Genomic DNA, 115,343 nt, shown 5'->3' on the forward strand with positions numbered 1-115,343 from the left:
CTGGCGAAGTCTTGGGCAAATGCTACCCAAGACATCGCAGCAGTGAGTTCCTCGCTTTCCTGCGGGAGGTGGAAAAATCCTTGCCTCAACGCACCAAAGAAGACCCTTACGAAGTGCATCTGGTCATGGATAACTACTTCACCCATAAGGCCGAAAAGGTGAATGCATGGTTGGCAAAACGACCGCATTGGAACGTTCACTTCACGCCCACTTACAGCTCATGGCTCAACCAAGTCGAACGCTTCTTCGCAATCATTATCGACAAACAGATACGAAGGGCTTCATTCAACAGCCTCAAATCGCTCAGAGAAGCTATCGAAACATTTATTCACCAAATACAACGAGCAACCAAAGCCATTTAAGTGGACAGCGGACGCAAATCTGATCCTCGGTAAGGTTCAGTATTTATGCAGCGAACTTCGCTGACACCACACTAGCATTGGGCGGCGTTTAAGGCGCTTCTGGCGAGTGGTGTGAACTGGTTGACAAACAAGGCGTTAGCATTAAGCTGGTTAATATGGTTATCGTGGACACAGGGCCGCTCGCCTTTCTCCTGCTCCCTGGGGAGATGAGTGATCTGGCTCACCGCGCCTATTCGCATGACCCCGCTTGGGCCTCCGCGCCGATCTGGCGTTCGGAGTTTCGCAACATCGTGGTCCGTTACGTGCGCGAAGGTCGACTGGCGGCAAACCATGCCCAAGAGATTCTTCACGCGGCTGAGGACAAAATGCACCCGCGGCAATACAACATCGACAGCCAGGTGGTGCTCGAGTTGGCCCTCCAAACCGGCCTCTCTGCCTACCAATGCGAATATCTCGCGCTGGCTCAGGACCTGAATGTGCCGCTCGTCACGACGCAATTTGAGCTCGTGAAAGCCGCGCCACAAATGGCGATTTTGCTTCCGGATTTCGTCGAAAATCGAGCCTGAATGTGCGAAATATTCACAAAGCACTGGATAGTAGGGTCTTGTGGAGTTTTTCTAAAATTTTAGCTCTCCAAAACAGTACTTTTATGCACTTTTGGGGCTCAAAATAGGCCAATTCATGGAATCTAAAGCAAAGTTTTTTGCTGGGTTGGGGGGCGTTTGCGTTGTTGGGTGCCTGCTTGCCGCCTATTTTCTCGCGCTGACCTTTCGTTTTGTTCCGCGCTTTGAGCGGGATGTTCTCGGAAACCGGCCACGTGACGTGGTGGATCAATATATTGAGCTCTGCCATGGCGGGGACTTTGAGGCCGCGGAAAAACTATGGACTGCTGGATCGGTGGCCTACATGAATCAAGCCTATCCGGAAGATGGCTTTGCGGGTATTTGCCAAGACATTGCGTCGTTGAATTTGGACTACCGTTGGGCATCGCATGGCAATACGAAGGATGTCGTTCACCTCCAGGCGAGGGATGATGGGTTTGGCGCAATCCGAAATTTTTACTTTGTGCATGATGCAGGCATATGGCGGCTGGATTGGCCAAGATGAATCCACAGATTACCTCTCCGCACCAGTGGCGTTGGCTTTTCGCTTCCAGTCTGCCGCGCTCAAGCCGCCTTGCTAGACGCAAAAAATCACGGTGCCCTGATCGGCAACTTAGATGGATAGTGCTCTCCCTCGAAATTAGCATTCCCGACCAAAAAGCCCCGCCAGCGAACTGACGGGGCTTTGTCGTGCAAACTTACTTTGCTCGGCAGAGCAAACTCTCCGGTCCAGCAGGATGCTGGCTAGAGGGACTTGGCGGCGGCGACTACGTCGGCGGCGGTCATGCCGAGTTCCTTCATGACCGTGTCACCCGGAGCGGAGATGCCGAAGCGGTCGATGCCGAGGATCTTGCCCTTGCTGGAGCAGACGTATTTGTGCCAAGGCATCGTGATGCCGGCTTCGATCGAAACGCGCTTGCAGCAGGTCGACGGTAGGACGGACTCCTTGTATTCGTCGCTCTGGGCGTCGAAGAGCTCCATCGACGGCATGGAGACCACGCGGACGCCGTCACCCAGCTCCTTGGCGGCCTCGATGCAGTGCTGCACTTCGGAGCCAGTGGCGATGAGGATGGTGTCGAGCTCTGCGGTTTCCTTCTTGGCAACGTAGGCGCCCTTGAGCGTGCCTTCGCGGCGCTCTTCCTTGGAGAGGTGCGCCATGCCCGGCAAGTTCTGGCGGGACAGGATGAGAGCGGTCGGGCCGTCAGCGCGCTCGATGGCGTGCGCCCAGGCAGCGGCGGTTTCTTCACCATCTGCCGGGCGGAGCACGTCGAGGTTCGGAATGGCGCGGACTGCGGTCAGGGTTTCCACGGGCTCGTGAGTCGGGCCGTCTTCGCCGACGCCGACGCTGTCGTGCGTCCAGATGTAAACGCAAGGCAGGTTGGCCAGAGCCGCGATGCGGACGCTCGGGCGCATGTAGTCGGAGAAGGTGAAGAATGTGGCGCCGGACACCTTGAACACGCCGTCGTAGGCGATGCCATTCATGATGGCGCCCATGCCGTGCTCGCGGATGCCGAAGTGGAAGTTACGTCCAGCAAAGTTGTCGGTGTCGAAGTCGCCTGCGCCGTCGAGGTAGTTCTTGGTCGAACCGTGGAGGTCGGCAGAACCGGAGATGACGAGCGGAGAAATCTTGGCAATTTCGTTGAGGATCTTGCCGCCGGTGGCGCGGGTGGCAGCCGGCTTGTCGTCGCCGATAGCCGGAATCTTCTCCAACAGCTCTTCGACGGTGAGGTGCTCGTGGTTGAGGCCCTTCTTGAGGAGCGCAGCCTTTTCGGGGTTGGCGGATTCCCAAGCGGCAAACTTCTCATCCCAGGCAGCGTAAGCGGCTTCGCGCTCAGCGTTGAGGGAGGCAAAGTAGGCCTTGGTCTCTTCGGACACAAAGAACTTCTCTTCCGGCAGGCCGAGGGCTGCGCGGGCTGCGTCAACAAACTTAACGCCGCCTTCGCCGTGTGCCTTGCTGGTGCCAGCAACTTCCGGGATGCCGCGACCGATTTCGGTCTTCAAAATGATGAGCTTCGGCTTGCCGTTGTCGTCCGCCTTGGCCTTTTCGTAGGCGGCGGAGATGGCGGCGAGGTCGTTGCCGTCGGTCAGCGTGGTGACGTCCCAGCCGTAGGACTCGTAGCGCATGGCGGTGTCCTCGTTCTGAGTCTTGTCGGCCATGGCGTCGAGGGTGACGTCGTTGCTGTCGTAGAAAAGGATCAGGTTATCGAGGCCGAAGCGACCGGCGTAGGCGCTGGCTTCGCAGGAAACACCTTCCTGGAGGCAGCCGTCACCGGCGAGGCAGACCACGTGGTAGTCGAGGATCGGCGCATCTGCGGTGTTGAAGTTGGCCTGGAGCATTTTGCCGGAAACGGCGTAGCCCACTGCGTTGCCGACACCCTGGCCGAGCGGGCCGGTGGTGCACTCGACACCATCGGTTTCACCAAACTCCGGGTGACCGGGGGTGATGCTGTGCAGTTGGCGGAAGTTGGCGACGTCGTCCTTGGAGACGTTGTAGCCGGCCAGGTGCAGCCAGGAGTAAAGGAACATCGAGCCGTGGCCGGCCGAGAGGATGAAGCGGTCGCGGTTGATCCACTTCGGGTCCTTGGGGTTGCATTGCATCGCGGAGCCGTAGAGAACGGCACCCAGCTCAGTAGCGCCAAGCGGCAGGCCCAGGTGGCCCGAGTTGGCAGCGGCGATGGCGTCCATGGAAAGACCGCGCGCTTCGCTGGCGGCGCGGGATAGTGCTTCTATATTAAGTGACATGGTAGGAATAGGAGGTTTATCGGATTCTGCGCCGATGGGAAGCAAAACTTATCCCACACGTGTAGGTTACAGTCAAGCAACACCGCGCGCCACGCCGATTCCCACGTGATCATCGGTGAGATTGATCGTTAGCATGAATACATTTCACATCACGCCCGCCGGACCGAATGCCATGATTAACGCAACAAAGATGCCAACCGTCAGCGATAAGGCCAATGTCGCGCCGAATCCCGCCACGACCAGGAAAAGCAGCGTTTTCCAGATGGGTATCTTCAGGAACAGTGAATGTGCCTTCAGCAAAAGCGTAAACCCCAGCAAATACAGACAGCAAAAAAGGAGCAGCACCTTGAGATTGCCCTGCATGGCAACGAGCTCCTGCCCATCCAGCGGAACGCCGAGGAGCGGCAGAATCAGCGTGCAAGCGAAACCACCCGCAGCCAGCAGCAGAAACGTAAGCAGCACATGCAGCATCTGCCAGACGATTGAGCGAAAAACCGACCAGGGCTCCAGCCGGAACAACTTCCCCGCCAAGTAGACAAGCAAAACATCCCAAAGCAAAAACATCGCCACCGCCACCAGGCTCAATAACGCGAACTGCCGGGCGCGCTCCTTCAGGTTATCCGCATCACCCTGAGAAAGCTGATCCCTAAGCCCCGCGACCATGGATTCCAACTGCTCGAAATCCTCTGTCGACAACGCATCGACCACACCCTGAGAGCTCTCAGGCGGCCTTTCCTCGCCAACACTTGATGGCGGTGGAGATGGCAGCGCGAAATCACCATTCGCAAGCTGCTCTCCCAGTTCCGCAAGCTGCGCTTTAAAATCATTAGCCGGTTCGGCAGGTTTGGGTTTTGGCGCCGTTTTTTCACGAAGGAACTCCTGATCCGCATCCGACAAAATCGCCGTCGAAATGGTGAATTCGCGGTTGTCCACATACCGGAGTATCGTCACCTGATCGCCCCGCTGCTCGATCAAGTCACCCTCGAAGGTCCGCCCGTCCCGATGCGTCCAAGTCCGCGCGCACAGCACATTGGCCACGCCGAGTAAGAGCGCAACCAGCCAGAGAAAAAGCTTTCGGTTATTTCGCATTACCTGCAATCACTTTCTAAGTCACATCGGGGGAGTCAATCGAGATATCAATAAACTTCGCCTGCCTAACGCGTGATATTTGCCTTGACCGAAGGTTGGGCAAAAACCACCCTGAAGGAGGCTGCCCCACAGCAATCTCCTATCTATGCCTTCGATCAACACACCCTCACAGCCTAACGTGATAAGCTCCGATGCAGCGGCCTCCGTCATGCAGACGCTGGCCGACATTTCCCTGCACGATGGTGCCGACTCCGCCTTGCTCTGGCAGGCGGGCGAAGTGCGCTGGGAAGGGCCAGTAACGGATCGCATTTACAACGCGTGGTCGTGCACCAAGTCCTTCACGTCTTGCTGCACTGGCCTCATGGTCGACGCAGGCAAGTTGGATATCGATGCACCCGCCGTCCAGTGGCTGCCCGAGCTCAAGGAACACTACCCGAACGTCACGCTCCGGCATTTGCTTACGTTTACCTCCGGCGTGCAAACGCGAGCCAATGATGCCGACCCCAGCATCATAATCGACCCATTCGACGTGCGTGAACCGCGTTTCCCGTTAGGATGTTGCCTGCACTATTCGCCGGAGTCTGAGTGGATCGCGCTTGCCATAAAGCGCGTCTCCGGCCAAGCGATCGGTGAACTCTTCCGGGAGCAAATCGGCGACAAGATCGGCATCGATTACGACTTTTTTCGCTGGGGCGAAATTGATACCCCCGACGGTCCCAACAACGGCGGCAGCGGTGCCTTTGGCGCTGGCGTGCACACCAACCCGCGCAACCTTCTCCGCTTTGGTCAGCTGCTCCTGCAAGGCGGTGAGTGGAACGGCGTGCAGCTAATCAGCCGCGAGTGGCTATGTGAAGCGACTTGCTCACAAGAGCTCAGTGCCGTGCCCCCGTGGGATGCGCTGGATGGTTGGTATCGCGACTGGCTGCCTGGCACCTACGGCCTGCACACCTGGGTGAACGGCATCAAGCTAAACGGCCAGCGCCTCTGGCCCCACGGCTCGGGGGAGGTCTTCGCCGCGCAGGGCAACCGCAACCAAATCTGCCTCGTGGTCCCTGAGTGCGACGCGATCATCGTCCGCATGGGCGACGACGGCGTCATCAACATGCGGGACTACGACCTAGTCATCCAACGACTGAAAGAAACTTTATGAAAATCCTCATTACCGGCGGCGGCGGCTTTTTGAGCCGCGGCATGATCATCCCCATCGCAGCAGCGGGCCACAGCCTGCGCCTTATGGATGTCACCGCGCCCGACCTCCCCCCTCACGAATGCATCCAAGGCGATGTGACGAACCTGGACGACGTGCGCCGCTCGTTGGACGGCGTCGATGGCATCATCATTAACCACATGGCGCCTCGCACGCCCGACTCCTACGAGACGCCCGAGCTGTGTTTTAAGATCAACGTCACGGGCACGGCCAACGTCCTGCAATCGGCGGTCGATCTCGGTGTGAAGCGCGCGGTGATCATTTCCACCACCGGCTTTCATCCGCCGGAAAATTGCCAGAAGTGGGTTGAGACCATTCCGCTGGACAGTGCGAAGGGGCTTTACGGTACAAGCAAGGTCTGCCAGGAGGCGCTGGGGCAGCAGTTTTCCCGGGAGCATGGCATGACGATTTCCATTCTGCGTATTGGCTACATCGTCAATGCCGAAATCATGGAAGATAAATACGGTCGCAAAATCGGCGAACGCGCGCCGTTGGATTGTGACCGACGTGACGTCGGCGAAGTCGCCCGCCTGGCCTTGGAGCGCGAGGACACCGCGCTGGATGTATTCCCTGTGATGAGCACCCGCGAAGCACACGGCATCTGGGGTACGCGCCACACGATCGACCGCCTTGGCTGGAAGCCGCGCTACGATTTTGATCGTCTACCAGGCCCCAGCAAAGCCGCCGCCAGCGCCTAGACCACCATGAAACTTGGCCTCTGCACCATCGCCTACCGCAATATGGATGTTCGTGAAGTCATCCCGCACGCCGCGCGGATTGGCTTCGAAGAAATCGAAATTATCGGCAAGCAAGTCGAAGGCAAAACCGACTCCGAGCTCGACTCCATTCGCGAATGCGCCGTTGACCACGGCCTCGAAATCTCCGGTGTCGCGCCCTACCTCTGGCTCACGCAGGATGAAAAACTCTGGCGCGAATCCATGAAAATCGCTGAGCGCTTTACGCAGATTGCCCGTCGCCTTGGCGCGCGCATGATCCGCACCTTCACCGACTCGGGCCCCACCGGCATCGGGAGCGACGTGGCCACTGAGGCGCAATGGGACATCGCGGTGAAGTCGCTGCAAACCATTACCGCCAATGCGCCGGAGATTATCTTTTCCGTCGAAACACATGAGAAGACCCTCGCCGACAACCCCGCCAGCGCTCTCCAGCTCAAGGAACGCGTCGGCGCGGGCAACCTGCTCTTCACCTATCAGGCGTTCAAAGGCGGCGACATCATCGCCGACTACGAGGCGCTCAAGGAGCACGTGCGCCAGGTGCATTTAAATCCGCACATCGGCAGCAAGCCCGACGGCGACTTGGACGACTGCGGCGTCGACTACGCCTCCCTCCTCCAGCACCTCGCGGTCACCGGCTACGGGCACAGCGTTGCCGCGGAGTTCTGCAAGGAGGGCGAAGCGACTTGGGGCCGCATCCAAGGCGCCTACGATTGGGTTCGCGAGCAAACGAATGTCCCCTGTCGCAGCTAGAGATAACATGAAGTTTAGCTCAGGCCGAAGCGTTTGCGGAGTTCGTTCGCGGAGAGCTCGATAATCGTTGGGCGGCCGCGGGGGCAACTGAGCGGTTGTTGGCATTCGAGCAGCTGCTCGGCTAGCTTTTCCACAGCGGCGTCGGGGAGCTGGTCGTCGTAACGGACGGCGCGGGTGGCCGCCATTTTGGCCAGGGCTTCGTGCGCCAGTTGCGCGCGCTTGGGGTCGATCTCGCCATCGCGCAAGCGGTCCACGATGTCGCGCAGGAAGGTCTCGGCCTGCGCTTCGGGGAGCCAGTCCGGGTGCGCTTCCAGGCGATAAAAGTTGCGGCCAAATTCTTCCAGCGTGAAGCCGTGGGCGTCGATCCATTCCAAGGTTTCATTGATCACCGCTGAGGCGCGCGGCTCGAACTCCAAAGGGATCGGAAACAGCAGCTGCTGGCGCGCCGGACTTTGCTTCGCAAAGTATCCGACGATGCGCTCGAACCATATGCGCTCATGCGCGGCGCGCAGGCGAATAAGCGTCAGCGCGGTCTCGGTTTCGAACAGCGCAAAGTCGACCTTGAAACGGCCGAGGTAACGCCAGTTGAAGCGACGCGGGGCAGGCGCAAGGTGCGACTCCTCCATCGGCTCAATCATCTCTGGTTGCGCTTGTTTTTCGACGGGGCGCGCCTTGGCCTCGGGCGGCGGCTTAACCGACTTCGCTGCGGACGCCGCTGGCGCAGGCTTCGACTCGGCAACATACTTGGCGCGAAATTCATCCGAGGCGGGCTTGGGATTCGTCCGCGGGTAGTTGGCCGATTCACTGGACGGCTTGGGGGTCACTGCCGGCGCTGGCGTAATCGCGGGAGCGGGCATCTTGCGCTCCGCGCGTTTTTCCAACTGCGCTTCGGCGACGCGGGCCGCGTCATCGGGCAGTTCCTCGGGCACGGCCTTCTTTTTTAAATCGAAGGTCGCCAGCTCGCGCAGTCTCTCCTGCACGCTGGTCAGCACGAAGCGGCGGACGGCGCCCTCGTCGCGGAAACGCACCTCGCGCTTGGCGGGGTGGATGTTTACGTCGATCGCGGCGGGGTCGATTTGCAGGAAGAGAAACGCGAGCGGGAAGCGCCCCTTGGGAATGAACGTGTGGTAGCCCTCGATGAGCGCGTAGTTGATCGTGCGGCTATCGACGGCACGCCCATTGACGAGCGCGATCATTTCCTTGCGCGTGGTGCGGCCAACACCCGGCATACCGATCAGCCCCTTGAGCCGCAGGCCGCTGTTGCCCTTGGACTCGGGCAGCTCGATCAGCTGGTTCGCGACTTGCCGCCCCCAGATCTCCGCCACGCGGTCCTTCATCGTCGGGCACTCGGGCGATTGGAAAACCGTGCGCCCGTCCTCGATCAGCGTGAACGCCGTCTCCGGTCGCGCGACCGCGAGCAAGCGCACGAGGTGGACAATGTGCGCGGCTTCGGTGTTGTCAGTCTTGAGAAACTTCCGGCGCGCGGGCACGCTGTTGAACAAATGCGCCACCTCGATACGCGTGCCCTGCGGCATGCCACACTCCTTTTGATGGATGAACTTGCCGCCGTTGACAAAGATTTCCGTGCCGTGCTCGCTGCCCGCCGAGCGAGTCTTCATCGTGAAGCGGCTCACGCTGGCGATGGACGGAATGGCCTCCCCGCGAAAGCCCAGGCTGGTGATTTTCAGCAGGTCGTCGGCCTCGCGCAGCTTGCTCGTGGCGTGGCGCTCCAGGGAGATCAGGGCCTCGTCGGGCGACATCCCGCTGCCGTTGTCTTCGATGCGAATGTAGCTCTTGCCGCCGTGGCGAAACTCCACCTCCACGCGCGTGGCACCCGCGTCGAGGGAGTTTTCCACGAGCTCCTTGACCACCGCCGCCGGGCGCTCAATGACCTCCCCCGCAGCGATCTGGTTGATCACGCGGTCGGGCAGCACGCGGATCCGCGGCGCGGTGGGACTGTCGATAGAGTCGGCCAAGCAATTCATCATGGGAATGCCCGCCCGCGCCTCAAGCTTCGGATGCATTTTTCTCCCGCTGCTCAGTCGCAATCTCTCCCTTCCAAGAGGAGGTTGGCTTGCCAGGCGGGATGGATTGTGCTCGATTGGCGCGCTTATGAAGAAGACCGCGTTAGAGCAGCCGGATTATTACGTCGCCAATTGCCGGGCGGGGCTGGAGCCCGTTGTCGAGGCAGAGCTGAAGGCCTGGGGGCTGGAGATCGCCTTTGTGGGCGTGCGCATGGTCGCCTTTCGCGGGAGCGAGGAGGATTTTTACAAGGTCAACATGGGCCTGCGGGCGGGGTTATCGGTGCTGAAGCCGATTCGCCGTTTCCACGCGCGCAACACCGACATGCTGTATTTTCAGTCGCGCAAGGTGAACTGGCACCAGATGTTTGCGCCCGACGCCTCACTGAAAATCGACCTCAAGGGCGACTGGAAGTATTTCCGCAACGAGCGCTTTGCGCTGTATCGCATCAAGGACGCAATCGTCGACACCTTTAAAAAACTGTGCGACGGGCAGCGGCCGGACATCGCCACGCGCGACCCCGATGTGCGGATCGTCGCCTTTGCGATGAAGGACGAGATCTCGCTCTACCTGGACGGCGCCGGCGAGCCGCTTTTCAAGCGCGGCTACCGCTGGGAGCACGGCGAGGCCCCGCTCAAGGAAGACCTCGCCGCGGGCATGCTCCAGCTGATCGGCTGGGACGGCTCTACGGACCTCATCGACCCGCTTTGTGGCAGCGGCACCTTCCTCTTTGAAGCCTACCTGCTGGCCAACGGTATTGCGCCGAACCTGGAGCGCGAATTCGCCTTCCAGCGCTGGCTGAACTTCAACCGCCCCGCCTACCTGCGCGCGAAGAAGGCGCTACAGGCCGCGGAAAAGCCGTCGCAAAAGCAGTTCATCGGCTTTGAGTCGGACCAAAAGACGTTCAACACGCTGCAAAAGATCGCGCAGCAGCATTTCCCGGCGGGCGCGTTTTCGCTGCACCCAAAGAAGTTCCAGGACGCGAACTTCAGCCTGCGCGGCGCCCAGATTTTGACGAACCCGCCCTACGGCGTGCGCCTCAAGCCGGCGGACCTGAATGGCGTTTACCGCGACATCGGCCAGTTCATGAAGGCGACCGCGCCCGAAGGCAAAGGCGCGCTGATCACGGCCGCGCTCGATGCGGCGGTGTTCGTGGGCCTGCCGGTGAAGGAAAAGTGGAAGCTGTTCAACGGCCAGCTGGAGTGCCGTTTGTTCAGCTACGACATCCCGGTGGAGAAAAAGGAGCCCAAGTCGGAGGCCGCTGAGGGAAGCGAACCGAACGAGGCGAAAGAGCCAGGGAAAGAAATTTAGCCACGGATTAACGCGGATGGAACGCGGATCGGTGGGGCAACTTTTTTGAACAGAAGGCTGCAAAGGGAGCAAAGTTTCAGGTGGTTTCATCTGGGTGGCTTTGCTCCCTTTGCTGCCTTCTGTTCAATAAAATAGCGTGCTGACGGCATCCGCGTGCAATCCGCGTCCATCCGCGGCTTAGAAAAATTGCCTCGACACGCGGGCGCGTTCGTCGAGCGTAGTGGGCTCCATGCGCATCGGATTGACAGGCGGCATTGGCTGCGGGAAGTCCTCGGCGGGCAAGTGCTTCGCCGAGCTGGGCTGGCGGCGTCTGGATTCTGACGCGATCGTCCGCGACCTGTTGGCCAACGATGCCGGGCTGCACGCGTCGCTGCGCGAGTGTTGGGGCGAGGAGGCGGTGCTGCCCGAGGGCGGCGCAAACCGCTCGTTTATCGCGGGGAAGGTTTTTCACGACAAGGCTGAGCTGAGCTGGTGGGAGGGGCTGGTGCTGCCCAAGGTCCGCGAGACTTGGCAGGGCGCGCTGGCCACCGAGCCTGATGTGGACTGGGTGGTGGAGGTTCCGCTGCTGTTTGAGAAGGATTTACAGGGCAATTTCGACCGGACCGTCTGCGTGGAGGCCCCGCAGGCAGTGCAATTGGCGCGATTGGCCGCTAAAGGTCTTGACCGCGAGCAATCCCTCGCCAGAATCAACAATCAGATGCCGGTATTGGACAAAGCGCGCTGCGCAGACCTTGTCCTCTCAAACGCCGGATCTCTCGAGTTCCTGCAACGCCAAGTGAGGCGTGCGTCCGAGATGCTACGATCGTTTTCCCGCTAATTTTTTAATGTTTTTTCTATCAGCTGGCTTATCGTTGCTGGCCTGAGTTCCTTTCGATCCCGAAATCCCGTCTACTGGATTATTTTGTATTACCTATGAGTGATTCCGAAGAGCAATTGCTCGACCTCGGTGAGGTCGATGCCCAAGCAGAGCTACCCGCTCCCAAGAAAAAAGTTGCCCGCAAGCGCACCGCCAAAAAAGCGGCTAAAAAAGCTGCCAAAAAGGCGACCAAAAAGGCTGCGAAGAAGGCTGCAAAGAAGGTCGCCAAGCCGGTTGAAGATGACGAGATTCCCTCGGTGTTCTCCGCAGATCCGGACGATATGGACGACTACGGAGACCGCGTCGAGCGCCAGGAGCGCGTAGCCAAGGAAGAAGCTGCAGCGCAGAAGGAAGCTGAGCAGCAAGAGAAGGCAGATCCTAAGGCGGAAAAACCTGCTGAGGAATCTGCACCAGTCGAGAAACCCTCTGGTGAATCTGATCACACAGAAAGCGCACCCCGCGAAGAGCGTTCCGAGGACCAGGGAAATCGCAGTGACCGCCCCGAGCGCCAAGACCGTAACGACCGTGGCAATCGCGACAACCGCGACCGTGGCAACCGCGATAACCGCAACCAGCAAAAGGGCAACAACCCGAAGTTCCAAAAGGGCAACCGCGGGGATCGTGGCAATAACCAGGGTGGCGGCAACCAAAACCGATTCGATAAGAAAAAGGACAAATTCCAGAAGGGCGGCAAGAAGGACCGCTTCCAAAAGGGTGGCAAAAAAGGCGGCGCCTGGCGCAAGGATTTTGATGCCGCCAACGACGACGATGTCGATCCGCCCGTGTTCGATAGCCTCGAAGAGTGGGATGTGTTCCGCAATGCCGAGGAGCTGGCAGCGCTCATCGCGGATGTGGCCTCTGGCGAGCCACTCGACTACAACGAAGTTTACAACCTGCGGGTGCCCGAGATGGAAAGGTGGGCCCGCGAACATGGCGTCGAGTGGGATGGCCCGCCCAGCCGCCGCAAGCTTCTGCGCGCGATCCTGACCAAGGCTAGTGAAGAAAAGCGTGCGATCAAGGCCAAGGGCATCGTCGAAGAGCTGGAGGATGGTTTCGGCTTCCTCGTTTTCAGCGAAGACAGCTTCCGCCTACGCACCGAGAGCCCCTACATTGCGCCCGAGATTTTCAAGCAATATGGCCTCCAGCGCGGCCACGAAATCGAGGTGGTTATCCACGCCCCGCGCGAGGAAGACACCACGCCATTCGTCCTCAAGGTGGACACCGTGATGGGCATGGACCCGGAGACTGCACAGCACCTGACGCCGTTCAAGGAGCTGATCCCGTATTACCCGACCGAGCGCATCATGATGGAGTCCGAGCAGGGCCGCCTCGGCAAGTGGGACAATATTTCCATGCGCATCGTGGACCTGCTGAGCCCGGTTGGCCTTGGCCAGCGCGGTCTGATTGTCGCGCCGCCGCGCACGGGTAAAACGGTCCTCTTGCAGGGCATTGCCAACGCGATCCGCGTGAACAAGCCCGACGTGCATTTGATCGTCCTCCTCGTCGACGAACGCCCGGAAGAAGTCACCGACTTCAAGCGCAGCGTGAAGGGTGCGGAGGTGATTTCCTCGACGTTTGACGAATCCGCCGAGAGCCACGTGCACGCCGCGGAAATGGTCAGCGAGAAGGCGCGCCGCATGGTTGAAGCCGGCCAGGATGTGATCATCCTGCTCGACTCGATTACCCGCCTGGCCCGCGCCTACAACACCACCATGCCGAGCAGCGGCAAGATTCTCTCCGGTGGTGTTGAAGCCAACGCCCTGCAAAAGCCGAAGCGTTTCTTTGGCTCGGCGCGCAACATCGAGGACGGCGGCAGCCTGACCATCCTCGGCACGGCGCTCGTCGAAACCGGCAGCAAGATGGACGAAGTCATCTTCGAGGAATTCAAGGGCACCGGCAACATGGAGCTCCACCTCGACCGCGAGCTCTCGAACAAGCGCGTCTTCCCGGCGCTCTCGTTTGAAAAGAGCGGCACGCGTAAGGAAGAGCTCCTCTACCACCCGGACGAAATGAACAAGGTCTTTGGGCTGCGCCGCGCGATGAAGGGAGTCGGCTCCGTCGAAGCGATGGAAATGCTCATCCAGCGCGTCAAGAAAACGCAGACCAACGCCCAGTTCCTCATGTCCCTCCGTTAAGGCCGCGGCAAAAAGCACTGGTGTATTTTGACGGAAAGCGGCAAGGCACTTTCCGGTTTTCCGATCTTCCGGTTCAATCCTCCGGATGCTGGGTTGTTTTGAGCCTCAATACGGTTGAGGGTCGGTATGCTTCCCCACAGTCTTATTGCTGCTTCTCGGCTAAGGCTGCTGGTAGCTTCATTTTTCCACCGTCACGGACAAAAACAATAGTCGGCTTTTGGACCCGCATATCGAAATAGGCTACGGCCGTATAACGTATGTTGGGCAGGTAGCGGATCTTGGACTGCTTCAAGATATTCCACTTGTCGGTGGTTTGATAAAAGAAGCTCACATCGGCCATGTTAAATTTATCCAATGAGCTAATCTCACTTATCATTACAGCAGAGTGAGAAGCGACGCTGCGTTTCTCTTCGCCAATTTTTAGAACCATCTGGGTGGGCAGCAGATTGATGACCAGTGTATTTGAAAGCGGAAAGGCTCGGAGACTGTTGTCGATAACACGGGCACTGTAATAATCTTCCGCAATGTTTTGACCGGTTAAAATGTTTTGTGGTGCCAGGATGATCGCTGCTTGTTGGATGCTGGCTGGCGCCTTTGCCGTCGCGACAATCTTGTATTTTTTTTGACCGCTTTCATCCACGCCGTCTTCGGTCCCAAGGTAGATACTACCATCGAAACTGGTACAGAGGAAGGGACGCCCATAGAGCAAGGGGCGAACACGTATTTTACCTACGGGCTGCTTAAGCGGATCGAGTATGTGGAGCTCTTCAAGCCCTGGGATCATCGCCACGGCCATGATTGTGGCGGCAAATTCGCGTTGCTGCCAAGCGGTGTCTGCTTGCTTGGTTTCGGCGCGCAGGCATTGCGTAGCGAGCAAAATGCATGCGAATAAGACTGATGTAAATTTCGTCGTCATGCCCACAGGTGGTTTCACGTCGGCTTGAGTTTGGAGGTTAAATTTCATCATCGGTTAGCCAACGCAGGCTGATGATCTCGAAACGGCGGCCCATCTCGTCAGTTGCCGAGGTCTCCCACGGTTCCAGGGATGAATCCACGTATTGCGGTGTGCGTTGGACAATGGCTTCACAGTAGGCCTTGAAAGTATCGCCAGTTATTGGGTTACTGGTTTCACCATAGGCGCGGATCCGGAATGTGTCGGAGCGCACGGCAAGCTTGGGTCCGATCTGTTGAAGAATATCGGCTTGGGTGAGAAAACCAGCGATGCCCATAGCTGAGTTTTCGTCTTCGTAAGCAGAATTAGGAAGGCCGAGGGAGCCGATGTCGACATCCAACCCCATATCATCCTTTACCTGATCATTGATGTCAGTCGTGGCAATGGCTGCGTCGATCGCGCCCATCATGTTACGCTCATCGTTGGAGCTGGAGCCGAGGCGTCGGTTGACAAATTCGGAGAGGGAGAGGAATGGTCCACGGTGCTTCACTTCATCCACTATACTCGCGGCCAAGGTTGAAATCTGCAGATCCGTAAGCTCGCGGTAGCCTTGCCAGGCAGCGTGAGCTGCGGGCGAAGACCGCGTGGTCGTGGCGGTGTTGTTTGACTCATCTTCATCAAACGAGGCATCGTGGTTGGTGGCGCGAAAGCGGGAGAAGGTGTTTCCGTTGGCTGAGATTTGTGAGATGTCATAGTCACCATCGTTGACTTTTGAAATGAGAGGCGGCGCGCTAACGGCCTGCTGGGCGGCAGACGTTAATATGGCTTTCCAGGCGCTGATCGAAGTGGAGTTAATATTGAAGGCACCAGTCTGATATTGGAATGCGGCGACCTTGCGATAGGCATCGGGCTGAAGCGTGGTATCGTCCACCAGAATGGTGTTTCGAATGACGTCCGTGCTGCTCTTTTGGGTGTTGAGCTGTAGGTTGGCGTTTTGCAAAGGAGCGCCGGACAGGTAGTTGTCGAGGGTCTCTGACAGGGTTGGGCCGTTCGAATTGAAGACGCTCTGGTAGGTTGCAATTGTCGAAAGATAATACGAATCCCAGAGGAAGTTATTCGCGAGGTAGGAGTGGTCGAGGAGGTCATAGCCCAACGAACTTGAGTTGTAGGATACGCTTCCCAGAGGGACCAGAGGGTTCGCGAAGGAATTGCCGACTACGTAGTCAACTTTCGGCAGGTAGCTGCTGGAGGCGAGGTTGGCGTGCTGGAGGCTGGCGATCGATTGGAGCGGCTGGAGCGGCTGCTCAAAGTGTGTCGCAAACTTGGTTCCTTCCGAGCTGGTGATGCCGGTGAATGAAAAGCCGTGGTTTTCGGAATCGATTTCGACGGATGGGGTGTTTGCGTCGCGTAGAGTAACTTGGTAAGATTGATTGAAGGTCGAAGCCGCGTCTAACTGGTTGATGCCCGCGAGGGTCGTCGGGTTGCTGAAGGACCAGGGGAGAGACGGGTTGGTATTAGACAAAGTGGTCTGCGCAAACACGTCCAAGACGGCCAATGGGGTTGGCGCAATATCTTGAACAGCAGTACTGTGTAGCGAGGAACTATAGAGGAACAAATTACTCTCTGGAATAAGATCTTTGGTGATGGGGAAGGTGTCGGTGGTGAAGTTCTCAGCAGCATCCCGTAGGTCATCGATGTCGTCATAAACAAAGCTGTAGCTACCCAAACGATTTACCGTTGCGCCGGAAACAGCGAATGGATGTTTGTCGAACAGTTCGATTTTGAATGGCTTTTCACTGACCGATTCCGGTTGATGTGGTACGGCGAAATCGATGTCTACCGTCATGTAATCGCTGTCCTTGATCAGAATAGAGTCGTAGCTGGTTGTGCCAATGTTGGGGAGCGCATTTTCCAAGATCGTTTCGCCATTTACGAGCGTCAGTGAACCGGTTTCATTGGTGTAGTCATAATTTGCGCGTGGGTTCGTGCGTAGAGGGTTCAAGTAATCATAAATCAGACCAGCTCCATCGATGTAACCCGATTTGCCTTGCATGACGTTAGCGTCGCTTTGTCGGTCGCCCGTCCAATTGGATAAACTGGCTAATGTGGTCGACGATTCATCAGCAAAGGGGGAAATGACGACAGATTCGCCCGGCGCGAGAGTGAAGTCGTCGCTGGAATCGTCACTGGCCGAAATCGAAATAACATACTCAACGCCATATGTCTTAATGCGAGGCTCGTTGTTGGGCGAAGTAATCATCGCATCCAAGGGAACCAATTGATTGGTGAGTGAAACCAAGCCACCATTTTCGCCCTGGCTCTCGCGCTTGAACAAGAAACCTACGGGGACACCGCTTAGAGACAGATACAGGCTCTCCGTGGTGAGTGGGACATTGTATGGGTTATATATTGTCACAACGGGCGATGCGATTAGGTAGAGCATCTGGCAGTTTTGATAAGTGTTGGCGGTGATCGTTTGAATGGTAGATACGCGATTACTTGGGACGCGCAGTGCCACCAGCGAGAATACGATTTGAATGCGGGTTATGGCTGGCGTGGGCGCATGTGAGGTTCGCGGCGCCAGCATGTCGTCGGTGTCCAAAGACCAGTCTTCGGTGGAGCTGATCAGGCGGGGGATGTCGTCGCCATCGAGGGTGAGGTTGGTCGAGCGATAGCTGGCAAGGTAGTCGAGCACCTGAGTCCATGCAGGCTCGGATTCGTAGCTTGCGGTAGAGCCAGAGCTGTAAAGGTAGCGCGGGCTGAAGTCTGAATCTGAAAGGTCGTTGTATTCCGAAAGTAGCGAGAGGTCTTGCTTCAGGCCGCCATTGACCGGGTCACTCAATACGCCGACTGAATAGTTGGTCAGATCATGAAACAGCGCCTTGTATTCAGCGGGGTCGCCACCCACATTCCCTAATGCGACGGCTCCGCTGTCATGGCTCAGGATGTTTATTTGATGATTGGCGGCAAAGGTGGGAGCAAGTGCGGTTAAGTCTGCAAGGCTTGGTATGCCACTGGCGGTTGGCGCGCCATAAAGCCCCAGCCATTGTGCCTCTTCAGAGCCCCAGCTTGCAGAGTCTACTTGTGAAGGGAGGCTGACGTTTGCCTTAACGCCTTCATCAAGGATTGCCCAAGCGTATTGTTCATTGCCGGACTCGTCGATGGGGACAATGGGCGCCTGGATAAGATTGCTGGCGGTGTTAACTGCGGTTTCGCCAAGGCTACCTTCGCTAACGAGCGTCACTAAACTGCCGGGAATCGTGTTCGCGGCAAAGCTAAGTGCTTCCAGCTCGTCGGCATCCTCGCTTGGGTAGGAGACAAGCCATTGCACGAAATTGTCCTGCTTTTGTGTGGTGTAGTTGATCGCATTGCCGGGGCTCCATTGGCTGGTCTCCCAAACGCCAACGAGGTGCGGGTTGGCAAGATTGGCTCCCAGACTCAGATCATTTTCAGCGCCCTCGAGAATCGATGCAGTCGTTGAAATACGCTGATCCGGCCCGAGGGTTCTTTGGAGCTCGCCCATGGCCACACTTAGCCCAAAGAGTGCATTTTGACGCGCGGCTTGCAATTGGGCCTGTGTCGCGCTGACTTTGATTTCCACCTGCAACAATGAGGAGAGGCTGATCAACAGCAGTAAAATGAACGCCATTAGCGAGATTGCGACGACCAATGCAAAGCCGTTAGTCTTGGGGCCGCGATCTTTGGGGTTATGTGACTTATCCATGTGCTGAGGGGGCTGTGCGACGAAAAACTGTACGCCGAGATTGGTGAAGGGGACTGAGTCTATCAAGATTACTCAGGTAAACGACATTTTGGAAAGTATGCTTTGCGACAGCGTCTGGTGATTTTTTTGCACTATATGGTAAATGTTGGCATGGCATCGATGCGCGCGCGCTCAGCTCTACATGCGAACAGACAGGAAGTGCAAAAAGAGAGCTATTGTATACATCTCTAGTTGATCGGTGTGTATTAATTTCATCAAAAGCTATAGTCAGTTGAGTAAAACTTAGCAGCATGCGGGATTAGTTCAACTCATGAGAATGATGAATATCTTTTATGCATAAGATGCGTTTCATTGAGGCAGTTAAGCTACAACATGAGTGAAAGAAGAAATGGGGTCTATTGCCTATTTCGGCCTAGGTGGATTTGAACCTTAATGAAACAGCGGTGTGAAGCTGAGTCATGGCGAAAATGTATTTAGTCGATGAATGCTAGCCATTAGCGGCATTCATGCTTAGAATGAAAAGCTTCGACTGCTGATTCATGTGAGATTGGCACCTCTGGCATGTCCGATGCCTATGTTAAAGAGAATATTCACACCTCTTTGACGCTATGAACGCATCCAACCTGACCGGTCAATCCATACTAATCTGCGATAACAGCCTTACCTTGCGTAAGATCATAGCTGGTTCATTGGAGGAGCAACAACCGCTTATCGTAGAGGCTTCAACTGGCTCCGAGGCGCTGAGCATATTGTCATCGACTGCCTTTGATATCATTTTCCTTGGCACACGCCTCATTGACTGTAGTGCGGAGGTCATTCTGGAAAAAATTGATTCTGCTTCGGCTGTCAATTTGACGAGCGTCGTACTGATCAGCAGCAACCAGCAAACTATCTCTGAGTATTCCAATGAGTTTAGCACCGTTTCCAACGGTCTGATTAAGCCAGTAACCAAAGAAAAGGTGCAACGCGTCTACCAAGACGCTTTTACAAAGAAGCAAAGCGTATCGGTAAGGAGTGGCCGTGTTGAAGACAGCATTCAGGGGCTTTTTAGCACGGAGATTCAGGCAACGCTTTCCAATGAACTGTCACGCGTCGCCGCGCATATTCCGAATCTGGAAGGCACGCGCCCCAAGGCGATTGATCCGAAGTCGTTCTATTTAAAATACCTGGCTAGTAATCGTCTGACGAAGCGCTTGGCTGACATTGTTAATAAACATTCTGGCCGCGTAAGTCTCAGCGGTGATTCGGCTGCTCGCTCCAGTGGAGCATTAAATCCGGCGCTCGTTTACGATGTGTTGACGGACATCGAACAACGCTCGATCTCTGGGACGCTCTATCTGGAAACGCCCGAAGAGACCGTGCAGCTTTGCTTGCATTCTGGCTCGCTTTCCGGTGTGGCGACGACGAATGGAAAACGTCTGCGTGAGTGTTTGGCGGATATTGATCACCCTGCATTAGGGGGCTACATTGAGGCAATCCCGGATACGCTGCCGCTTTACACGCATCCGATATTGGCGGATTGGGGGCTGGCTGACGCCGCACGAATTTTTGTCGATGTATATCCTCAACTAACCGCGCATTTGCTACGCATCGCTTGCTACGAAAATTGCCGTTTCCGGCTGGTTGAGGATGCGGACCACTGGTTGGCTGTGTTTTCCAGCGAAACATGTGAGCCCTTGGTGCAGGCTTTTGTAAGAGCTTTACGCGCCAACTGCAGTGAACGGCAAAAATCGGAAACCAGCTCAGCGTTTCTGAATGTTTATCGCCGTCGGTTTTATGAAAATCCAAGCTGGATTGAATCCAGCTTGAATTCAGATGAACTTTGGATGCTGGAGCTGCTTGGGGCAGAATACACTATCCCGGAGTTAGTCGCCTCGGGAAGAGTCTCGCCGGTCAATGCTTCGCAATCGCTCAACCTGCTGCATCGCCTTGGCCTGATTGAGCGTCAGAAGAAGCCTGCGACCAGCGTTAAGCGGGATTACCCCAGTGCGCCGTTTACGATACTGGTGCTGAGCACCTGCCCTGAAGTCACCCGCATGGTCCAGTATTGCATGCAGTCAGAAGACATCGTTTTGGCGGTGTGCGACGATACCGAATTTGCCATGAACGCGCTGCGCCGGGGGAAGCTGGATCTGCTGATCACCGATGGCCGCACGAAGGGTGATGAAGGTTTTGGCATCATTAAAAAATTTCAATCAGTTCGCGGTTCGTTGCCTTGGGTAGCGGTTGAGCCGGATGAGGGCGTTGCCTGGGTCGATGATTGCATTAACATGCGCCCGGAATCGTTCTTGGCCCGACCATTTAATCTCGCTCACATCGAGCGCACCTTGTGCGTCGTCATCGAGAATGCCAAGCGTGCGCGCCTTGCGCGGCTTACTGAGGCACCAGCGCTTATTGCGCAGCAGATGGACGACATCAACAACAAGTATGATTATTTGTGTGAGCGTGAAAAGGATTTGCAGCGACGGGAGTTAGAGCTTCAGCGGCATGAAGCCACCTTCTTCGATAGCTGTAATAAACTGGAAGAAGAACGCGCGTGTCTCGACGTCATGCGCGAAGAAATCGAATTCCTAAAACTAACTAAAAATGGCCAAAGTTCTAGTAATTGAAGACGTACAAACCGAGATACTGATCTTGACCAAAATACTGCAGTCCATGGGGCATACCGTGATGACGGCAGGTGATGGTGAATCAGGCCTCGAACTCGCCGAGCGTGAGCAACCTAGTCTCGTGCTCTCGGATATCGTTATGCCAAAGATGGACGGCTTCCAAGTTTGCCGCCGCATTAAGCGTAACCCGACAACGAAGGAAATACCAGTCGTGCTGATCAGCTCCAAGACTCAGGACAGTGATAAGTTCTGGGGGCTGAAACAAGGCGCCTCTGACTATCTAACCAAGCCGATTAACGACGACGCGGTGATCACCACTGTGAAGAAACTCATCGCCTAGTCATGTCCACTATTGAAGCGTCAGTCCTGTCAATTCTTGCATTTGAAGTGCGCCAGCACAGCTTTGCAGTGGATGCCAGCTTGGTGCTGGAAACGAAAACCTACGCCAGCTATACCCGTCTGCCTGGCAGTGGGGGTAGCTTGATCGGCTTGGCGAATTATCGCAACACCGTGTTGCCACTGATCAATCCGCGTTCGGTATTACTCGGTGAAGGCAGCTCTGATTATAAGGGCGAGACCTTCATTGTTTTAGAAGTAGGAGACACCCGCTTGGGCATTGGCATCGACCGTTTGGTAGGCGTATTCACACCCGCCGATCCGACACGGTTTGCTTATCCAAGCAACATGCAGTCCAAGCTGCTGAAGGAAACCATCCTTCTCGATTCAGGCGCGACCGTCGCGCTTTTAGATACGCAAGCCCTCCTTGAAACAATCACTCACGATTTAAACAACTAACTGACTACACACCATGTCTAACAAGACTCAATCCAAGAAGTCTCTCGCCACTCAGCTGATCGTTTTCCTGGTCATCGTGGCGGTGGTTGCCCTCATTCCGGCAATCAACTCCATCGTCGTATCTTCTAAGGCGATGTCCCGTGCAGATGAAATCTCTGAGCTCAATGACTTGTCTGACCGATTAAGCCAAGCGATTGCCCGCCAGGCTATTGAGCGTGGTTCTGGCAACACCATGATCGCTGCCGCCGGTACGCCATCGGCCGCCATTGTGGAAATTAATCGCAAGAACCGCATTGAGGGTGACGCCTTCGTTTCAGAAGCAACGTCTCTGGCCAACTCCCTCTCGGAGAAGTTGGATGACCCGGACTTCACGAACGCGGTGAAAGGCTGGGAGTCCGCCTATCAGGAACTCGTAGCGGCTCGTTCGCGCATTGGTTCGAAGTCGATCACCAATGGAGAATGGCTGGGCTTTGCCAACCGCAATATCGATGCGGAAAAAGCGCTGATTGCCGTGGCTTTCGCTCCGCACACTGCGGCGGAAGAATCCGTTTTCTACAATGCGATTCTCCGAGACAGCGCCACGGACATTATCCACTACCTGGGGCAGCAACGTGCGGTTTATGGCGCTACGCTTTCCAGCAACAAGCCGATTACGCCAGAAAACGATGCGCGTTTGCAAGTGCTCCGCGCTCGTGTAGCCGCGGCGGTTAGCGCCTTGTCTGAAATTCAGCAACGTGAAGGCGTGCCGACTGGAATCGCTTCCAAGATTGCTGAGTTCCGCACCCGGTTCAATGGTTCGTTTGATGAATTCGTAGACGGCATTTTGGCCGAGAGTGAAGCGCGCGCAGCCTTGCTTGCCAGTGGAGCTGAAGACCTGCCGGAAAACACTTACTCAAAGACGCCGGCCCAGTGGTTCGGTGAGGCGGGCGCCACGATCGCGCTGGCTCGTGAAGTGTCTGAGTTGGCTGGGGCTGAAAGCTTGGCTGCGTCTAATGGCGTTCGCTCTGAAGCTTCTACGCTCGCTACGCTGAACTGGATTTCTCTGATCATCACCGTCGTGGCCCTTGTCGCGCTCTACGTCGGATTTAAGCGCATGGTCGTTAACCAGGTTGAAGCGCTCTCGAATGTGTCTCAACAGGTGGCCAATGGCGACTTGGCTGTCCGTGCCGAGGTTAAGGGTGAGAACGAGCTTTCCACTTTGTCCAGCAACTTCAACCAGATGGTTGAGGCCCTAACCGAGGCGGAAAAAGCATCGGAGCTGCGGGCGGAGCAAGCAGCGTTGGAGAATGCTCAGCTACAGGCCGGTATTCAAAGTATCCTGATGGTTACGGCCGATGGTTCGGATGGCGACTTGACGGTGCGCGCATCGGTGACTGAAGGCGCCTTGGGTAACCTCGCAGACGCGTTCAACCTGATGACAGAAGACATCGGCGCGGCCATTAGCGACATTAAGAAAACGGCTGAAGAAGTGTCTGCTCGTGCTACCGAAATTAACCTCTCAACGGTTCAGTTGAAGGACGGTGCGGTGACGCAAACGGAAAAGATCACCGAGGCTTCAGGCGCGGTTCAACTGATGGCTGATAAGATTGTTAACATTTCACAGTCGGCTGAAAACGCCTCTGCTGCGGCGGACTCTGCTCGCCTGGTGGCCGAGCATGGCCAAGGCGCGATTACGAAGGTTATCGACGGCATGGAACGTATCCGGTCTCAGGTGTTGGAAGGTTCCAAGCGCATCAAGCAACTCGGTGACAGCACCATGGAAATTTCCTCCATCGTTGGCACCATTCAAGACATCTCCGAACAAACTAACATGCTCGCGTTGAATGCTGCGATTGAAGCGGCGCGCGCCGGTGAGCATGGCCGCGGTTTCACGGTGGTTGCTGATGAAGTTCGGAAGCTGGCTGAACGTGCCGCGAATGCGACTTCAGAAATTGAAGAACTGATCAATGGCATTCAGGCTGAAACGAATCAGTCTGTGGAATCCATGGAAGATCAGATCTCCAATGTGGAACGTGAAACTGAAGTTGTGTCCGAAGCAGGTAAGTCTCTGGCGCAAATTGCTGAGACATCCATTAACTCGGCTAAACTGATCCGCAGCATCAGCGACTCGGCTAAGGAACAAGCACAAGAAGCCGAGCACGTGGTAGAAGCGATGAAACTTATCTCGGAAATTTCCGAGCAAGCGAAGGTAGCGGCAGACGTGAATAATTCGTCCACCGGTAACCTCGAGCTGACGGCGAAAGCCCTGCTCGACACCACCGGACGATTCCGCACCTAGCGTCAATTGGCCTGGCTGGTCGGAGTGTCCGCGAGTACGTCCGCGGCCTCCGGCCAGCCACTGGTCAAACTCACTTTATTACGATTAACCTTTTAGCTGTATCCTACCATGATCGAGAGGAAAGAATACTCATTCCCCGAGCTGCTGGAGTCGCCCGATTTTTTGGAATCATTCCTAGGTGACCTGACTTCAGCCCGCGAGCAGTTTACTGGCGCGTTGAATATGAAAGAGCATCGCCCGGAGGACTTTATCAGCCAAGCCATGCGCACGATGCATATGCTGCGCGGCGCCGCGGGTTCCATTCGCTTTGACTTGGCCTTCGATCTGGCTGAGCGTGTCCACCGGCTATGTGAGGTGGGCAGTAGTTTTGCGCTGAATCGCAAAGAAGACTTTCGACAGATTGCTGATTTCGTGGCCTCCATCGATGGGCTATTGGCTCAGATGGAAGTGGACCTAAAGGCGACGGATATTTCCCAGTCCACTGCGCAGATTAATGATTTCTTTGCCTTGGTTGAACCCGCCTATGGCGACTACTTTTACTCGAATGATTCGCAGGATGAAGGCGAGAGCGATTCGGGTAATGTCGAGCACTTTGAGGATTTCCTTTCCGAGTTCGGTGATGAGGAATTGCTGAATCCGGTACAGCCGGAAACGCCGGCCCAAGAGGCTGAGGCTCCGCTGCCGGTAGGTTTTGAGCCGTCCATCGACGATCCCGTAGGCGAAGAGATGCTCAAGTATTTCTTTGAAGAGTTGGACGAAAATATGGAAGGCCTGGAGCGGCATCTGCTGGCGCTGGAAAAGGACCCGCATAACGTCGAGTCGAACAAAGAAGTTTACCGCCTTGCTCACTCGACGAAGGGTGCGGCAAACAGTATGGGCATGCGTCGTATCGGCATCTTGATGCATTCTCTGGAGAGCGTGTTTGATATTCTGCGCGAAGATCCTTCCCGTGCGAGTCAGCGATTCTTCAGCGTTAGCTTGCAATGCTGTGACTTGGTTATGCGACTCAAGTCGGAGGCGCAGAGTAAGAGCGAAGACGCGTCCTTGCCCAGCGATTGTGAATCGATCAATGGGCAGCTGATCGGTTTGGAGAGTTCATTGACCGAGGACGCTTCTGGCGAAACAACTGAATCCGCTACGGAGGTGCCGCAAGTGGACAAGACGGTTGCCGCGCCGATGGATGTGCCCATGCCAGCCAACACAAATGGCGGGAACTCATTTCGGGTGGATCAGAAGCTCATTGATTCACTGATGGATATGATCGGCGAGCTGTTGATCAGCCGCAATCGCATGTCCTTATCTTTGGAGGAAATGACCAAGTATTGCCGCGACCTTCAAGACTCGCGCAAGAATTTGAATCAGGTTATCTCCGGCTTTGCTGAGCGTTTCGACTACACGACTGAACTAAGTGCGCTGCGTAGCGCACTCGATAAAGAATCCGCTTCCGAATCGGAGTTCACTGAGCTCCAGTTCGACCAATACGACGACTTCAATATCCTGAGCCGTCGCATTACGGAAGTCGGCAATGACACGGATATGACGATCCGTGAGCTCGTGCGCTCCAACCAGAATCTGATTCAGGAAACGGCGACGCTGGGCCGCTACGTTAGCCAGATTCAGGAAAACGTTTCGCGGGCGCGCCTGGCGCCGGTGAGTTTACTTTTTAACCGTTTGGATAGATCGGTCCGCGATGCGTGCATCGCAATGAAGAGTGAAGTGCGTTTTATGACAAGTGGGGGCGACACGCTTCTCGACCGAATCATTTTAGATGAACTCTACAATGCCTTCCTGCATCTAGTGCGCAATAGCGTGGCGCATGCATTTGGTCCGGAGTCGGAGGGGAATCGCATTGAGATCACTGCGCGCCAAGCCAGTGGGCGAATCCACTTCGAGATCGCTGACAACGGCGGCGGCCTTGACATGGAGAAGATCCGCAGCGCAGGGGTTCGCAAGGGGCTCATCAGCGAAGGAGAAACCGATGAGTCTAAGATCATCAACCTACTGTTTACTGCCGGCTTCACGACCCGCGATACGGTTGACGAAGTTGCGGGCCGTGGCGTCGGCATGGAGGTCGCCAAGTCAACGGTGGAGCGCTTGGGTGGATCTTTAAGGATTACCTCAAGCTCCACAGGCTGCATGATTCACATCGATTTGCCGCTGACCTTGTCTATCGACCAAGGCGTCTTCTTGACGGTTGGCGAATCGAAGTATGTGTGGCCGATGAACTCCGTGGATCGCGTGGCACGCGCTTGCGATGTGGAGATTAAGCATGAGGAGGGTCGAGTCTTTTTCATCGACGACGATGTGCTTATCCCTGTTTACGACATGAGCAATGTCTTTGGTGTTGAGCCTCTGCCCGCTGATGAAGGGGCGCTCGTGATTGCCCGAATGCAGGATGAGCAAATCGCGTTCAAAGTGCATGCGGTGAACTACCAGCAGGACGTGGTTATCAAAAGTCTGGGCTCATTGCTGGGGGCGCACCCGCTGTTTACCTCGGCCACGATTGATGGCAATGGGGCGATTGTCCCGATTGTCGATTTCGCGAAATTGGTGAATAGCCTGAATATCAAGCACACTCATTCGGTTGAAATTCAGACGCCACTTGCTCCTACCGCGATCAAGCCGCGTATACTGATCGTCGATGACTCTCTGAGCGTTCGTAAAATCTGTGCGGACTACCTCGGCGATCTGGAAGTAGATGTGGTAACGGCGAATGATGGCATTGAAGCGATAAACTGCACGCGCGACCAACACTTCGATTTGATCTTTACTGATCTGGAGATGCCGCGCCTCAATGGCCTGGAGTTGATTCCTGAACTGCGCCGCAGGCCGAGCACTTCGGAAACGCCCATTGTGGTGATTTCTTCCCGTTCATCGAGCAAGCATGTAAACCAGGCAATTTCGCTTGGGGCAACGCAATGCATCAGCAAGCCGTTTTCGAAAAAAGATATTATCGAAATCGCGAACGGCGCCCTTGAATTAATCGCCTAACCTCAATTCAACATGCAATCGACAAGTAAATTTTTGACCTTTGAAGATAGCGGTTTTGTTTTCGGGATCGATATCGATTACGTCACCTTGATTGAGCGTTGCGATGCTGATCGCGGGATGGAGCGGAGCCTGGTGAATCCCTATTTTGAAGGACGCTCTGGCGCTTTTGAATTGGTGATCCAGCTCGGGTCCAAGCAGGTAAAGCTGCCTACCGGCAAAGTGCGGGAGGTAATTGAAAACATTTCGGTACACCCGATCCCAGTGTTTACGCCCAATAGTGCGATGCAGTGCGGTCATGCGTTTTTCTCAGGGAAAAGCATGGTGTATGTCGTCGATGTTGAATCGCTTATTCGGCATGCTGGCGTAGAGGAGCGACACGAGTCAGATGAGGAGCCGGAGCTGGTCTTCGAAGTCGATCTTTCACGAATCAATACGATGAATCCTCGCTGGCTGACCGATCTGCTAACCATTGCCGACGCTCGCTCATACTGTGGAACGTTGGAGGTCGTGCAGGGTGATGAACGTATTGGAGATATCCACCTGAAAGAAGGGCTAGCGATTAAGTCTGCCTGTGGCGACCTCACCGGAGCGGACGCGCTCTCCGCTTTAAGTAATTGCTGCGCGGTGCAACTGCTGTGGCGTCATGGTAAGCTGCCCGATATGTTGGATAGCGGCGAACCAATCTATCACACACTCACTGAACTACACGAAATACTGAATCATGAAAGCACTCGAAATAGTCTTCCTGCGTAACGGCCAACACTACTCGGTAGAAGCGTCTCAGATTGATAGCATCCAGGCTTTTGATTCGTTGCACCCGATTCCGGGCTCACCCGTCGAAGTGTTGGGGCTTCACCAAACCGCAGGTAAGTCCTACGCGGTTTTAGATCCTGAGTTACTTGCGCAGGCAAGCCGAGAAGGAGCGACGGTGAATGGTCAGTTGGAAGTGCTGCTGTTGCTTAAAACCAACGGAGCTTACAACTTTTCAATCGCTTGCGATGAAGTGATCGGTTTCGGTTCGCCGGACGGCCAAGCGACAATTGCCTTGGACTCGTATTTGGATAATCTAGCTCGCGATGCTTACGCAAAGTAGGCGTTGTGTTGAAGCACATGCGACTTGCCCGCTCGCGTGCGCTTTACGTTGAAACCGCTTAGCTACACGCGATCAACTGGCAACTTCATGTTATCTCTAACGACCTGCAGCCAAGTTACACATAATGAATCCCGTGGCGGGCGCTGATTTTGATGATCTTAGTCAACTCAGGTGAATTGCCGTGGGAAAGCACTTGGGCGCATTCGGTGCAGTAGTTAATTACTTAGCATGATGTAATCGATGCGCAGGGAGCCTTGGTCATCTGTATCCACGTGCTTACGCCAGATACGAATCGTGTCGCTGCCATCACCTTTGAGTGTGATGTTTATGGCATCGGTTTCGATAAAGTCTGTCCAAGAGTTTGATTGGCTAAACCCATAGTTGATAACCGTGCCATTGACTTCAACGGCCTTGGTGACTGTCCCGCCACTAAAGGTGGCGTAGCTGATGGTCAGCGAGGCGGGACCAGCGGGTACTGAGTCAGGCAAGTAAAATTCCACCCCGGCAAAGGCCTGGTTCAGCCCGTCCACGAAAGCGCCCTCGTCGGCATTCACGTTATTGCTGATCGTAGCATTGCCCAATAAGACACTGTATGCATCGCCGGTTGGAGCATTGATTGCTTCCGCTTGAATTTTGAGATCCAGCGGTGCAGAGCCACCGGGCATTTGCACATCGAGCACATCAAATTTCACGACGCCGCCTGCGTCATTGCCCAAGCGACCAATCCAAATGGTGTTTGCACCCGCATTGAGCGGAATGGTGGCGGTGGCCACGCCTGTGAAGCTGGCATTGTCACCATCGAATGTAAGCGAGGCGACCGTGGTTCCATTCACTACAACTGAGCGGTTGGTGGTGACACCGGAGCTATCGTAGGCGTAAGTTAAACGAATCGTGGCGTCACCTGTGGCGGTAGCGTTTACGGTCCACTCGACAGCGGAATTCACGCTCCAGAGGCCATTGACAAACTGACCACTGGAGGCGCTGGCGTCACCCCCAACAAAAGCGCTGCCCGCGAGTGTCGCGTCCTCCGCTTCAAGAGAAATGGTTTCGCCAGTGCTCACCTCCGATGCGAGTGCAATCCAGTCGATCCGAACTTCCTCATTGGAGCTGCCATCGGAAATGATTTGAATGCTGTTCGCGTAAACTGGGTCGCCGTTGGTATCCACCGAGTCCGCGACCATGAAGTCTGCGGGAATATCAACGATGATGTAGCGATAATAATTTCGCTCGTAGCCTTTGTCGAAGAGTGTGTCGTCGGGCTCAAGTGCGAGCTTAAGATCAGCGGAATCCTCCTGTACGATGTTGTCGTTTACGCTGACTTTGAGGAATGGCGTGTTCGCGCCGTTGTCGACGACCGAGTAACGGATCAGCAGCTGGGCGTCACCGCCATCCCAGCCAGGCATTTCGTCAAATTCAACCGTGCCTGCATTGTTAAAACCGACCAGGTATTCGCCACCGTTGGAGATGTTGCCTGTTACCGTGGCATCCTCCGCTTCGCGACATTCGATCACGTTACCCAGGTATTGGAATAGCAATCCATCGAAGTAAGTATCCAAGCTGATGTTAGTCGTATTTCCATCCACTGTCGCTTGTGCAGTACTGTTATTCACGCTTTGCACGTTCATGACGGTGGGGCCGAAGATACCAACTGGAGTCGGCAAGGCATGATGGCGAATTTTACCTGTGGCAGTTTCCGTGCTGGCGTCGATGGTGATTTTGCCAAGCGCATCGTGATCCGCAGAAACCAGGAGCGTAGTGCGCGCCTTGCCATTCTCGATACTAGTTGGATAGTTGATCGCAGGGTTGCCCGCATCGACCGACACCGCGTAGTAGCCATCCGCAGTTGGCGATACGGTGTACTCCACCCATTCCCGGCCTGAGAAAGAGTGGATGTAATAATCGCTGCCGCCAAAGTCAGCGATGTCGATTGCCGGCGTATGCGCCTCGCGCTCAGCCTGTGTAAATACAGCGTCTGGCCCGGAGTCATAGCGATCCATGAATGCAACGCCCTGTCCTCCGTTGTCGTAATCTTCGGCGGCAATGAATGTTGAGTCGCCAATCGCATTCGGCTGGGCTGGAGATTGTTGCGCTTGCAGGCTTTTCATTTCATACACGCGTACGCTGTCGACGATCATCTTCGTGTTCGCTGGGTCGCCTTGCGGGCCAAGCTCGTAAAGTGGCCCCACCCAATTATCCTGCGATGCATAGTCCGGGTCGCGGACTTCGATGGAAAGAATTAAATGCTCTAGCGCCTGGCTAACAGCCTTCTCATCGGCTGCTGCAAAGTTGGTTTTTGTCAGCCCGCTCTTGGGGTAAGTATAGGAAATGAGGGTCGCATCGTTGGCGTTCTTTTCCGTGCTCAACCAGCTCTCGTTGAAGTCGGGTGTTGCGGGGTCATCCTCTCGCGGAATGCTCAGGACCTCTTCACCATCGAAGTAGAGTGTGTAGCCCGCGGGTGTCCACAGCAGTCCATAGGTGTGGAATGCGCCATCGACTAACGAATTGCCCTCGCCATTGGGCTGAAGCGTGGCCCAGATGGAATTCTGATTCGCGGAATAGCCATCCCAGTGAACGCCAAAGTTCAAGTCGTCAGAGATGTCGTATATTTTCTTGTGCAGGGCGCTGTCATAGGAAGACGGCGATATGTTGAGGATCTCGCCCGTCGTCTTGTCGGCCAGATAGTTGAAGCCGTTGACATGATTCACTTCATCAAAGGGCTGCGCATCATCGGTCCAATAGCCGCCAGCGCGACGTCCACGAATTTCAATCACATCCAATTCGGCACCAGCTTCCGGTGAATTCGGCGTGGCGTAAGGCATCATCCAAAAGGCTGCCGCGGTCCCACTGGCAATGTTCTCCCACTTAATGGTGGCCTCCCAGTAGCCATAGCTAGCATGGAATTTTTCCTTTGAAGTCAGGACGCCATTACGGAGCTCGCCATTGGGATCGCGAGCCGTGGATTCATCACGGTAAGCAGAGAGCACCACCGTGCCGTCCGCCATTACCTGGACAGCTTCGGGATGCGGAAAAGAGCCACGCTTCGATGCAGGGCTGGACTGCTCACGTTCTTCTGCGGTCCAATAATACGAGTCGAGAATCGGGTCGCCGTTTTCGTTTGTCAGGTCAAATTCGTCTTCGAAGACCAAGTCAAAATCGGTGAAGGACAAGTCACTGGGAAACGCCTCTTCGGCGGTGAGTTGTTCCTGAGTTTGCGCGACACCATAGTTCGCGAAAGAGAACAGTGCGACAGCAGAGAGCCCCACGGGGATCGAGCGTTTAGACATATTTAAGCAGGGGTTGGGGATTAACAAGGAGTAAGCAAAACGAGGATGAGCAACCGCTAGCGAAAATCAACGCAGTGGACGTGGAACATTATTCCTACTTCTGAATTGAAAGTAACTTTGCCACGCAAAGCTTATTCGTAGTCATGCTTGACGATTTCAACTTAGACGATTCCGCCTTAAGAGGGCGTCTAAAAAGTCTGATCGAGTCGGCGAGATGTATTCGAGAGGCAAAATTTCGGCTTCTGAAGTGAGGCGAAACAAGTTTCGTCGAGATGAAGAAATGATATTTTGGCCTCGGAGGCGCTCTCCGACGAAGACCACTTGAGTTTTTAGACGCCCTCTAAGAAAAAGCGTAACCTACGGCGCATGCTCCGGCCGCAGGTAGCCGCTGCAATCTCTCACATCCAGCAGTTTCAGTCGACGCAAGGCCTGTATATAGATGATGTTTCGCCCTCGCTCAAACCAAGCGTTACCGATAATCTACACCCGTTGCAAAGCCTATGCATGTACAATATTCAAGCCAGCCTCGCGCATTTCATTTTCCACGAGCGAAACGCCGGTCGGCTTATCCGTGATGAGCGAGTCGATTCGTTTGATGCCGCATACGCGACACATGGCACGTTGGCCGATCTTACTTTGGTCTGCCAGAATCAGGGTGCGGTCACTGCGCTCGATCATCTTGCGCTCGGTTTCCACAATGGCTTCCGAAGTATTGTAAAGCCCGTCCGCCGCGATGCCGCCGACGGAGAGAAATGCCCAGTTGGCGTAGTAAAAGCCGAGGCTGTGAAGAACGCCCGGGCCGGTCAACATGTTGGAGCCGTGCTGTACTTTCCCGCCGGTCAGGTAGATTTCCCAATCTGGAAAACGCGTGGAAGCATCGTCGAGATAGGCGGACAAGCGGAGGGAGTTCGTTACGATGCGCAGTGGCAAACGCGGCAGGTGAAAGCACATGTGATAGGTGGTCGTTCCGCCGTCGATAAACACCACATCGCCAGCCTGAATAAAGCGACATGCGCGCCGGGCAACGGCCGACTTTGCGTCAGAATGTTGAACCTCGCGCAAATTGAAGGGGACATTTCCCTCGCGATTCGCGACCCGAATGCCGCCGCGAATGCGCTCAATGGCGCCGCTGTCCGCCAGTTCATCGAAGTCACGGCGAATGGTGGCGCGGCTGGATTGGGTAGCTTCCATCGCCCTGTCCTGGTAGAGTAAGCCTAGTTCACTGGCCAAATTTAGCAGTCGCTGATGTCGCTCTCTTTTTTTCATTTTGAGCCATATATGACGCCATGAGTCAGGGTTGTGAATGAAAATCGCTCAATAAAGATTCAAATCGGCTCCATCTCCTGCCCGGTTTCTGGTGAAATGTAGGCATCATGAATCTTCAACTCGGCATCAAATCCGACCCCATCAATTACCGCTACTCCTTCCCTTGGTTGTTTCGTCTGATGGCGGACACCGGCGTCACTTCGCTGCAACTGGGCTCATTCTTCGAGATGTATCAGTTGCCGGATTCTTGGTTTATCGATTTGCGGAGGCAGGCGGCGGATCACGGCGTATCGATCGACAGCTGCTTCACCGCACATCGCGAGCTGGGCGGCTTTTTCCGAGAAGATCCGCAATGGGCTCCCGTTGCCCGCCGCAACTACGAACGCTACATTGAAATTGCCTCGCTGCTGGGAGCACCCGCAGTTGGCTCGAATCCTGGTGCCGTCGTTCGGGATTTGATAGGCGCAAAGGAGCAGGGGCTTCGCTGTTATTTGGACCACATGAAAGAGCTGATGCACTACGCGCATGCTCGCGGGATTCAGTGGCTGACGATTGAGCCAATGTCCTGCCTCGCGGAGCCGCCGACCCTGCCAACGGAGATGCAATCCATGGCCGAGGACCTCGTCGCCTACCACCGGGCAAACCCGGATACCACGGCCAGCATCGGGTACTGCAGCGACATTTCCCACGGCTACTGGAGCGCCGATCGCTCTGAGTGCGTGAGCCACATTGATTTGTTTAAAGCGTCGCTGCCGTGGCTCTATGAAGTGCACCTGAAAAACACTGATGAGAACTACGGTTCGACCTTTGGCTTCGAGCCGGCCAATTTGGCTAAGGGCATCATCGATGTCGCGACGTTCCGCCAAATCATCGATGAAAATGCCGAGGTGATTCCCGTAGATACATTGCACTGTTATCTGGAAATTGGCGGGCCTAAGCTGGGCCGCGATTATTCGGATTTCCAGCTCGAGCAACAGCTTCGCGAGTCGCTGAGTTACCTGCAGGAAAACTTCATGCAGGAGTCCGCGCCGACGGAATCCATTGTGGAGCGCACGCCGGTTTCGGTCACGGACTTTGACGAAAAAGTTTTGGTCTCGCCTTCGATGATGTGCGTCGACCAGTTCAACTTTGAGTATGATCTGCGCCGCGTGGAAGTGCTGGGCGTGGATATGCTGCACATGGACATCATGGATGGCCACTACGTGCCGAACATGCCGATGGGCTTGGCGATGGTCACCGAGCTGTCGAAGAAAACCGCGCTGCCGATCGATGTGCATTTGATGGTGCAGGACAACGATTTTTTCATCCAGCAGTTGGCAGGTTTGAACGTGCATCAGATTTCGATTCACGCTGAGTCGAGCCGTCATCTGGACCGTTCGCTGGAGGCCATCCGCAACCAAGGTGCGAAGGCCGGCATGGCGATCAACCCCGCCACGCCTCTGGAGACGCTGGAGTATGCGCTGGAGCGTTTGGACTACGTCCTCATCATGACCGTGAATCCGGGATTTGCCGGGCAGAAATTGACTCCGGCCTCGCTGCGCAAAATCGCGGACTGCCGTCGCTATCTGGATGCCCGTGGTTACGGTCATCTGCCAATTCAAGTCGATGGCAATGTTTCCTTTGCCAACATTCCCGGTATGGTGGCGGCGGGTGCTACGAATCTCGTGGCGGGCACGAGCAGCATCTTCAACCGCGAAGCAAGTTGGAAAGAGAACCTGGCGAAGCTCAACGCCGCGATTGTCGCAGGCCAGCAGTCTCAGTTGGTCACCGCCTAAGTGGGATTACCGCCAGAATTTTTTAGCAAGCCGCGCCTGCGGCCATCATTGAAACCCAAATGAAGAATCTTGTTTATTATCTGGATAGACCAGGCGGTAGCTTTACGCCGGTGGAAGAATCCATTACGGATCCGGGCAAAGGCGAAATACGCATCCGCATTCGCCGAACCTCGGTCTGTCAGTCAGACGTGGTGATCTACAATGTCGGCTTGCCGCGCATCAAGCAATGGCCCGCGGTTATCCTGCATGAAGTCAGTGCGACCGTGAAAGCGGTAGGTGAGGGCGTGACCAAGTTTGCGCCGGGCGACTTGGTCGGCATCGGGTGCGATATCCCTTGTGGCGACCGCGACTGCATTTACTGCGGCGACCACGGCTCGGGCGACTGGACTTATTGCCCAAACACGCAGGCGACGGGGCATGAGTTTCCCGGCTTTGCCCGCACGCATGCGATTTTACCGGACTGGTTTGTGGACCTCGGCCCGATCGTAAAATTTGATCCGTCAATCGATCCCGATCATGCTTGTCAGCTTGAACCGCTGGGCTGCGGCCTGGAGGGGATGACTCGCGTAAACAACTGCATTGAGAACCGCATTGTCGTACTGATTGGCGCCGGTTCGCAGAGCACCTACGCTCTTCAGTGCGCACTGGCGATGAAGGCGCGCAAGGTGGTGTTGATCAATCGCGGCATGGAGCGCCTGCAACGCGTGCTGCGTGACTTCGGAGACGAGCGCGTAGTCGGCGTTGCTTGGGACGAGGATGTGGTGAAGCACACTTTGGCGGAATGCCAACCGTTTAACGAGCCACACTTCGTGATGATGAACGCGCCGGCTGAGGCGGGCTATCGTTTGGCGACGGAGCTGCTCGGCTATGGCACGGTGCTGGATGCACATGCCGGCGTGAAAGGCGCCGGGGGGAAGCCGCGCATCGCGCACGAAGTCGACCTCAACAACGACATTCACTACAAGCTGCAATGCTACCAGGCCACGCACGGCTCCAGCATGCATGGCATTGGCTTGGCGCACGACATGATCAACGGGAAGAAGCTGCCCTTGCTCGACAAAATGACCAATGAGTCGGAACGCTTCCACCACTCGCAAATCCTTGAAGCGATCCAGCGCGCAGCGGACAAGGACTCACTCAAGGTCATCATCAACTGGGACTAATTTGCCAGCGAAAGCAAAGGCCTCCCGTTGGAACATTATATTAACTCTGCAATACAAAGTTTAAGATGAAAGCCCTGGTTCTCGAAGCCAATCAACAACTCACCTACACCGAGCAACATCCTTTGCCGGAGGCGCCGGACGAGCGGCCCACCGCGTTGGTCAAGATTGCGGCCTGCGGCATTTGCGGGTCGGATATCCCGCGTGGCTTTGGTGGCAAAGCTTACTTTTACCCGCTGGTCATGGGCCATGAATTCAGTGGCGTGGTCGAAGAACCGGCGCCGAATGGTCGCTTCAAGCAAGGCGATCGGGTGGCGGTGTTTCCGCTGATCCCCAAGAACATGGATACCGATCCGGCAAATCAAACTGGAAACTACGCTCAGTCGCGCGAGTATGATTACTACGGCTCGCGCCGTGATGGCGCCTTTTCGGAGTATCTGCGTATTCCCGAGTGGAACTTGTTTCCCGTCCCGGATCATGTCGATTTGCTGCATGCTTCGATGACGGAGCCGGCGGCGGTCGCTCTGCATGCGATTCGCAAAATGAACATTCAGGCGGGCAGCGATGCGGTGGTGTTTGGCGCGGGTCCGATCGGCAACATGGCGGCGCAGTGGCTTCGAATTCATGGCTGCTCGCAGGTGTTCATCGTCGATGTGGAAGAGCGCAAACTTCGGCTCGCCGAGGAAATGGGCTTCGCGCCGATCAACGCCAAAGAAGTCGACCCGGTGCCGGCCATACTGGAAATGACCGACCAACAGGGCGTTCATTGCAGTGTTGAAGCTTGCGGATTGCCGATCACTTTTCTACAGGCCTTGCAAGTCGCGGGCATGTTTGGCGAGGTTGTTTTCATGGGTAACATTGTTGGCGAGTTCAAGATCGGCGAGAAGGACTTCTCCAACATCCTGCGCAAGGAACTGACAATCCACGGCACTTGGAACAGCAAGATCACGCCGGTGGGCGTGGATGACTGGACCACCGTGCTCAAGCACCTGGATCGCGAGTTGATCGTCGCGCCCCTCATCACCGATAAGCTCCCACTGTCGGCAGGGCCAGAAATTTTTGACGATCTCGCGAACCGCCGCAACTACCACAACAAAGTCATTTTTGATGTCCTGAACAGCTAACCCCGAAACCTTTTTATATGAGTCACGAAGCTTACCGATTTGCCCAAGAGCAATACGCCGCCGTCGGCGTTGACACCGAGCAAGCGCTCGCTCAGCTGAATCACATCCCGGTCTCCTTGCATTGCTGGCAGGGGGACGACGTTGCCGGCTTTGAAGCGCCGGAAAAAGCGGGCGCTGGCAGCGGCTGTCTCGCCACGGGCAATTATCCTGGTAAGGCGACGAGCCCCTCGGAACTGATGGCCGATATCGAAGAGGCGGCGAAGAACATTCCCGGACCGCTGCGCCTGAACCTGCACGCCAGTTACGCGACGGACGGCAATCCGCTGCCCGAGCGCAACGAGATCACCATTGAAAATTTCCGCTCCTGGGTGGAGTGGGCCAAGTCCGTGGACTTTGGCATCGATTTCAACCCAACCAGCTTTAGCCACCCGAAGGCCAACGACGGCTTCACGCTGTCGAGCAAGGACCCGGCGATCCGTCAGTTTGGGTCGAGCACTGCATCGCCTGCCGCAAGATTGGCGCCGCGATTGGTGAAGAGCTGGGCAACCCGGTCGTGAATAATATCTGGATTCCGGATGGCTACAAGGACACGCCGGCTAACCGCCTCGCGCCGCGTGAGCGACTGATGGACTCCCTCGATCAGATTCTGGGCGCCGATGTTTCCAGACAGTGGAACATCGACGCAGTCGAAAGCAAGTTGTTCGGCATCGGCGTGGAAAGCTACACCGTGGGCTCGCACGAATTCTACCTCGGTTATGCCGCGAGCCGCCAAGTGGCGCTGTGTCTGGACGCCGGGCATTTCCACCCAACAGAATCCGTGGGCGACAAAATTTCCGCGACCTTGCTTTTCGTGCCGCGCCTGCTGCTCCATGTCAGCCGTGGTGTGCGTTGGGACAGCGACCATGTCGTTACGCTGGACGACCCGACGAAGCTGATTTTGGAAGAGTGCGTGCTCAGCGGCCAAATGGATCGCATCCACGTCGGCCTGGATTTCTTTGACGCTTCCATTAACCGCATCGCCGCTTGGGTGATCGGTACCCGCAACACCAAGCGCGGCCTGCTCAAAGGCCTGCTCAAGCCACAGCAGAAGCTTTGCTCAGCGGAAGATGCAGGGGACTTCACTACCCGTCTGTCATTACAGGAAGATGCACGCAGCTTGCCTTGGGGCACCGTCTGGGCCGAATATTGCCAGCGCCAAGACACCCCGGCAGATACGAAATGGCTGGCCTGCGTGCAGGCATACGAGCAGCAAGTGTTGAGTACGCGCACTTAAAATATTTAAAGACGAATCCTGACGCTTTTATTTGTTGGCGTAAAACTGCAACAAGGCATCCAATATTTACTGGAGGAAAACAAGGTGCTCAAACAGCAGCTGGATGCTTCGGGGCGGAACTCATTGAGCATTCTTGCAGGGGAGGATGCTTGCTTGGGCGGTGGACAGGGGCTTTACTTGCCGTTGGCATTCATCCCGCTGGAATTGAAGTGGGCATGGTGATGATGGGCTTGAATTCTTTCTCGCAGAGCACTTGCTATTGCATTCTAGGGCAGCATTTGCCTTGTTGAATGCGTGCCGAAGAAATCCAGCCAACCACGAAAGCAGGCCAAAAAAGCCACGAAGAAGGCGGCCAAGAAATCCGCCAAAGTTGCCCAGAGTGTCGCGGATCCCATGGATCAGTTGATGCTCGAAAAGTTGGGTGGCGACCACGCTGCATTGGCGGAGATGAAATCCGCCTTGAACGAACTGATGGACGCTGTTGATTTGGCGGGTGGTCCCGAAGCGTTGACAGCGATTGACTGGAGCAATGTGCCCGGAGACATCGGCGATGAAGACCGTCTTTTCGATGCCAACGAGCTGGTTTACGCCGCCCAGAATGCGCCAACGGTGAAGAAGCGCATCAAGCTAGCGCGTGAGGCGATTGACACGCACCCGGAATGTGCTGATGCCTGGTTGATCCTGGCGCGTTCACTGGAACTCACTGCTACGGAATACGAGTGGTACGTGATCCGAGCGATCAACGCCGGTCGTGTCATTATAGGCGATGACTTTGACGACTTTCGCGGTGAGTTCTGGGGCTTCATTGAGACGCGTCCCTTCATGCGCGGCATGGCTGCGTTGGGAGATTTTTATTTCGCAGAAAGCAAGCAACTGGCAGCTATTGAAATTTGGGAGGAAATGTTGGAGCTCAATCCCAATGACAACCAGGGAATACGCGATTATCTGGGCGCCGCATACCTGATGGTGGAGGACCTGGACGCGGCGCGCGCCTTGCTCGACCGTTACCCGCAAGAGCTGGCGGCCTGGCTTTATGGCAATGCGTTGGAGCTCTTCCTGCGTCACGGTGCGGGCAAGAAGGCTGATGCCGCCCTCAAGAAAGCGTTGAAAAACAACCCCCACTGTGCGGAGTTTTTCACGGGCGCCCGCCAGTTGCCGAGTGAGATGCCGGGCATGTATGCGCCGGGCAGCCTGCAAGAGGCGGAAATCCTTGCCCATCATGCGCAAGCGTTATGGTTGGGCAACCAAGACGCTGTGAGTTGGCTCAAGCGCGTGTGCGGCAAAAGCAGTTAATCCGATCAATACAGTCCTGGCTAACGCTCTACGCATGGTGTCTCTAGTCAGTAGCCCAAGGTCTTCATCCGCGCCCGCGCGCGACGCCCCGAAAAGACTACGTAGGAAACTCGCAATAGCCTACGTAGGAAACTCGTAAAAGCCTATACGGTTGTTTCCGAAAAGCCTACGTAGGAAACTCAAAAAGAACCGCTCGGTTCTTTCCCCAGTACAGCATCGGTTATCGGGCAAGTACAGCCACTGTTGTTGCTTCAGTACAGCAGCGGTTCTTTTTGAAAACACAGGTGTGGGAATTGAAAAGCACCCTGGATGGCATCACTGAACGTCAAAAAGTGGGTTGATGATGTCGTGGCAGAGATCCACTTCGACAAATGTCAGCCCCCAAGCCTGCCCCCTTGATGTTTCTGTCTTGGCCTGTGAACTTTGCCCTTGACCTTAGTGCTCTCGGCGAACTGACTGATCAGTGCGTTTAGGGACGCATCCTGTCCGCGGGAAGGGTTCAACCCACCTTAATTTTACACACAGTTACATAAACCGTTTCTGCCCGTCTTAGCGGACGCCGGGTTCCACCAGAAAGGGTTTATTATGTCCACACCACGCAAGCGGCTTCCCGTGAAGCCCTCCGCCGAACACCTGCGCAAGCAGGCCAAACGCCGTCACAAGCTCGCTCCGGAGAACGCGCTCTCCGAGCACCAGCATGCGCTGGCCAGTGAATACGGCTGCAAAAGCTGGGCGCAGCTCATGCACATGGTCGAGACCATGCTCCGCGGCTCCGACCAGTTGTCCTACGTGAAGTATGAATTGGAGGCGTTGCCCAAGGCCGCCAAAGAAGGCGACGAGGCCAAAATCCGAGACATCCTGGCCTCAGGGGAATTCACCCAGCACGATCTGGATTTCGCCTTGGCCCAAACCATCATGCGGGCGCCCCACCTCGGTGAGTTGCTCATCGAGCATGGTGCGGATGTCGACGGCCAATATGGCAGCGACTACGGCCCCATCGTGCTTGTCTGCGGCGAGTGTCAGGACCCGGATGGCTTCCAGTTCATGGCGGATCATGGCTGCGATCTCGGTTTCACGCCGCTGCCTTCGAAATACGGTCCTGCCAGCCCGATGCTCGGCGTGTTGAAAACTTATGTTCGCGGTCGCAACGACAAGAAGCACCGCTGCATTGACATCCTCGAACGACATGGTGCCTGGCTGCCGCCGGAAGACGAGGTGACTCCCGCGATGTGGGCCATCCACAAGGGGGACGCCAAGGCCCTTGCCCGGCTGATTGACGCCGACCGTAGCCTGTTGACCCGCACCTTCCCGCACATGGACTACGGTAACATCGGCTTGGCGGGCGGGACGCTGCTCCACATGGCGACTGAGTATGCCGAGATGGAATGCCTCGACGTCTTGATTGATCGCGGCGCCGACATCAATATCCGCGCCGAAATAATCGACGGCGTCGGCGGCCACACGCCCATTTTTCACGCCGCGCAAAACTACCCGTATTGGAAAACCGAAGCGCTGCCATACCTGGTCAAACGCGTTGGCGAATGGCTGGACACATCGATTCGCGCGACCGTCAACCAGCAGGGAAATGTCGTTGGCCCGGTCAGTGTGATGGAGCTCTTTAAGGACGAGAAAGAGGTGATGGCCTTGCTCGAACCACTGGACATCAAAACCCGTTTAAAAGAAGCTTTGCGTCGGAGCGACACTGCCGCCGCGCAGGCGTTGATTGAGGCGCACCCGGAGAGCCTGGGCGTCGACCTTTGGCCCGCTGCGATCTTTCAAGGGCAAAGCGTTGCTTCGACGAAACTCCTGGCCGAGTCGGGACTTTCGGTGGATGAATGCACCGCGCCGCGCAAGCCCTTGCACCTGGCCGTGTATCAGTTTTCCGAAGAGCTGGTCGCCTACCTGCTGGAATCAGGCGCGGATCCGAATCAACGCAACCCATTGGGCGAAACCCCACTGGAGCTGCTGAACGCCTACGACCCGCGCCCGGTCAACGACCCCGCTGTCCTCGCGATCCGTGAGCAGCTCTTGGCGGCTGGCGCCGTGGAAAGCATCTTTAGCCTGATTTGTTCCGCTCCTATGGAAGCGTTGACCGCCGCGATTGCAGATCAACCGGAGCTCCTCCAACGGCGCGTTCCCGTCGACGACCTTTGCCCATTATCTGTTGCTTGCGATGCGGGTCGGCTGGAAGCCGTTAAAGCGTTGCTCAACGCCGGCAGCCCGGCCGATGCACCCAACGAATTCGGTAACACGCCACTCTGGTTTGCGGTCGGCAGCCAAGCTTCCATCGAAGTCAAAATTCAAATTGCCGAATGCCTCCTTGCCGTTGGCGCCAACCCGCACGCTGTCTGTGAAGACAACTCGACGCCACTTAGCCGCGCTGAGTCCCTGGGGCTGGAGGAGCTGGCTAGACAACTACAGTCGCCATGAATAGTTGAACCTGGGACCTCTAATCTGACCCAGGACACAACGTATTAAGGCATTCGTCAGGCTTTTCTCAGAGCGATCCAGGCGTAAGGCTAATGGGAACTGGGCGGGACTGGTAGGGACGTTGTTTGTGCAGTACGCTCCAGATGGTATTGCACACGCGGCGGGCAACGACGCAGATGACCTTCGCGGGTTTTGAACATTTATCATCGGTAGGAACTCTTCACACGCCGATGAAAAGTGCTGCTATGAAGTTTTTTGAGTCAAGCATGCTGTTTGTTATTTTTTCTGGTTGAAGTCCTCCCTCGGTTGCTCGCTTGTTTTCAAGCGGCTTATACTGCTATGCGCGCGCGATTTACTCGGCGCTTAATGACGTATTCAATGTCGTTTGAGGGTGGCAGGCGGTCTCATTTCTAGAACGGGCTTTGCCCATACACTTTTCCAGACGCGCTCCTTCACTGGAGAGATTATTGGTTTGGCTTTTCTACTTTGTTTATCTTGAGCGAAGTTATCCTATTGACGGTTTGATGAGCAGGCCGATTTGCTCGGGGGTGGTTTGGCCGGTAAAGAGTCGCCACAGGTCCACGGCGAGTCGTCGGGCGACGGCGACGATGGCTTTTTTCCTGGCTGCCGGGGAGGTTTTCTTTTCCAGCAAGGCGGCGCGGAACTTTTGGATCGGCGGGTAGTTGGGCTGATAGCGCACCAGGCGCCAGGCGCACTCGACCAGCTTGGCGCGCACGCGGGGATTGCCGTGTTTGGTGATGTGGCCCTGCCTGCGCTTTTTGCCCGAGGAGTGTTCGCTGGGGCACAGCCCGGTGTAGCTGCTGACTTGGCGGCGGTTGTTGAAACGACTCCAGCCAAACGGACCAGCCTCGTAACAGGCATACACCTGCTCGGCCTCAGACTGCTGCTTGCTCACGAAGCGAAGAAAAGACTCACGAGTGCGAAACTTTTGCGAAGTCTGAGGCGTGCTGCCATCAACTTGACGAACCACCACGTAGCTGTCAGCGTGAACATCGATGCCGAGCTTAACGGCCAGGTATTGTTTTTTGATCTATCATCGGTTGCCGGGGTGAGCAAGGGCTGGACCCGGCTACTTCATGTTATCTCTAGTTCGCCGCTGCTTCCTGCTTGGCCTTGGCGTGCGCCTTTACCTCGCGAATGAGCAGTGGGTAGGCGGGCTCGACCATCCAATGGCCGTAGCCATCCATCTCGAACAAGCGGATGTCGGGGTGCCCGACGACTTTCATCATCCGGTAGAAATAGGCGTTTTCCTCGTAGCGGCCGACCATTTCCATTTCGCGGTCGCCGGTGATGAGGAGCATCGGCGGCGCGTCTTTGCTCACGTGGTAGAGCGGCGCGAATTCGTCGACGATCGGTTGCGTGATCGGGATGTCGCGCTCTTCGCGAATGGCGAGGTGAGTGATGGTGTGTCCGCTGAAGGGGACCAGTGATGCGATGTCGCTGGGCTCTTTGCCAAACTTGGCCAAATATTGTGGGTCAAGGCCGATCATCGAGGTGAGGTAGCCGCCGGCGGAATGGCCCGACACGGTGATCAGCGACGGGTCGCCGCCGTAGTCCGCCACGTGGTCGAGCGCCCAGCTAACGGCCGCTGCTGCGTCGTCGATGGCCGTCGCGGCTTTGACCTTGGGCGCCAGTCGGTAGTTGACCGCGATCACGCCGATGTCGCGCCCCTTGAGACGGTTCGCAATGTATTTATTGCCCGAGCTGAGGCCGCCGCCGTGGAACCACACGATGGTCGGAAAGCCCTCGACGTTTTCCGGATAATAAAAATCCAGCACGCAGCGCTCGGCAATGTAGTCATCGGCTTGGCGCGCAGCTTCATCGTAGTAGGGGATGTTTTCCTTGAGCTGGTAAGTCGTCTCTGCGTGGCAGAGCGCGGCGAGGAAGGGCATTAATAACATGGCCAGGGGGAATGCTTTCATGGCTCTATCAGGGCTGCTTAACCACGGGTGAGTCAAGGTTTCTGTCCGCTAATGGCTGGGCGGAATTTGTCAAACTGTTGAAGCGAGCCTTGCGCCCGTCAAAGAATGCCACACGGTCATGGCATGCGGATCTACCCGGGAGAGCGACGCGTCACACTGAGCGCGCGCGAGCTGGCGGAATTCCGGCTGGGGCCGGAGTCCGGGCGTGGCTTTTCCGGGCAATGGCGCACCGCGCTCGGTACGGCCTGGCACCGCGACATGGAAACCCACACCCGCGCCGCCGATCCCAATGCCCGCTTCGAGGTAACCATCGCTGGCATCCTCCGCCGCAACAACTGGACCATCGAGGTCAACGGCCGCATTGATCAGGTCCTCGAAAAAGACAACTTCACGCTCCTGCGCGAGGTTAAGACGACGAGCCGCCCGCTGCCGATGGCCGAGGAAGACCTCGCCAACGCCTACCCGGAATACCGCCGCCAGATCGCCGTCTATTGCCTGCTCGCGGGGCTCAATGGCGACTTCCCCAAAGCCGTGCGCGGCGAGCTCTTGTTCGTGTCGATCGACGACGGCATCACGCAGACCCTGCCGATGCGCGACACGCCAGAAGCTATTCTGGAAACGCAGCTCGCGCGCATTACGATGTTTTGCGAAGAGCAAAGCAAGCGCCGCGAGCGTTTGGCACCGTCGGAGTTCAAGCCGGCGTTTAAAGAATTTCGCCCCGAGCAAAAGCTGATCCGCCGTGAGCTGGAGGAGTCGGTGACGCTGTCACCCGTCCGCCTGCTCGAAGCGCCCACCGGCTTTGGCAAGACAGGCATCTCGCTGCAACACGCGCTCGAGCGCATGCGCGACGGCACCTGCGACCGCATCATTTACCTGACCGGCAAGAGCACGGGCCAGCACCAGGCGGTGCGCCAGATAAAGGCGATGATCCCGACCAACGGCGACCTGCGCTACTTCCAGCTCCGCAACAAGCGCGAGCACATCATCCAGACGCCGCGTCACGATTGCACGCGCGCGGAGTCGTGCCTCGAAGGTGTGGAGGAGGCCTGGGACGCGGCGGGGATCAACCCGGCGGGCTTGTTCGACGAGGGCAAAATAAACGTCGACGACTTCCGCCAGCTCGGTGCGTTGACCGGCGTTTGTCCGTTTGAAATCGCCAAGGCCTGCCTGCCGTTTGCCGAAGCGTGGGTCTGCGACTACAACTACATTTTCTCGCCGCGGCATCGTGGGATGTTTCAGGGCGTAATGGGCTTCGACCCGTCGCAAACGCTGCTCATCATCGACGAAGCGCACAACTTGCCAACGCGTGTCGCCGATAATTTTTCCTTCGCCGACACCGCCGCTGAAGCCGAGGCGCTCGCCGCTGAACTGCGTGGTTCGGGCCAGCCGTTCAAGCTCGTGAAAGCGGCCGACGACTGGGCGGAGTTCCTCGTGACGCTCAAAGAAAAAGAAGAGCACCCGGCGACCGTCGAATACGAGGCGCTCGATCTGCTGACACACCTCAACGACGCCATCCAGCAAACGCGGATCGAGGCCGAGCTACTGAGCCCGTCCGCGCGCGAGCACTTGTTTTCTTTTCCGGGGTGGCGCGAGTTTTTGGCGGACGACCGTTTCCCGCGCTTGTTCTGGTCGCCGCGTGGAGGCTCACTGCGGGTGGCTTGCCTCGATGCGGCGCCGCACTTGGCGCAGGTGCTCGGTGAGTATGGCGGCGCGGTGCTGATGTCCGCGACGCTGAGTCCGGAGAAATCCTTTGCCGCGAGGCTGGGGCTCAACGTGCCGTTGTTGCGCGCGGGCGCTCCGTGGCGGGAGGGCGCGTATCGCGTGGCCGTGGATGCGCGCGTCGACACGCGTTACCGCACGCGGGCGAATCACTACGTGCAAACCGCAGAGACGATTCAGCTGCTCACGCAGCAGACGACGGCTCCGGTCGCGGTGTTTTTCCCGAGCTACCATTACGCGGAGACGATCAAGGCTTACTTGGGCGAACTCGACTCGCTGTTGCGCGTGGCCATGCAGCCGCGCTCGGTCGACTTGAATGGCCAGCTAAGCTTTGTGGAAGAAAGTTTGCTGACGGCGCACGTGCTGTTCTTTGTGCTGGGGAGCAGCTTCAGTGAAAGCATCGACCACCTGGGCGGGCGCATCAGCGACGCAATGGTCGTCGGGCCCGCGTTGCCGGAAGTCAACCCGGTGCAGAAGGCAAAGCTGCGGCAATACGATCATCTTGGCCGCGAAGGCGCGTTCCGCGAAGTGTATCAGCTGCCCGCGATGACGAAGATTAACCAAGCCCTCGGCCGCTTGGTCCGCGCCCCCGGCCAAAGCACGCGCGTGATCCTGCATTGTCGTCGCTTTGCAGAGCAAAGTTACCAGGACTTACTCGCGCCGGAGTATACGCCGGAGACAGAGCTACACAGCTTTAACGAGCTGGTCGGCTGGTTGGCGGAAACTGTGGTTGGTTGAGCGCGGCAGGGGTGGGGTCAAAGTCGAGACCGAGCACGCCTAGTCTTGCTTATTTAAACAGTGCTTCCTGAAAAAAATTCAAGTTGTCTACATGTTATCCCTAGTGTGCTTCAGATAAGGCGCAAGGCTATCGGCCAATTTGACGGAATGGCCCGGAGGGCTACCCTCGTTGTCATCAGTGTCCGGTGTCCTTATCCGGCGAACTTCTTGTAGGCGATGACCGCGCGCGCGCCGCCGAAGCCCATCGCGGACTTCAGGTGCCCCTTGTGGGTGAGCGGTGTGGTTTCCTTGGAAAGCTCGATACCCAGCTCGGGGTCCGGGGTTTCAAACTGCGGGTTGCCGGGCAGATAGTCGCCGTTCATGCTCAGGATGCCGCCGATGATTTCCAGCACGGAGCTGGCGCCGCCGGAGTGTCCGAGGAAGCCCTTGAGCGCCATGATGGATGGCATCTTGTCGCCGAAGAATTCACGCATCGCGCGGGTCTCGGTCAGGTCGTTGTACTTCGTGCCGGTGCCGTGGGCGTTGTAAACGTCGATGTCGTCCACGGTGGCGCCGCCCATTTCGAGGGCGTTCTTAAAGGAATCCGCAAGCTGGCCGCCACTGGTGTCCGGCGAGGTGAAGTTCACGCCGGGTGCCTTGTCGGCGTCGAAGACGTCGTGGCGTTCGTCGAAGCCGATGATTTCGGCAATGATGTTCGCGCCGCGGGCAATGGCGTCGCTCTTGCGCTCAAGGACGACGACGCCGGCGCCTTCAGCCGGGCCAAAGCCGTTGCGATCTGCGTCGAACGGGCGGGAAACGCCAACCGGGCTCAGGGCGCGGGCGGCGAGGAAGCTGGCCGAGACAAAGTCTGTCACCGAGGCTTCGGTGCCGCCGGCCAGGACCATCTTCGGGCCGCCGGGGCGGTTGAGCTGGAGCATGTCGCAGGCGCGAATGATCGAGGTGAGCGACGAAGCGCAGGCGGTGTTGACCGTGTAGGGCGAGCCCTTGAGGTTGAAATACGTGCTGATGACGGACGCCGAGGCGCTGGTCATATACATCGGGACGGCGAAGGGGGAGACCTTTTTGCCGGCGTCGAAGTCGTCCTGCAGGCGGTCGTAGCTTTCCACGCCGTTGAGGGCGATGCCCATGACGACGGCGCAGTTGGTCAGCTCTTCGTCGGTAAAGTTGTCTTCTTCGTCGAGGAGGCCGGCGTCTTTGGCGGCTAGCTTGGCGGCGACGAGGGCCAGCGAGGACATCTTGTCCAGGCGCTTGGGGCGCACGGCGCCGCGATATTTAGCGGTGGGGGGGAAGGATAGGTAGTCCTCAGGCTCGAAGTCGCCGATAACAGCGCCATTGACCAAGGGATATTTCTCGTTCGTGCTGCGATCAGAGATATCCTTGTAGCCGTGCTTGCATTGGCGCAAACTTTCGTCCATAGCTACATTTCCAACCCCAATTGGGGAGACTGCTCCCATACCGGTAATAACGATCGAATCCATGATAAAAGTTTTTAATAGTGAGGCTGCGTTTGATTACGCAATCGAAAAAGAAGAATCTCTCGAAGAGGCGCAGATCCGCCAGTGCGAGACGGGGGATCTTTATGGGCCGGAGTTTGGCAAGTTGCCGAACGGTCAGTTTCTGTTAATCAGTCGCGCTCACTTCAAGAAGTTTCAAAAGAATGAGGGAGGTATCTACGGGCATGCAAGGGCAGAGTTTGACTTTACTGAGGATACTTGGTTCTTCAAAAACCACTTTCATGGCGACCCGGTGATGCCTGGGACCCTACAGATTGAAGCGATTCTCCAACTGGCTGGCCTGTATTTGGCTTGGGCGGGGATTGCTGGCGTGGGCCGTGCCCGTGAAGTTGGCCGCACCGTTTTCTACGACGAGGTTCGCCCGGACACTGGCTCGAAGTTCTGCTTCGACATGACTGTCACCAAAATCCAAGGCCGTGGCAAGCTGACCTACCTCGTGGGCCGTGCCGTGGGTTACAAGGACAATGGTGACCGCGCCATGGCCATGGACGGCATTAAGCTGATCAAGGCCATCCGCGACTAAGCTTAGTTGCGGCGCGGCTACCAACGCGTGCAACAAATCTATCAAATCCTGCCGGAGTATTTGGATGCCCGCATCCTGAATACGGCGATTTACCCGAAGCTGGAACTCGAATCTTTCTGGACGAATGACTGGTCGCCCGGTTTTTTTGCGCGTTTGGCGCAGGCGGGCTTTCTCACGATCAGCTGCCCGCTGCGGATGGGGCCAACGATCCTCGTCGCTCAGCTCCACCCAACGTATTCTGTGCTCAGTTGGCCGGACTTGCACATCGACCGCAAGGTCGCGCGGCTCGTCCGGAGGGGAGAACTGGCGGCGCAGGGCGTGCATTTGCGCATCACCGCCAACCCGCACCGCGTATGCTTTGGCATCCGCCGGGCCTATGGCAATCAGGCCTGGCTGACGCCGCGTTTCGCCCAGATGATGGCCGAGCTGGCCACCGGGCGTTACGCCGACTGCCGTGGGGTGGCGGTGGAGCTGTGGCGTGACGGCGATGCTCAGCCCATCGGCGGGGAGATTGGCTACCTTTGTGGTGCGGTTTACACCAGCCTCACCGGCTACCTCGACCGCTCGGCCCCCAATGTGCACAATTTGGGCAAGGTTCAACTCGCCGCGCTGGGCATTGTTTTGGAACGATGTGGCTACCGTTTTTGGAACCTTGGGCAATCCATCCAGCAATATAAGAAGGACCTTGGCGCCAAGGTGACGCCGCGTATGGAATTCCTGCCCCGTTGGTTGCCCGCTACGCGTCAACGCCCGGCGCTGGACTTATCGGCCTTGCTAGGGCAGCGGCTGAGCTGCCAAACTTTGCTGGCTGAGAAGACTGCCTAGCGGCCTGTCGGCTTTAATCGCTTCATTTAAAGTTGTGTCTGTCGAGGAGTTGGTCGCTGCGTGGTCTATGGGTGACTTTTGGGCGTGATACGGTGATTTCGCTCTCTGCGCCCTCCGCGGTTAAAGACGAACACGTCACACTGGCGCAGGCGCACTACAGCGCCGCCTGCCACATGGCGACTTCGCCCGGGATGCCGAATTCCGCCAATGCATTTTCTATCTCTGATATACTCGGCTCGACCACATCGTGCTTGGGATCGTTGGGGTAATCCGGCGCCACCGCGCGGACGACTGCCCACGCGGCCCAGGCGCGCCATTTCTTTTGATCGGCGCGCTCGCCGCGCACGCGGTCGGCCAAGTGCTGATAATGCACGCGCGGGTTGCCGATGAAGGTGTCGTCCGGGTTATTCGCCACCAGCCAGCCAATGGCGCGGTAGGGCAGGGGCCATTGCGCGAGCTCGGCTTCTTCGCCCTGCAGATTGGCATAGAGCCCGCGGTCGACTGCCAGCAGTGCGCGGGCGCTGAGTTGCTGCCGCCAGAGGAATTGCCCGTAGGTCAGCGCGGTTTGATAAAACTCGCCGCCCTCGTTGCCACGCCACTGCGCCAGGTGACGCCACGTCATGTGTTCGGTGGGCGTGGGCAGGTGTGGGCAGTCGCGGGCGGATTCCATGACGCGGACCTTGGCGCCGTTCACGCACCCGGGCAAGGCTGGAGGGATGCGTGAGCGAGGCGTGTTCGTTTTTTAACCGCAGAGAACGCAGAGGGCGCGGAGAGCACGGAGCCAGCGAGGGGATTTTGTTTACAGGAAGATCGGGAAGAACGGGAAGCGTGGATAGGCGTATTCATTTTCACGCCAAGAGCCGAAGACCCAAAGATTTTAGCGGAGGAGTATTTCTTCGAGAACTCCCTCTTTTAAACTCCCTCCCCGGTCTCTGCGCTCTCCGCGTTCTCTGCGGTTTAAAAAACGAACTCGTCCTACCGACCACGCCCGCTACGCGTGCTCAGCCTCGGCATCCGCATCGTCTTTGCCCCAGAGCCATTTCCAGATCCAGATCATCGCGTGCTTGAAGTCTTCCAAAATCAAATACGTCGCGGGCACCAGCAGCAGCGTGATGAACGTGGCAAACAGCACGCCAAAGCTTAGCGAGATCGCCATGGGGATCAGGAACTGCGCTTGCAGACTTTTCTCGAACAGAATCGGCATCAGCCCGCAGAAGGTGGTGAGCGAGGTCAGCAGAATCGGGCGGAAACGCGCGGCCCCGCTTTCCCAAACGGCGGTGAGCAAGTCCACGCCCTGCTTGCGCTGTTGGTTGATGTAGTCCACGAGCACCAGGCTGTCATTCACGACCACGCCCGATAGCGCGATGATGCCAAAGATCGACAGCTGGCTGATCGGGTGTCCCATGAACACGTGGCCCAAAAATGCGCCCACCAAACCGAACGGAATGACAAACATCACGATCAGTGGTTGCAGGTAGCTTTTGAACGGAATCGCGAGCAGCGCATAGATCACAAACATGACCATGACCGTGCTGCTGAGCATGCTCGAATTACTTTCGCGGACTTCCTCGTCCTCGCCGCGGAAGATGAAGTTCACGCCTTCATAGCGTTCCTGCAGGACAGGGATGACTTTCGTGCGGAGCGTGTTTTTGACTGACTCCAGGTCGATGTTGTCTTTGTCGGCGTCGGCCAAAACGTTGACGATGCGCTGGCGGTTGTCGCGGGTAATGGCCGCGTAGCCGAGGCCCACTTCTGCATCGGCCACTTCGCTAAACGGCACTTCGCGCCCGTCGGCGGTGCGGATGCGCATGCGCTCCAGGTTGCCGATGGACTCACGCTCCTCGCGCGGGTAGCGGACCATCACGCGGATGTCGTCGCGGCCGCGCTGCACGCGCTGGGCTTCGTCGCCAAAGAACGCCGCGCGCACCTGGTTGCCGAGCTCCAGCTGGCTCAGGCCGAGGGCTTCGGCGCTGGGCTTGATGTTGAGCTGAATTTCCTTTTGGCCGTCGGCGAGGTTGTCGCGAATGTCGAACACGCCATTAAAATTTCGCAGCGCATCTTTGAGCTCGTTGGCGACCAAGCGAAGCTCGCCCAGGTCATTGCCGGTTAGTTGAATGTCAATAGGCTCGCCCTGACCGCCAGCTGCGGTGGCTTCGAAAGTCATGGCTTTAACACCGGGCACCTGGCCCAGGGCATCGCGCCAGCGGTTGGCCAGCAGCACGGCGGAGTCTTCATCGTTGCGCAGCTCGGACTTGCGCAGCTCGACGACGACTTGCCCTTGGTGGCTTTGCACTTCCATGGACCCAGCGCCCATGGGGCCGCCGCCAAAGGCCTGAATGCCGAGCACGGATTGAATTTTATCCACCGGGTTCGGGCGGCCCGCCGCCTTACTTTCGGCGATGACTTCATCCAACGCGCCGTTGATGCGGTCGATTGCTTTTTGGGTGACGCTGGCGGGCGTGCCATCCGGGTAGGCGAACACCACGCCGATGTAGTCGCTGGGCACGGCGGGGAATGGCACAAACTTAATCCAGCCGCCAATCACGAGTGAAAGCGTCAGCCCGAGGATGCCCACAAAGCCCGTCAGCGTGACGTAGCGGTAGTTCAGCGCCCAGGCCAGCTGCGGGCGGTAAACTTTGTCGATCAGGCGTTCGAGCCCGTCGGAAATTTTGCGCTGCAGGCGTTGGAATGCGTTGATTTTTTCGCGCTTGCGCTCGCCCACCTTGCACAGCGAGAGGTGGTAGGGCAGGATGAGCTTGGACTCGATCAGCGAGAAGAGCAGCGTCGGGATGACGATCATTGGAATGGCCTTCAGGAATTTGCCCTGGAAGCCCGGGATCATCAGCATCGGAATGAACGCCACCGCAGTCGTCAGCACGGCGAAGGTTACTGGCGTGGCGACGGCCTTCGTGCCGCGGATGGAGGACGCTACGCCCGGGCCACTGCGTTGGAATTCCGTGAAGACGCTCTCGCCGACGACGATGGCGTCGTCCACCACAATGCCGAGCACGAGGATGAAGCCGAAGAGCGAAATCAAATTCACCGACACATCGATCCACGGCATGGCCAGGAAGGTGCCGAGGAAGGAAATCGGAATGCCCAGCGTGACCCAAATTGCGAGCGACGGGCGCAGGAAAAGCGTCAGCACACACAGCACGAGGATGAGGCCGATGATGCCGTTTTCGATGAGCATATTGAGGCGGCCCCAGAGATAAAATGAGGTGTCGCGCCATGTGCTGATCGTGATGCCCGGCGGCAAGTCGTTTTGCTTTTCGATCACGTAGGCGGCCACTTTGTCGGATATGCCCAGCGGGTTTTGTTGGCCGACTTCAAAAACCACGAGGTCCACGCCGCGCTTACCGTCGGTCATCATCACGAGCGGTTCATCGGTGAAGCCGTCGTTGATGTTGGCCACTTCGCCAAGGGTGATGCGGGAGCCGTCTTCGCGCGTAATGAGCACGATGTCGGCAAACTGTTGGCGGTCGTAAGCCTGGCCTTTCGTGCGGACGAGGATCTCGCCGCCGTCGCTCTTAATCGAGCCGCCCGGCAAGTCGATGGACGTCGTTTGCACGGCTTGGGAAACGTCGTTAAACGTCAGCCCGTGGCGGCGCAGCGCGTCTTCGCTGACCTCGATGCTGATCTCGTAATCGCGCACGCCAATGATGTCCACCTGGCTGATCGAGGAATTGCTGACGATGAATTGCTGAAACGCGGCCCATAAATTAAAGTCATTCAGCTCGCGTTTGACGCGCTCCATACGCGTGCCGCCGTAGGCGATGGGCAGCGCCAGCAAGTCTTCGCGGACTTCTTCGGCAAGGCGCTTGAGGGTCTTCTCGTCGGTGTCGCCGGCGAGGGAAATCGCCATGACTTCGCGGCGGATCAGGTCTTCCTGAATGATCGGGCGCTCGGAATCCGGCGGGAAGGTGTTGATGGCGTCAACGCGGGTCTTGATGTCGTCCAGTAGCTTGCGCACGTCGTAGCCTTTATCGACTTCCACGGTCACGGTGCCGTAGCCTTCGATCGAGGTGCTCGTCATTTCCTTGATGCCGTCGAGGTCCTGGATTTCCTCTTCGATGCGCTTGACGATCTGCTCTTCCACCTCGGCAGGCGCTGCGCCACGGAACGGCACGCGCACGGTGATCGTGTCGAAGGAAAACTGCGGAAACAGCTCCACCTTGATAGTCGCCATCGAAGCCAGCCCACCCAGCACGAGGATGAACATCAGCAGGTTGGCGGCGACGCCATTGCGGGCAAACCAGTTGATCATGACGCGTCGCTTTCGCCGTTTTCAACGACCAGTTGCATGCCTTCGATCACGTATTCGACGGGGCTCGTGATGACGCGGTCGCCCGCCTCCAGGCCTTCGCTGATCACGGCGCGTTCGGTGTCGGCCTGAATGACCACCACTTCGCGGCGCGTTAGCGTGTCGTCAGCTTGCGCGATGAGCACGGTGTCGCCCTCGCGCAGCGCGAAGCGGGGGATGGAGAATGAGCCCTCGGCCAAGCGTCCTTCGACGTGGGCCTGCACAAACTTACCGGGCTTGAGGCCGGGGCGGCCTGGCTGCTCAGGGTCGGCGGCCAGCGGGTTTTCAATTTCCACGACGACATCCAGCAGGCGGCTGCGTGAATCAAACGCAGCGCCGGTGCGGACGACGCGGCCCTGCCAGGTATAGCGGCGGTTGCCGAAGTCCGTCATCAGCGTGACCTGCGGTCCCTTGATCGACTCCATGTCATCAAGGCCGCTGGGCAAATCGAGGCGTGCTAGCTCGGCGTCAGAAAGCGGCAGGTAAACTTCGGCGACATCGCTGGCGTAAATTTTCCCCAGCACGCCATTGGCGGCAATGAACTGCCCGACGTCGGCGGTCTGCTCGACCACGCGGCCATCGTAGGGCGCGCGAACGGTCGTGCGCTCCAGGTTGCGCTCGGCGCGTTCCACGCCGGCTTCCGCGCTTTTGATCAAAGCCTTGGCCTGTTCGAGCTGCGGTTTGCGCAGGGCGAGGTCGGTCGGTTCGCCGCGGCCGAGGTCTTCCCAGTCGGCCTGGGCTTGCTCGGACTGCGCGACTTCCTGCGCGAGGTTAAACTTCGATTGGGCAAGCTCGGCTTGGGCATTGGCGAGCGCGGCCTCGTAGTCGACCTTTTCAATCTGGATCAGCACTTCGCCTTTTTTAATGAACCCGCCCTCGCGGAAAGTCGGCGAGACGGATTCAATGCGGCCGGAAACTTCCGCGGTGAGCTGCGTTTGCACGCGCGGCTGCACGGCACCCTGCGAGTCCACGCTCAGGCGAATCGCTTCGGGCTCCACGGTGACGGTCTCCACGGCGACGACGCGCGCGGGCGGCGCTTTTTTGTCGGGCTCGGGCTTGGACTCGATGATGAGTTTGCCCAGCCCTCCGGCAATGACGAGGATGACGATGGGCAGCAAAATCTTCCACGGTGTCACGCCACGCTTCTGGGCGGCAGGCGACTCTGCGGGCGTCAAGGGCGGCGGATTGTCCTCGTGGGATGACGAATCGGGACGGCTCATAGCTTAAATTTCTTCGGTCGTAGCTTTGTCCTGCAAAGCTACTTTGTCGGGCAAAGTAGTTTCAGGCAGAGAAATTTCTTCGGGGCCAAGCGGCGATTTCACTTCGACGCCTTCTGGCGGAAGCTCGTCGAAATCGCCACCCAGCGACAGGTATAGATTCACGCGGTTGACGAGGCGGTTCGTGCGTGCGGAGATCAGCGCGGTGCGCGACTCAAAGGTGCGGCGCTGCGACTCCAGTACGGTGATGATGTCCGTGAGGCCGCGCGAATACTGCTCCCACGCGGCGTCTTCGGCGGCGATGGATTGCGTGGCGGACTCGTCGAGATTCGCGACTCGCGCATCAAGGAATTCCTCCGAGGCCAGGGCAATCTCTACTTCGGCAAATGCATCGAGCGCGGTCTGCCCGTAGTTGGCGAGGCTCTGCTGGGCAACGGCCTTGGCGCGGTCGACGGCGGCGCTCAGGCGCATGCCTTGGAAAATCGGCTGCAGCGCATTGCCGGCCAAAGTCCAAACCGAGAAGCTGCTGTCGAGCAGGTTGCTTAAAGAATCACTGGAGTAGCCATACTCGCCGGTCAGCGCGATGCGCGGCAGCATGGATTTACGCGCTTCGCTCACGCGCTTGCCCGAGGCGGCGAGTTGACGCTCGGCCACGATGAGGTCCGGGCGGCGTTCCAACAACTCCGACGGCAGGCCCACGGGCACTGCGCGGGTGATCGAGGGTAGGGTGGCGGCTACTTCCAGCTCCTTGGCCGGGTAGCGCCCGAGCAGGACTTCCAGCTCGCGGACCGCGGCATCGTAATCGCGGCCCCGCAGGTCCATCGCAGCCTGGGCGGCGGAGGTTTGCGCCAGCGAAAGACGCAGGTCCAGCGCCGGGCTTACGCCGCGTTCGTAGCGATTGCGGATGGCGTTGGTGGCGGTGTTGAAACTTTCGTAAGTGCTCGTGGCGAGCTCCAACTGCTGGCGCGCTTCGATGGCGCGAAACCAAGCCGTGGCGGTGCGGGCGGCGAGCGAAAGCCGGGCACCACGGTAGGTCGCGAGCTGCGCCTGGACGTCGGCCAGGGCGGCGCTTTGGCGATCACGCAGGCGGCCCCACACGTCGATTTCCCACGTGGCACCGACGTTCAGCGCCACGCTGTTAAACGTGCTGGGCGTGCCAAATACACTTTGCTTCTGGCGGCCGCCGCCGAACTCGCCGTTGATTTGCGGGTAGGCGTCGGCACCGGCAATGGTAGCCTCTGCGCTGGCGATGCCGAGGCTCGCGGCGGTGGCCTGCAAATTATAATTGTGCGCCACGGCCTCCTCTACGAGCACGCTGAGCTCGGGCGAGTCGAAGTCGTTGACCCAGCCTTTTTGCGCCTCGGGCAGCGTGGCGCCTTCGATGGTTTCGCCGGGGGCGGCGTCGGCGGTCCAGTTGGCCGGGTAATTGGCCGGCATTTCCTCGACGCGGCTGGCCGGCGGCTCTGCGCAGCCAGCCAGGATCAACGCTAAGCCCACGGGCGCGCCAAACTGCCAGCGAAGCAGCTTCATTCGGCGGGGGCCTCCATGCCGCGGAAACCGGCGCACATGTAGCTTACCAAATGCGTGCACATTTTATCCTGATCGCCAAAATCGATGTGCTCGGTGCAGGCACCTTTCGGGTGGTAAATGAGCAGCGCGCCGAGCATGGCGCCGATGGCAAAGTGGAAACGCCAGGCGAGCGAAGCCGGTGTTAGTCCGGGTTCGGCGACAGCAACAGCCCCTCTGAAGCGCGCTGTCAAATCGTTGAAAAACTCCACATGCAATTGCTGCCAGAATTCCTCGTTTTCCGAGAACATCCGACCGACCATGCGCATGAAGATGATATTTGTGCCATCGGGGCCCTGAGCCTGCTCAAACATAGGGCGCAGCAGCGCGTCGAAAATCGCCTCTAGCGTGGCGCCGCCGGGCTGGGCTTCAGCTGCCTCAAGACGACGTATGCGCTCGTCGTTGAGAGGGACGATTTTCGCGCGAAACATATCCCACATCAGGGCTTTCTTCGAACCGAAGTGATAGTTAACTGCGGCCAGGTTGACTCCGGCCTCCTCAGTTAGGCTGCGCATGGAAGTGCCGTCAAAACCACGTTCCGCATAAAAGCGTTCCGCTGTCAGGAGGATGCGTTCTCTAGTGTCTAAAGCGTCCATTTGTTTCAAACGCGTGTTTAAAACCTGAGTTGAAGCAAATGTCCAAAGAAAAAATTATGAATCTGGCGTTTGACGCCGACCTTTTAACCGCCGAGTCTGAATCTTGTTTTAACCCGAATTCTCGCGTCCCGTCGGCTTATGCTGTTAATTTACCTAGCGCCGCTCATTATGCTCATCGATATCGCCCAACTTTTGGCGGCAGAGAGGTTTATTGGGGTAAAGGCAATACGAGCAGGAATCCACCCGCTGGATGCGGAGCATCAACCAGCTTCGGGACTGATGCTCCTTTGGCTGCTGGGCCTCGGAATTATGTGGCTATACATGGCGCTATTGGTCATCGACCCACGCGGTGGCCTACAGGGCGCGCTGATGCTGATGGTGTCCGTGGGCGGCTTTGTGCTGCGGCGCGTGGCCGGCCTGAAATGGGCGCTGGTGCTGATGACGATTGAGACCGCCATCCGTCTCGGTCTGCTGGCCAACATGCTCATGGTCATCTTTTTCTTCGGCGGTCGCCTCCTGCCCCCGAGCTATTATAACTGAGGCAAGTCGGCTTGTTGGCACAGCTAGACGTAGGTTATTAACCGCAGAGAGCGCGGAGGACGCAGAGATCTTGGAGCAAACGAGGTGTGTTTATTTTACCAAGAACCGAAGACCAACAGTTTAATGACGCTCCACGCTACCTTTGCGCCTCTTTCTGTAAAACCCACGCTTCCCATTCTTTCCGATCTTCCTGTTAAAAATATCGTCTCGCTGGCTCACCACTCTCTGCGCTCTCCGCGTCCTCTGCGGTTAAAATATCCACGCCTCGCTGGAGTTTTGCTGCCGCTCTGCCTGATCGCCTTTGCATTGCGGGCTTATAAAATCACGATTAAACTATAATTGATTGGCCAGGCGGCGCGTGTTAGCATGGGATACAGTTACCTTATGAGCCGCCACATCTCTAACGAACGCAAGGGTGCCTATTACATCGGCATGGGGCTGATGATTCTGGGCGGGCTCTTGTTCGCCTCCAATTTTCTTTTCGTCGCCTCCAGCATGAGCAGTGGTCCCAGCTTCGGTGGCCCGGGCTTTGGCGGTGGCGGCAGTTCTATCGTCGGCGGGATGGTCGCACGGGCGCTAGGCGGTATGGCGCTCATCGTGATCGGCGGGATAATCCGTGGCATTGGTGCGCGGGGCCTCGCGGGCTCCGGCGTGGTGCTCAACCCGCAGCAAGCTCGCCGTGACCTCGAGCCCTACAGCCGCATGGCCGGCGGAATGATTAAAGACGCCGTCGATGAATCTGGCATCGACCTGGGTGGCAGCAGTCGCCGCAGCGAGCCCGAAAAGGTCGTCATGATCAAGTGCCGCGAATGCGGCAAGCTCAACGAAGAGGACTCCAAATTTTGCCAGGAATGCGGGAAGCCGATTTAGGAATGATGCGAGTTCCGGAGAAGCAAGAACTGCTCAACGAAATTAATGCCGCCTTTGCAGACTGTCGGCGCCCGGCGGAGTTTGTAAACGCCGCACACTGCGAGGAGTGTGCCGAGCACAATGAGACCCTCACGAACACCAATCGCGATGAAATCTCTTTGAAAGAGCTGGGTATGGCGGGTTGGGATCCCATGTGCTTTGTGAAGCCAGCCGGGTTTCTCTATTATTTTCCGGCCATGGTGCGCCTCGCTTTTGACGACCGCTCCGACAACGTTTACTTGGGGCAATTACTCTTTCATTGCACCTATGAGGGGGTGGAAAGCCGGTTTTTTAAGCACTTTAATGCCAGTCAGGTGAAGGTGACTGCTGACCTGATGCGTTTTTTTAAATACAATTGGCAAAGGAAAATCTACCTCCACGGATTAACGGATGACGTAGACCGGGCCGTGGCCATATGGGAAAACCTGGAAAGGCAGGCATGCGAGAGGCGTTAGCACCAGAAGAGGAGCCAGTCCGCCCGCCGCGGCCACTGCGGGTGACGATTATTGCCGTGCTGTTTTGCCTGTTGGGGATTTCGGCAATCTGGGAGGTGGCGGAGGGCCTGACGCGGAATTTTTACAACTTTAACTTTGCGGTCTGTCTGCTGCCTGTGGGCATTGGCCTGTGGAAGGGCAAGCGCTCTTCGTTGGGCTGGGCGAAGTTTTGGATTTATCTGAGTTACTTATCGGCTGCCGTTGGCATGATCATGGCTCTGGCTATTGGTGGCGGCGGTGATCTTACCTTTACTTGGGGCGATACTGTGCTGCATGGCAGCGAAGCGCTTCTTTTTGTGATTCCGTTTGCGCTTGGCTTACTCGGGGCTCTGGTGACGGTGCACTGGCTGCTGAAGTCACCGACTAGTGAGGAATTTTTCGAATGGCGTCTCTTGGCGTCTTTGCGCGTCTCGATGGAGCGGCCTTTGGGTAAATCCGAGGCAGAATCGCGCGAGCCAATCTAATTTTTCCATGAAATCTCTGCTTTTTCTCTCCCTGACTTCACTTTTCCTGGTTTTGAGTGGCTGCAAGGAGCCGACGGCACCACCGAGGCCGCGGCGATCCCGCCCGCGAAAGCCGGAATTTATGCTTCCATCCTGCATGAGGAAGGGCTGATGCTTAAGCTCGCCTTGTATGACGAAAAGCAAATCGCGCTCTTTCTCGGCGATGAGGAACTGATTACCATCTGGACAAATTTAGGGAAAAGTCAGCCAGTGGATTACTACATCGCAATCCACAGAGGCGTGCTTTACACGGGGAGTGCGCGGTCTGAAATTTCGCTCGTCGAAAAAGCGAACGGGCTGCGGCTAGATGCCGTTTTCGATCACGGAAACCAGCCTGTTCAAGCAGCGGTGCTCGGCCATACCGCTGATGGCACGCCGTTTCGAATCGGATTGGAACCGCTCAATGAAGAGATTCGAATAGCACTGGAGCGGGAGGCTTCAGGCGCGTAGTGAGCCGTCGGCCATTTCGTCGAGGAAGCTCTGGTAGGTCAGCTGGACGCCGGTGCGGAGGTCGATCTTGGGCTCCCAGCCGAGGCTGCGCATGATGGAGGAGTCCATCAGCTTGCGCGGTGTGCCGTCGGGGCGGTTGGTGTCCCAAACCATCTCGCCTTCAAAGCCAACGGTTTCGCAGACAATCTCGGAAAGTTCCTTAATGGTGACATCGCTGCCGTAGCCGACATTGACGAGGTCGGGCGGCTCTTCGAGCTCCAGCAGGTAAACCAGGGCCGAGGACAGGTCGTCCACGTGGAGGAACTCGCGCATCGGCGAGCCGGTGCCCCACAGGGTGATGTCCTTGGCGCCGGACTCCTTGGCTTCGTGGAAGCGACGGAGCAGGGCGGGCAGCACGTGGGAGTTTTCACCGTGGTAGTTGTCCCGCTGACCATAGAGATTGGTCGGCATGGCGGAGTGGTATGTCACTCCGTATTGACGACGGTAAAATTCGCAAAGCTTGAGGCCGGCAATCTTGGCGATGGCGTAGGCTTCGTTGGTGGGCTCCAGCGGGCCGGTGAGCAGGGCGTCTTCGCGCATGGGCTGCTCGGCGAGCTTCGGGTAGATGCAGGAGCTGCCCAGGAAGAGCACGCGTCCAACGCCGTGTTGATACGCGCCGTGGATCAGGTTTTGCTCAAGCGCAAGGTTTTCGTAAATGAACTCCGCCGGGTAGGTGTTGTTGGCGTGGATGCCGCCCACTTTGGCTGCTGCAATCACGATCACGTCCGGCTTTTCGGTTGCGAGGAACTCATTGACGGCCACTTGGTTCGTCAGGTCCAGCTCACTGCGGGTGCGGGTGATGATGTTGTGGTAGCCCTTGGCTTGAAGCGCGCGAACGACGCCGGCACCGACCATGCCGCGGTGACCGGCCACGTAAATTTTCGAATCGGAGTTCATGGGATTTGTTTTGGCGAAAAGGGCCAGCACGTGGCTGGCCCCAATCTCAAATTTCGTTTAGAAGCTTTTGCTTACGCCGGTTGCGTCCTTGTAAGCCTTTTCTTGCTTGGCGAGTTCGAGGTCGGCTTCGGTCATGATTTTGACGAGCTCCTTGAACTTCACCTTGGGCTCCCAGCCGATTTGCTTCTTGAGCTTGGCGGGGTCGCCGATCAGGAGGTCGACTTCGGACGGGCGCTCGTAGCGCTTGTCGTAGTCGACATACTTTTCCCAGTCGAGGTCGAGCAGATTGAAAGTTTCTATCACGAAGTCACGGACGCTATTGGTCTCGTTGGTCGCGCAGACGTAGTCATCGGCCTTGTCCTGCTGGAGCATCAGCCACATGACTTCCACGTATTCCTTGGCGTAGCCCCAGTCGCGCTGTGCGTCGAGGTTGCCGAGGTAAAGCTTGTCCTGCAGGCCCATTTTGATGCGGGTTGCGGCGCGGGTAATCTTGCGGGTCACGAAGGTCTCGCCGCGGCGCGGGGACTCGTGATTAAAGAGAATGCCGTTGCTGGCGTGCAGGTTGTAGGCTTCGCGGTAGTTGACGGTGAGCCAGTAGGCGAAGACCTTGGCGCAGCCATACGGGGAGCGCGGCCAGAAAGGCGTTTCCTCGGTCTGCGGCACGTGCTGCACCTTGCCAAACATCTCGGAGGAGCTGGCTTGGTAGTAGCGCACATCTTGCGTCAGGCCAGCTTCGCGAATGGCTTCGAGCAGGCGGACGGTGGAGAGGCCGGTGACGTCGCCGGTGTATTCCGGGCTGTCGAACGAGACGCGCACATGGCTCTGGGCGCCGAGGTTGTAAATTTCGTCGGGGCGCAGCTCGTAAAGGAGCTTGGTGATGCGGCTGCCGTCGGCGAGGTCGCCGTAGTGTAGGTGTAGCTTGGTGCCATTTACATGCGGATCGCGGTAGAGGTGGTCGATGCGATCCGTGTTAAAGGTGGAAGCGCGGCGAATGATGCCGTGCACTTCATAGCCTTTTTCCAGGAGCAATTCGGCGAGGTAGGAACCGTCCTGACCGGTGATTCCAGTAATAAGGGCTTTCTTAGGCATGTTGATGGGTATAGTAATTACGCGCGGTTTGGCTAGCTCATTTTATTCAATTTTCTTTGAACCGAAATGAGGGGAAATGTTCCCCGCGCTCTGTTCGGGGGGCGGTTTGAAATCTTGCGCACTTTGATTTGCGCTGCAAGCGCTGTTTGTGCACGTTGTTAGGATGCTAAAAACTGACATTGTCGCGGTGTTGGAGGACATTGCTGAGCTGCTGGAGTTGAAGGGGGAAAACCCGTTCAAGGTGCGCGCCTACCAGAGTGGCGCGCGTGCGCTGGAGGCCATGGAAGAGGAGCTGGGCGACGTGATTGCGGACGACCGCCTCGGTAAAATCAAAGGTATTGGCAAAGCGCTCGTCGAGAAAATCACCACCCTGCACGAGACAGGTGAGCTCGAATACTACGACAAGCTGCGGGACTCCGTGCCTGCGAGCATGATCGAGCTGCTGACCATTCCCAATCTCGGCCCGAAGAAGATTAAAAAGCTCCACGATGCGCTGGGCATCGACAGCATCGACTCGCTCAGAGCCGCCTGCGAAGCGGGCAAGGTCGCCGAGATTCCCGGTTTCGGCGCGAAAACCGAGGAAAAGCTCCTGTCCGGCATCGCCAACCGCGAGGCCTATCAGGCACGCCACCACTGGTGGGAAGCAGCCGCCGTCGCCGAGCCGATTGTGGAGGGCCTTCGGGAACTGCCTGAAGTGCAGCGTGCGGAATCCGCCGGTAGCCTGCGCCGCATGCGCGAGACGGTGGGCGACCTGGATTTTATCGTGGCTTCGACGGATCCCAAGCCGGTCATGGACTGGTTTGTCGGGCTCGAGGAAATGGTTGAAGTCACTGCTCATGGACAAACGAAGTCCAGCGTTCGCTTTCACGGTGGCTTGCAGGCGGATTTGCGCGTGGTACCGCCGGAACAATTCGCCTTTGCGCTGCTCCATTTTACTGGCAGCAAAGACCACAACGTGCGCATGCGCCAGCGTGCGCTGGAGCGTGGTTGGTCGCTCTCGGAATGGGGTCTCTTTGACAAGGATTCCAAGCCGGAAGATCCCGATCGTCAGTCCGTCATCGTGGCTGAAAGCGAGGAGGAGATTTACGCCAAGCTCGACATGAAGTGGGTCCCGCCCGAACTTCGCGAAGACCGAGGCGAGATCGAGGTCGGCGCGAAGGGCAGCTTTCCGCAACTCGTTGAAGTCGAAGATATTGTTGGTGTATTTCACAATCACACCACTGCTAGTGACGGCCGCAACACGCTGGAGGAAATGACCGCCGCCGCCGAGGCGCTAGGGCTCGAATACTTGGGCATTGCCGACCACTCCAAGGCCAGTTTTCAGGCCAGCGGGCTCGAGGAGGAGCGCCTCACTGCGCAGATCGAGAAAATCCGGGCGCTCAACGCCAGCGGAAAGTTCAAGTGCCATGTCTTCGCGGGGAGCGAGGTGGATATCCTCAAGGATGGGTCACTGGACTTTGACAACGACATGCTGGCGCAGCTGGATTACGTGGTTGCATCGGTCCACAACGCCCTCACATTGACCGAAGAGGAAATGACTGCGCGCATCATCCGAGCCATTGAAAATGAACACGTCACCATGTTGGGACACATGACGGGGCGTTTGCTGCTTCGCCGCGAGCCCTACGCCGTGAATGTAGGTAAGGTGATCGACGCCGCCATCGCGAACAACACCATTATCGAGCTCAATGCGAACCCCTGGCGTTTGGACATGGACTGGCGTCACTGGAAGGCCGCGTCCGAAAAGGGCCTGCTCTGCGCGATCAATCCCGACGCCCACGATACGGACGGCTTAGCGCTGTTTGTGGCTGGCGTCAACGTGGCGCGCAAAGGTTGGCTGGAGCCCAGGCATATCCTGAACTGCCGCCCGTTGGCTGAGGTTAAGCAGTATTTCGGTGTTGAGTAGGTTCGGCGTCGGCTCGTTTGAGGGGATGAAACTGCAGATTGGGGACAATTCGCGCGACCTCAGTCAGTTGGTTTGGCCATTTGCCCAATGGGCAAATCCGGATGCGGAGGCATCCGACGGTGCAGCGGAACGCTGCTATTTGAAGCGGGCCATGAGGGGGACGAGGACTTCGGTGACGACGCCTGCGCCGTTGTCGCGGGCGTGGCCACGGGCTACGGCGGACACCGTGCGTGCGGACTCGCTGTCTTCGCGGCCATCGGAAAAGGCGCGCTGGGCGAGTGACAAATAGGCTGTGCCGAAATCGAGGGCGACGGCGGCGAGGGCCGGGCTGTTGGAAATCTCTGCCGCCAAGCTGATGAGGATCGGGTTGTGCTGGCGAATTTGGCCATCCTCCTTCCAGTGTGGCTGGTCGGAATATTTGCCAATACCGAGCACTTCACTGCCGAAAATCGGCGCCACATCGAGGTCGATGACTTCCACGCCTTCCGGGATCAGGTGGGCATACTCCTGCATGACGAGTGAGTCGTAACGGGCGTTTTTCGTGATGCGGCGGTAAAAACGAATGGCGGCGGCGAGGGAGCCAGCGTCGGGGTCGAGCAGCTCGAGCATGAGGGCGTCGAGGATGGCCTCGGCGGCTTGGCGGAAGCGAGGCTCGTTGGAGATGCGCCAGAGCTTGAGGAGTGTTTGCACGGCTCCAGCGCTCAGCAAAGCTTCGGCGCGGTGCAGGTTCTCGCGGTCGTCATTGGCGATGGCTGGCTCGTAAACGGCGCCACTGGCGTCGAGGCCTACAGGTAGCATGGAGTCGGCGAGAATCGCATCGGCCCAGCGTAAGCCGTAGCGGATGGCCCACTGGGCGTAGCGGTCGGATTTGCTGATGCGGTAGGCCGCCAGGGCGAGGCCAAGGCAGTGGAAGTGCTCGGGAGTGTTGAAGGTCGGCGAGCTGTCTTTCTGGTAGCCTTCGGCGCCAAAAGTGTGGCTGGGGAAGACGCCTTTGTCTTCGTCGAACCAGGGGGAGATCTCTTCGTTCCAATGGCCCAGGTGTTCGGCGGCGTCAAGGAGCTGGCCGATGGTGGCCACGTCGTCATCGAAGCGGGCGAGCTGGGCGAGGAAAATCTCAAAGTGCTGCATGCCGCGGGCTACGTCGGCAATGCGCCAATAGCCGTGGCGCCAGGCGTCGGACTCCTGGAAGTGCTTGGCGGTCTGGTCGCGCAGGTGGTGGAGGAAGCGCGCGCCCGGGTGGGCTGGATCAAAGTAAAGCAGGGGTAGCCAGCCAGTGGCGTAGATCGTCTGGTCTGGCGTGTCGAGCGGTGGCGCGTCCTGATAACGGTGGATGCAGTCGTTGGCCCAGGAATTTAGCTCTCGCAAGAGGCATTTGCCCGCTTCACGCGGGTCCTCATGTCGTGCGAGTTTAAAGTGATACATCGAGCGTTGGCGTGCCTGAGAGAGCGGCGCGGGTGGGGTGGTGTTAGATGTGCTTGGAGTCGGCCTCGTCCTTGACGGCGTAGCCGCTATCCTGGCGGGCGTGGTTGACCTTGTTTTTCTTGGTGTAAGCCTCGTAAACGTCTTCCGCGGACATGCCCAGGACTTGAGCGGCGGAGATGAGGAAGTGGAATAGGTCGACGACTTCGACGCGGGCGTTTTGCTCGTCGAACTCCTGATACTTGGCCCACCACTTCCACGGGACAGAGTCGATCAGCTCGGCAGTTTCCTGCTGCATGGCGCGAGTGTAATTGAGCACCCACTTGATTTTCTCTTCCTGGGTCAGGTTATTGGTGTCGACCCCGATGCGTTTATTGAGCGCCTCTTGCTGCTGAAAGATTTCGTCGAGCTTGTCCATGTCGTCACGTAAGCCGCCTGCGGGCTTTGGGGCAAGCACTTAGTCAAGCACATCGACCCTAAATGCCGAGAAAAATGCGTTTACTCGCCGGGCGAAAGCGTCAAGCTGGCGCGCTTATGGGACGTCACGCAATCAAGCGCGAAATGGATCTGCAAATCCTCCTCGAGTGGATTGCCGATGGTGCGCGCGTGCTCGATTTGGGCTGCGGGCGCGGGATTTTGCTCGAAGAGCTGGTGAACCGGAAGCAGTGCTATGCGGTCGGTATCGACAACGATCTGGCCAAGGTCACCTCCTGCGTAAAGCGCGGTGTGCCCGCCTATCAGGGCGACTTAACTGAGCTGCTCCCGTGCTATGACGACGACTCTTTCGACTGGGTCGTGTGCTCGCGGACTTTGCAGGAGCTGGACAACTCCCGCGAGGTGCTGGAGCAGGCGCTGCGAGTGGGCAAAAGCCTGGCCGTGGGCTTTGTCAACCACGGCTACTGGCGCAATCGCTGGGCGATGCTGAAGACGGGCTCGCGCGTGCAAAACGAAGTATTTCCGGACCCCTGGTGGGAGAGCCGCAAAATGAACCCCGTCAGCGTGTCGAGCTTTGAAGCGTTTTGCGAATCGCTTGGGGCGACGATTGAGCGCCGGGTCTTCCTGGCCGGAGACTGGCGCACGCCGTGCAAGTTCATGCCCTGTTGGTTTGCGGGCTACGCGGTTTACGAAGTGCGTCGCGGGTAGGGTGCGCTGGCTACTGGTTCTCGCACTTGGTGGTCGGACCGCAGGTTCCGGCGGGTGGAATGTAAATTGCAGGAAAGCGTTCGAAGGAGCTGGTTTTGCTCTCGCGGTTTGCGCCCTGATCGAACTGTTTTTGCGAAATGGACTGCCAGGACGCGGTGTCGTGCTGGAGAAAGGTGTCGCCGACGCGTAGGGCGTTGTAATCTTTCTCGGAGAGCTCAAAGTAGCGTGCCAAGTCGGTGTTGCTCTCTTGGCAAATAATGAAAAAGCGCGGGTCGACCCAGTCGCTCCAATCACGGCTTTTGTCGCCCTGTTTCATGTCTTTGACGACGCTGTAGCCGGGCGTTAATACTTTTTGAGCAACGCGGAAGATGGGCTCTTGCTTGGGGCCAAACCATTCATTCCAGGAGGCGATCGCCTGGGCCACATAGGGCTCGGCAAATGGTAAGTGGCCGTTTTGGTAGGCGTAGCAGGCACCTGCCGGAAATCCGACAAACACAAGTAGTAGCAGGCAGGTGGAGAAGAAGCGCCGATTGCGAGCGGCGGCCTCATGTTTCTTTCTGCTATCCTGAACCTTGGTGCGCAAGCTGCCCCGTTGCGCCACGTGGGGGTTGGTGTTGGGGTTATTAGTGTCTAGCTTGAGCTTGGCCATGGCGCGTGGTTATTGCGTGTGCGTTTTCGATTCGAAGTCTCTCGGGGAAAGCCTGGACCAGTTTACGGTGTAGGCCGTGGTGACCTTGGCGCCTACGAATGCCTTTTGGTAATCGTCCTCGCTGATCTCAAAATAGTATGCCTTGCCAGTAGTGTCGCCATCGCAGGCCAAGAAATACGCGGGGTCCAGAAAGTCCGCATAGTCTTTGCTCTTTTGGTCCTTACCTTTGGTTTTACCGACCAGGCCACCGGGGACTAAAATCTTTTGGGTAACGGTGAGCTTCTCGTCCTTGGGATCCAGATTGAGGGTTTCCTTCCCTTGCTCCACCACGGTGGGCTCTGCTTCCGCGCCTTCATGATTCTTCTGCGTGTACTGATAGCCCAGGTAGGCACCTCCGGCGATGAGGGCGATCATTACAAGCAGGCCAAAAAAGCTCAGCGCCCGGCTACGCGACTGCGCGGCGGCGGCCAGGCGGTCTTGCTCGGCGCGACGGGCGGCTTTTTCTTCCGGAGATAATCGGCGTGAGGGTTTGGGTGTGCGGTCTGCCATCAGGAAATATCATTATGGAGGGAGGCCTATCGTCAATCGTGTAAATGGCGCCGCCGCAGGAATTAGCGCCCAGCGGCTCGTTGTTTAAAGTCACTGTTTGCCAAGGGCGAAATTTCCGCTTTGCTTGTTGCCCGTGACGAAAAAATCCCAACTTGCCCGCCTCCGCCGTAATCTTGGCGATGCGGTTAGCACCTCCGATGAAGACCTTGCCCGCTGTTCGCTGGACAGCGCGCGCCTGCCTTTTCGCCCCGACGCCGTCGTGCGCCCGCAGACCGATGACCAACTGCAAAAGCTCCTCGTGCTGGCGAACGACATGCGCGTGCCCCTGACGCCTCGTGGTGCCGGCTCGGCGACGACGGGCGCGGTGTCGCCGGTCAAGGGCGGCTGGGTGCTCGACATGACCAGCTGGGACGCTATCCACATCGACGCCACCGCCGGCATGGCCCACGTGGGCGCGGGCGCGGTTACTAAGAAAATCAACGACGCGGCTGAGGCCAAGGGCTGGTTCTACCCGCCGGACCCGTCGTCGCTCAAATACTGCACCATCGGCGGCAACATCGCCACCAACGCTGGTGGTCTGCGCGGCGCCAAGTATGGCGTGACGCGCGACTATATTTACGCGCTCGAAGGCTTCCTGCCGACCGGTGAGCCTGTCCGCTGGGGCGCGCCGCTGAAGAAATTTGCCTCCGGTTTCAACCTGCGTGATCTGTGGATCGGCTCCGAGGGTATGCTGGGCGTGGTCACCCGCGCCACGCTCAAACTAATCCCCAAGCCGCAGGCGCGCTGGACTTGTCTGGCGGCGTTTCAAAATGAAACCCAAGCCCTCCGCGCAGTCAAAAAGCTGCTCGCGGCCCGCGTGGTGCCGAGCATTTTGGAGTTCCTCGATCGCCAAAGTGTCGACTGCGCACAGCGTCGCCGCGGCGCGCCGTTTTTCCCGAAGCTGAAGACTTGTTCGCTGCTCTTGCTGGAGCTCGATGGCCACCCGGCCGCGGTTCGCGAGTCCAAGCAAATCGTGCAAGCGCTCTTTAAAGAACGCGCCCTTGGCAGCCGCAACACGACCGACCCTGAAAAGGCCGAAACCCTCTGGGAAGCCCGCCGCACCTGCTCGCAGGCGATGTTTCAAATGGGCGACACCAAGCTCAACGAAGACATCGTGGTGCCGATCCAATCTTACGAGGCGCTGCTTCGCTACACGCTCGAGCTCAAGAAGGAAACCGGCCTCGCCACGCCGACTTTTGGCCACGTGGCCGACGGCAACTTCCACGTCCACCTGATGTATGACCACGGCGACCCCGACCAGTGCACCCGTGCCGAAGTCGGCCTGCAAAAGCTGATGGAAAAAGTCGTCGAGCTCGGCGGCGCGATCACCGGCGAGCACGGCATCGGCCTGGCGAAGAGTCCGTTCATGCCCCTGCAACACACCAAGGGGGAGATCGCCGCGATGCAGCGGATTAAGGACGCGCTCGACCCCAACGGCATTCTCAACCCGGGTAAAATGTTCGATGAGTTCATCATGTGGCGCCACCCTCGCGATTACGCCCACACTTTTCCTTGGGACCATCGTTAAGCCATTTGCTCTCCCAGTTCTGCGAACGAAAGGAGTGCGTCGATCCGTAACGTAGCGAGATCTATGTGACGTTTGCTTCGCTGCTAAAGCGGTCGAGCATTGCTTCGAGGTCGGAGACGCGGAATGGCTTGTGGATGATTTCGTATGCCACGCCATCGAGGTCTTTCAGCCGCCTTTGAGCCTCCAGTGGGCTGTGCCCAGTGATGACCGCGAGGTGTAGGTTTGGCCTGAGCCTGAGGAACTCGCGATATAGCGCGGTGGGCTCGGTGTCGGGCATGGTTATGTCGATCATTACGAGGTCGATTTCGCCCAAATTTCGACGAAATAGCCGTAATGCTTCTTCGCCGCTTTCGGCGAGGATGACGCGGTTGCCGATGCTTTCAAAAAACATGCCCAGCCATTCGCGCATGCCGGGCTCATCGTCCGCGATGAGCACCGTGGAGTTGAGTTTTGGCCATGGGTTGGGGGCGGTGGCAGAAGTCTCCAGGCTGGGTTGGACTCGCGCATTTTTATCTGAAAGCGGGAAGTAAGCACGAAAACTACTGCCAACCTTGGGCTTGGATTGGACTTCCAAGGTGCCCTTGTGGTTGTTGATAATGCCCAGCACGGCGGAGAGTCCGAGCCCGCGTCCCTCAAATTTTGTGGTGTAGAAGGGGTCAAAGATCTGACGGATTTTATCTGGCGCGATGCCACAACCATTATCGGCTACTTCGGCCCACACGTAGTCGCCGGAGTGCGCGCGATCACCATAAAGCTCGTCTATGTCCTCGGCGGACATTTTGGCGCGCCCAGTAGATATGGTGATACGCCCGCCAGAGGTGGGCAATGCTTCGGAAGCGTTGGTGAGGAAATTCAAGAGCACCTGCCGAACTTGGGAGGCGTCGGCTTCGATATGGCCGATGTCCTGGGTGATCTCTTGATTCAGCGTCACTGAGGGGTCTACCGTGATGCGGATAAAACTAGCCAGGTCGCTCAGGATTTCGTTGATGTCGAAAACGGATCGGTTGATCTCGGCGTGTCCTGCGTAGGCTAGCATTTGTCGGCACAGTTCGCTGCCTCGCTGGCAACCCTGCACGATGTTGCCCATGTATTTTTGAATGGTCTCTTGGGGAAGCGCGGACATCTGGCAAAGCTCGGCGTAGCCCATCACAGCTCCGAGAATGTTGTTAAAGTCATGGGCAATGCCACCGGTAAGCACACCGAGGCTTTCCAGCTTTTGGGCGTGCATTTGGGCTTGGCGCGCTTCTTCGAGCTCGTGTTGCAAGCGGTGTCGTTCGCGCGCATGGCGGATGGTTCGCGCGAGTAATTTGGGTTCGAGCGCGTTTTTGCACAAGTAATCCTGTGCTCCTTCGCGAACGGCGAGCAGCGCCAGCTCTTCATTGGAAAGGCCACTGAGGATGACCACCGGCGTTTGCCAGCAAAATTCGCGCATGCGTGCGATGGTTTCAGATCCGACCGTGTCAGGCAGTGAGAGGTCGAGCAGCACGATGTCTACCGCCTCTTCACGGAGAATCTTGCAAGCGGCCTCCATATTGGTGGCGGTGGTGTACTTGTAAGTTTGTGGTATATTGCTTTGAAACAAAAACTCCTGCACCAGGACGACATCGCCAGGATTATCATCGACGAGGAGCACATGGATGGGAGCGAGCTCAGAAATGTTGGGTTGCCGCTCCGAATCATGATTGGGCTGGGGATTATTCATGGTTGACTTCGGTTTCCACGGCAGGGGGCAGTTTGACGATGTCGATCCAGAAGCTGTGCACGGTTTGAATGGCTTTGAGGAACTGGTCGAGGTCGACGGGTTTCGTGATGAAGCAATTGGCGTGAGCGCGGTAGGCCTCACAGATGTCCACCTCGTCAGCAGAGGTGGTGAGGATTACCACGGGAATGCTCTTCAATTTTGGATCGCTTTTGATGGCCTTCAGCACTTCACGCCCTCCAAGTTTAGGGAGGTTTAAGTCGAGCAGGATGATGTCTGGCCGCGGTGTAGACTCATAGCCGGCCTCTCGACGGAGATAGGCGAGCGCTTCTGCGCCGTCGCTGGCAACGTGGATTTCGTTGCGCAATTTATTCTCAGCAAATGCTTCCTTGGTCAGGATGACATCGCCCGGATTATCTTCGACAAGCAGGATATTCACTAGAGCATTTTTCATCTAAATTGGCCAAATCAGGTGGGGATGAGATTGGAAGCAGCGCAAGGCGATATTGATTGAGCGGGCTGGAAGCCCGTGATTGAAATGCCAACGCCGCGACCTTCCAATCTGGCCCCAAGCCTTTAACCGAGCGGTTTTCCGCACCAGCTTCGTTGGCTTTTCACTCACGCACTTCCAGTGCACTACGCTCAAGCCGCCTTGCTGGACACGAAAAATCACTGCGGCCTGATCGGCCAGCTTAGATGAAAAGTGCTCTAATGGCAGGGATTCAGGTGTATGACTCATCGTTCGCCTCTGTGCGGGGGAATTTCAGGTAAAAGCGTGCGCCTTCGTCGACTTCGCTTTCCAGGGAGATGTTGCCGCCATGATGGATCATGATGCGCTTGGTCATGGCCAGTCCTATGCCGTTGCCCGCGTATTGCTCGCGAGTGTGGAGGCGCTGAAACATACCAAATATGCGGTTTTGATATTTGGGAGCGATCCCTATGCCGTTGTCGGCAACGCAAACGATGGAGTGGTCGCCTTCATGTTTCACCGATACCGTAATGAGCGGGGGGACGTCCTTGCGTCGGAACTTAATGGCGTTATTGAGCAGGTTTTGGAAGACCTGTGAAATTTGGCTGCGCACGCCGAGGACTACGGGGAGGTCGTTCTCGATGTCCATCTGTGCGTCTGTTTCCTTGATCAGCACTTGTAGGTTGCGCACTACGTCGGCTAAAACCAAAGAGCAATCAATGGGTTCCAGGTCACTGGTCTTGGTTTTGACACGGGAGTATTGCAGTAGACCGTTGATCAGCGCTTGCATTCGGCTGGAGCCCTCGACGACGAAACGGATGTATTCGCGGCCGCGCTCATCAAGCACATCGTTGTAGCGCCGTTCGATCAATTGCACAAAACCAGCGATCATACGGATCGGTTCCTGCAAGTCATGCGAGGCGATGAATGCAAACTGCTCCAGTTCGCGGTTGGAGTTTTCCAGGAGTTCTGTTTTACGCTCCAGCTCAAGCTTGAGCAAGTGCTCGCGGGTGATGTCGCGCGAGATGCCAAAGATACCTACGATTTCCCCGGATTCGTCGCGCCAGGGGAGCTTGGTGGTGCTCACCCAGTTATCGGCTCGGTTGGGCCAGACTTCACGTTCGATCTTTGGTGGCATGGGTTGGCCAGTGGCAATTACGTGCTGCTCGTCTTCATAGGCTTCACGAGCATGCTCATCGGCAAAGAAGTCAAAGTCTGTCTTGCCCAATAGTTCTTCGGCAGATTGTACGCCGAAGTGTTGCACCAGGCCACGGCTTACACGCACAAAGCGGGACTCGCGGTCTTTGAAAAATACATTGTCGGTTTGCTGATTCAGCATTGCGTCCACCACCAGCGAATCAATCTGCTTGGTGGACATTTGAAAGGGGCTTTTAGGAGATGCTTCGGGGATCATTGGACGCTTTTCTATGGGGCTCGGTCCTGCATGATATTAAACGGCAGCCCCCATGAAAACTCAATGGATAAACCCTATTTTTTCGGCCCTGATCCCCGCTACTGTATAGTACGTAGCTATGGTGCCGACGAGAGTCAGTTCAATGGCAGTGGGATGTCACTGTCATCAATTATTAGGCTGGGCAGGTCTCTAGAGAGCACTTTTCATCTAAGTTGGCCGATCAGTTGGGGGAGAAGATTGGATGCAGCGCAAGGCGGCATTGATTGTGCTCATGTCAAACGGGTGTTAATCGACGGAAGCCCAGTAGATAAGCCTCCGCGCTCAGCTATTCCCGTGTTTGCGAGAGTAGAGATTGGCCAACGGCGTTGCCGAAACGCCGTGAAGCACGATGCTGAGCAGCACCGTAAGGACGATTACCGAAAGTAGCTCAAGGTATTCCTTGTGCCCCAATTGCTCAATGAAGATGAGCAGGTAGAGCACCGAGGCGATGCCCCGCGGGCCAAACCAGCCGATGAATAACTTCGTTGAAAAGTCCATGCCGGTCCCGATCAGGCTGAGGAATACCGGGACGATGCGGATCACCGTTAGGCTCAGGATGGCGTATGCCAGCGCTTTCCAAGTCCACATTTCCACTGCTACGGGAACCATCGCGATACCAAAGATGATGAACACCAGCAGGGAAAGCTGCTGTGCTTCGGCTTCGCCAAACTCCTGCATGCGCTCGCGAATTTTTGGTGCGCGGGCGCCGAGGAAGAGTCCGCCAAAGAATGCGGCGATGAAGCCATTGCCTCCAAGCATCTCCGCCATGCTGTAGCAAATGATGGCGAGGGCGATGGAGCCCAGGCGTTCGAAGATGGGATCAGCCCAGCCCTTTTCGTCGGCAAACTGGATTATCCAGCCGCCAACAAAGCCAATGCCCGCGCCAGCGATTGGACCATACAGCACCTGCTTTAAGGCAAAGGTGACCCAGTAGCTGACATCCAGCGATTCGCCCGCTGTAGCCACGGCCGCCATACACGCCATGATGGCCGGCAGCGCAATGCCGTCGTTGAGCCCGCTTTCGACGCCGATGGAGTCGCGGATCTTTTGTGGCACAGCTTCATTGGTCACCACGGCTTGCCCGAGTGCGGCGTCCGTTGGTGATAGGATAAATGCTAGGATTGCCGCGAGCCAGATGCCCTGCCCGGGAAACATGAAATACGCAGCCACCGCGCCAAAGGCCATCGTGAGCGGTAGGCCGATGCCGAGCAGTCTTGCCGGAATGCTGTATTCCTTTTTTAGCGCCGAGAGGTTGAGCGTAGAGGCATCACAAAAGAGGATGACGATCAGCGTAATCTCAGCGACCAGGGTGACGACCTCGGAGTCAAGCTCCAGCTCAAAGAGGTCGAGCCCCAATGGACTGGCGAGTAACCCTGCTGCGGCAAAGATCATTGGCCCGGATACTGGCCAGGTGCTGGCTTTCTTCGACACGACGCCATAGCCAAACAGCAAGCAGGCCGTTAAGAAGATTAATTCTTCCATAGTTTTATAGTTTTGTAGCTTCGGTTAAGAGACACGCTCTATCGGTAAGGGCTGAATAGCCTTGCTTGTTTGGGAATGCCACACAAAAAAGTTACATCTACGGCTACACACGATGATTAAGATACTGTTCATTGGCTGCTTCTGCATGTCGCTCTGTCTATTTGCACAAGGCGCCGTTGTCTTGGCGATGATCCGGGGCATTCATTATTGGAAGAAGCGCCATGAGCTTGGGACTTCTTTCTTGGAAAAGTATTTGGTGCTGCTGGTGTCGATGGCTTGCATGTTGTTCTGCATATTCTTTCAAGCCGGCATTTGGGCGGCGTTGTTTATGTGCCTTGATGAATTTACCAGTTGGTCGACAGCGTTCTACTACTCCTTGGTCAACTTCGCCACGCTGGGCTATGGCGATATAGTGATGTCGGACGATTGGCGGATTCTTGGCGCAATCGAAGCCGTCAACGGCGTCATGATGCTCGGCATGACGACGAGTATGCTCTACGCTGTCTTTAACCACTTGATCATCGATCCGATGACTCATGCGCATCAAGGGGAAAACCAATAACGGCGATGTTGAGCACACGCGCCAAAGAAGCAATCAAGCCCGCAGTGGCCATTGTGATTACGTATTGGATCGCCTTGTCTGCCTCGTGGATGAATCCCCATTGGGCTGCAATGACGGTTGCGCTGGTTGCGTTGCCCACGGTTGATGAAACCGTGAAGAAGGGCTTGGAGCGTTTACTGGGCACCATACCGGGTTGCCTGGTTGCGCTGGTCATCTTGGTAATCGCGGCCAACGAACGCTGGCTGCTGGTATTCCTCGCCAGCTCGTGGATCTTTGTCGCGACTTACCTGAAGCAGGTAGATAAAGAGCGCGCCTACTTTTGGCAGATCGCTGGCGTGGTGTCGTTGATCATATTGGCGAGCAGCACCTCCTCCACAGCGTATTTCATGGTGGCGATGTATCGCACCTTAGAGACCGGAATGGGCGTGCTGGTTTACGGGTTGGTCACGCTGTTCCTATGGCCGCAACGTTCACAACCGGGCGATGCTAAAAAGGCTCCACCGGCGCCTCCTCGCTCGAGTCGCTTTTCGGGTTTGAGCATGCTGATGCTAGACCGGGATTTATTCATGCGCACTTTGTTCGCTGCTCTTTGTCCGCTGGTGGGCGGCGCGATTTGGATTTATTTCGATCCGCCCGGGCACTCGGGCTGGTTCATGATCATGGGCTCGCTGGGGATGGCGATTGCGGCCATGCCATTTATGCGCGCCAGTATGTTGGTGATTCCGTTGGGAGTGTTCCTCGGGGCCGCGCTGATGCTCTCCATTTTCGTGCTGCCACTGTTGGAGAGCTTTAGTCAATTGGCGGTGTTGTTGTTCGTCCTGTTTTTCGCCAACTATTATTTCTTAAAGGGCGTGCCGCGAATTCTCGGTGCCGTTGCGATCGTGATGGAGCTTTCCATCCGCAACCAGCAGGTCTATAACTTTCCTGCGATGGCGAATATGTATTTCTTCATCCTGATGGCCTTCATCGCAATCTACTTTCTAACCTATCTGCTGGGCTCGGGCCGGCCGGAAAAACAGGTGCTGCATTACCTGCGGCGGTATTTCAATGCCGCCGCACACCTCACCAGCAAAGACTACGGGCAAAAGGGCTGGACGAGTCGGCTCAGTGACGCCTACTACCTCCGCGAAGTGCAAAGTATTCCGCTAAAGATCATGCCTTGGGTGAAGAGCATTAAACCCAAAGCGTGCCCTGATAACACGGCCGAAAAAACGGACCCGTTGCTGCAATCCCTAATGGGGCTCAGCCAGCAATTATTTGCGCAGTTAAATGAGGGGTATGGCAACGATAAGGCGACAGAAGCTTTGCATCGCAAAGTTGAAACGGCTTTCTTGGCGCTATCGAAACGACCGGAGTCCAGCATTGCGGTTCCCAGTGCTAGCTTGAGCGGGCAGCTGTGCGATGTATGGCAGTCGGTGCAAAGCTATGTGCAGGCGGCTCAGGGCATTAACTGGAGCCAATGGCGAGAGGAGCGTTTTTCGTAATATGTTCCCGGTCCCTCATGAGTTCACTATCGGCGGCGTCATGATGCCGCCACTGTTTGTGTCTGCGTGGCTAGGGCTCGTGGCAAGCATCATCACGGCGAAGCTACTAAACCGTTTTCGCCTCGCGCGATTTTTCTTTTACCCGCCCTTGGTCTTCATGGCCATGATGGTCATCTATACGCTGCTTATTGGCGTTCTCTTTATTGGCATCTAAATGAAAGCTGGAAAACTCATCGCAAGTGGAGTCGTCGTCGCAGTCGCAGTGGTTGCGGGCGTGATCTTCTACCTCAACTTTCTGCGCAATCCGTGGACACGTGATGCGCGCGTGACGGCGGATATTGTGCAAATCGCTTCGCGGGTTTCAGGTCCGGTCGTGAAACTCGCCGTGAAGGATAACCAATTCGTGCGCAGGGGGGATTTGTTGTTCCGCATTGACCCCCGCACCTTTGCGGCGAACCGGGCGCAAGCTGAGGCGAACCTCGCCATCGCGCTCGACAATTACGAGACGCGCGTCCAGCAAGTCGAGGTGGCCAAGGCGCAGGTGCTCGTCGCCGAGCGCAACATTACCAAGGCGCAAAATGGCTACGAACAAGCGGTGGCTAAAATCGCCAAAGACAAGGCTGAGCTTGAGCGCCAAAAAGCCATGTTGGAGCAGCGGGCCACTTCGCAAAAATCCGTCGAGCGCGCGCAGGCGTCTTACGATATCACGATCCTTGGTCAGGCCAGCGCGGCCGATGCAATTGAGCAGGCCAAGGCGGGTCTGGTGCAAGCCGAGGCGAATCTCGCCAGCGCGCGGGCGCAGCTTGGCGAGGTCGGCGAAAACAATGCGATGCTGCGTCAAGCCCGCGCTGCGTTAGAGCTCGCTACTTTTAATATGGAATTCACCGAAATACGCGCGCCGGTCACGGGCCACGTGACGAATCTTTCGCTGCGCTTGGGCAACGACGTCAGCGCGGGGCGTCCGGTCATGGCGATTATCGACGAAGGCACGTTCCGCATCAACGCCTACTTCCAGGAGACGCAGATCGATTCGGTGATCCCTGGCAATGAGGCGACCGTCACGCTGATGAGTTATCCCGAACGCCCACTTAAAGCCTATGTGGAGAGCGTTGGCTGGGGCATCTTTCAATCCGATGGCAGCGCGGGCAGCGACATGCTGCCACAGGTTAACCCCAGCTTCGAATGGATACGCCTGGCGCAGCGCGTGCCCGTGCATGTCCGCCTGATCGATCCGCCGGCTGACTTGCCACTGCGCGTCGGCACCACCGCTTCGGTCAAAGTGGATTCCGGCAAATTCATGCCCGAGGGCTCGGTGAGCATCGTCCCGCTACAACCAGCTCAGTAAAGCGCCATGAATCGAGCTAAGTTCACGAACCGTTTCATACATGGCGCCGCAGCCAGCGCTGCATTGTTCTTTGGCGGCTGTATGGTTGGGCCGGATTATGAGCAACCAACGGCGCCGGTTGAGCCGACGTGGAAAGACTCCGCCGCCGAGCAGGAGGACATCCTTGAGCCGGTGGTCCCGCCGACCGTTAAGTGGTGGAGCGAGTCGTTTCATGACCCGGTTTTGGATGACTTGATCGAGCAAGCTTTGGTGAATAATTACCAGCTCGAAAGCGCAGCGCTCCGGGTCTTGCAAGCGCAGCAGCGCCTCGCCATCGCGATCGGCAATGAGTTTCCGCAACAGCAGCAAGTGACCGGCGGTGCCTCACGGCAGAAGTCCAATGGCGCGACTTTTAACAACTTCAATATCGGCTTCAACGTTGGCTGGGAACTCGACCTATGGGGACGCTTCCGACGAGAGGTGCTCAGCGCGCAAGCCAACGTCGACGCGAGCATTGCGGCCTACGATGGTGTGTTGGTTTCGGTGGCTTCACAGGTCGCGCAAAATTACCTGCTGATCCGCACTTTTCAGCAACGGCTGATCGTGACGCGCCGCAACTTGGAATACCAAAAAGAGAGCGTCCGCATCACGCAGGTGAAGGCCGATATCGGCGCGGTGACGGATCTCGACGTCGATCAGGCGCAGGCAATTTACTACAACACTGAGGCACTGATCAGCGGCTATGAAGTCTCGCTGCAACAGTTTAAAAACAACCTCGCGATCCTCCTGGGCCAGCCGCCTGGTGAATTCGATTACCTGCTCGCCGAGCCCGAGGCAATTCCGCTGCCGCCGGTGGAGGTTGGCTTGGGCATGCCGCAGGATCTGATTCGTCGGCGTCCAGACATCCGGGTGGCTGAGCGCAGCATGGCCGCGCAAAGCGAGCGCATTGGCGTGGCCTTCAGCGAGCTGTTGCCGTCGATCACGATTGGCGGCGGCTTGGGCACGGCGGCCACGGATTTCAACAAGCTCTTTGCCAACAGCAATCAGACGTGGCAGCTTTATGGTTTGTTCGAGTGGAACGTCCTCAACTACGGGCGCCTGATGAACAACGTGCGCTTGCAAGATGCGACCTTCCAGCAGCTGGTTTCCGACTACCGGCAGACGGTCCTCAGCGCGCAAGCCGATGTGGAAAACGCCCTCATCGCCTACCTGAAGGCGCACCAGCAAATGCGTTCTTATGAGAAGTCTTCGTCGGCCTCGCAGCGTGCGGTGGACCTCGCGCAGATTCAATACGAGCAGGGCAGCATTCCGTTTAACACGGTGATCAACACCTTGCAATCCAACCTCGCGCAGCAGGATTTGCTCGTGGCGAGCCAAGGCTCGGTGGGGACGAACCTGGTGCAGCTTTACTTGGCCCTCGGGGGCGGTTGGGAAATCCGCGAGGGGGTGAACCCGGTGGAATATCTCCCCGAGTCAACGGTCGACGCCATGCAGGCGCGCACCGGCATTTGGGAGCACCTGGTTCAAGAAGATGAAGCGGCAACTGGTTCCGCCGAAGACTTAGCTGGCGATTCGGTTGACGAATCGGCTGCTGCGGACGACGTCTTGCTGGAGGCCTTTTAACGCGCCGGAGTTACGCTTCCGCTGACTGCTCTGCGTCGTGCTTTGGTTTCTTGGCCCTGGGTTCATCGCCGAGGATGTCGGTAAGCCAGCTAACCAAAAATTCGGCAGCAATCATCACCACGATGAGGACAATCAGCGGGACAATTCCGTGCATCTTTCCATCAAAGTGAACTTCTTCTCCAACAAAAGTTGCCAGCGCCCAGAGGATGGCAAACTTCGAACCGAAGAGCACAAGCCAGAGGCAAAACTTTTTGAGGATGGCCTGTCCTAAGCCTGATTTTCCCTTGAAGGAATCTGACACCATATGCTCGAATTTCAAGGTGACCTTGACCATCATCTGTAGAATCAGTGCGGCGAGAATCGAGTCGGTAAACGACGTGACATGAACCCTGTGCCAATACTCGGCAAAGAGGTTCAGCACTACTATGTCGGTCATCACCAGACAGAAGTAGCGGACAAAGAAGGCTTGGCGCGGGTTGTAGTATTGCCCGTCAGCAGAAACTTTTTCGTGAGACATGGTAGCGTGCAGGTTTTGTGAATTTACGGCGGTCCGTGCATGGGATGCAAGGCAAATAGATTTGTATGAGCTCGACGCTGTTTGGCTTAACTTGTTGGAGATTTTTTGGCGCAAGGCAAGCGTTAGGGCATTGACCCCTATTTGCTTTAGGATAGTATTGAGCAGTATTCTCTTCTACTGGATGGATCAGGCATATATTCTAACCCGCGCTCGACTGAAGTTGTCGCCCGACATCGAGGCGAGCCAGCCGGAGCACGGAGTGCTCATTCTGAAAAACGTTCCTTTGAAGACCTATTTGGTTGTCGAGGAAGATCAGTGGCGGCTCTTGCGCAACTTTCGACAAGAAACCTTATTGCAAGAGCTGTTGCCCAAACTCATCACCGAGCGCAAATGTCCGCCGATGCGCAGCCTGTACGAGCTGGTGATGAAGGCCGTCGTCACAGGGATTATTTCGGTCGATGGGCGGAGCCTTGCGCAGACCGATCAGCAAAACCGCGCGGTGGAATGGGCGCACAGTTTGCGCTTCGGCATGGCGCATTGGTTTGGTGTGGCGGCGATACTTTTTGGTTTTCTTACCGTGCTCTTTCGTCCGTTGGGCACACCGACCAGCCTGTCGGAAATTCTGATCGGCTGGCTGCTGATCTGCGGTTGCTTAACGGCGGGTTACTTTCTCTCGGGTTGTTTGCTCGTCGGGTTTGAACGCGAGGTTTATTCCGCTAGCTTTCGCTGGAAGCACGCCTTTCCGCATTTTTATTGCAACGTGGAAGACGGGCGGATGGGCGGGAGGCTCTGCGAAATGAGCGTCGCGCTGATGCAGCTTACGCCCATGTTTTTTATGACGGGCGTTGCCGCGCTGTGGTATCCCAAGCTGGTTTATGTGCTCTTGCTTGGCGTGTTCTATGTGACGCTGCCCAACGGAAAAAGCCCGGCTAGCCTACTACTGCGGAGCCTCTATCGGCGCTACCCGCTCTCCACCACGCACGACTTTATCTTCGTTCAAAATCGGCTGCTATGGACGCTCATCAATGCGCGCGTCAAATTTACGGATAAGAGTTACCTGCTGATCTTTGGCGCTTACACGCTGGTGTGGCTCTTTACGATATGCGTGGCGAACATCAATGCCTTCGATCTCAATCTCAAAGGTCTCACCGATCGTTATGTGACCAGTGGTGGTGCCGCGATCACGGTGGTCATCGTGTTCATACAAATGGCGGCCACGATCCTGGGTAGCATGGCGATGATCGCATGGATTGCTGCGAAAAACGTCATCCATGTTGTCGAACAACTTGAGGCGCGACGCCATAAGCCTCCGAAGATGATCAACCAGGAAGTGTTTGGTGAGGACGTCATTCGCTACTTTCAGGAAACGCTGCTCCTCAAGGGGGTAAGCGCGCCAATTCTGGAGGAGTTATCCGAGCGCGTGGAAGGCGTGATCGTGGACCCCAAGCAATACGTTTGTAAAGAAGGTGAGGAGGGCGAGCATTTGTATTTCGTTTTCGATGGCGCGGTGGAAGTGCTCATGGAGCTCAAGTCGGGGCGCCCGCTGAAGATCACCGAATTGGCGCAAGGCGATGTCTTTGGCGAGATCGCGCTGCTGCACAATGTGCCGCGCACGCGGTCGATTCGCGCTAGCCGCAAGAGCTTGCTCTTGGCTTTGTCGCGCGAGGATTTTCAGCAACTCATCGTGAGGCACATTGGCGTGCGCGATGTGGAGGAAATTATTCGTAAGCAGTCTTTCCTCCACCGCATCGATCTTTGCCAAAACTGGCACCCGCAGGCGCTGACTGCGTTTTCTCGCCTGGCCAGCATCGCGGAGTTCAAGGCCGGGGATACTGTCATTCGCAAGGGCATGCGCAATCAGTTCTTTTACCTGATCTACGACGGGCTGCTGGAAGTCGTGGCCGAGGGCAAGCGCGTGGCCAAGCTCGCGACGGGTGAATTCTTCGGCGAAATCAGCCTGCTGCAAAACAGCACGGCCACGGCGGACATCGTCGCGATCACAGACAGCCATTGTCTCGTAGTTCAACGACGTGATTTCCTGCAATTCATCGGGAAGGATTTCCTCGTGGGCCTCCAGTTCGAAGACATCAGTTCCAAGCGTCTGAAGCACCCGATTTTCCCGCTAACCGGCGTTGCCTACGACGACTTCACGGATCGCTAAAAGGTGAAGCGGCATCTTGCCGCAACCACTTGTCGACCTATTCAATCACTATATTGGCTGGGTCGTAGTCGACCTTCGGGTAGGAGAGGTGCATGTCTTCCAAGGTGGCCACGACGATGCGTGCGACGAGGAGATTGCGCGCCCACTTTTTGTTGGCGGGAATTAAATACCAAGGCGCGTGCGGGTGGCTGGTTTTGTCGAAGACGTCTTCGTAGGCCTTTTCGTATTCCTCCCAGCGGCTGCGGGCCACGAGGTCCGACGGGTCAAATTTCCAATTCTTCTCTGGGCGGTCCAGACGCGATTGCAGGCGCTCCTTCTGGGCAACGCGGTCGATATGCAGGAAGAACTTGACTACTATGCATCCTTCGTCGACGAGCAACTGCTCAAAGTCGTTGATGTGGCGGTAGCGCTTGCTCCAGACTTCCTTGGGCTTCAGGTCGTTCACGCGCACAGCGAGCACATCCTCGTAATGGCTGCGGTCGAAGATGACGATCTCGCCATTGGCGGGCGTGCTGCGGTGGACGCGCCACAAGTAGTCGTGGGACAACTCGCGTCTGGTTGGCTTGTCAAAACTGGCCACCTCGACGCCCTGCGGATTCACGCCGCGGAAGACGTTGCGGATCGTGCCGTTTTTGCCGCTGGTGTCCATGCCTTGCAGCACGAAGAGCAGCTTCTTGGACTTATCGACGAAGAACCGCTGCTGCAAGTCAGCCAGCTTTTCATTGAGCTCGACGAGCTCTGCTTTGCCCTCGTTTTTGTCTTCTGGGATGTCATCCCAGGGATCAGGAGACACTTTCGACAAATTGTCGTTTTGCCCCTTTTTGATCAAGTAGTGCTTAAAGTCTTTGAGTTCCATAGCCTTGCCCGAGTCGTCGCGCAGGATTGTCGCGGCAAGTTGCCTCGGGGACAAGGACTTTCTCTCGCTAATACGTGAAGGCGACTTCCAGGCCACTGGAGGTTTGGGCCTTGAGCACGCCGCCTTCTTTGGTGACGACCAATGTGTTGTATGACTCACCCGCGACGCTGCCAAGGTCATGGAAATACTCGCCCACCAATTCGTTGTAGGTGACGGATGTTGCGCTCTCCTCAAGTATATATTGCTGGCCGGCAGATGAGACTTGGCGCAGGTTGCCAGTGATGGCCATCACGCGGGATAACTCGCGCTTGGACTCTATATACTGGTAGCCATAAAAAAGACCGCTCAGCCCAACAATCGCTAGCACCGCGAGAATCGCGATCGTGATTTCGATGCCTTTGCCTTCACTTGACATGTGCAGTCTCCTTGGTCGGTGTGGGGCCTTCTTCCAAAATGTATTGTTGGCTAGCGGGTGCAATGTTACGCAGCCCGTTTGTAATGGTCTTTTCGCGCGCCTTCTCTCGGATGTGTTTGATGTAAAGCCCACCGAGCCCAAGAACCGCGACTGCCGCGAGAATTGCGATTGTGATTTCGATGCCTTTGCCTTCTTCAGACATGAGGCTAGTTTGAGCGGCAAATGAATGCCTATCAAATCTTAATTTACGCCGTGAAGATCGTCAGGTCGCACCATTCGCCGTCGACGCGGGAGTCGATCGTGACGTTGCCAAACTTTGCTTGGGCCAGGGGGGCGAATTTTGCGCGGACGTCGTCCACTTCGATGGCGAGGATGCCGCTCAGGGCGAGCACGCCGCCGGGGGCGGTGGCTTCGATCAATTGCTCGGCGTAGATCTTAAGCACGTCGGCTTGGATGTTCGCGAGAATGATGTCGCCTTGCTTGCCAGCGAGTCCGTCTTCGAGGCCGGCGTCGACAAACTCCACGCTGTCGTCGGCGAGCTCGTTGAAAGCGCGGTTTTCGATGGAGACGCGGATGGCTTCCGGGTCGCGGTCGAAGGCGTAAACTTTTTCAAAGCCGAGCTTCGCGCCGGACATCGCGAGGATGCCGCTGCCGCAACCGGCGTCGATCAGGGATTTGCCCGCGAAGTCGCCATGCGCGTCGCGGTAGTCGAGCAGCCGCTTGGCCATGAGGCGCGTGGTCTCGTGGCTGCCAGTGCCAAAGGCCATGCCGGCATCGAGGTAAACGGCGGTTTCGCCGGCGGGCACGGTGTATTCCTCGCGCATCCAGACGGGCACCCAGTGGAGGTCGCCATAGGACCACGGATCGATGAACGCCTTGTAGGCGTCTTGCCACTCCTGGTCGTCGAACTCGCGCCAGTCGGGCTCGGCCGGGAGCTGCGGAAAGGCTTCACGCATTTCGGTGTATTCCTGCTCGGCCTGGGCGCGGTCTTCGAAGAAGCCCTGGAGCTTCATTGGATCGGTGTCCTTGATCTGGAGCAGCGACCAGTTGGAGCGAACGTATTCGCACATGTAGGCCTCGAGCTCTTCGGCTAAATCATTGGTGACGGTGCAGGAAACTTCGTGCATGGACTTTGTGATAGAGAGTTACTTTGCGCGGCAAAGTTAAATGCGGCCCTGCATCATGGCTTCTTCGGACAGCTTGCGAATGACCGACGGCAGCAGCGCGTGCTCGGCTTGGTGGACGCGGGCTTCGACGTCTTCCAAGGTGTCTTCCGGATAGATCGGCACACTGGAGCGCTTGATGACTTCTCCGCCGTCGACTTCGTCATTGACCCAGTGGACGGTGCAGCCGGTTTCCTTGTCGCCCGCCTCGAAGGCCTTGCGAATGGAATGCAAGCCCGGGTGCTTGGGCAAGAGGCTGGGGTGCAAATTAATGATGCGGCCGGCGAAGGCGGAAAGCAGCGGTTTCTTGAGCACGCGCATGAAGCCCGCGAGGACGACCAAGTCCGGCGAAATGCTTTCGATGGTGTGCGCCCAGTGCGCTTCGGCTTCGGGGGTAAACTTGGTTTTGTAGGGGCCGGGGTCGAGGTAGAGGCTCGGCGTGTCGAACTGTGGCCCGAGCTTGAGGATGCGCGCGTGCGGCTGGTCGCAAAAGATGCCGAGCACTTGAGAGGGGCCCAGGCGACCTTCGTCCTGAGCGCGGAGAATGGCTTCGGCATTGCTGCCGTTGCCCGATCCTAAAATGGCAACGCGATACATAGTAATGAGAGAAAGCTAGAAAGTCTTAGCCGCCGCGCTGATCTTGGCAATCAAACTCGTGGTGCTGTAACCCTGCAAGAATGGCATGAACTGGATGTCTGCGCCGCAGGCTTCGAGTGCGCCGCGTTCTTCGGCGTTGAGCGTTTCCAGCGTGTAGTCGCCGGCCTTGGCGTAAACGTCGGGCTTCAGCGCCTCGATCTCCGCGGTGAGTCGCGGCGTGCCGAAGGTGACGAGCGTGTCGACAAAGTCCAGACGGCCGAGCAAATACGCGCGCTCGAGCTCGCTTTGCACAGGGCGGGTTTCGCCCTTGAGCGCCTTCACGCTGACATCGGAATTGATTGCGATGAACAGCGCGTCGCCGAGCTTGGCGGCCTCGCTCAGGAAGTAAACGTGGCCGGTGTGCAGGAGGTCGAAGCAGCCGTTGGTCAGCACGACCCGCTTGCCCTCGGCGCGCAGCGCTTCGCGGCGGGAAACCGCGTTATTCAGGCTGAGGAGCCGGGGGTTGGGCAGGTCGTTGACGTTCATTCAAACCACTTTTTGGCTTTGTCGAAGAAGGACTTCTCCACCGGCTCGTCGGCGTCGCCGCAGATTTCGGCAAAGTTTTCCAGCGCCGCTTTTTCTTCGCCGGACAGCTTTTTGGGCACCTCGATTTCCACGCGGACAATCTGGTCGCCCACGTGGTTGCCGCGCAAGGCGGGCATGCCCTTGGCGCGCAGGCGGAACTTGGTGCCGCCCTGGGTGCCGGACGGAATCTTGAGCGAAGCGCGGCCCGAGAGGGTCGGCACTTCGATGGAGCCGCCGAGCGCTGCGAGCGTAAACTTGATCGGGATCACGCAATACAGGTCGTCGCCGTGGCGCTCAAAAATGTCGTGCTGCGCGATGTGGAGCGTCACGTAAAGGTCGCCGTAGGGGCCACCCTGGCCGCCGGCATTGCCGTTGCCGCGCGAACGCAGGCGCGAACCGGTGTCCACGCCGGGCGGGATGTTGAGCTTTACCTTGTGCGTGGCGACTTGCACGCCGTGGCCGCGACATTCGTCGCAAGGCTTGTCGACCGTGGTGCCTTGGCCTTGGCAGGTCGGGCAGGCCTGGCGAACCTGAAAAAAGCCGCGCGAGCTGATGACTTGTCCAACGCCGTTACAAGTGGTGCACTTGACGCGCTGGCTGCCGGCTGCTGCGCCGGTGCCACCGCAGCTGCCGCAGTGTTCGTGGCGTCGGTAGGCCACTTCCTTGGTGCAGCCGAGGGCTGCTTCTTCGAGGGAAATTTCGAGGTCTTCGCCGAGGTTTTCTCCTTGAGTCGGGCCGCCGCGCTGGCCGCCACCACCGCCGAAGAATTCTTCGAAGATGCCGCCGCCTCCGCCGCCCCCGCCTTGTTGGCCAAAGAATTCGCGGAAGACGTCAAACGGGTCGTGGAAGCCGCCGGCTCCGCCGCCACCGCCTGCGCCCTGGAACGCGGCGTGACCATAGCGGTCGTAAGCGGCGCGCTTGTCCGGGTCTTTCAGGGCCTCGTAGGCTTCGGAGACTTCTTTAAATTTTTCTTCGGCCTCGGGATTGTCGGGATTTTTGTCCGGGTGATACTTCACGGCCATCTTGCGATAGGCCTTCTTGATCTCCGCGGCGTCCGCATCCCGGCTCACGCCGAGCAGCTCGTAATAATCTTCGGGCATCGCTTAGGAATCTTCCTGGGTTGCGTCGGTCGCCTCGGCCGGGCCGGAGGACACCACGACGGACGCCGGGCGCAGCAGGCGATCGTTGAGCTGGTAGCCCTGGCGCATGACCTTGATGATGTGGTGGTCGGCAATCGTGTCGCTGGCCTCGTGGCCCACGGCTTCGTGCTGGTGGTGGTCGAACTCGTCGCCGGGGGCGGGCGCCACGCTGGTGAGGCCGCGCTGCTCCAGGATCTGATTGATCTGGGTGACGATGAATTCGAAGCCCTTGGCGACGTCGGCGCCGCTTTGGGCCTTGGCCGCGTGCTCGAGGCCGATCTGGAAATTATCAATGGCCGGCAAGAGGTCCTCGATGACGCCGGATTCAACATTCTTGCGCAGGTCGTCCTTTTCGCGGGCGACGCGGCGGCGGTAGTTGTCGAGGTCGGCGACGGCGCGCAGGGTCTTGTCCTTCTGGGCCTGAAGGTCGGCCTGAAGCTGCTCGATCTGGGCCAACAGGGCGCCCACACCGTCGCTGTCCGTGTCTGCTGCGGCGTCGGTTGCTTCGGCCGCTGCTTCTTCGGGATTTACGGGTTGTTCTTCGTTGACTGGTTTTTCGGTCTCGCTGCTCATTGCTGGAAATTTAGAAAACCGCCTAATTTAACCGAAAAGCGCATAAATCAAAGGACTTTTTTGATTCTGAGGAAAAAAGCGGCCCCGCGGGCGGCTTGGGCCGGTTTTTGGCCGAAAAGGGGCTAGCGAGCCGCTTTTTAACCACGAATTGCGCGAATGAACGCGAATTTTAAGCGTTTTGCTGAGTTTGGAGTGCGCCAGCCCTCTGGCGCTTTCGTATTTTCGAGGCACTTCATCCGCAAACGCCGGGCAAAATCAGGCTCCGGTTTCAGTTTTTTTAGCGTCACTCAAAATCCTAAAGCGCCAGAGGGCTGGCGCACTCCAAACTTGCCCGACGAAGGTGAGGTAGCTGGATTTGTAGAAAAAGCCTACTCGGTTCTTTCGCAGTTTCCTATGCGGTTGTTTTTGAATCTCCTATGCGGTTGTTTCGTAGTTTCCTACTAAGGAAACTCGGAATAGCCTACCCGGTTGTCTGAGAAAGAACACTACGGTTCTCTCTGCAACAACAGTGCTGTTGTTTGAGCAATAACCGCACTGTTGTCGTACTAACAACCGCACGGTTCTTTTTGAGAAACCTACCTAGGAGATTTCGGAGTGCGCCGAAGGTGCGTCATTCTGGCGCTTTCGCATTTTTGAGGCGCTTCATCGGCAGGCGCCGGGCAAAATCAGGCTCCGGTTTCAGTTTTTTTAGCGTCACTCAAAATCCTAAAGCGCCAGAGGGCTGGCGCACTCCAAACTTGTCCGACGAAAGTGCGGTAGCTGGCCTGTTTGCTACACGCCGATGTCTTCGTTCCAGAGCTCGGGCTTGGCGGCGATGAAGTCGCGCATCATTTGTTTGCAGGCCTCGCTTTCTAGGTGGACGAGGCGCACGCCGTGTTGGATCAGGGTTTCTTCGGCGCCGAGGAAGGTCTCGTTTTCGCCGATGACTACGGTTGGGATTTTATAGAGCAAAATTGCGCCCGTGCACATGGGGCAGGGGGAGAGCGTGGTGACGATGAAGCTGTTTTGGTAGTCCTTGGCGGTTAGGCGACCGGCGTTTTCGAGGGCGTCCATTTCGCCGTGGCGAATGGCGCTGCCTTGCTGGACGCGTTGATTATGCCCGCGGCCGACGATCTTCGGGCCGTCTTCGGTGTTGAGGACCAGCACCGAGCCAATCGGGATGCCGCCTTCGGCGAGGCCTTGTTGAGCTTCCGCAATGGCGGCGTCGAGGAAGGGCTGGTAGTCCAGGCTGTCGGGTGCGTTCATGGTCGGGTTGGCGTTCAGTTATTCGCGATTACGATAAGCGGGCGGTGGCTCTGGCGCGAGCGAAATGAGGACGCCGATGCCCAACCCAAAGAGCGCCACGAAACCGCGTGCGCGTGCCAATTGTTGCTCTAATATTGTGCTTTGCCGTGGACGGCGCGCACGATTGCTCCGCCGAGGCGGCCATCAGCAATGGCTCCGTGGAGCTGGCGGTAGAGCGAGAGCATATGGGTGTAGAACTCCGGCGAGGTGGTTTCCTCGATGGCGTCTTTTTTCTCCTCAATGCGGGTAACGAGCTGCGCATACCAGTCGGCAAAGAGTGCGTGTAGTGGCTCAATGGTGAAGAGGCGCCAGCCGTTTTGGGCCAGCATGCGCTCGATTTTGTCGAGGTGTAAGGGGTTGGGCAGGAAGGGGCTGCCGTTCTCCATGATCGGTTGGTAGGCGTAGTTGCCGCGGTCCACGTAGTCGAAAATAGCAAACTTGGACTCGTGCGTGGCGACCTTGGATAGCGTGTTGAGCGCGCCAGGCTGATCGCTGAAGGCATAAAACGCGTTGAAGCTGACGAGGAGCTCGTACTCGGGCTTGAGCAAGAGCGAGGCGTCGACGACGTCGGTGTGGATGAAGTTGCAGCGGCGGTAGTGCTCGTTGGCGTAGATGACGGACGGGTGATTGGTGTCGATGCCGGTCACCTGGCCCCAGCCCTGGCTACGAATGTAGTCGGAGGTGGCGCCGAGGCCGCTGCCGACATCGAGGACCTTGGTCTCGGGGTTGCGGGGCAGCTTTTTGAAAACCATGTCGATGGATTCCGCGTCACCCGCGTGGGCGTAGTCTGCCTCGCGCACCAGAGCGAGTGCCTTTTTGCCGGCGAGGCTGTTCATTTGAATAGGAGTGTCCGCCATATGCTTCCAACATGCGCAAACCGCCGGGCATGTAAAGCTTATGGCTGCTGTAGTGGATATGTCTGGTCTTGCGGAGCTATTTGCGATCTACGCGCAAGGTGGCCTGGGAGCGTTCCTGCTCCGCAGTGATGGCAGGAGCGCCCAAAAAGTTCGCATCAGACGGGTTGCGCCAATGCACATTCGCGGACTGAGAAATCCAGTTGCCACTGCTTGCGGAGCGGGGACGCTCCGCGCTACCAATTTAACCGCCTCGCTGGCCATTGCTGCCATGCGGCAATCTCTGGATGCAGCGGCACGTTGCTAGCCGCCGACGCGGACGACGCGGTAGCCGCGCTGGGTGAGCTCGGGCTCGACGGCGTCGCGGACATCGCCTTGCAGCTCCACGGTTTTGCCCTGGACTTTGCCGCCGCAGCCGAGGCGCGACTTGAAATGCTTGAGCATGGCGTCGAGCTCCTGCGGGCCCGTGGTGTTCATGCCTTCGCCGGAGAGAATGGTGACGATCTTGCCGCCGCGTCCGCCCTTCTGGCGTTGCAGGTCCACGCGCCCGCGCTTCTTGGCTTTGGCCGGGGCGGGGGTGGGCTTTTTAGCGGGTGCTGGCTTGGCGGGAGCGTCAGGGAGCCCGGCTCCGCTCAGCGCAGCAAAGGGATTGGCGTCCAGACCGGAACCGCCGTCGGTGGAGATGCGTTGTTTCTTGGACATGGGTTCTTTTATTAAAGGGAGAAGGGAGAAGGGAGAAGGGAGAAGGGAATAGCTTGGTTCGTAGCTACCCGCAAAAGGATCTCGCGAATATGTAAAATTTTCTATGCCGCTTCCAATCCAACTCGCCCCTTCTGCCTTCTCCCATCTCCCTTCTCCCTCACATTCAAAAATCAATGCCCCGAGCAGCCGCCGGGGGGCATGTTTTCTTTTTCGCCGCGGAGGAAGGCCAGGGCTTTGCCGTAGCTGCGGCGCTCCAGGAAGTGGGCCAGGCGCGGGGGGAGGTCCGCTGCGTGGTCGCGGTGGTAGGTGTCGAGGTCGGTGATGACATTAGCCAGGGGCCGATCGCGGCTGTCTAACGATTCCAAATGCTTAAGTAGTGTATCAAAGTCGCTCATGTTTTTAAGCCTTATAGCTTGCCGAAACTCGGGTGGAAGTCTATTCCTACCTGCTCTTATACGCTAAAAAACCGCTTATCTATTAGAAACTTACAGGCTGTTGTTCATATTTTGGACGCAGGATACATTTTTTGTTAAGGCGAAATTTCGCCTCCGAATCCCCACAGACATGAAGAATCTCGGCATCGCTAACCGCTGGAATGCGGACTTGATTGACCAGAACTACGAGCAATGGCTCGACAATCCCGACACGCTCGACGCCGAATGGCGCGCCTTTTTCGAGGGCTATGAGCTGGCCCAGCAGGTCGCTGACGCAGGCGGTGCGGGCGAGACCACCGTTTCCAAGGCCGAGATTGAAGGCCTCGACGCCATCACGCAGTCCCGCGTCATCGGCGCGATCTACGCTTTCCGCTCCATCGGCCACACCCAGGCGCACATCAACCCGCTGACGCCGAACCCGGTGCCGAATCCCCGCCTCGCGCTCGACCGCCTGGGCTTGGAAAACATCGACGAGAACAAGGAATACCACACCGGCAATTACCTGGGCGGCGTCTTCATGACGGTCCCCAAGCTCCTCGAGCGACTCAAGGAAACCTACTGCGCCCACATCGGCTGCGAGTATATTCACATTCAGGAGACGCCGAAGCGCCGCTGGATTCAGGCTGCGATCGAGCCCGATAATTTCGCGCCCAACTTTACCCGCGAGGAAAAGCTCCGCATGCTCGACAAGGTCATGCAGGGCGAAATTTTCGAACGCTTCCTGCACACCCGCTACGTCGGCCAGAAGCGCTTTTCGCTCGAAGGCGGCGAAACGCTCATTGCGGCGCTCGACCTGCTGATCCAGGACTGCCCGAAGAACGGCGTTGAAGAAATCGTCATGGGCATGGCTCACCGTGGCCGCCTCAACGTGTTGGCGAACATCATCGGCAAGTCCTACCAGTTCCTCTTCCGCGAATTTTCGGAAAACTACATTCCCGAGTCCATTCATGGTGATGGCGACGTGAAATACCACCTCGGCTACGAGTCGGTGCTCACGACTGAGTCCGGCCATGAAGTCGAGCTGCGCCTCGCCGCCAACCCAAGCCACCTCGAAGCGGTGGACCCGGTTGTCGAGGGCAAGGCCCGCGCCCGTCAACGCATTCGCGGCGACCTCGAGCGCAAGCGCGTGTTGCCGCTGCTGATCCACGGTGACGCAGCATTTGCCGGCCAGGGCGTGGTCGCAGAAACGCTCAACCTTGCCAAGCTCAAGGGCTACCGCACCGGCGGCACGATCCACGTGGTGATCAACAACCAGATCGGCTTCACCACCGACCCGCGCGATTCGCGTTCCAGCCGCTACTGCACCGACATCGCCAAGATGATCGACGTGCCGATTTTCCACGTCAATGGGGACGACCCACTGGCCGTTTGCTCTGTCATGCGCCTCGCCGCGAAGTATCGCCAGGAGTTCCAGGACGACGTCGTGATCGACATGTATTGCTATCGTCGCCACGGCCACAACGAGTCCGACGAGCCCGGCTTCACCCAGCCCGACCTCTACCAGCGCCTCTCCAAGCACCCGGCGATCAGTGAAAACCTTAAGGAGCGTATGCTGGCTTCCAAGGACATCTCCGAAGCTGAGGCCCAGAAGTTTACCGACGACTACCAGAACACGCTCAACGACGCGTTCATGGACGTCAAAAAGGAAGAGGAAAAGAAGGCCGGCAAGCCGAAGACCAAGGCGCTCAAGCTGCAAGGCTCGTCCGCCGTTACCCAGCCGCCGTTTAACTTCACCAGCGCCAAAACGAGCGTGCCCGCCAAGGAGCTGCGCCACGTCGCCCGCCGCCTCACCGAAGCTCCCGGCAACTTTAAGATCAACTCCAAGATCGCGCGCCAGATTAAGCAGAAGTGGAAGAACTTCGAGGCCGGCGAAGGCATCGACTGGGCCTTTGCGGAGTCCCTCGCCTTCGGCACGCTGCTGATGGAAGGCACGCCCGTGCGCTTGTCCGGTCAGGACTCCGAGCGCGGCACTTTTAGCCAGCGCCATACCGCTTGGTTCGACAGTGAAACGCGCACCCGCTACGTGCCGCTCACCAATCTCGACGCCAACCAGGCCACCTTCTGCGTGCACAACTCGTCTCTCTCCGAGGCGGCGATTCTGGGCTTCGACTACGGTTACTCGATCGACTATCCGGACATGCTCGCCCTGTGGGAAGCGCAGTTCGGCGACTTCGCCAACGGTGCCCAGGTGCACTTCGACCAATTCATCGCCAGCAGTGAATCCAAGTGGGGCCGCGTGAGCGGGCTCGTGATGCTGCTGCCGCACGGCTACGAAGGCCAGGGGCCGGAGCACTCCAGCGCCCGCCTCGAGCGTTATTTGCAAGCCTGCGCGGAGAACAACATCCAGGTCGCGATGATGACCACCCCAGCGCAATACTTCCACATCATCCGCCGCCAGAAGAAGCGCGACTTCCAGAAGCCGCTCGTCATCATGGCACCCAAGAGCCTGCTCCGCCACAAGGGCTGCGTCTCCACGGTTGAAGAGCTGGAGAAGGGCAAGTTCCACGAAATTCTCAACGACGTTGCGCCGCCGAAGAAGGCCAAGCGTATCATTCTCTGCTCGGGCAAGGTTTACTACGACCTCATTGCCCACCGCGAGGAAAACAAAATCACCGACGCCGCCATCGTGCGCGTCGAGCAGCTCTATCCGTTCAACGAAATGCTGCTCAGCGAAATCCTCGCTGGCTACAAGGGCTACGAGCAGCTCGTGTGGTGTCAGGAAGAGCCGCAAAACATGGGCGCGTGGTCCTTCATCTGTCACTACCTCAAGGAGGTGTCAGGCAAGGATGCGATCTACGCGGGCCGTCATGCCGCCGCCAGCCCGGCTCCGGGCTCGCTGGCCATGCACAAGATCGAGCAGGCCGCGCTGATCGACGAAGCGTTCAACAAAACCAAGAACGACTGATCCATGCGCTGCCGGAGCTTTGGAATGCAAAATGGAAAATTCAAAATGCAAAATAACTAAGCTCTGCGCTGCAAAGCAGCTCTCTTTCGCAAAGTAACTTTCTAATACAAAGCAAATCCCACTCGTTAACCCTTTTGCATTCTGCATTTATAATTTTTGAATTAATATCATGGCTGTAGAAATGAAAATCCCGGCTCTGGGCGAGTCGATCACTTCTGGCATCATTGCCGCCTGGCACGTCGCCGAGGGTGACTACGTTGAAAAAGAGCAGGTCATCTTTGAACTCGAAACGGACAAGATCACTTCCGAAGGTCTCGCCGAAGCCAGTGGCACAATCAGCCTCAAGGCCGAAGAAGGCGACGAGGTCGAGATCGGTCAGATCGTGGCCGTTATCGACGACTCCGCCGCGAAGCCCGCTGGTCAGAAATCCGAGGACGGAGGTCAGCAGTCGGAAGCCAGTGAAGCGCCCGCCGCGTCGGCTCCCTCTGGCAAGGCTGCGCCGGACGACGCTATTTCCCCGGCTGTGCGCCGCATCGCAGCCGAGACCGGCATCGATCCGAAGGGCGTCGATGGCTCCGGCAAGGGTGGCCGCGTGACCAAGGGCGATATGCTCGCCGCCGCCGACAAGCCTGCGCCGAAGGCAGAAGCTCCGGCCAAGGCCGCCGCGCCGATCGTCCCCGCTGAGGATCGCCAGACGCGCAAGAAGATGACGCCGCTGCGCAAGAAGATCGCCGAGCGCCTCGTTGCCGCGACTAATGAAGCCGCGCTGCTCACCACTTTCAACGAGGTCGACATGTCCGCCATCATGAAGCTGCGCAAGCAGCATCAGGACAAGTTTGTCGAGCGTCACGGCGTGAAGCTTGGTTTCATGAGCTTCTTCGTGAAGGCCGTGGTCAACGCGCTGCAAGCCGTGCCGGATCTCAACACCCAGCTCGACGGCGACTACGTGATCCAGAATCACTTCTACGACGTGGGCGTGGCCGTGGGCACCGACAAGGGCCTGATGGTTCCTGTGGTCCGCGACTGCGACAAGAAGGGCTTCGCCGAGATCGAGCAGGACATCATCGACTACGCCAAGGCTGCCCGCGCGGGTAAGATCAAGCTCGAGGATTTGAGCGGCGGCGTCTTCACGATTTCCAACGGCGGCATCTACGGCAGCATGCTGTCCACGCCGCTCCTCAACATGCCGCAAACCGGCATCCTCGGCCTGCACAACATCACGCAGCGCGCGGTCGTCATCAACGGCGAAATCGTCGCCCGCCCGATGATGTATCTTGCGCTGAGCTACGACCACCGCGTCGTCGACGGCAAGGGCGCCGTGACCTTCCTCGTGAAGATCAAGGAAGCCATCGAAGACCCGACCTCGCTGATGTTCGGCGTATAAACGAAAACCGACCAACTCAATTTAAACTCACGCAAAGGCGCAAAGACGCAAAGGCCACTCGACTGATAACCAGTAAGAAACCCTTTGCGACTTTGCGTCTTTGCGTGAAATAAACTACACCTCGCATCCGCGCTATCCGTAGTTAAAAAAACTCCCACCACTTTAAGATCATGGCAGATTACGACCTCCTCGTCATTGGCTCCGGCCCCGGCGGCTATGTAGCCGCGTTCCGCGCCGCGCAGCTTGGCTTTAAAACCGCACTCGTCGAGAAAGACGCCACGCTCGGCGGCACGTGTCTCAACGTGGGCTGCATCCCGTCGAAGGCGCTGCTGCACTCCACCGAGATTTTCCACACCGTCAAGGAGCGCGGCGATGTGCACGGCATCAAGGTCGGCAAGCTGACTAGCGACATCCCCGCCATGCTCAAGCGCAAGGACGAGGTCGTCGCCCAGCTCAATGGTGGCGTCGCCCAGCTCGCCAAGGCGCGTAAGGTGGACGTGCTCCGCGGCCTCGGCTCGCTCGAAGGCGAGGGCAAGGTAAAGGTCACGGGGGACGACGGCGAAAAGGTCGTCACCGCCACGCACATCATCATCGCCACGGGCTCAGTGCCGGTGGAGCTGCCGTTCATGAAGTTTGACGGCGACACGATTGTTTCCAGCACCGAAGCCCTGAGCTTTGACAAGGTGCCTAAGAAGCTCGTCGTCGTCGGCGCGGGCGCCATTGGCCTTGAGCTGGGCAGCGTTTGGGCGCGCCTTGGTTCGGAGGTAACCGTCGTCGAACTGCTGCCTCAAATCGCGGGCGCCGTCGATAAGGACGTCGCCAAGCTGTCCGAGCGTTTCTTTAAAAAGCAGGGACTCAGCTTCGAGCTCGGCGCGAAAGTCACCGGTGTCGCCAAGGAAGGCAAGAAGACGTTCCTCACCGCCGAAAAGAAGGACAAGGAGCTCAAGTTTGAAGCCGACAAGATCCTTGTTGCCGTGGGGCGCAAGCCCACCACTGCGGGCCTCGCTGCCGACAAGGCGGGCGTGGAGCTCGACGAGCGCGGCCGCGTGAAGATCGATAACCATTTCCGCACCACCGCCAAGGGCGTTTACGCAATTGGCGACGTCGTCGCGGGCCCGATGCTCGCCCACAAGGCCGAGGAAGAAGCCGTGGCCTGCGTCGAGCTGATCGCTGGCAAGGGCGGCCACGTGAACTACGACGTCATCCCGAGCGTGATCTACACCGAGCCGGAAATCGCCTGCGTGGGCATCGGTGAAGACAAGGCTAAGGCCGACAAGCTGGACGTCAATGTGGGCAAGTTCCCCTTTGCCGCCAACGGCCGGGCCATCGCAGTCGACGGCACCGACGGCTTCTGCAAGGTCATCGCCGACGCCAAGACGGACAAGATTCTCGGCGTGCAAATCATCGGCCACGGTGCCAGCGAGATGATCGCCGCGGCGGTCACCCACATGGAATACGGCGGTAGCGCCGAAGACCTGGGCCGCACGATCCACGCCCACCCGACGATGTCCGAAGCCCTCAAGGAAGCCGGCCTCGCCGTCAGCAAAAGCGCCATCCACGCCCTCTAATCAGCATCCTGCTGGACCGATTGATTCGCGCATTGCGCGAATGCGGGGCAAGGATTTTCAAGGCCGATGCAGTGATGCGTCGGCCTTTGTTTTTGCGCTTAGCGGTGGTGAGAACTTGTCATCGACAAGTCGCGTGGTCCTAGATGACGCCGCCAGTCGTTGCGGTGGAGATGGCTTTTTTAACGACCTTAACGGCAGTGGCGCCGACTTTTTCCCAGCGCGCCTCTCGTGCTTCGAGAGAGCTTTCCAATGCTGAAATATCCTCATTCAGTTTCACTGCTATTTCGCTTATCTTGTCAGAGGTTGTTGCGTTTTTTTTCAGATTGGAGATGTCTTCTTTCAAGTCGTGTAGTGTCTTTAACTTCTCAGTTCTCATCTTTGCAATCTCATCATAGACTGAGTTAATCTCGTCCAAGTCGTCTTTAAGCTTAGACTTCGTGTTTTCGACGAGGTTGTTCAGTGAAGTATTCACCCATGCCCGCGCATCTTCGTATGCGGCATTGGCAACAATGTTGACCTTTAAACGATCTTCGTCGTTTAGTCCTAATAAGTCATAGTCTGGTTTGTTAATGGCCATGGTGTTGCTTCCTAAAGTTGTTATTTAATTTCGGAATATTCCTCTTCTGCTTTTTTCAAAGATTTATCGATATGCTTGGTGAGGGTATTGTCTAGTTTAGCAATTTGATCATCTGCATATTTAATGAGAATGTTGCCGCCTGTAGTGGTCGCCTGCTTTAGAATGTCGTCGGGGCTAAAGGCCAAAATTGATTTTGTCAGGCTCTCATCCAAACCGAGCTCGGATACTAGAGGAATTTCTTTTACGGTTTGCGTCAGCACTCCACGGAGAATGGATTTCCAAATTGGCTCTTTGTTAATGTAAGCATCGATGCTGTCCAACGCTTCGATTTGGGTTTTATACGCCGTTTGCAGGTCTTCATTTCGCTTTTTAAGCGCCTCTTGGTAGTGCTTAAAACTGCTAGTGATATTCGCTTTTCCCCCGTTTTTGAAGGCGTCGTATTCTTTCTCGGCAGCAGCTAAGTTTTTATTGATTTCTACGAGCTTTGATTCGGTGGTTGATTGGATGTAAGCCGCAACTTCCTGCCGTATGGCTAGGGTGGATGCTAGAGTTTCCTCAATGAGTTCCGTTCGATTGTCGCGAAATATATAGCCGGCATAGTGGTATTTTGCCAGTGCTCGATTATAGGCATCGCGGCTGTATTGATCTCCCTCTTGGACTTCGTTTTTCTTGGTTAGAGCCTCCTGTCTATATTTTTCCAATTCAACATTGAGCACCTTGTCATAGGTTTGTTCCAAGTGTTTGACTAAGTCATGGCCGATGAATTGGGCTGCTTTTTCATCGAAATGGTTTAAGGCCTTCGCGCCCGCGTTTTCGATGGCTGCCTTTTCGCTTTTATACCAGGCTATGTTGAGCAGGTAATAATTTTCGGCGGCTTCGACGTAGGCGGTTTCATACTGATTCGCCAAGTTCTGACGTTGCTCGATGTCACTCTTGGATTCATCGCCAAGCTTGTTGGTGAGTGCCTTGAGATCTTGGTTTAAGGTGCTGGCTTGTTCCTTGAGCGCGGTGTTGCACCCAGTCAAGGCGAACGCCATCAGCAGCGCTAGTAGGACGGACAGTTTGATTCGATGCTTAATCATGATGCAGGTAGCTCAGTGGTGGTAGTTACTTCTTCTTGTTGACGACCTCTCGGACTGCAGCGGCAATGGCTGCTTCTTTAATGACAGTAGGCAGGTAGCGATTCAGCTCTTCCATGTTTCTTGGCTTTAAGGAATCTCGAATACCCCTTAATCGCGCTTGTTGCCTTTTGATGGCCTGGGTGCGGTCTTCATTAATGCCGGCTTCTACGGAGCCAAGCACCCGCTCGGAAAGCTTATCAAATTGGTTGGCGATTTTGCGGGTGTTGTAGCCAAAGATAAAGCCGAGTAGCGGCAGCGTGTAAGCACGTGACTCATAGCCTGGCGTATCCAGAAAGCCAAACATGATGGCCATGACAATGATTAGTGAGAGGAACGGGCCGTAAATTAACTTGGTCCAGCCAACCCATTCTTCGAGGGGGCGGTATGTGTTACTGTTGAGGTGCTTGGCAGAGTTGACCAGCAGGTTGGTGATCACGCCAAAGAGCGACCAGAACAGCACTTCAGCTAGCGAGCCCGTAGGGCTAATCCACATCCAGGAGGAGATAACCGTCGGCTTGATGTCGTAGATTAGCGTCTCGTTGTTTTCTTTGAGTAATTCGAGTTGTTTGAGTGCGAGTGCGGTTTTGTCGAAGATCATATCCTCGCCATTGAGAATACTCATGGTGTTGAGCGGTAGGTTCCCCGTAAATTCATTGAGCATTTTGTAGGCGAGCGCGTAATTACCATCGTTATAATCTGTGGTGATTTCCCAGATCCTCGGTTTGTTGGGCCGGTTCACGTACTTTCCGCGGTTATTCAGCGAGATCACATTCAGGTTTGTCTCGTTACGCAGCTTGACGATGTTTTCGTTGTTTTCGCGTATTAGATCGAGAGTCGGTTTGGCTTGCTCGTGGCCTATAAACCAATCTAATCCGCGGGGATCCAGCACATCTGCGTACCCCACATTAGTGATGCGGACGATCGAATGGATTAAATTCTTCTTTTCTTTATCGTCTGCAGTCGACGACAGGCCGAACTGTGGTTTCCAGACAAAATGAGCGAAGACGTACAGGAATAGGATCACCAGGAGTGCCCCGATATGAATCAGGATAAAGCGCTTCCCCTCCCTGCTGGCAGTAGAGTCAGTAGGCATGATTATTATCGTCAGTAGGCCATCTTTATATAGCAAGGCGCGTGAACCATTAAAAATGAGGGGATTTTATGAATAATATTAGGGTTTGTGTGTATTTGGGATTAATTGAATTATTGGTTAGGGCGGGGGATTTTCCAGGTATCCTCTGTTATCGGGCGCGGAAAAACGCCTTTTGGTCGAAAGGCGTTTTGTAGGAGAGGAAGGTGTTGGCCTTTGCAATGGCAGCTTTATCGCGCGCAGTTGCGATGTCTCCGAGGATGAAATCCACCCTCGGGGCAGAGCTCAGATTCGTCCCATTGTGTCCTGAAAGTTTGCTTTAGATTCCATAAAATAGGCAATATAGTGCATTAATATGGCATAAAAGTATTGGTTTGGCGGTGGTTTTTAAATGGGTATGTTTTGCAAGTAGCTTTCTGTTAAGGGTTTGTGGATATTTTGGCGAGCAAGGCTTGGAAATGAACCCAGATCTTCGCAAAAAAGCACCCTTGGTGCCTGACCTTGCCGCTTGCCAATGCGGGGGTGGCGTCTAACGTTCCCGGCATGCACGAACTGGTAGATCAGGTTTTTCAATGGCTGGAGGCGATTAACGGCATCTTTCTGCTGCCCGCGATTGCGCTGCTGCCGCTGATTTTTTTCCCGGTGTCGGTGCTGCTGGTGCTGGTGGGCTACAAATTTGGCCCGGTGTATGGCCTGCTGCTCGCTGTGACTGGCGTGGCGCTCAATGACGCGATTTCCTACTGGCTGGCGCGCACGTTTTTGCGCGGACCTATCCTCCGCCTGCTGGAGCGCAAGAAGATCAAGGTGCCGAAGATTTCGGCGTCGCAGGAGGTGCGGTTTGTCGCGCTGCTGCGCATTGCGCCCGGCACGCCTATGATTATCCAGAGCTATCTGCTTGGTCTGGCCAACGTGAACTTCCGCCGCTACATGCTGCTCTCGGTGCCGATCCAGGCCGTGCACGTGTTTTTGTTCATCATGTTTGGTGACGCGATTTTCGAAGGCAAGGTCGGCACGATCATCTTTGCGGTATCGCTCTTTATCGTGGTGGGCATCATCTGCCGCATGGTTTACACAAGGCAAAAAGCTCGTGGCAACGTCCCGCAGACAGAGTCCTGATGACGCGATTTCGGTCGGGGCTTTTACCCGCCGTGTCCGGCAACTCCTCACCAAGGGCATGCCGCCGTGCTGGGTGCAGGGAGAGGTGTCGAATCTCCGCCGCCAGGCCAGTGGGCATGTTTATTTCACGCTTAAAGATGCCGACAGCCAGCTCTCCTGCGTGCTGTTTCGCATGGACGCGATGCGGCAGACCGTGGACCTCAAAGACGGCATGGCGGTGCTCGTTCATGGCGGCATCGATGTGTATGAGCCGCGGGGCACGTATCAGCTGATTTGCCGCACGGTGATGGAGGTCGGGCAGGGCCGCTTGCAGGAGCGCTTTGAGCAGCTCAAGAAGAAGCTCGCGGCGGAAGGGTTGTTCGACCAGGAACGCAAACGCGCGATCCCGGTTTGGCCGCAAACGGTGGCGGTGGTCACCTCGCCCACGGGCGCGGCGATTCAGGATTTTTGCCGCGTGCTTGAGCGCCGCGATTGGCGTGGACGCGTGGTCGTGGCGGGCTCCAAGGTGCAGGGCGAAGGCGCGTCGACGGACATCGTGGAGGCCCTGCGGCAGATCCACGTGTGGGGCGAGGCAGACTTGATCGTCGTCATGCGCGGCGGCGGCAGTTTGGAAGATCTTTGGTGCTTCAACGAGGAGCGCGTGGCCCGCGCGGTGGCCGCGTGCAAGGTCCCGGTCATCTCGGCCGTCGGGCACGAAATCGACTTCACGCTGAGCGACTTCGCCGCCGACAAACGTGCCGAAACACCGACCGCCGCCGCGGAACTCATTTCGAGCAACTTCATCGAGCTGCGCGACCGCGTGAGTAATCTAGGCCGCGACTTCGAAGGCGCTGTGGACGAGATTTTAAAGACGCAGCGCCACGAGCTGGAGCTGCTCAAGCGCCGGTTGCAGGTCTATCATCCGAAGGCGCAAGTCCGCCAGGCGCAACTGCGTTTGGACGAGCTTTACGGGCGCTTCGAATCGCTGTTTAACGCCCGCCTGGCCAAGGACGGTGCCGACCTGCGTTTGCTGCGTCAGCGGCTGACCGCCGTCGCTCCGGCGCGCCGCGTGGAGCAACTCCGCGAGCGCGTGGGCACGCTGCAGCGTCGCTTTGACCGGGCGACCGATGACGGGCTCCGCCGCCGCCGTGACCGTTTGGGCGTGTTGAAAGACCGCCTCGAGGGCGTCAGTTTGCAGCAGACTTTGAAGCGCGGCTACGCCATTGCCCGCGACCAGCAAGGCCGCGTGGTCACCCGTAAAGAAGCGCTGGCCAAGGGCGACCTGCTGGCCCTCGATTTCGCCGACGGCGAGGTGAAGACAAGAATCGAGGAACTGTAATTTATTAGCCGCGGATGAACGCGGATTAAACACGGATGCCAGCAGGATAGAGGCGATAATTTTATCCGCGTTCAATCCGCGTTCATCCGTGGCTAAATAGCCGCTGGCTAAAAACCCTTGAAACCCCCGCACGCATTGGCTTTATGGAACGTTTTTGAAGTTATCATGAGTGACGCATCCACACAACAGCAGGTCGTCCTGACCTGTGCCCAACCGACCGGCAAACTCCACCTCGGAAATTACCTTGGGGCCGTGCGCAATTGGACGCGTTACCTCGATGGCTATGAGTGCTATTTTGGCATCGTCGACCTGCACGCGATCACTGTGCCCTACGTGCCGGCCGACCTCCGCCGCGACACTATGGAGTGCATCGCGCAATACATCGCCTGCGGCATCGATCCGGACAAGGCGAACATCTTCGTGCAAAGCCACATCATCGGCCATACCGAGCTGGCGTGGATCCTTAGCTGCCTCTGCCCGCTCGGCCAGCTCGAGCGCATGACGCAGTTTAAGGACAAGTCCGCCAAGGCCCGCTCCGAGGACAACCAAGCCTTCATTGGCAGCGGCCTCCTGCAATACCCGGTGCTCATGGCGGCGGACATCCTTCTCTACAACGCCGACATCGTGCCCGTGGGAGAAGACCAGAAGCAACACCTCGAGCTGACCCGCGACCTCGCGCAGAAGTTTAACTTCACGTATTCCGAGACCTTCAAGGTGCCGGACTTGTTCATCCCGAAGACGGGCGCGCGCATCATGTCGCTGCAAAACCCGACCAAGAAGATGTCCAAGAGCGACGAAAACCAGACCTCGACGCTTTACATCACCGACGACGAAAAAACGATCCGCAAAAAGATCGGCAGCGCGGTGACGGACTCTGACTCCGGCCCGGGCTGCGTCCGCGCGTCCGACGACAAGCCCGGCGTAACGAACCTGCTGGGTATCCTCGGAGTGGCGACAGGCAAGTCCGTCGAAGAGCTCGAAAAGGAATTTGCCGAGGCCAGCTACAAGGATTTCAAGGACGCCGTGGCGGACGCCGTGGCCAAGATGCTTGCGCCGGTTCGTGAGAAATACGAAGCCGTCGTGGCCGACAAGAAATACCTGACCGAAGTCATCAAGCGTGGTGACGACGCCGCCCAAAAGCGCGCCTTCAAAATGCTGGGCAAGGTCCAGCGCAAGGCCGGTTTCGTCGCGCGCTGAGGCGAGAGTGAGGTTGAGTTGTAGGCTGGCGCAGGGAGATAACGTTGCCTAAAGCCTCAGGTATATTACATGCATTAGCGGTATTCCGTAGGCAACGAATAGGAATAGGAGCATCACTCCCAGCCCAATCAATGCAGTGAAGATCAGCTGAAATACAAATGGGCTCACACTGCGTTTGTCCCGGTTGTTCGTGGTGTCTTGATACATAGCTGCGTGGTGGTGGATACCATTTTCAGGTTAGCCGCCGAAGCTGAGCCCTTTGGTTACAACATAAACGAAGAGGGCTCCAGCGATTACTAAAAACCCTACGAATCCGGCTAAGAAATTTAATGCGAAGCTAGAGGGACTGATCTTCTTAGAGTTTGGAGTGTTGGTGTCTTGGTTCATTGAGCTGGTGGTTGAGTTAGTGGACATTGCTGAGGGCTTGTTCGAGCATCTTCAGGAAGATGAAGAAAGCGGCTACTGGAATGCTGAGTGTAATGGCAGTTCCGAGGAGCATGATAGAGATGGTCTCGGCGATGCCGGTGCATTCGTTTTTCGTGGTGGCGTCGTGCATGGCGAACTGGTTGGTGGTTGGCGTTGGTTAGCTTGGCCAGATGGAGATCACGTTACACTTTAGCGCGAGAACGAGCAGGAATGCCCCAAGCACGCCGAGTAGCGGGATGGATAGAAGTCCATAGAGGAGGATCTTGGAAATGATATCCAAGGATGAGCCAGGTTCTTGGACTGCGTTATCGGATGAGCGGGAGTCGTTGTTTTGTTCCATGCTATCCATTAACGCCCGATGCGTGCCAATTTTGGTCTATGTTTTGTAAGTGGCTGATGTTCAATTGATGGTGCGTTTTCTTGGCGCTGGGGTTTGCTGTGGGGTTGTGCATGGTATGTAGAAATGCGGGGTGGCGTGTGCATTGTGTGGACAGTGCTTTGATGAAATTTTCCTGAAGACGGCGTCCTTACTCTCTCATTCTCAACATCCACTCTTGCTTCTGTTGAAAACGCCGACTACTCCTAGGCATACCGAATTTGTCCTATGGCCTTCGAAGAAAACGTCCCGCTCCCGAAGATTAATAAAATTCCATTCATCGTGTTCGACGCGGTTCTCCTGCTCTTTGCGGCAGTGATCGTGTTTCGAAGCGATTGGCCGCTGACGCCGCTGATGTTCATGGGCTCGCTGTTCCTCGTCGCGATGGGCGGCGTGGTGGCGTGTTTGCCGTTCCTGATCGAGTTTCGCACCGCCGCCAAGCTAAAGGAATACGATCTGTCGCAGGCGAACACCGAGAACGCCCGCCGCATCGAATCCGCGATGATGGGCATTCAGGAAATCGGCGAATCGGTCATCCAGGCGACCGACCGTAGTGCGGAAATCTGCGGGGCTTTCGAGACCTTGCTTGAGCGCATGGAATCGCGTATCAAGGAGATCAAGGCCGGTGGAGGCGAAGCTTCGCTCGACTCCGAGCAGCTCAAGGAGGCGCTGGGCACACAGTTTGAAACGGCGCGGGATGAGTTTGCCCAGGCCATCGCCGAGCAGGTCGCCATGACCTCGGACAAACAGCACGACAAGCTCAACTCGGCACTGTCGAAATTGCAGGGCTTGCCGATGCAGGTGTCGCTTTTGGGCGACTTGGCAGCGCGTTACCAAGGGCTCATGGCGATGATGCAGGATACTGCCGCGCAGTTGGTGGAGTCGACTCCCACCAGGCCTGAGCCCAAGGTGGAAGTTGCCGAGGCGCTGGAAGGCTCGTTCGACGGCGTGCTCGACGAAGAGGACGAGGAGAATGTTGCCCCCGAGACCGTGGCCATCGTGGAGCACGAAGTTGCCGACGAGGACGAGCTTGAAGATTACACCGAGGCGGTCATTGACGAAGAGCCCGAGTCGGAAGAAGACGATGAGGTGGAAGTCATCGACGAACTGATCGAGGTCGATGTGGAAGAACCGCTCACGGAAGATGAAGAAGTGGGTGACGACTTCGTTGACGAAGTCGAAGGGCCGACTGACGAAGCGGAAGATTTTGACATTGCCAGCTCGTTGCCCGCAGAAGACGAAGACCAGAGCGTCGACGGCGAAGATTTCAGCCAGATGGACGCGCGCTTCGAGGAAGAGCTTGAAAATAGCGCTGAGCCAGAACCTGAATCGGAAGAGACGGTGGACGAAGCCAAGGAACTCCTCGATGAAGAACTTTCCGAAGAAGAGCCCGCTGAGGCCGAGCCAGAATTTCTATCGGACGAGGACTTGGCTGAGGCTGAGCCCGAGCCCGACGCTATGCCCGAAATGAGCGAAGCTGCCTTGGCCGAACTGGAGGAGGAAGATTTTGACATCGCACTGAGCGACGATCTGGAAGAGTCCGAAGAAGTTGAAGCTGTGGCCGAGGAAGCTGAATCGGAAGAAGAGCCAGCGGACGAAGCTGCTCTTGTGGACGCTGAGGTGAGTGGCATGGGCTTTGATGATTGGGACGAATTTGGCGAAATTGCCACCGAAGAGGATGTCGAGGAGTCTCCGGATGAAGAGCCCGAGCAGGGTGAACTCATTGAGGGCGTGGCTGCGGAGCCGAAGTCCAAGCCCAAGAAGCAGCGAGGCGCGACGACGCTGATTGCCCAAGTGTTGATCGGCATTGGCAACAAGCCCTACGTGCGCGGCACGGGCCCTGGGCTGTCGATGGACGCGGGTGTGGCCATGGAATTCTTGGAAATCGGCAAATGGCAGTGGACTGCGCCGAGCAGCGATGAACCTGTCACGGTCTATATCTACAAGAATGATGAAGATTGCGCTGAGGGCGATCCGATTGAGATCCCGGCGGGGCAGCGTCGTTCGGTTGCCCCGAAATTTCCCAAGTGATTGGGGGATTTCGCTGAGCTTGTATGGGTAATGGAAGTCCGTTCTGGCTATGCATATGCATGGCTGACGTACGAAAGCGAGATTATGAAGACAACCCACCCACGACCATGCCGCCGTTTGAAACTTTGCCTCACTTTAATCGGAGTTGGGCTGGCGGCGCTGTTGTCCCAGGGGTGCTCCAGCTCCACGCACTACAGCGGGGCAGTCGCGACGAGCACGAATAGTTCGCTGGGTGATGGGCAGTTCCACATGCGCCCCTGCACCTACGAATACAGGGAGTAGCGGTTGCTCTCTTGTTCGTTTGCTAAGTGCTAAAGGCGGATTCCGCCAAGGGAAAATTCCATTTTTTCTTTTCATTGCCCTCCATCCGTGAAGCATGAACTCATGAATCCACTCAAGTGGAAACTCCATTGGCAAATTTTAGCCGCCCTCGTGTTATCTCTCATGGCGACGGTCGTCATCAAGTCGACCGGTGGCGCTGACGCTGCACTGGGCGCGAATGTGTTGGGCGCTTGCTCGTTCTTGGGCAAGCTGTTCATGAACGCGCTGAAGATGATTATCGTGCCTTTGGTGGCCAGCTCGATCATCGCGGCAATGGCGGGCCTGACCGGTGGCCGGGATTTCCGGCGCATGGGTTTTAAGACGCTGGCTTATTACGTGTGCAGTGGCGCCGTAGCCGTGACGATTGGCTTGCTGCTCGTCAATGTGATTGCCCCCGGCACAGTCGACCCGGAGGTCGCCGCACGGATGGAGGCCAACGCAAACGCCGCGAACGCGGGCGAGATCATTTCGGCCAAGGTCGAGGGCAAGAGCGCGCAGGATATTTGGGACGTCTTCTTGCGGATGTTTCCCGCAAACATCATCGAGAATGCCAGCAACAACGGAAAGTTGCTTGGGTTGATTACTTTCAGTGTGCTGTTTGGTTACTTTATCAGCCGGCTGGATGAAAAGTGGCGCTCAACGCAGGTCAACTTCTGGGAGGGTGCCAGCCAAGTGATGATCGGCGTGACAGAGCTTATTCTCAAGTTCGCGCCAATCGGTGTGTTCGCGCTCGTGACCCCGCGTTTGGTTGAGCTCGGTATGGATTTAATCGAGCCGCTGTCGAAGTTTACCCTTACGGTCCTGCTGGGGCTACTTCTGCACATCGCGGCGCTTTGCGGGGTGTTGGCGTTTTTCAAGGTCAACCCCTGGACGCACCTTAAAGCGATGTCGGACCCGCTGCTGACGGCGTTTTCCACGGCGAGCTCGGCGGGCACCCTGCCGCTGACGATGGAGACGGTTGAAAAAGGTGCCAAGGTGTCTCCCCGCACGGCCAGCTTTACGCTGCCGCTCGGCGCAACGGTCAACATGGACGGTACCGCGCTCTACGAATGCGTGGTCGTCATTTTCGTGACGCAGGTCATCGCGGTCATCGATCCGAGCTTCGACCCGCTGACGCTGAGCCAGCAGATTATGGTAGTCTTCCTGGCGCTGACGACGTCCATTGGCGTGGCGGGTGTTCCCTCGGCGAGCATTGTGGCGATCTTCCTGATCATGGGCGTGCTCGGCGTGCCCACGGAATACATTGGGCTGATCTGGGTCGTCGACCGCGCCTTGGACATGTGTCGCACGGCGGTTAACGTCTTCAGCGATACCTGCGCGGCCGTGATCATCGCTAAAACCGAGGGCGAGCCGATTTACGAAGATTAGCTTAGAGGGCGTCTAAAAAGTCTGATCGAGTCGGCGAGATGTATTCGAGAGGCAAAATTTCGGCTTCTGAAGCGAGGCGAAACAAGTTTCGTCGAGATGAAGAAATGATATTTTGGCCTCGGAGGCGCTCTCCGACGAAGACCACTTGAGTTTTTAGACGCCCTCTTAGAGCTGAGCCCATTTGCTGCCCTGTTCGGCTCATGGATTATAACTGGCAGCAGGACGATTGGCCGAACTTCCGTTATGACCTGGCGTAAGTTGAGGCTGATCTGTTGGCGTTTGCGTTGGCATTTCAATCACGGCCTTCCAAGGCAAATGCACTGTCTGGATTGCTTTGCCCGCCCGAAAATGCCAATTTATCACTCCAAAAGTTTGCTTTAGATTCCATGAAATGGATAAATATTTCCCCTAAAAGTGCATAAAAGTATTAGTTTTGTTGTATCACTTATTCTTAATTATGCGTTTTTATGAAGTGTTGCGATTTGAAAGATGTTGTCATATAGTAGGTTGTGAATCTGTTTGGCGGCGGAATTTAGATTGATAATTGATAATCAGCGAAAAATGGCGTGTTTTCCGATTTGGCCGAAAAATGCGGGTGGAAAAAAAAATGCCATTGCGGGTTGATGTGAGGCGTTTTAATTACCTTGGGCATGCGCTACCACGCCCTGTTTCTCATGGTGCTATCTGGCATTCTCGCCGGCTGTGCCAGCAAGTCTTACCAATTGGAAGTCATGCGCGCGCCTGCGGTTTACGAGAACGGTGAGATCGATCCCCTCAGCGTTGAGCGCCCCAGGGACGCGAATGCCTACGCGGGCATGCTTTACGCCACCAACCGAATGCCGACCCGGGACGAAGAGGACCGCCGCGACTTTGGCTCGGAGTTTTACGGCGGCGATGTTGATGGCGTAGTCCGCGTGGGGGTGGCGAAGGTCACGGTGACGGATTCTGAGCTCGACTGGGAAGCAGTCCGCAAAATGAGCACCAGTGCAGTGCGAGACAGGGATTTGGTGATTCAAATTGAGAGCGTGGATGAGCTGGGTGTATTGTCGAACACCCGGCATCCGTTTGTGAAGGACCCGACGCCGGATACGCCCAACGCGGATGCAGCCTTTGCTGGTCTGATCAACCGCCAGTTGGCTCAATCCGAAGATAAGGAGATTTTGATTTTTGTGCATGGCTATAAAACGCCGTTTGACGATCCCGTGCTGGTGGCGACCGAGTTTTGGCACTTCATGGGCTATGATGGTGTGACCATTGCCTACTCTTGGCCGTCGACCCCGAGCTTGCTGGCTTATTTGCGCGACATTGAGGCCTCGGGGAACAGTGCCCGTGAGTTCCGCCGCTTCCTGCAGTTTCTCGCTGACCACACGGACGTGGAGAAGATCAACGTGTTGGCCTACAGCGCTGGCACCCGCATGGCCGCAGAGACCCTGCACAACATAGCGATCGACCAAAGCGCGCCGCACCTTGGGCACGTGATCCTAGTGAGCGGGGATGTCAGTGCGGCGAAGGTGGGGGCGCTTTTGGCCGATCACGCCCTCGATAAGGTGGACAAATTTACCATCTACAATTCCACGGGCGACATGGCGCTCGGTTTCAGCGATTGGCTCTTTGATCGTAAGCGTATCGGTGCATCTCATGAGGCTCTTGCCCAGCTCCCACAGGCTATGGAGTTTGTGCGTAACTCTAATAAGCTGCAATTGATCAATGTTTCTGACGCCGAGGATGCCACGAAAGGAAACGGTCATGGCTATTTTCGCAATAGCCCCTGGACCAGCAGCGATATTCTGGCATCTCTCGACTACCACCTGACGCCTGCCGAGCGTGGCCTAGTTTGGAACGACGCCTCCGGAGAATGGACTTTCCCGCCAGACTATCTGGAAAAGCTTCGCGCCGCGATTAAGGCGCGAGTTGAGCAGTGATGTTTTTTTCCGTCTAAGGGGATCGGCTCGGAATGCTCATCTTAATGGGACTTGCGTTGCTCGGTGTGCCATTGGTCATTGCAGCTTTGGCGGGGCTGATCGTTTGTTTGGTCAAGAAGCGCTGGAAGATCGCGGTTCTTTGCGTGATCCTGCCAAGCGTTTATTGGGCTGGGGTGCTCTGGCTTTTTGAAGAGGATCGCAAGACGGTCGATAAGATCATGGAAGAGCATCCGGACGATTGGACTGACTACGTTTGGTGACCCTCTTCACTTTGAAATATGGTAGCGTCGGCGCGTCTCGCATCGCACCCGTGCTGACGGAGTTGCCTTGAGAATTGCAGGTTCCGCAATGGGCTTTACGCGCCCGCTGAATTACGCATACCTAGCAGCATGAAAATCCTGGTCACTGGCAGTGGAGGTTTCCTTGGCGCGCGCATTGTTGGGCTGCTCCTGGAGCGTGGCTATGCGGTGCGCGGCTTTGGGCGCTCGCCGCAGCCGGGCAATGTCCTGCGTGGCGTGGAGGTGATACAAGGCGACTTGGCGGACGCCGAGGCAGTTGACGAGGCAGTGGCCGGTTGCGACGCGGTGTTTCACGTCGCGGCGAAGGCCGGTGTGTGGGGCAGCGAGGAATCGTTTTTCGCAGCCAACGTCACCGGTGCGCGCAATGTTTTAAAAGCCTGCCAAAAGCATGGCGTCGAACGCTTGGTTTACACGAGCACGCCGAGCGTAACCTTCTCCGGCGAAGCCTTTGAAGGCGCCGATGAATCCCTGCCGCTGAACCCGAAAAACGAGCTCAGCCCCTATGCCCGCACCAAGGCCATTGCTGAGGGCGAGCTGCTCGCTGCGCATGGCGAAGCCGGTGTCCGCATCTGTGCGCTGCGCCCACATTTAATCTGGGGTGTGGGCGATCCGCACCTGGTGCCGCGTGTGGTGGCCAAGGCGAAAACCGGCCGCCTGCGCATCGTGGGGGAGGGCGAAAATCGCGTCGATCTGACTCATGTTGACAACGCTGCCCGCGCACACTTGCAGGCCTTTGATGCGCTGCTCCACGGGGCAACAGGTGGCAAGGCGTATTTTCTGTCCGACGGCCAACCGGTCGTGCTCTGGGAGTGGATTAATGACCTGCTGAAGCGCGTCGATGTGCCGCCGATCGAGAAGAAGATTTCCGCCAAGGCCGCGACGAAAATTGGCGGCGTCTGCGAGTGGCTATGGGGCACGTTTGGCCTGAGCGGCGAGCCGCCGATGACGCGTTTTGTGGCGACTGAGTTGGCCAAGAGCCACTGGTTTTCCATCGACGCCGCGCGCCGGGATTTTGCTTATAGCCCGCATGTCGATCTCGCGAAAGCGCTGGAAGATGTGGCTCGGGATTTGCAATCAGCAGACTGACGTAGTTGGATGCGCAGATGCCCGAACCCGTTTTTGAATTCCGCAGCCACGTTTATTTTGATGAGCTCGACGCCCTATGGGTGCTGCATCACAGTCGCTATCTGATGCACCTCGAGCGCGCGCAGCAGGCGTTTTTTCAGCACTTGCTCGGCGTGCCGGATTTCAATGCGAAGCGCGATGAGGACATCTATGTTGTGGTGAGGAATTTGGAGCTTAACTACCGCACGGCGCTACGTGATCCCGGCCCGGTGCTGATCCGCTACCGGGTGTCGCGCATCCGGGCGGCAGGCGTTTCCATGCCGTTCGAATTTCTCTCGGGCGACGGCGAAACGCTCTACTGCGACGGCGTCCGGACGGTGTGCAAGCTCGGTGGGCAGACTCATCAGCCGACCGAGTGGAGCCCGGCGTTTCGCGCGGCGCTCGATGCATGGGCAGGATAAGCTCCGCTAAATGCGATGAGGCGGATATGGAGTGCGGCAGCCCTCTGCCGCTTTGAGTATTTTGGGTAAGGTTAAATTTTTTGCTAACTGCATATCTTGCATAATCGGTTCCATCCTAAAGCGCCAGAGGGCTGGCGCACTCCATAGTCAAATCCAACGAACCATTCTTAAGCTCTTTGCCTGTGAATTGATTCCCCAACGGGTGGTTTATGCTGTTTCGCCGTTGTTAAAAAAGTCACGGATCAGTCTACTGTATTTACCTGATTTTTAGCGGCTTACGCAGTCTTGGAAGGTCTGGAAATTGGCTGTGAATAACTTGGCGGTAACTAAGAATATCTCTTCCTTGTGCGATGGGGCGATTTCGTGGCATTCTGGTGACGCTCACCCCATTGCGTTGCCATGCGCCTGTGCCGTTGTTTAACTCTAATTGATCTTCCGTTCCTATATCTAGTGGTTTCTGTGGAAAAATCACCCTAGATGTAGTGGTAGTTGTTGACATGCTTTTAAAATCGCCCCACCTTTCACTGCATCGTCGCCTAATGCCCTCAAGGCCGTGACGGGCTGCTATTCTACGCTAAATCTTCAACCTGAATAACTTCCGCATAACTGCCATGTCGTCCTCCGAGACCACCACCGTCACCATCGGAAACAAAACTTTCGTATTGGACAAAGAAAAGGCCGAGCAGGCCTTCGCCGCCAAGAAGATCATCAATGGCCGCGACACGATGTTTTTCAACATCTTACCGCTCAAATATCAGTGGGCGTACGACCTCTACAAGACGATGAAGTCGAACCACTGGGAGCCGGAAGACGTCCCCATGCAGAAGGACGTCGAGCAGTGGCGCGACAGCTCGGGCCAGATCTCCGACATCGACCGCTGGATCATCAAGATGGCCATCGGTTACTTCTCGGCCGCCGAAGGCATTGTGGGCGACAACATCCAGCACGTCACCCGTGACCTCGTCACCGCGCCGGAGCTGAAGCTCGTTTTGGGCCGCCACGCGCACGAGGAAAACATCCACGCCGACAGCCTGGTTTACATGATTTCCTCGCTTGGCATCAATCCGCACGAGTGCGAGGCGATGTTCTCCGACATCCCCACGATCGAAAAGAAGACCAACTTTGTTGTTAGCAACTCCCGCGCGCTGCGCCGCGACATCGACCTCACCAAGACCGAGAACAAGCAGGCGCTGGCCAAGAATTGCTTCCTCTTCGGTCAGGTGATGGAAGGCACGCAGTTCTACGGCCTCTTCGGCATGGTGCTGAGCCTCTACCGCCAGAACAAGTTCCCGGGCATCGGCCAGATGTTCCGCTACACGCTGCGCGACGAGTCGAACCACATTGAAGTGTTCCGCAATGTGCTGATGGACCTTGTCGACGAAAATCCCGACGTTTGGACTCCGGAGTTCAAGGAAGAGCTCGTTGAAACCATGAAGGAAGGCATCGCGCTGGAGAAGGAATTCATCCGCGACTGCCTGCCGGTCAACGCCGTGGGCCTCTCCGCCGATGAGTTCGTGCAATACATCGACTACATTGCCGACCGCCGTCTGGAGAGCTGCGGCCTCAAGCCTCTCAACCCGGGCTTGGGCAACCCGTTCCCTTGGCTGGCCGAAATGATGGACATCCAGAAGGAGCAAAACTTTTTCGAAGGCCGCGTCACCGAATATCAGAAGGCCAGTTCGCTGGACTCCGTCGATGACGACGAACTTTAATGCAAGAACAATTGCCGCGGGCGAGTTGGAAACGCCCACCAAAGTGGCATGGTGGTAAATGGAAAGGATGGGGCCGCGGTTTTGCGAAACCGCGGCCTTTTCCCCACCAACTCCTCTCCAAAGGTAGCGCCCGTTATCCCTAACGGGCACTGCGTTTGGATGTTTTCCCAGTCTGATGAACATGCCCGTTAGGGATAACGGGCGCTACCTTTGGAGATGCATAAACTAAACCTTTATAGATATGAGCGAACGTAAGATCGAACCGAGATATGGGTGTGAAGCATATGTTGGTCGTAACGGTCATGTATGCATTCGACAAGAAAGGGACTATGATGGTGAGAGTGTCATTGTCTTGCATCACGAAGAGGCTCTCGAATTGATTGATCTACTTAAGGATGTCTATCAGGAAGCTCTTGATTTTGTTCCTGAGCCAGATGATGAGTGATTTTTACCATTAAAACTAACCCAGTGAACCAGCCGCTCCTCAATCTCGATACTCAATCTGCGCCGGACATCGCAGACGAGGCGGCGCTGCATGCCGAGCTCACGGCCTTTGCGGAGTTTGGTGCTGAGACGCAAGTCGAGGGTTGGCATGGCGAGGATGGTCTCGAGCTGCCGGTCTATATCAATGAGTTTTGGACCGCGAAACAGCGCCAGGCCAACGCGTTGCACGAGGTGTCCTACCGTGCGTGTTTTAAGCCGCAGCTGCCGCGCTTCTTTATAGAGCGTCTGACGGCGCCGGGTGATGTTGTCTTGGATCCCTTCATGGGCCGCGGCACGACGCCACTCGAAGCTGCGTTGAAGGGACGCGTTCCGTTTGGTGCCGACGTCAGCCCGCTGGCGGAGCGCCTGACCGCGCCGCGTCTCGACCCACCATCAAGCCGCGACGTTGCTCAGCGTTTGGAAGTCGTGAAGAAACTTTGCGATGCAAAGTCTGTTAGCGATGCGCCCGACGAAGACCTACTCGTGTTCTATCATCCCGAGACGCTGCATTGCCTCAAAGTCTTGCGTAGTTACTTGCAGGGGCGGCAGGAAGCAGGCGTGCTCGATAGTGTTGATGCGTGGATTCGCCTGGTGGCGACGAATCGGCTGACCGGCCACTCCAGCGGTTTCTTTTCCGTTTATACTTTGCCGCCGAATCAGGCGGTGACGGCTGACCGCCAGCGCAAGATCAACGCCAAGCGCGAGCAGCAGCCGCCGTTCCGCGATATCTTCTATATAATACAGAAAAAGAGCAAGCAACTGACCAAGGCATTGACCGAAGTTGATTTAGCCATGCTTGACAGCGTGCAGGACCAGGCGCGCATGGTCACGGCATCGGCCGACGCGCTGTCGCAGCATTTGCCCGCAGAGTCGGTTTCGCTCGTGGTGACTTCGCCGCCGTTTTTGGATGTTGTCCAATACGCGACGGACAACTGGCTGCGCTGCTGGTTTAATGGCATCGATGCCGACGCCGTGCCAATTTGGCAATGCCGCCAAGTCGACCAGTGGACCGACCGCATGTCTGCCAGTCTTGCCGAAATGAAGACGTTGCTCAAGCCGGGCGGCTGGGTTGCATTTGAGGTCGGCGAAGTGCGCGGCGGGAAGATCAAGCTGGAGAATTATGCCGTTCGTGCGGGCCTCGCCGCGGGCCTCGAACCGGTCCTCATTTTGATCAACCAGCAGGACTTTACGAAGACCGCAAATTGCTGGGGCGTGGCGAACAACTCCCGGGGCACGAACACCAATCGTATCGTACTTTTCCGTAAAGCCGCCAGTAACAGCTAGTTAACGGAAGAGTCACAAAAAGGTGCCGCTTCACGGTGGATTTCGGCGGTGGACAACATTTTTCCCAATAAAGCTTTTGACAAACCCGACTACTATATCTTGTATTTAAAACGCTAACCACCGCTATATCTAGTGTAACGATCAAAGAAAGTTGATATGCGCATAAGTTCCAACAACTTCTGTTTGAGCTGCCCCCCGCGGAGTGCTGTCCTCTTCAACTACTCGTTCACCGCGCCTCTTTAGCGCCATACTCTATCTAAGTCACGGGGCCTTGCTGTCTCTGGCTTTTCGCAACCACATTTAGATAACCTTTCTCCGCTTTGCTGGAAAACTGTCAGCCTGTCTTATGATTACCAATTACTCTTTCGACGAAGATATCGCCCTGAAGCGCATTGTCGCTATGCCCACCGACCAAAAGCAGCGCTTCAATTGGCGCGAGGTCGTTCTCGAAGACATCAAGCACCCTGAAGTTAAGGTGGAACTCGGCGGTGAAGAGCGTGAATTCGAGCTTGCTGAAGTCGCTGAAATTATTGGCCACGCCCTGACCGACCTCATGCTTTCACGTGAGGAAAACGAAATCTTCACTGACAAGAATCAGGCTTTCGTTGCACAGGTGGCCAAGGAAGTGAGCGAAAACATCGCCCGCCAAATCCAGGGCAAGGGCGAGATTACCCTGACCGATCTCGACATTAATCTGATCATCGAAAAGGCCCTCATCGAGCATGACGCGCACGACGTCGCGCGCAGCCTCGTCGCCCAGCGTCGTAACGGCGTGGCTGGTGGCGATGAGCCCGAGCCGATCAGCGCCCGCTTGATCCGCCGCAACCGGCAGGTCGTGCCGTGGGATCAGAACAAGGTCGAAGTCGCCGTGCGCAAGTCCTTCCTATCGCAGCAGCTTGATTCCGCGCCGGCGGTGTCCGTGGCCCGTGGCGTCACCGAACGCGTGCGCAACCTTGGCGAGTCCTTCATCCACATTGAGCAGGTGCAGGACATCGTGCAGGAAGAGCTCATGCGCCAAAACCACTTTAAGGTCGCGGAAGCATATATTCTTTACCGTGCGCATCGT

The 115,343-nt window shown here is 57.1% G+C and carries 99 protein-coding genes and 2 pseudogenes (1 of these 101 running past the window's edge); 58 read left to right on the forward strand and 43 right to left on the reverse strand.

Annotated features, from left to right (window positions below):
- The 3 genes from RBB62_RS01760 to RBB62_RS01770 form a co-directional block, all read left to right on the forward strand.
- On the forward strand, window positions 1-362 hold a 362-nt coding region (locus RBB62_RS01760), incomplete at its 5' end, for a transposase (RefSeq protein WP_309396420.1).
- A gap of 206 nt (window positions 363-568) precedes the next feature.
- Window positions 569-928 (forward strand): type II toxin-antitoxin system VapC family toxin, encoded by a 360-nt coding sequence (locus RBB62_RS01765; RefSeq protein ID WP_309396422.1) that lies wholly within the window; start codon window positions 569-571, stop codon window positions 926-928.
- Window positions 929-1,043: 115 nt separating this feature from the next.
- Entirely contained in the window at window positions 1,044-1,469 is a 426-nt protein-coding gene (locus RBB62_RS01770) for a hypothetical protein (protein ID WP_309396425.1), read from the forward strand.
- A 239-nt stretch (window positions 1,470-1,708) separates the two neighbouring features.
- On the opposite strand, the gene tkt is transcribed toward RBB62_RS01770, so the two are convergent.
- Together tkt and RBB62_RS01780 are read right to left on the reverse strand one after the other, a co-directional pair.
- Window positions 1,709-3,706, reverse strand: a complete 1,998-nt coding sequence (gene tkt / locus RBB62_RS01775; RefSeq protein ID WP_309396427.1) for a transketolase — start codon at window positions 3,704-3,706, stop codon at window positions 1,709-1,711.
- Window positions 3,707-3,850: 144 nt separating this feature from the next.
- Complete coding sequence (locus tag RBB62_RS01780) at window positions 3,851-4,795, reverse strand: hypothetical protein (protein ID WP_309396429.1); 945 nt, start codon at window positions 4,793-4,795, stop codon at window positions 3,851-3,853.
- A 145-nt stretch (window positions 4,796-4,940) separates the two neighbouring features.
- Here RBB62_RS01780 and RBB62_RS01785 point away from each other — a divergent pair, with 145 nt between their 5' ends.
- Genes RBB62_RS01785 through RBB62_RS01795 form a run of 3 tightly spaced genes read left to right on the forward strand, consistent with a single transcriptional unit; the run spans window position 4,941 to window position 7,489 of the window.
- A complete protein-coding gene (locus RBB62_RS01785; protein ID WP_309396431.1) occupies window positions 4,941-5,945 on the forward strand; it encodes a serine hydrolase domain-containing protein in 1,005 nt (334 codons plus the stop codon).
- Complete coding sequence (locus tag RBB62_RS01790) at window positions 5,942-6,700, forward strand: NAD-dependent epimerase/dehydratase family protein (protein WP_309396433.1); 759 nt, start codon at window positions 5,942-5,944, stop codon at window positions 6,698-6,700. Before RBB62_RS01785 ends, RBB62_RS01790 begins: the two co-directional genes overlap by 4 nt.
- 6 nt (window positions 6,701-6,706) lie before the next feature.
- Complete coding sequence (locus RBB62_RS01795; protein WP_309396435.1) at window positions 6,707-7,489, forward strand: sugar phosphate isomerase/epimerase family protein; 783 nt, start codon at window positions 6,707-6,709, stop codon at window positions 7,487-7,489.
- Between the two features lie 14 nt (window positions 7,490-7,503).
- Here the strand turns inward: RBB62_RS01795 and mutL are convergent, their stop codons facing one another.
- A complete protein-coding gene (mutL, locus tag RBB62_RS01800; RefSeq protein ID WP_309396437.1) occupies window positions 7,504-9,513 on the reverse strand; it encodes a DNA mismatch repair endonuclease MutL in 2,010 nt (669 codons plus the stop codon).
- Window positions 9,514-9,601: 88 nt separating this feature from the next.
- Between mutL and RBB62_RS01805 the strand changes: the two genes are divergently transcribed.
- The 3 genes from RBB62_RS01805 to rho all read left to right on the forward strand — a co-directional run bounded on the left by RBB62_RS01805 (window position 9,602) and on the right by rho (window position 13,813).
- Complete coding sequence (locus tag RBB62_RS01805) at window positions 9,602-10,822, forward strand: THUMP domain-containing class I SAM-dependent RNA methyltransferase (protein ID WP_309396438.1); 1,221 nt, start codon at window positions 9,602-9,604, stop codon at window positions 10,820-10,822.
- 229 nt (window positions 10,823-11,051) lie between these two features.
- Window positions 11,052-11,639 carry a dephospho-CoA kinase gene (coaE, locus tag RBB62_RS01810; protein WP_309396440.1) on the forward strand — a complete coding sequence of 196 codons (588 nt, stop codon included), beginning with the start codon at window positions 11,052-11,054 and terminating at the stop codon, window positions 11,637-11,639.
- Between the two features lie 95 nt (window positions 11,640-11,734).
- Window positions 11,735-13,813, forward strand: a complete 2,079-nt coding sequence (gene rho, locus RBB62_RS01815; RefSeq protein ID WP_309396442.1) for a transcription termination factor Rho — start codon at window positions 11,735-11,737, stop codon at window positions 13,811-13,813.
- A 142-nt stretch (window positions 13,814-13,955) separates the two neighbouring features.
- Here the strand turns inward: rho and RBB62_RS01820 are convergent, their stop codons facing one another.
- On the reverse strand, window positions 13,956-14,780 hold the full coding sequence (locus tag RBB62_RS01820; RefSeq protein WP_309396444.1) for a hypothetical protein: 825 nt from the start codon (window positions 14,778-14,780) through the stop codon (window positions 13,956-13,958).
- A complete protein-coding gene (locus RBB62_RS01825; protein ID WP_309396446.1) occupies window positions 14,767-18,429 on the reverse strand; it encodes a hypothetical protein in 3,663 nt (1,220 codons plus the stop codon). The genes RBB62_RS01820 and RBB62_RS01825 overlap by 14 nt, the downstream gene beginning before the upstream one ends.
- Window positions 18,430-19,037: 608 nt before the next feature.
- Between RBB62_RS01825 and RBB62_RS01830 the strand changes: the two genes are divergently transcribed.
- From RBB62_RS01830 to RBB62_RS01860, 7 genes are all read left to right on the forward strand, one after another.
- Window positions 19,038-21,038, forward strand: a complete 2,001-nt coding sequence (locus RBB62_RS01830; RefSeq protein ID WP_309396448.1) for a hypothetical protein — start codon at window positions 19,038-19,040, stop codon at window positions 21,036-21,038.
- Entirely contained in the window at window positions 21,016-21,378 is a 363-nt protein-coding gene (locus RBB62_RS01835; RefSeq protein ID WP_309396450.1) for a response regulator, read from the forward strand. Before RBB62_RS01830 ends, RBB62_RS01835 begins: the two co-directional genes overlap by 23 nt.
- 2 nt (window positions 21,379-21,380) lie before the next feature.
- Complete coding sequence (locus tag RBB62_RS01840; protein WP_309396451.1) at window positions 21,381-21,833, forward strand: chemotaxis protein CheW; 453 nt, start codon at window positions 21,381-21,383, stop codon at window positions 21,831-21,833.
- A gap of 13 nt (window positions 21,834-21,846) precedes the next feature.
- Window positions 21,847-24,111, forward strand: a complete 2,265-nt coding sequence (locus RBB62_RS01845) for a methyl-accepting chemotaxis protein (RefSeq protein WP_309396453.1) — start codon at window positions 21,847-21,849, stop codon at window positions 24,109-24,111.
- A 108-nt stretch (window positions 24,112-24,219) separates the two neighbouring features.
- A complete protein-coding gene (locus RBB62_RS01850) occupies window positions 24,220-27,102 on the forward strand; it encodes a hybrid sensor histidine kinase/response regulator (protein ID WP_309396455.1) in 2,883 nt (960 codons plus the stop codon).
- A 12-nt stretch (window positions 27,103-27,114) separates the two neighbouring features.
- Window positions 27,115-27,855: a hypothetical protein gene (locus tag RBB62_RS01855; RefSeq protein ID WP_309396457.1), complete on the forward strand. Its 741-nt coding sequence runs from the start codon at window positions 27,115-27,117 to the stop codon at window positions 27,853-27,855.
- The gene (locus RBB62_RS01860) at window positions 27,824-28,195 is read left to right on the forward strand and encodes a chemotaxis protein CheW (RefSeq protein ID WP_309396459.1); all 372 of its coding nucleotides are present in this window, start codon (window positions 27,824-27,826) and stop codon (window positions 28,193-28,195) included. The genes RBB62_RS01855 and RBB62_RS01860 overlap by 32 nt, the downstream gene beginning before the upstream one ends.
- Before the next feature lie 215 nt (window positions 28,196-28,410).
- Here the strand turns inward: RBB62_RS01860 and RBB62_RS01865 are convergent, their stop codons facing one another.
- Both RBB62_RS01865 and RBB62_RS01870 read right to left on the reverse strand, forming a co-directional pair.
- A complete protein-coding gene (locus RBB62_RS01865) occupies window positions 28,411-31,479 on the reverse strand; it encodes a CBM35 domain-containing protein (RefSeq protein ID WP_309396461.1) in 3,069 nt (1,022 codons plus the stop codon).
- Between the two features lie 498 nt (window positions 31,480-31,977).
- On the reverse strand, window positions 31,978-32,745 hold the full coding sequence (locus RBB62_RS01870; RefSeq protein ID WP_309396463.1) for a DeoR/GlpR family DNA-binding transcription regulator: 768 nt from the start codon (window positions 32,743-32,745) through the stop codon (window positions 31,978-31,980).
- Window positions 32,746-32,852: 107 nt separating this feature from the next.
- On the opposite strand from RBB62_RS01870, the gene rpe reads away from it, so the two are divergent.
- The 6 genes and pseudogenes from rpe to RBB62_RS01900 all read left to right on the forward strand — a co-directional run bounded on the left by rpe (window position 32,853) and on the right by RBB62_RS01900 (window position 41,800).
- Window positions 32,853-34,520, forward strand: a complete 1,668-nt coding sequence (gene rpe / locus RBB62_RS01875) for a ribulose-phosphate 3-epimerase (RefSeq protein WP_309396465.1) — start codon at window positions 32,853-32,855, stop codon at window positions 34,518-34,520.
- 59 nt (window positions 34,521-34,579) lie between these two features.
- Window positions 34,580-35,683, forward strand: coding sequence for an alcohol dehydrogenase catalytic domain-containing protein (locus tag RBB62_RS01880; protein WP_309396467.1), 1,104 nt, complete (start codon window positions 34,580-34,582; stop codon window positions 35,681-35,683).
- 65 nt (window positions 35,684-35,748) lie between these two features.
- The gene (locus RBB62_RS01885) at window positions 35,749-36,804 is read left to right on the forward strand and encodes a galactitol-1-phosphate 5-dehydrogenase (protein ID WP_309396469.1); all 1,056 of its coding nucleotides are present in this window, start codon (window positions 35,749-35,751) and stop codon (window positions 36,802-36,804) included.
- Window positions 36,805-36,821: 17 nt separating this feature from the next.
- A pseudogene (locus RBB62_RS01890) lies at window positions 36,822-38,077 on the forward strand (L-rhamnose isomerase).
- Window positions 38,078-38,371: 294 nt separating this feature from the next.
- The gene (locus tag RBB62_RS01895; RefSeq protein ID WP_309396472.1) at window positions 38,372-39,370 is read left to right on the forward strand and encodes a tetratricopeptide repeat protein; all 999 of its coding nucleotides are present in this window, start codon (window positions 38,372-38,374) and stop codon (window positions 39,368-39,370) included.
- A 585-nt stretch (window positions 39,371-39,955) separates the two neighbouring features.
- Window positions 39,956-41,800: an ankyrin repeat domain-containing protein gene (locus RBB62_RS01900; RefSeq protein ID WP_309396474.1), complete on the forward strand. Its 1,845-nt coding sequence runs from the start codon at window positions 39,956-39,958 to the stop codon at window positions 41,798-41,800.
- A 505-nt stretch (window positions 41,801-42,305) separates the two neighbouring features.
- Here the strand turns inward: RBB62_RS01900 and RBB62_RS01905 are convergent.
- Together RBB62_RS01905 and RBB62_RS01910 are read right to left on the reverse strand one after the other, a co-directional pair.
- Window positions 42,306-42,650: pseudogene (locus RBB62_RS01905) on the reverse strand (transposase); the annotation flags it as partial.
- Window positions 42,651-42,906: 256 nt separating this feature from the next.
- The gene (locus tag RBB62_RS01910; RefSeq protein WP_309396476.1) at window positions 42,907-43,743 is read right to left on the reverse strand and encodes an alpha/beta hydrolase; all 837 of its coding nucleotides are present in this window, start codon (window positions 43,741-43,743) and stop codon (window positions 42,907-42,909) included.
- Window positions 43,744-43,848: 105 nt separating this feature from the next.
- Here RBB62_RS01910 and RBB62_RS01915 point away from each other — a divergent pair, with 105 nt between their 5' ends.
- Window positions 43,849-46,200 carry an ATP-dependent DNA helicase gene (locus tag RBB62_RS01915; protein WP_309396478.1) on the forward strand — a complete coding sequence of 784 codons (2,352 nt, stop codon included), beginning with the start codon at window positions 43,849-43,851 and terminating at the stop codon, window positions 46,198-46,200.
- A gap of 191 nt (window positions 46,201-46,391) precedes the next feature.
- Here RBB62_RS01915 and RBB62_RS01920 read toward each other — a convergent pair whose 3' ends face one another.
- Window positions 46,392-47,678, reverse strand: coding sequence for a beta-ketoacyl-[acyl-carrier-protein] synthase family protein (locus RBB62_RS01920; protein ID WP_309396480.1), 1,287 nt, complete (start codon window positions 47,676-47,678; stop codon window positions 46,392-46,394).
- On the opposite strand from RBB62_RS01920, the gene RBB62_RS01925 reads away from it, so the two are divergent.
- Together RBB62_RS01925 and RBB62_RS01930 are read left to right on the forward strand one after the other, a co-directional pair.
- Window positions 47,677-48,237 (forward strand): ApeI family dehydratase, encoded by a 561-nt coding sequence (locus RBB62_RS01925; protein WP_309396481.1) that lies wholly within the window; start codon window positions 47,677-47,679, stop codon window positions 48,235-48,237. The two genes, RBB62_RS01920 and RBB62_RS01925, sit on opposite strands and share 2 nt — an antisense overlap.
- 27 nt (window positions 48,238-48,264) lie before the next feature.
- A complete protein-coding gene (locus RBB62_RS01930; protein ID WP_309396483.1) occupies window positions 48,265-49,062 on the forward strand; it encodes a hypothetical protein in 798 nt (265 codons plus the stop codon).
- A 154-nt stretch (window positions 49,063-49,216) separates the two neighbouring features.
- On the opposite strand, the gene RBB62_RS01935 is transcribed toward RBB62_RS01930, so the two are convergent.
- The 5 genes from RBB62_RS01935 to RBB62_RS01955 all read right to left on the reverse strand — a co-directional run bounded on the left by RBB62_RS01935 (window position 49,217) and on the right by RBB62_RS01955 (window position 56,744).
- Complete coding sequence (locus tag RBB62_RS01935; RefSeq protein WP_309396485.1) at window positions 49,217-49,756, reverse strand: hypothetical protein; 540 nt, start codon at window positions 49,754-49,756, stop codon at window positions 49,217-49,219.
- 297 nt (window positions 49,757-50,053) lie between these two features.
- The gene (locus RBB62_RS01940) at window positions 50,054-53,329 is read right to left on the reverse strand and encodes an efflux RND transporter permease subunit (protein WP_309396487.1); all 3,276 of its coding nucleotides are present in this window, start codon (window positions 53,327-53,329) and stop codon (window positions 50,054-50,056) included.
- Window positions 53,326-54,585 (reverse strand): efflux RND transporter periplasmic adaptor subunit, encoded by a 1,260-nt coding sequence (locus tag RBB62_RS01945; protein WP_309396489.1) that lies wholly within the window; start codon window positions 54,583-54,585, stop codon window positions 53,326-53,328. The genes RBB62_RS01940 and RBB62_RS01945 overlap by 4 nt, the downstream gene beginning before the upstream one ends.
- Window positions 54,586-54,588: 3 nt before the next feature.
- Window positions 54,589-56,112 carry an efflux transporter outer membrane subunit gene (locus tag RBB62_RS01950; protein ID WP_309396491.1) on the reverse strand — a complete coding sequence of 508 codons (1,524 nt, stop codon included), beginning with the start codon at window positions 56,110-56,112 and terminating at the stop codon, window positions 54,589-54,591.
- The gene (locus RBB62_RS01955) at window positions 56,109-56,744 is read right to left on the reverse strand and encodes a TetR/AcrR family transcriptional regulator (RefSeq protein ID WP_309396493.1); all 636 of its coding nucleotides are present in this window, start codon (window positions 56,742-56,744) and stop codon (window positions 56,109-56,111) included. Before RBB62_RS01955 ends, RBB62_RS01950 begins: the two co-directional genes overlap by 4 nt.
- Window positions 56,745-56,912: 168 nt before the next feature.
- Between RBB62_RS01955 and RBB62_RS01960 the strand changes: the two genes are divergently transcribed.
- The 6 genes from RBB62_RS01960 (at window position 56,913) to RBB62_RS01985 (ending at window position 59,640) form a co-directional block, all read left to right on the forward strand.
- Entirely contained in the window at window positions 56,913-57,284 is a 372-nt protein-coding gene (locus RBB62_RS01960; protein ID WP_309396495.1) for a hypothetical protein, read from the forward strand.
- Window positions 57,285-57,407: 123 nt separating this feature from the next.
- On the forward strand, window positions 57,408-57,623 hold the full coding sequence (locus RBB62_RS01965) for a hypothetical protein (protein ID WP_309396497.1): 216 nt from the start codon (window positions 57,408-57,410) through the stop codon (window positions 57,621-57,623).
- A 45-nt stretch (window positions 57,624-57,668) separates the two neighbouring features.
- Window positions 57,669-58,154 (forward strand): zinc-ribbon domain-containing protein, encoded by a 486-nt coding sequence (locus tag RBB62_RS01970; RefSeq protein WP_309396499.1) that lies wholly within the window; start codon window positions 57,669-57,671, stop codon window positions 58,152-58,154.
- Entirely contained in the window at window positions 58,136-58,648 is a 513-nt protein-coding gene (locus tag RBB62_RS01975; RefSeq protein ID WP_309396501.1) for a hypothetical protein, read from the forward strand. The genes RBB62_RS01970 and RBB62_RS01975 overlap by 19 nt, the downstream gene beginning before the upstream one ends.
- Window positions 58,609-59,151 carry a hypothetical protein gene (locus RBB62_RS01980; RefSeq protein WP_309396503.1) on the forward strand — a complete coding sequence of 181 codons (543 nt, stop codon included), beginning with the start codon at window positions 58,609-58,611 and terminating at the stop codon, window positions 59,149-59,151. Before RBB62_RS01975 ends, RBB62_RS01980 begins: the two co-directional genes overlap by 40 nt.
- 150 nt (window positions 59,152-59,301) lie before the next feature.
- Complete coding sequence (locus RBB62_RS01985; protein ID WP_309396505.1) at window positions 59,302-59,640, forward strand: hypothetical protein; 339 nt, start codon at window positions 59,302-59,304, stop codon at window positions 59,638-59,640.
- Here RBB62_RS01985 and RBB62_RS01990 read toward each other — a convergent pair.
- Window positions 59,629-60,576 (reverse strand): GDP-L-fucose synthase family protein, encoded by a 948-nt coding sequence (locus RBB62_RS01990; protein ID WP_309396507.1) that lies wholly within the window; start codon window positions 60,574-60,576, stop codon window positions 59,629-59,631. The two genes, RBB62_RS01985 and RBB62_RS01990, sit on opposite strands and share 12 nt — an antisense overlap.
- Window positions 60,577-60,633: 57 nt before the next feature.
- On the reverse strand, window positions 60,634-61,665 hold the full coding sequence (gmd, locus tag RBB62_RS01995) for a GDP-mannose 4,6-dehydratase (RefSeq protein WP_309396508.1): 1,032 nt from the start codon (window positions 61,663-61,665) through the stop codon (window positions 60,634-60,636).
- A gap of 163 nt (window positions 61,666-61,828) precedes the next feature.
- On the opposite strand from gmd, the gene polX reads away from it, so the two are divergent.
- Window positions 61,829-63,571: a DNA polymerase/3'-5' exonuclease PolX gene (gene polX / locus RBB62_RS02000; RefSeq protein ID WP_309396509.1), complete on the forward strand. Its 1,743-nt coding sequence runs from the start codon at window positions 61,829-61,831 to the stop codon at window positions 63,569-63,571.
- Window positions 63,572-63,706: 135 nt separating this feature from the next.
- Here polX and RBB62_RS02005 read toward each other — a convergent pair whose 3' ends face one another.
- Window positions 63,707-64,993 (reverse strand): hypothetical protein, encoded by a 1,287-nt coding sequence (locus RBB62_RS02005; RefSeq protein WP_309396511.1) that lies wholly within the window; start codon window positions 64,991-64,993, stop codon window positions 63,707-63,709.
- 43 nt (window positions 64,994-65,036) lie between these two features.
- Complete coding sequence (locus RBB62_RS02010) at window positions 65,037-65,408, reverse strand: dUTPase (protein WP_343219063.1); 372 nt, start codon at window positions 65,406-65,408, stop codon at window positions 65,037-65,039.
- A gap of 74 nt (window positions 65,409-65,482) precedes the next feature.
- Here RBB62_RS02010 and RBB62_RS02015 point away from each other — a divergent pair, with 74 nt between their 5' ends.
- Entirely contained in the window at window positions 65,483-66,133 is a 651-nt protein-coding gene (locus RBB62_RS02015; RefSeq protein WP_309396515.1) for a methionine biosynthesis protein MetW, read from the forward strand.
- Between the two features lie 10 nt (window positions 66,134-66,143).
- On the opposite strand, the gene RBB62_RS02020 is transcribed toward RBB62_RS02015, so the two are convergent.
- Window positions 66,144-66,782, reverse strand: coding sequence for a hypothetical protein (locus RBB62_RS02020; RefSeq protein WP_309396517.1), 639 nt, complete (start codon window positions 66,780-66,782; stop codon window positions 66,144-66,146).
- A gap of 9 nt (window positions 66,783-66,791) precedes the next feature.
- Window positions 66,792-67,331, reverse strand: coding sequence for a hypothetical protein (locus tag RBB62_RS02025; RefSeq protein ID WP_309396518.1), 540 nt, complete (start codon window positions 67,329-67,331; stop codon window positions 66,792-66,794).
- 133 nt (window positions 67,332-67,464) lie between these two features.
- Between RBB62_RS02025 and RBB62_RS02030 the strand changes: the two genes are divergently transcribed.
- Entirely contained in the window at window positions 67,465-68,898 is a 1,434-nt protein-coding gene (locus RBB62_RS02030; RefSeq protein ID WP_309396519.1) for an FAD-binding oxidoreductase, read from the forward strand.
- A gap of 61 nt (window positions 68,899-68,959) precedes the next feature.
- Here the strand turns inward: RBB62_RS02030 and RBB62_RS02035 are convergent, their stop codons facing one another.
- From RBB62_RS02035 to RBB62_RS02050, 4 genes are all read right to left on the reverse strand, one after another.
- A complete protein-coding gene (locus tag RBB62_RS02035) occupies window positions 68,960-70,600 on the reverse strand; it encodes a hybrid sensor histidine kinase/response regulator (protein ID WP_309396521.1) in 1,641 nt (546 codons plus the stop codon).
- Window positions 70,593-71,051, reverse strand: coding sequence for a response regulator (locus RBB62_RS02040; RefSeq protein ID WP_309396522.1), 459 nt, complete (start codon window positions 71,049-71,051; stop codon window positions 70,593-70,595). Before RBB62_RS02040 ends, RBB62_RS02035 begins: the two co-directional genes overlap by 8 nt.
- Window positions 71,052-71,319: 268 nt before the next feature.
- The gene (locus tag RBB62_RS02045; RefSeq protein ID WP_309396523.1) at window positions 71,320-72,444 is read right to left on the reverse strand and encodes a sensor histidine kinase; all 1,125 of its coding nucleotides are present in this window, start codon (window positions 72,442-72,444) and stop codon (window positions 71,320-71,322) included.
- A 357-nt stretch (window positions 72,445-72,801) separates the two neighbouring features.
- Window positions 72,802-74,001: a cation:proton antiporter gene (locus RBB62_RS02050; protein ID WP_309396525.1), complete on the reverse strand. Its 1,200-nt coding sequence runs from the start codon at window positions 73,999-74,001 to the stop codon at window positions 72,802-72,804.
- 112 nt (window positions 74,002-74,113) lie between these two features.
- Here RBB62_RS02050 and RBB62_RS02055 point away from each other — a divergent pair, with 112 nt between their 5' ends.
- Genes RBB62_RS02055 through RBB62_RS02075 form a run of 5 tightly spaced genes read left to right on the forward strand, consistent with a single transcriptional unit; the run spans window position 74,114 to window position 78,994 of the window.
- A complete protein-coding gene (locus tag RBB62_RS02055; RefSeq protein ID WP_309396527.1) occupies window positions 74,114-74,563 on the forward strand; it encodes an ion channel in 450 nt (149 codons plus the stop codon).
- A gap of 5 nt (window positions 74,564-74,568) precedes the next feature.
- Window positions 74,569-76,047: an FUSC family protein gene (locus RBB62_RS02060; RefSeq protein WP_309396529.1), complete on the forward strand. Its 1,479-nt coding sequence runs from the start codon at window positions 74,569-74,571 to the stop codon at window positions 76,045-76,047.
- 1 nt (window position 76,048) lies between these two features.
- The gene (locus RBB62_RS02065) at window positions 76,049-76,261 is read left to right on the forward strand and encodes a DUF1656 domain-containing protein (RefSeq protein WP_309396530.1); all 213 of its coding nucleotides are present in this window, start codon (window positions 76,049-76,051) and stop codon (window positions 76,259-76,261) included.
- On the forward strand, window positions 76,262-77,392 hold the full coding sequence (locus RBB62_RS02070; RefSeq protein WP_309396531.1) for an HlyD family secretion protein: 1,131 nt from the start codon (window positions 76,262-76,264) through the stop codon (window positions 77,390-77,392).
- A 6-nt stretch (window positions 77,393-77,398) separates the two neighbouring features.
- Window positions 77,399-78,994: an efflux transporter outer membrane subunit gene (locus tag RBB62_RS02075; RefSeq protein ID WP_309396533.1), complete on the forward strand. Its 1,596-nt coding sequence runs from the start codon at window positions 77,399-77,401 to the stop codon at window positions 78,992-78,994.
- Between the two features lie 10 nt (window positions 78,995-79,004).
- Here RBB62_RS02075 and RBB62_RS02080 read toward each other — a convergent pair whose 3' ends face one another.
- Window positions 79,005-79,511 carry a hypothetical protein gene (locus RBB62_RS02080; RefSeq protein ID WP_309396535.1) on the reverse strand — a complete coding sequence of 169 codons (507 nt, stop codon included), beginning with the start codon at window positions 79,509-79,511 and terminating at the stop codon, window positions 79,005-79,007.
- Between the two features lie 157 nt (window positions 79,512-79,668).
- Between RBB62_RS02080 and RBB62_RS02085 the strand changes: the two genes are divergently transcribed.
- Window positions 79,669-81,672 (forward strand): cyclic nucleotide-binding domain-containing protein, encoded by a 2,004-nt coding sequence (locus RBB62_RS02085; protein ID WP_309396537.1) that lies wholly within the window; start codon window positions 79,669-79,671, stop codon window positions 81,670-81,672.
- 37 nt (window positions 81,673-81,709) lie between these two features.
- Here RBB62_RS02085 and RBB62_RS02090 read toward each other — a convergent pair whose 3' ends face one another.
- From RBB62_RS02090 to RBB62_RS02125, 8 genes are read right to left on the reverse strand one after another with little or no spacing between them, the layout of a single operon-like run.
- On the reverse strand, window positions 81,710-82,582 hold the full coding sequence (locus RBB62_RS02090) for a PPK2 family polyphosphate kinase (RefSeq protein WP_309396539.1): 873 nt from the start codon (window positions 82,580-82,582) through the stop codon (window positions 81,710-81,712).
- Window positions 82,583-82,595: 13 nt separating this feature from the next.
- Window positions 82,596-82,943 (reverse strand): hypothetical protein, encoded by a 348-nt coding sequence (locus RBB62_RS02095; RefSeq protein ID WP_309396540.1) that lies wholly within the window; start codon window positions 82,941-82,943, stop codon window positions 82,596-82,598.
- Entirely contained in the window at window positions 82,933-83,145 is a 213-nt protein-coding gene (locus RBB62_RS02100) for a hypothetical protein (RefSeq protein WP_309396542.1), read from the reverse strand. The genes RBB62_RS02095 and RBB62_RS02100 overlap by 11 nt, the downstream gene beginning before the upstream one ends.
- A 43-nt stretch (window positions 83,146-83,188) precedes the next feature.
- The gene (locus tag RBB62_RS02105) at window positions 83,189-84,070 is read right to left on the reverse strand and encodes a 50S ribosomal protein L11 methyltransferase (RefSeq protein WP_309396544.1); all 882 of its coding nucleotides are present in this window, start codon (window positions 84,068-84,070) and stop codon (window positions 83,189-83,191) included.
- Between the two features lie 36 nt (window positions 84,071-84,106).
- Complete coding sequence (purN, locus tag RBB62_RS02110) at window positions 84,107-84,703, reverse strand: phosphoribosylglycinamide formyltransferase (protein ID WP_309396545.1); 597 nt, start codon at window positions 84,701-84,703, stop codon at window positions 84,107-84,109.
- 15 nt (window positions 84,704-84,718) lie between these two features.
- Window positions 84,719-85,228: an adenylyltransferase/cytidyltransferase family protein gene (locus tag RBB62_RS02115; RefSeq protein WP_309396547.1), complete on the reverse strand. Its 510-nt coding sequence runs from the start codon at window positions 85,226-85,228 to the stop codon at window positions 84,719-84,721.
- Window positions 85,225-86,367: a molecular chaperone DnaJ gene (gene dnaJ, locus RBB62_RS02120; RefSeq protein ID WP_309396549.1), complete on the reverse strand. Its 1,143-nt coding sequence runs from the start codon at window positions 86,365-86,367 to the stop codon at window positions 85,225-85,227. Before dnaJ ends, RBB62_RS02115 begins: the two co-directional genes overlap by 4 nt.
- Before the next feature lie 3 nt (window positions 86,368-86,370).
- Window positions 86,371-86,979 (reverse strand): nucleotide exchange factor GrpE, encoded by a 609-nt coding sequence (locus RBB62_RS02125; RefSeq protein ID WP_309396551.1) that lies wholly within the window; start codon window positions 86,977-86,979, stop codon window positions 86,371-86,373.
- Between the two features lie 156 nt (window positions 86,980-87,135).
- Here RBB62_RS02125 and RBB62_RS02130 point away from each other — a divergent pair, with 156 nt between their 5' ends.
- Entirely contained in the window at window positions 87,136-87,423 is a 288-nt protein-coding gene (locus RBB62_RS02130; RefSeq protein ID WP_309396553.1) for a hypothetical protein, read from the forward strand.
- Between the two features lie 327 nt (window positions 87,424-87,750).
- On the opposite strand, the gene RBB62_RS02135 is transcribed toward RBB62_RS02130, so the two are convergent.
- From RBB62_RS02135 to RBB62_RS02150, 4 genes are all read right to left on the reverse strand, one after another.
- A complete protein-coding gene (locus tag RBB62_RS02135; protein WP_309396555.1) occupies window positions 87,751-88,224 on the reverse strand; it encodes a nucleoside deaminase in 474 nt (157 codons plus the stop codon).
- Between the two features lie 128 nt (window positions 88,225-88,352).
- Window positions 88,353-89,120 carry a class I SAM-dependent methyltransferase gene (locus tag RBB62_RS02140; RefSeq protein WP_309396556.1) on the reverse strand — a complete coding sequence of 256 codons (768 nt, stop codon included), beginning with the start codon at window positions 89,118-89,120 and terminating at the stop codon, window positions 88,353-88,355.
- A 300-nt stretch (window positions 89,121-89,420) separates the two neighbouring features.
- Window positions 89,421-89,819: a translation initiation factor gene (locus RBB62_RS02145; protein ID WP_309396558.1), complete on the reverse strand. Its 399-nt coding sequence runs from the start codon at window positions 89,817-89,819 to the stop codon at window positions 89,421-89,423.
- 170 nt (window positions 89,820-89,989) lie between these two features.
- Window positions 89,990-90,214, reverse strand: a complete 225-nt coding sequence (locus RBB62_RS02150; protein ID WP_309396559.1) for a hypothetical protein — start codon at window positions 90,212-90,214, stop codon at window positions 89,990-89,992.
- Window positions 90,215-90,383: 169 nt separating this feature from the next.
- Between RBB62_RS02150 and RBB62_RS02155 the strand changes: the two genes are divergently transcribed.
- From RBB62_RS02155 to lpdA, 3 genes are all read left to right on the forward strand, one after another.
- Window positions 90,384-93,158, forward strand: coding sequence for a 2-oxoglutarate dehydrogenase E1 component (locus RBB62_RS02155; protein WP_309396560.1), 2,775 nt, complete (start codon window positions 90,384-90,386; stop codon window positions 93,156-93,158).
- Between the two features lie 169 nt (window positions 93,159-93,327).
- A complete protein-coding gene (gene odhB / locus RBB62_RS02160) occupies window positions 93,328-94,542 on the forward strand; it encodes a 2-oxoglutarate dehydrogenase complex dihydrolipoyllysine-residue succinyltransferase (protein WP_309396561.1) in 1,215 nt (404 codons plus the stop codon).
- A 170-nt stretch (window positions 94,543-94,712) separates the two neighbouring features.
- Window positions 94,713-96,110 (forward strand): dihydrolipoyl dehydrogenase, encoded by a 1,398-nt coding sequence (gene lpdA / locus RBB62_RS02165; RefSeq protein WP_309396563.1) that lies wholly within the window; start codon window positions 94,713-94,715, stop codon window positions 96,108-96,110.
- Between the two features lie 139 nt (window positions 96,111-96,249).
- Here the strand turns inward: lpdA and RBB62_RS02170 are convergent, their stop codons facing one another.
- From RBB62_RS02170 to RBB62_RS02180, 3 genes are read right to left on the reverse strand one after another with little or no spacing between them, the layout of a single operon-like run.
- The gene (locus RBB62_RS02170) at window positions 96,250-96,687 is read right to left on the reverse strand and encodes a hypothetical protein (RefSeq protein WP_309396564.1); all 438 of its coding nucleotides are present in this window, start codon (window positions 96,685-96,687) and stop codon (window positions 96,250-96,252) included.
- A gap of 20 nt (window positions 96,688-96,707) precedes the next feature.
- Entirely contained in the window at window positions 96,708-97,769 is a 1,062-nt protein-coding gene (locus tag RBB62_RS02175) for a hypothetical protein (RefSeq protein ID WP_309396565.1), read from the reverse strand.
- 25 nt (window positions 97,770-97,794) lie between these two features.
- Complete coding sequence (locus RBB62_RS02180) at window positions 97,795-98,901, reverse strand: hypothetical protein (protein ID WP_309396566.1); 1,107 nt, start codon at window positions 98,899-98,901, stop codon at window positions 97,795-97,797.
- 540 nt (window positions 98,902-99,441) lie between these two features.
- On the opposite strand from RBB62_RS02180, the gene RBB62_RS02185 reads away from it, so the two are divergent.
- The 3 genes from RBB62_RS02185 (at window position 99,442) to trpS (ending at window position 102,529) form a co-directional block, all read left to right on the forward strand.
- On the forward strand, window positions 99,442-100,014 hold the full coding sequence (locus RBB62_RS02185) for a TVP38/TMEM64 family protein (protein ID WP_309396567.1): 573 nt from the start codon (window positions 99,442-99,444) through the stop codon (window positions 100,012-100,014).
- Window positions 99,986-101,332: an exodeoxyribonuclease VII large subunit gene (gene xseA, locus RBB62_RS02190; protein ID WP_309396568.1), complete on the forward strand. Its 1,347-nt coding sequence runs from the start codon at window positions 99,986-99,988 to the stop codon at window positions 101,330-101,332. Before RBB62_RS02185 ends, xseA begins: the two co-directional genes overlap by 29 nt.
- A 165-nt stretch (window positions 101,333-101,497) precedes the next feature.
- Window positions 101,498-102,529: a tryptophan--tRNA ligase gene (gene trpS, locus RBB62_RS02195; RefSeq protein WP_309396569.1), complete on the forward strand. Its 1,032-nt coding sequence runs from the start codon at window positions 101,498-101,500 to the stop codon at window positions 102,527-102,529.
- A 403-nt stretch (window positions 102,530-102,932) separates the two neighbouring features.
- Here the strand turns inward: trpS and RBB62_RS02200 are convergent, their stop codons facing one another.
- Window positions 102,933-103,085: a hypothetical protein gene (locus RBB62_RS02200; RefSeq protein ID WP_309396570.1), complete on the reverse strand. Its 153-nt coding sequence runs from the start codon at window positions 103,083-103,085 to the stop codon at window positions 102,933-102,935.
- Window positions 103,086-103,112: 27 nt separating this feature from the next.
- Entirely contained in the window at window positions 103,113-103,295 is a 183-nt protein-coding gene (locus RBB62_RS02205) for a hypothetical protein (protein WP_309396572.1), read from the reverse strand.
- Window positions 103,296-103,559: 264 nt separating this feature from the next.
- Between RBB62_RS02205 and RBB62_RS02210 the strand changes: the two genes are divergently transcribed.
- The 11 genes from RBB62_RS02210 to RBB62_RS02260 form a co-directional block, all read left to right on the forward strand.
- Complete coding sequence (locus tag RBB62_RS02210; protein WP_309396573.1) at window positions 103,560-105,362, forward strand: hypothetical protein; 1,803 nt, start codon at window positions 103,560-103,562, stop codon at window positions 105,360-105,362.
- A gap of 59 nt (window positions 105,363-105,421) precedes the next feature.
- Window positions 105,422-105,586: a hypothetical protein gene (locus tag RBB62_RS02215; protein WP_309396575.1), complete on the forward strand. Its 165-nt coding sequence runs from the start codon at window positions 105,422-105,424 to the stop codon at window positions 105,584-105,586.
- A 145-nt stretch (window positions 105,587-105,731) separates the two neighbouring features.
- On the forward strand, window positions 105,732-107,051 hold the full coding sequence (locus tag RBB62_RS02220; RefSeq protein WP_309396576.1) for a dicarboxylate/amino acid:cation symporter: 1,320 nt from the start codon (window positions 105,732-105,734) through the stop codon (window positions 107,049-107,051).
- A 650-nt stretch (window positions 107,052-107,701) separates the two neighbouring features.
- Window positions 107,702-108,973 (forward strand): alpha/beta hydrolase, encoded by a 1,272-nt coding sequence (locus tag RBB62_RS02225; protein WP_309396578.1) that lies wholly within the window; start codon window positions 107,702-107,704, stop codon window positions 108,971-108,973.
- A 44-nt stretch (window positions 108,974-109,017) separates the two neighbouring features.
- Window positions 109,018-109,233: a hypothetical protein gene (locus RBB62_RS02230; protein WP_309396580.1), complete on the forward strand. Its 216-nt coding sequence runs from the start codon at window positions 109,018-109,020 to the stop codon at window positions 109,231-109,233.
- A gap of 129 nt (window positions 109,234-109,362) precedes the next feature.
- On the forward strand, window positions 109,363-110,358 hold the full coding sequence (locus RBB62_RS02235) for an NAD-dependent epimerase/dehydratase family protein (RefSeq protein ID WP_309396581.1): 996 nt from the start codon (window positions 109,363-109,365) through the stop codon (window positions 110,356-110,358).
- A 17-nt stretch (window positions 110,359-110,375) separates the two neighbouring features.
- On the forward strand, window positions 110,376-110,798 hold the full coding sequence (locus RBB62_RS02240) for an acyl-CoA thioesterase (protein WP_309396583.1): 423 nt from the start codon (window positions 110,376-110,378) through the stop codon (window positions 110,796-110,798).
- Between the two features lie 611 nt (window positions 110,799-111,409).
- The gene (locus tag RBB62_RS02245) at window positions 111,410-112,510 is read left to right on the forward strand and encodes a ribonucleotide-diphosphate reductase subunit beta (protein WP_309396585.1); all 1,101 of its coding nucleotides are present in this window, start codon (window positions 111,410-111,412) and stop codon (window positions 112,508-112,510) included.
- 241 nt (window positions 112,511-112,751) lie between these two features.
- Window positions 112,752-112,955 (forward strand): hypothetical protein, encoded by a 204-nt coding sequence (locus RBB62_RS02250; protein ID WP_309396587.1) that lies wholly within the window; start codon window positions 112,752-112,754, stop codon window positions 112,953-112,955.
- A gap of 23 nt (window positions 112,956-112,978) precedes the next feature.
- Complete coding sequence (locus RBB62_RS02255; RefSeq protein ID WP_309396588.1) at window positions 112,979-114,277, forward strand: DNA methyltransferase; 1,299 nt, start codon at window positions 112,979-112,981, stop codon at window positions 114,275-114,277.
- A 346-nt stretch (window positions 114,278-114,623) separates the two neighbouring features.
- Window positions 114,624-115,343: the start of a ribonucleoside-diphosphate reductase subunit alpha gene (locus tag RBB62_RS02260; RefSeq protein WP_309396590.1), read on the forward strand. The gene runs 2,538 nt beyond the window's last position; only the first 720 of its 3,258 coding nucleotides appear in the window; the start codon lies at window positions 114,624-114,626; its stop codon lies beyond the right edge, outside the window.

This window comes from Cerasicoccus maritimus, from assembly GCA_031296935.1.
In the GTDB taxonomy this organism is placed as follows: domain Bacteria; phylum Verrucomicrobiota; class Verrucomicrobiia; order Opitutales; family Cerasicoccaceae; genus Cerasicoccus; species Cerasicoccus maritimus.

Excerpts from the sequence above, each read along its gene's own strand:
- lpdA (WP_309396563.1), top strand. The coding sequence starts at position 94,713 with ATGGCAGATTACGACCTCCTCGTCATTGGCTCCGGCCCCGGCGGCTAT.
- RBB62_RS01805 (WP_309396438.1), top strand. The coding sequence starts at position 9,602 with ATGAAGAAGACCGCGTTAGAGCAGCCGGATTATTACGTCGCCAATTGC.
- RBB62_RS02200 (WP_309396570.1), bottom strand. The coding sequence starts at position 103,085 with ATGCACGACGCCACCACGAAAAACGAATGCACCGGCATCGCCGAGACC.
- RBB62_RS02115 (WP_309396547.1), bottom strand. The coding sequence starts at position 85,228 with ATGAACGTCAACGACCTGCCCAACCCCCGGCTCCTCAGCCTGAATAAC.
- RBB62_RS02060 (WP_309396529.1), top strand. The coding sequence starts at position 74,569 with ATGTTGAGCACACGCGCCAAAGAAGCAATCAAGCCCGCAGTGGCCATT.
- RBB62_RS01910 (WP_309396476.1), bottom strand. The coding sequence starts at position 43,743 with ATGAAAGCATTCCCCCTGGCCATGTTATTAATGCCCTTCCTCGCCGCG.
- RBB62_RS01785 (WP_309396431.1), top strand. The coding sequence starts at position 4,941 with ATGCCTTCGATCAACACACCCTCACAGCCTAACGTGATAAGCTCCGAT.
- RBB62_RS02095 (WP_309396540.1), bottom strand. The coding sequence starts at position 82,943 with ATGTCAAGTGAAGGCAAAGGCATCGAAATCACGATCGCGATTCTCGCG.
- RBB62_RS02210 (WP_309396573.1), top strand. The coding sequence starts at position 103,560 with ATGGCCTTCGAAGAAAACGTCCCGCTCCCGAAGATTAATAAAATTCCA.
- RBB62_RS02075 (WP_309396533.1), top strand. The coding sequence starts at position 77,399 with ATGAATCGAGCTAAGTTCACGAACCGTTTCATACATGGCGCCGCAGCC.
- RBB62_RS02045 (WP_309396523.1), bottom strand. The coding sequence starts at position 72,444 with ATGTCCACCAAGCAGATTGATTCGCTGGTGGTGGACGCAATGCTGAAT.
- RBB62_RS01975 (WP_309396501.1), top strand. The coding sequence starts at position 58,136 with ATGCGGGAAGCCGATTTAGGAATGATGCGAGTTCCGGAGAAGCAAGAA.
- RBB62_RS01985 (WP_309396505.1), top strand. The coding sequence starts at position 59,302 with ATGCTTAAGCTCGCCTTGTATGACGAAAAGCAAATCGCGCTCTTTCTC.
- RBB62_RS01950 (WP_309396491.1), bottom strand. The coding sequence starts at position 56,112 with ATGAAGCTGCTTCGCTGGCAGTTTGGCGCGCCCGTGGGCTTAGCGTTG.
- RBB62_RS02150 (WP_309396559.1), bottom strand. The coding sequence starts at position 90,214 with ATGAGCGACTTTGATACACTACTTAAGCATTTGGAATCGTTAGACAGC.
- RBB62_RS02155 (WP_309396560.1), top strand. The coding sequence starts at position 90,384 with ATGAAGAATCTCGGCATCGCTAACCGCTGGAATGCGGACTTGATTGAC.
- RBB62_RS02180 (WP_309396566.1), bottom strand. The coding sequence starts at position 98,901 with ATGCCTACTGACTCTACTGCCAGCAGGGAGGGGAAGCGCTTTATCCTG.
- purN (WP_309396545.1), bottom strand. The coding sequence starts at position 84,703 with ATGTATCGCGTTGCCATTTTAGGATCGGGCAACGGCAGCAATGCCGAA.
- RBB62_RS02105 (WP_309396544.1), bottom strand. The coding sequence starts at position 84,070 with ATGCACGAAGTTTCCTGCACCGTCACCAATGATTTAGCCGAAGAGCTC.
- RBB62_RS01870 (WP_309396463.1), bottom strand. The coding sequence starts at position 32,745 with ATGAAAAAAAGAGAGCGACATCAGCGACTGCTAAATTTGGCCAGTGAA.
- RBB62_RS01960 (WP_309396495.1), top strand. The coding sequence starts at position 56,913 with ATGCTCATCGATATCGCCCAACTTTTGGCGGCAGAGAGGTTTATTGGG.
- RBB62_RS02100 (WP_309396542.1), bottom strand. The coding sequence starts at position 83,145 with ATGTCTGAAGAAGGCAAAGGCATCGAAATCACAATCGCAATTCTCGCG.
- trpS (WP_309396569.1), top strand. The coding sequence starts at position 101,498 with ATGAGTGACGCATCCACACAACAGCAGGTCGTCCTGACCTGTGCCCAA.
- polX (WP_309396509.1), top strand. The coding sequence starts at position 61,829 with ATGCTAAAAACTGACATTGTCGCGGTGTTGGAGGACATTGCTGAGCTG.
- RBB62_RS02205 (WP_309396572.1), bottom strand. The coding sequence starts at position 103,295 with ATGGAACAAAACAACGACTCCCGCTCATCCGATAACGCAGTCCAAGAA.
- gmd (WP_309396508.1), bottom strand. The coding sequence starts at position 61,665 with ATGCCTAAGAAAGCCCTTATTACTGGAATCACCGGTCAGGACGGTTCC.
- RBB62_RS01835 (WP_309396450.1), top strand. The coding sequence starts at position 21,016 with ATGGCCAAAGTTCTAGTAATTGAAGACGTACAAACCGAGATACTGATC.
- RBB62_RS02245 (WP_309396585.1), top strand. The coding sequence starts at position 111,410 with ATGTCGTCCTCCGAGACCACCACCGTCACCATCGGAAACAAAACTTTC.
- RBB62_RS02070 (WP_309396531.1), top strand. The coding sequence starts at position 76,262 with ATGAAAGCTGGAAAACTCATCGCAAGTGGAGTCGTCGTCGCAGTCGCA.
- RBB62_RS02235 (WP_309396581.1), top strand. The coding sequence starts at position 109,363 with ATGAAAATCCTGGTCACTGGCAGTGGAGGTTTCCTTGGCGCGCGCATT.
- coaE (WP_309396440.1), top strand. The coding sequence starts at position 11,052 with ATGCGCATCGGATTGACAGGCGGCATTGGCTGCGGGAAGTCCTCGGCG.
- RBB62_RS02250 (WP_309396587.1), top strand. The coding sequence starts at position 112,752 with ATGAGCGAACGTAAGATCGAACCGAGATATGGGTGTGAAGCATATGTT.
- RBB62_RS01920 (WP_309396480.1), bottom strand. The coding sequence starts at position 47,678 with ATGGATTCGATCGTTATTACCGGTATGGGAGCAGTCTCCCCAATTGGG.
- RBB62_RS01990 (WP_309396507.1), bottom strand. The coding sequence starts at position 60,576 with ATGAACTCCGATTCGAAAATTTACGTGGCCGGTCACCGCGGCATGGTC.
- RBB62_RS01945 (WP_309396489.1), bottom strand. The coding sequence starts at position 54,585 with ATGAGCCGTCCCGATTCGTCATCCCACGAGGACAATCCGCCGCCCTTG.
- RBB62_RS01795 (WP_309396435.1), top strand. The coding sequence starts at position 6,707 with ATGAAACTTGGCCTCTGCACCATCGCCTACCGCAATATGGATGTTCGT.
- RBB62_RS02050 (WP_309396525.1), bottom strand. The coding sequence starts at position 74,001 with ATGGAAGAATTAATCTTCTTAACGGCCTGCTTGCTGTTTGGCTATGGC.
- odhB (WP_309396561.1), top strand. The coding sequence starts at position 93,328 with ATGGCTGTAGAAATGAAAATCCCGGCTCTGGGCGAGTCGATCACTTCT.
- RBB62_RS01915 (WP_309396478.1), top strand. The coding sequence starts at position 43,849 with ATGCCACACGGTCATGGCATGCGGATCTACCCGGGAGAGCGACGCGTC.
- RBB62_RS01840 (WP_309396451.1), top strand. The coding sequence starts at position 21,381 with ATGTCCACTATTGAAGCGTCAGTCCTGTCAATTCTTGCATTTGAAGTG.
- RBB62_RS02035 (WP_309396521.1), bottom strand. The coding sequence starts at position 70,600 with ATGAATAATCCCCAGCCCAATCATGATTCGGAGCGGCAACCCAACATT.
- RBB62_RS01940 (WP_309396487.1), bottom strand. The coding sequence starts at position 53,329 with ATGATCAACTGGTTTGCCCGCAATGGCGTCGCCGCCAACCTGCTGATG.
- RBB62_RS02130 (WP_309396553.1), top strand. The coding sequence starts at position 87,136 with ATGAACGCGAATTTTAAGCGTTTTGCTGAGTTTGGAGTGCGCCAGCCC.
- RBB62_RS02215 (WP_309396575.1), top strand. The coding sequence starts at position 105,422 with ATGGCTGACGTACGAAAGCGAGATTATGAAGACAACCCACCCACGACC.
- RBB62_RS02135 (WP_309396555.1), bottom strand. The coding sequence starts at position 88,224 with ATGAACGCACCCGACAGCCTGGACTACCAGCCCTTCCTCGACGCCGCC.
- RBB62_RS02020 (WP_309396517.1), bottom strand. The coding sequence starts at position 66,782 with ATGGCCAAGCTCAAGCTAGACACTAATAACCCCAACACCAACCCCCAC.
- RBB62_RS02230 (WP_309396580.1), top strand. The coding sequence starts at position 109,018 with ATGGGACTTGCGTTGCTCGGTGTGCCATTGGTCATTGCAGCTTTGGCG.
- RBB62_RS02225 (WP_309396578.1), top strand. The coding sequence starts at position 107,702 with ATGCGCTACCACGCCCTGTTTCTCATGGTGCTATCTGGCATTCTCGCC.
- RBB62_RS02010 (WP_343219063.1), bottom strand. The coding sequence starts at position 65,408 with ATGGACAAGCTCGACGAAATCTTTCAGCAGCAAGAGGCGCTCAATAAA.
- RBB62_RS01820 (WP_309396444.1), bottom strand. The coding sequence starts at position 14,780 with ATGATGAAATTTAACCTCCAAACTCAAGCCGACGTGAAACCACCTGTG.
- RBB62_RS01925 (WP_309396481.1), top strand. The coding sequence starts at position 47,677 with ATGATAAAAGTTTTTAATAGTGAGGCTGCGTTTGATTACGCAATCGAA.
- RBB62_RS02140 (WP_309396556.1), bottom strand. The coding sequence starts at position 89,120 with ATGGCGGACACTCCTATTCAAATGAACAGCCTCGCCGGCAAAAAGGCA.
- RBB62_RS02025 (WP_309396518.1), bottom strand. The coding sequence starts at position 67,331 with ATGGCAGACCGCACACCCAAACCCTCACGCCGATTATCTCCGGAAGAA.
- RBB62_RS02015 (WP_309396515.1), top strand. The coding sequence starts at position 65,483 with ATGCGTTTACTCGCCGGGCGAAAGCGTCAAGCTGGCGCGCTTATGGGA.
- RBB62_RS01850 (WP_309396455.1), top strand. The coding sequence starts at position 24,220 with ATGATCGAGAGGAAAGAATACTCATTCCCCGAGCTGCTGGAGTCGCCC.
- RBB62_RS02145 (WP_309396558.1), bottom strand. The coding sequence starts at position 89,819 with ATGTCCAAGAAACAACGCATCTCCACCGACGGCGGTTCCGGTCTGGAC.
- RBB62_RS02240 (WP_309396583.1), top strand. The coding sequence starts at position 110,376 with ATGCCCGAACCCGTTTTTGAATTCCGCAGCCACGTTTATTTTGATGAG.
- RBB62_RS01770 (WP_309396425.1), top strand. The coding sequence starts at position 1,044 with ATGGAATCTAAAGCAAAGTTTTTTGCTGGGTTGGGGGGCGTTTGCGTT.
- dnaJ (WP_309396549.1), bottom strand. The coding sequence starts at position 86,367 with ATGCCCGAAGATTATTACGAGCTGCTCGGCGTGAGCCGGGATGCGGAC.
- mutL (WP_309396437.1), bottom strand. The coding sequence starts at position 9,513 with ATGCATCCGAAGCTTGAGGCGCGGGCGGGCATTCCCATGATGAATTGC.
- RBB62_RS01855 (WP_309396457.1), top strand. The coding sequence starts at position 27,115 with ATGCAATCGACAAGTAAATTTTTGACCTTTGAAGATAGCGGTTTTGTT.
- RBB62_RS02055 (WP_309396527.1), top strand. The coding sequence starts at position 74,114 with ATGATTAAGATACTGTTCATTGGCTGCTTCTGCATGTCGCTCTGTCTA.
- RBB62_RS02005 (WP_309396511.1), bottom strand. The coding sequence starts at position 64,993 with ATGTATCACTTTAAACTCGCACGACATGAGGACCCGCGTGAAGCGGGC.
- RBB62_RS02080 (WP_309396535.1), bottom strand. The coding sequence starts at position 79,511 with ATGTCTCACGAAAAAGTTTCTGCTGACGGGCAATACTACAACCCGCGC.
- RBB62_RS01780 (WP_309396429.1), bottom strand. The coding sequence starts at position 4,795 with ATGCGAAATAACCGAAAGCTTTTTCTCTGGCTGGTTGCGCTCTTACTC.
- RBB62_RS02040 (WP_309396522.1), bottom strand. The coding sequence starts at position 71,051 with ATGAAAAATGCTCTAGTGAATATCCTGCTTGTCGAAGATAATCCGGGC.
- RBB62_RS01790 (WP_309396433.1), top strand. The coding sequence starts at position 5,942 with ATGAAAATCCTCATTACCGGCGGCGGCGGCTTTTTGAGCCGCGGCATG.
- RBB62_RS02175 (WP_309396565.1), bottom strand. The coding sequence starts at position 97,769 with ATGATTAAGCATCGAATCAAACTGTCCGTCCTACTAGCGCTGCTGATG.
- RBB62_RS01860 (WP_309396459.1), top strand. The coding sequence starts at position 27,824 with ATGAAAGCACTCGAAATAGTCTTCCTGCGTAACGGCCAACACTACTCG.
- RBB62_RS01965 (WP_309396497.1), top strand. The coding sequence starts at position 57,408 with ATGACGCTCCACGCTACCTTTGCGCCTCTTTCTGTAAAACCCACGCTT.
- RBB62_RS01845 (WP_309396453.1), top strand. The coding sequence starts at position 21,847 with ATGTCTAACAAGACTCAATCCAAGAAGTCTCTCGCCACTCAGCTGATC.
- RBB62_RS02170 (WP_309396564.1), bottom strand. The coding sequence starts at position 96,687 with ATGGCCATTAACAAACCAGACTATGACTTATTAGGACTAAACGACGAA.
- RBB62_RS01865 (WP_309396461.1), bottom strand. The coding sequence starts at position 31,479 with ATGTCTAAACGCTCGATCCCCGTGGGGCTCTCTGCTGTCGCACTGTTC.
- RBB62_RS02125 (WP_309396551.1), bottom strand. The coding sequence starts at position 86,979 with ATGAGCAGCGAGACCGAAAAACCAGTCAACGAAGAACAACCCGTAAAT.
- RBB62_RS01885 (WP_309396469.1), top strand. The coding sequence starts at position 35,749 with ATGAAAGCCCTGGTTCTCGAAGCCAATCAACAACTCACCTACACCGAG.
- tkt (WP_309396427.1), bottom strand. The coding sequence starts at position 3,706 with ATGTCACTTAATATAGAAGCACTATCCCGCGCCGCCAGCGAAGCGCGC.
- RBB62_RS01980 (WP_309396503.1), top strand. The coding sequence starts at position 58,609 with ATGGGAAAACCTGGAAAGGCAGGCATGCGAGAGGCGTTAGCACCAGAA.
- RBB62_RS01955 (WP_309396493.1), bottom strand. The coding sequence starts at position 56,744 with ATGGACGCTTTAGACACTAGAGAACGCATCCTCCTGACAGCGGAACGC.
- RBB62_RS02185 (WP_309396567.1), top strand. The coding sequence starts at position 99,442 with ATGCACGAACTGGTAGATCAGGTTTTTCAATGGCTGGAGGCGATTAAC.
- RBB62_RS01825 (WP_309396446.1), bottom strand. The coding sequence starts at position 18,429 with ATGGATAAGTCACATAACCCCAAAGATCGCGGCCCCAAGACTAACGGC.
- RBB62_RS01880 (WP_309396467.1), top strand. The coding sequence starts at position 34,580 with ATGAAGAATCTTGTTTATTATCTGGATAGACCAGGCGGTAGCTTTACG.
- rho (WP_309396442.1), top strand. The coding sequence starts at position 11,735 with ATGAGTGATTCCGAAGAGCAATTGCTCGACCTCGGTGAGGTCGATGCC.
- RBB62_RS01970 (WP_309396499.1), top strand. The coding sequence starts at position 57,669 with ATGAGCCGCCACATCTCTAACGAACGCAAGGGTGCCTATTACATCGGC.
- RBB62_RS01765 (WP_309396422.1), top strand. The coding sequence starts at position 569 with ATGAGTGATCTGGCTCACCGCGCCTATTCGCATGACCCCGCTTGGGCC.
- rpe (WP_309396465.1), top strand. The coding sequence starts at position 32,853 with ATGAATCTTCAACTCGGCATCAAATCCGACCCCATCAATTACCGCTAC.
- RBB62_RS01830 (WP_309396448.1), top strand. The coding sequence starts at position 19,038 with ATGAACGCATCCAACCTGACCGGTCAATCCATACTAATCTGCGATAAC.
- RBB62_RS02065 (WP_309396530.1), top strand. The coding sequence starts at position 76,049 with ATGTTCCCGGTCCCTCATGAGTTCACTATCGGCGGCGTCATGATGCCG.
- RBB62_RS01900 (WP_309396474.1), top strand. The coding sequence starts at position 39,956 with ATGTCCACACCACGCAAGCGGCTTCCCGTGAAGCCCTCCGCCGAACAC.